Origin of the sequence: Sphingomonas sp. Leaf62, assembly GCF_001421915.1 — a bacterium.
Lineage (GTDB): Bacteria > Pseudomonadota > Alphaproteobacteria > Sphingomonadales > Sphingomonadaceae > Sphingomonas.
Map to the genome: position 1 here is coordinate 1 of NZ_LMLN01000025.1, position 82,462 is coordinate 82,462.

The window sequence follows — 82,462 nt, forward strand, 5'->3', positions numbered from 1 at the left end:
CAAGCGCAGGTAGCTTAACCTCGTGTCTACCAGACCGGCAGCAGCTCAGGTCGCTGCTGGGTGGGCGACAGGGGTAGGCTCGTCGCTCCGACACGGTTCGAACCTTCCCGTTCGGTTCGAGCAGCTTCAAGCCTGTCGAGAAGCAAACGAAGTTCTAAGCGGGATCTACATTCAGTTCGCTGGGCGCAGGAATAGCGTTCGATTCCCTTTCGTCACTCCCGCGCTGGCGGGAGTCCATATACGTCAGCGTCGCTAATCCAGCCAAACCGTCGGCGTCTATGGATTCCCGCCTGCGCGGGAATGACGAAATTCCATGGTTATCGCTGAATGTCGATCGGCCCCAAGAGACGGAGAGAAGACGGCAAGGACAGGTGCAGTTCTACCGCCCGACCAGCTCCACCACCCCGACCTCGATCACCGGTATCTCCCACGGATGCACAGCCACGATCGCCGCCAGCGCCTCGTCGATATCGGCTCCTTCGGCGGCATAGGTCTTGACCACCACCGTCGGCACGACCTCGGCCTCGCCCGCGCGGCCGGTGGTCGGCACCGCATCCGCGCCGCGCACGAAACTTTCCAGCCCGAAGCCGAGTTCGAACACGCCGCGATACGGGCCGATCGTGCCCAGCACGCCGCTGGCCCGGATCACGCCGACCACGCCGGCGAGTACCGGATCGTCGGCCAGCGCCGCCGCCTCGCCCGCCTGCAACCGCGCCAGCACATTGCCTGACACCGGGCAATGCACCCGCACGACCTGCATCGGCGTCCGCGTCACAGCAGCAGCCAGTCGTTGCGGCTGCGCGGCTTGATCTCGCCGCCGCCCTGCCGCCGCGCGACCTCGGTTTCGGCGGTGTAACGGACATCCTCGTCGCGATCGGTCAGGAAGCCGTCGAGCGAATCATCGTCGATCTCGGTCCACGCCCGCCCGCGATCGGGACCATAGCGCACCCGCGGCAACAGCCCCGGCAGCCGCGACCATTCGAGCAATTGCGCGATCGACGCCTCGTTCAGCATATCGCGCAGGTGGAAGGCGGTGACATAGGCATCGGGAAACGCGCGGTGCGCGGGCAGTCCGCGCTCGTGCTCCATCCCGTACGGCTTGCGCCAATAGCGCAGCATCTGGTTCGAAAAGCCGGGGCTGTCGGGCCATAGCCGCAGCGCGCATTTCCATGTGCAGATCCACTCGGCACCGTGCGTCAGCTGCGCGGTACAGAATTTTTGTTCGAAATCGGCACGATGCGCCGCCAGCGCCACGCGCCGCGGATAGGGGTCGAGCACGCGGCGCGCGATATCCTGCCACCACGGTGCATCGGCGACCTGTTCGTCGAGGATATGGTGCACCGCCTGCGTCACCGGCGGGATCGGACGGCCGGGATTGACGAAATGCTGTCCGCCGTCGCCCAGCAACTCCCAACGCCCGTCCTCGCCCAAGGCTACGTCCTGCCAGCCGACCTCGCACACGCCGTGCGCGGGGGGAGCCTGCCCAGTGGTTTCGAGGTCGACGACACGAATGATCTGCGGTTGCGCCATTTGCGACAAATGGCGCTTCAGGGTCGGAAAAGCCACCCCGGGGGCGGCGAGGGTCCTCGGTTAGAAGAAGGAAGAGTTGGTTCTCGCGAAGGCGCGAAGGCGCGAAGGGGTTGCGTTCGCACTACCGGCCCCGCCGACGGGAGACCGGCTCACGTGCGAGAAGAGCGAGACAAGGCCGCTACGCGAAAACCCTTAGCGTCCTTCGCGCCTTCGCGCGAACCAACCAGCTACGTCCGCACCACCCCGGACGCCGCCAACTGTGCGTCAACCTCGCCCAGCAACCGCGCTAACCCGTCCTCACTCCGCGACTCCGCCCGCGCCGTCAGCACATCCTGCGTGTTCGACGCGCGCAGCAGCCACCATCCGTCCGCCGTCGTCACCCGCGCGCCGTCGGTGGTGTTCACCTCCACGCCCGCCGCCGCCAGCCGTGCCAGCACTTCGTCGATTACCGCGAACTTGCGCGTCTCGTCGACCTTGAAGCGCAGTTCGGGCGTGGTCGCCATTTCCGGCATGGCATCACGCAGCTCGGTCAGCGACGACCCGCTCAGATGGATCGCGCGAATCAGCCGCACCGCCGCATAGGGCGCATCGTCGAACCCGAAATCGTCGCCGCCGAAGAACACATGCCCCGACATTTCGGCGGCCAGCGGCGCGCCGGTTTCGAGCAGCTTGGCCTTCATCGGGCTGTGCCCGGTCTTCCACATCAGCGGCGTGCCACCCAGTTCGGCGATCCGGTCGAACAGCAGCTGGCTGGCCTTCACGTCCGCGATGATCGTCGCGCCCGGCGTTTCGCGCAGTTGCGGTTCGGCCAGCAGCATCAGCAACTGATCCCCCCACAACGTCCGCCCCTTGCCGTCGACCGCGCCGATCCGGTCGCCATCGCCATCGAACGCCAGCCCGAAATCGAGGCCCTTGTCGGCGACCAGCCGTTTCAGGTCGACCAGATTGGCCTCTTCGGTCGGGTCGGGGTGGTGGTGCGGAAAGCGGCCATCGACTTCGGTGAACAACAGATGATGTTCACCGGGCAGCAACGCGACCAGCCGCTCGATCACCGGCCCGGCCGCGCCGCTGCCGGTGTCCCAGCCAATGCGATAGCTGCCCCCGGCATAGCCCGCCATCAGCCGTCCGACATAGGCGTCGACATGGTCGTGGTCGGACACCTCGCCCGCGCCGTCGTGCCAGTCGCCCGCCGCCGCCATCGCGCCCAGCCGCTGAATGTCGTCGCCGAAGAACGGACGATGCTGCAACACCATCTTGAAGCCGTTGTGATCGGCCGGATTGTGACTGCCGGTGATCTGGATGCCGCCATCGACCTCCAGCATCGCTTCGGCATGATACAGCATCGGCGTGGGGCCAAGGCCGATGCGGACCACGTCGACCCCGCTGGCGGTCAGCCCGGCGACCAGCGCCGCCTCCAGTTCGGGCGACGACAGTCGCCCGTCACGGCCGACCACGACCCTCGTACCGCCAGCGCGGCGCACCAGCGTCGCGAAACCGCGCCCGATCGCCTGCGCATCGGCGGCGCCCAGCGTCCGCCCGACGACCCCGCGAATGTCGTATTCGCGCAGCGAGCTGGGGTGGAAGTGGTGGGCCATGCTGGTATCCTCGCCATTACAAGGCGGTCGGGTTTAGGCCGAAGCGGCGTTGGTTAGTAGAAGAAAGAGGGGTTTACGCAAAGGTGCGAAGACGCGGAGGAGTTGCGTTCGGCGCAACGGCACCCGATCGCGAGACGTTGCGCAACGGGAAGCCCAAGCAAAAAAGCCGCTGGCGCGGGTGACGTCGCGCCGAACGCGACCCCTTCGCGTCTCCGCGCCTTCGCGCGAACCCTACCCTGCTTTCTGCCCTTAGTGCCGCAGCCGCCCCAGCAGCACGTCGCGCGCCGCATTGATCCGCCGCGCCAGATCGGCCGATCCGCCGCGATCGGGGTGCACCGCCTGCATCAGTCGCCGGTGCGCGGCGCGGATTTCGCCTACCTTCGCATCCTTGCCGACGCCGAGGATCGCCCGCGCTTCCGCTTCGCCGCCGACCTTCTTCGGTTTGGCGCGCAGCCACAGCCAGAAAGCGAGGATGACCGCGACGATCAGGACGAGCTTGAGCATCGTTCCTGCCGTGTCAGATCGCGGTCGGCGCGCCGAGCGGTTCGGGTAGTTGCAGCCCGCCCATCATCTCGCGCAACTCCTGCCGCGCGGCGACGTGCGCCAGCCCCATCTCCCCGAATTCGTTGCGGTCGAGCATGGTCAGCCCCGAAGGGAACAGCTCGCGATACACGACGCGTTCGGACAGGCCGGGCGTCACGCGAAAGCCGACGCGCTTCGACAGCGAATTGATCGCCTCCGACACGCGACGCATGTTGCGCGCCTCGATATGCTGCAATCTGTTGCGCAGCACGACCCAGTCGATCGTCGATCCGTCGATCTTCGCGCGATGCTTGCGCGTTTCCCAGATCAGTTCGGAATAGAAGCTTGGACGCGTCACCTTGAACGTATCGGGATCGACCTGTCCGATCAGGTCGAAATCGACGAAGCTGTCGTTCATCGGCGTGACCAGCGTATCGGCATTGGTCACCGCGATCCGGGCGAAACGATCGTCGCGGCCCGGCGTATCGATCACCAGATATTCGGCGTTTTCACCCAGCCGGCCGAGCGCGTCGTTGAAGCGCGTCATGCTCTCGCCGTCATGCGTGTCATAGACCGGCATCGGCAGGTTGCGGCCGGTGCGCTTCATCGTCTCCGCCCGGTTGTCGAGATAGCGGCCCAGCGTCCGCTGGCGATGGTCGAGGTCGAAGCACGCCACGCGCGCGCCTTTTGCCGCCAGGGCGATGGCGACATGCACTGCCGTCGTCGACTTGCCGGTGCCGCCCTTTTCATTGGCGAACACGATGACGTGCAACCGATCCGAACCTTCGTTCAAGCGCGCAACCCAACCTTGTTGATCCCGAGCGGCCTGATCCAGTAAAGCCGCCTCCCCCACCCATATCGAAGGGCCATCGGCCGTGCAAATTATACGTCGGTTGGAGGCGCTTCGCGAAGCGCTCGACCAGTTCACCCAGGCCGGGGAAGGCGTTGCGCTGGTCCCGACCATGGGGGCGCTCCATGCCGGGCACATGGCGCTGGTCGATGCTGCCCGCCGCCGCGCGCCGCGGGTCGTCGTGTCGATCTTCGTGAACCCGAAACAGTTCGGTCCGACCGAGGATCTGGCCCGCTATCCACGGCGCGAAGCCGCCGATGCGCAGATGCTGTCCGAAGCGGGCGTCGACATCCTGTGGGCACCCGAGGTCGAGGAGATGTACCCGGCGGGCTTTGCGACCAATGTCAGCGTGGCCGGGGTCAGCGACGTGCTCGACGGCGCGCACCGCCCCGGCCATTTCGACGGCGTTGCGACCGTCGTCTGCAAAATGTTCGGACAGGTCGGCCCGGCGGTCGCGCTGTTCGGCGAAAAGGATTTCCAGCAACTGGCGGTCATCCGCCGCATGACCGCCGACCTGAACCTGGCCGTAGAGATCGTCGGCGTGCCGACCCAGCGCGAGGATGACGGCCTCGCGCTGTCGTCGCGCAACATCTACCTTGACGAAACCGAGCGCGCCCGCGCCGTCGCCCTGCCCCGCGCACTGGGCGAGGCGAAGCGCGGCATCGAACGCGGCGACGATCCGGCGACCGCGCTGAGCGCGGCGGTGGCGATGCTGACCCGGGCCGGGTTCGACACCGATTATGTCACGCTGGTCGACGCCGAAACGCTGACCGCCCCGACCCGTGGTCGCCCCGCCCGGCTGCTGGCGGCGGCGCGGATCGGCACGACCCGGCTGATCGACAACATCGCGGTGACGTTCGACTGACGCAAAGCCGGGGGCCGGAGGCGGCGATCACCCGCCCACGCGGGGGTAGGCCAACCGATCAGACCCTCCGGATATTGGTCCGATCTGACCTGCCCTTCACACCGGTACCGCGGCGTCGGTTGCAAGGCCGAGCGGATGATGGGAGGCGATCGCGAAGCGGGCCTGCATCACATCGCGGACCAGCACATCGTCGGCCTGCAGGAACCCGGTCGGGGACACGCCGATGAAGCGTTTGAAATTGCGGTTGAAATGGGCCTGATCGGCGAACTCCTCGGTCCAGACCGCGCGGCGGTTGTCCATGCCGATGGCAAGGGCAGCGGCCATGCGCATGATCTTTTGCTTGTTGGCGAGCACGCTCGGCGGCAGGCCGCAGGCCGCGGTCGTGATCCGGTCGAGATGACGCCGGGAAACCTGCAACGACGCGGCCAGCGCATCGATGTCGTGATCCCGGCCATTGGCCCATGCGGTGATCGTGGCGATGCGCGGATCGACCGGCAACGCGTCGCGCAACCGCTTGCACAACAGGGCGTCGATCCGTCCGGCAAGCGTCGCATCGTCGTCCGCCGCGCTGCCGGCCAGCGGCAGGTCGGCGTCGTCCCCCCAGACGTCGTGCAGCGCGGCGACGCGGTCGACCATCGTCCCGGCGGCCATCGGTAGCAGCGCCGCCCAGCCCTCCGGGAACAGCCCCAGCCCGATCACGACCATCGGCCCATGGGTTTCGAGCTGCATCGCTGCCGATGCGGGGCCGAGAATGGCGCCACGACCGATCGGCTGCGCTTCGCCGCCGCGCGCGCGCCAGGCGAACGCCCCCTGTATCCGCCAAGTCAGTTGCGGCAACAATGCGCCGGCCCAGCGCTGTCGAAAAGGTTGGTCGCATCGATATACATAGATGGCGTCGACCAGCCCCTGTAGCGACGGGTGCTGCGGCAAGTAGGTCATACGCGTCGTCATCGTTCGCCCCCACGATCGATTGATGTGCCCGTGTCGCGCCGATGTCCGATTCATTCAATACTTCGTCTGGGTCGATCGGCGATATCGGGTTTGCAAGCAGGGGGTTGGGGGCGCGACGGTCCGCGATGGACCGCAAGGGACAATCGGACCGATGACGTCGTGACCACCATGGTCGCGGTGCGCACCGCCGCTTGCCCGATCGCCGCACTCCGACCTGAACAGGGGAGTGACGGGCATGGCGTTGAAGGGCGAAGTCGAAACCGCGATCGAAAACTTCTTTGCACAGATCGATGCGAATCTGGTCGCGCAGATCGAAAAGGCTTCGCTGCCGTTCGTCGGTGCGCTGAAGGATGCGCCGGGCATCGCCGATGCCCTTGCCTTCTACACGTCGATCAAGACCAAATTGCTGGCGGTCGTACAGGCCGCACCCGACGAACCGACCGAACAGGACGCCGCCGACGCGCTGGCCACGGCGATCACCGACCAGCTGAAGGATGAGGGCGTTACCGCCGTCGCCACCAAGGATGCGGGCGTAACCCTGACCTTTGCCCGGACCGAAGCATTCTCGCCGACCGGCAAGGATGCGGCGCAGGTCGGCGACAGCCTCGGCAGTTTTCTGAAGCTGGAGGCGGCGGTCGGGCTGAAGCTCGCGGCGGTGCTGGCCGCCGAACTGACCGTCGCCAAGGACGGCAAGGTCACGCTGGCCGACAATGTGGAGCCGGAGGTCAAGATCAGGCTGACCGGCGACCTGTCGATCACCAAGGGCGAAGCGGGGCTGGGCTTCGTCGGCGTGACGTTCAAGGACGCGGTGCCGTTCGATCCGGCCAACCCCGACGATCCGGCGGCACATGAATTAACCGCGACGGTGGCGGTCGATGTGACCCAGACCGACGGCAAGCTGGGAGCGGACACGACCTTCGCGGCCACGGGTACGCTCGACCTCGACTTTGCGAGCACGGCCGACGGTGCGTTCGAATTCCTGCCGACGATCGCCGGCGAACTGATCGCATCGATCGGCGTCGACAAGGACGGGGTGTCGACCAAATCGTTCGACATCAAGGACGTGACCATCGATCTCGGCACCTATTTCAAGCTGGTCGAGGATGCGGCCCAATCGGTGGCGGACGTGTTCAACGCCGCGCCGTTCGGCACGCTGGTCGATGTCGCGACATCGCCGGTGCCGGTCATCAACGGCATCAATTCGGCGATCGGTCTCGGCCTCGACACGGTTGGCGGCACCGGTGGCCAGGGCGACGGCAAGGTGACGCTGGCCGACCTCGTCGTCTATGTCCGCGAGGATCTGCGCAGCATCGTCGAGCCGTGGTACAAGGTCGTCACGATCATCGACGTGCTGCGCAAGCTGGGCGCGATCGACACCAGCCAGACCGTCACGCTGGGCAGCATCGAATCGACCAAGGACGGCCCGAAATTCACGGCCAGTGACGACGATATCTTCTCGATCCTGACCAAAGCATTGCAGGACAGCGGCAAGATCGACGACGCCACGCTGAACTATCTCACCGATTTCGACAGCGATGCGATGAGCAAGCAGGTCGCGCTGTCGGCGGCGAAGGTGGGCGAGAGCAAGGGTTTCAGCTTCGGCCTGCTCGAAAATCCGGCGCTGATCGCCGACCTGCTGCTGGGTACCGGCGAACCGGTCAGCTTCGTCGAATATGACGTGCCGCCGCTGACCTTCGAACAGCATTTCTCCAAATTCTTTCCGATCATCGGTCCGCTGGGCGCAGAGATCAGCGGTGCCATCCGCGCATCGCTCGACTTCGATCTGGGCTATGACAGCTATGGGTTCGACAAGGGCAACCCGTTTCTGGGCTTCTATCTGTCGACGCCCGCATATGACGCCGGCACGCGGCCGCAGCAGGGCGCGGGAGCGCCCCCGCCGTTCAACGACGAACAGTTCGAACCGATCGGCGCGCTCGACGTCGAGCTGCGCGGCGGGGCCGGGATCGGCTTCGGCGGCGGCAGTTTCACCGTCGGGGTGTCGTTCCTGTTCGGCCTGTATGCGTTCCTGAACGGCGATACCGCGGGCCGCTATCACCTGACCGCCAAGACGATCGACTGCATCTTCGATCCGATCGGCGGCGTGGCGACGGTCGAGGCCAATGCCCGGCTGGTCATCGATTTCGCCTTCTTCACCTATCGCAAGAACTTCCCGATCGCGAGCCAGACGCTGGGGTCGTTCACCGCGTTCGAATGTCCGCATCCCGATTTCGTGGTCGAGGAAAAGAATGCGCAGGGTCTCGCCACGTTGCTCGACAATGGCGATGTCCGGCTGAACGTCGGCGCGGATGCAAAGGATCGGGCGGTTCCTGATGAGGTGGACGGGAAGACGATCTACAAGCCGATCCAGATGGCCGACGCGCCCGAACAGGAATCCTATCTGATCGCCCGCGCACGCGACGCTGGCGATGGCGGCATCGCCGGCGGCGGCGGCGATCCGGTGGTAGTAGCGGACAAGCTCGACATCCTCGCCTTCGGCTTCACGCAACGGATCGCGACAGGAAGGATCGTCGCCAGTTTCGGCGCGGGCAACGACGCGCTCATCATCCAGAGCGACGTAACGCAGGATTCGCTGGTCGACGGCGGTGACGGCGACGACAATCTGGTCGGCGGCGGGGGCAGCGACACGCTGTCCGGCGGGAGCGGCGAGGACGTGCTGTCGGGGGGCGACGGCAATGATTCGCTGACCGGCGGCAACGGCCTCGACCAGCTTTCGGGGGGCCAGGGTGCCGACACGATCGATGGCGGCACGGAGAGCGACACCGTCGATTATTCGGCGGCCAACACCGCGCAGAAGATCGGGGTCAGGATCGCCATTTCGCAGGATGGATCGGCGACCTCCAGCGGCGGGGAGGCCGATGGCGACAAGCTTGTCAGCATCGAAAACGTCATCGGCACCGCCTTTGCCGATCGCATCGATGCGAAGGCGATGACCGAGAAAGTCTATCTCGAAGGGGGCGAAGGCAACGACACGCTGTTCGGCGGTTCCGGCAACGACATCCTGATGGGCGGCGTGGGCGCCGACAAGCTGAACGGCGGCGGCGGCGTCAACGCCACCAGCTACATCACCAGTTGGGCGGGGGTCGACGTCAACCTCAACCGGGTCCTGCAATATTATGGCGAGGCGGACGGCGATTCGCTGATCAAGATCCAGGCGATCCAGGGTTCGACCTTCAACGACACGCTGGTCGGCAACGCCGACGCGAACCAGTTCGATGCGGGCGACGGCGACGATACGATCGATGGCGGACGGAACACGGATCTGGTGCTGGCCGGTGGCGGCGACGATCTGGTCTTCGCGCGCGGCGATGGCGACACGCTCGACGGCGGGGCCGGCGTCGATACGCTCAGCTATGCCCGCGCGACCAAGGCCGTGTCGGTCAATCTGCTGCGGTCGTTCGATGCCGACGGCAAGCCCGATCCCGCCGCCGGGCCGGACACGATCATCATGGCGGCGGTGTTCGCCGGTCAGGATGGCGGGTTCAGCACGTTCGAAAACCTCGTCGGCTCCCGCTATGACGACACGCTGGTCGGCGACAATGGCGACAACCGGATCGAGGGCGGTACCGGCAATGACTGGATGGCCGGGGCGGGTGGCGACGACACGCTGATCGGCGGGATCGGCGCGGACACGATGTACGGCGCAGCGGGCCGCGACCTCGCCGACTATGCGGGCTCGGGCGGCGCGGTCGAGGCCGATCTGACCGCGATCGGCAAGGGGGCCGATGCCGACGGCGACCGCTATTCGGGCATCGAGGATCTGCGCGGTTCTGCCTATGGCGACGTGCTGAGCGGCGATGACGGCGACAATGTCATCGATCCGTACATTGCCGGGCGCAAGGTGTCCGACGCGGTGATCGGCGGCGCGGGGACCGACACGCTGAAGGTCGATTATTCGACGGTCGACGCCGATATCGGCGGCGGGGTGTCGGGCCGCTTCGTCTATTCCAACGAGGGACGCCTGACCCATGGCGACGGCGATGGCGGTGTGCTGGACCGCGTCGATTTCACCGGGATCGAGCGGATCGACTTCACCGGCACGCGCTTTGCCGACAGGATGATCGCCGGCAATGGCGACGACCGGATGTACGGCGGCAGCGGCGACGATTCGCTGGCCGGCGGAATCGGCAGCGACGTGATCTACGGTGCGCAGGGCAGCGATACGGTCAGCTGGGGCTTTTCGCGCTCGGGCGATTCGATCGGCGGCGGCATGATCGACGACGGGATCAGCGACGCTGGCAGCACCGCCTATCGCGGCAATGGCGACCCGGATGTCGTGTTCTTCCTGAACGGCGGCAGCGGTGTCGACACGCTGGCGATCAACCTGACCGGCATCACCGAAGACGTGACGATCCACGGCGGCGACACCCCGGGAAGCGATTACAAATACTACAACCTGCGGCTCGCGAGCGGCGCGGCGGCGACCCGGTTCGAACGCCTGTCGGTCGTGGTGACCGATCGCGGCAACGACCGCATCAGCCAGGCCGGCCGGGTAGACAATGATTTCCGCTCCGGCGACGGCAGCGACCGGATCGACAGCGGTCTCGGCCGCGATACGATCGACGGCGGGCTGGCGGTGCGCGGTCTGTCGGATAGCTATTCTTTCGACCGCGACGGCAACCGCGTCTACCAGCTCGAAAGCCTCACCGCGTTCCGCAAGGCACCGGGCGATACGCTGTTCCTCGATTATTCGACGCTGGAGGAAGGGCGCCGGGTCATCTCGACCGGCTTCACCCAGACCGCCTATTCGGTCGACTACCCGGTGTTCGGCACACGGGTGCTGCGCAGCGAGGTGCAGGGCAACACCGGCCGCTACGTCACGCTGGAGGACAGCATCTATGGCGACACCGGCATACCGCGCCCGATCCCCGGCGATGCGCTGGACGATGTGCAGTTCACCAATATCGAACGGCTGAACGTCATCGGCAGCAGTGGCAACGACATCATCACCGGTACCGACACCGTCATCGACACGCTGCTCCTCGACCGGATCAGTGGCGACCGGTCACAGGCGTCGGGCAGCGACGAACTCCATGGTGCCGATGGCGACGACTATCTGTACGGCCGCACCGGCGACGACACGATCGACGGCGGCGACGGCAACGACGTGCTGGTCGGGACCACCCGCATCGTCGAGGATGCCAATTCCACCCCCAGCGATTACGATCGGGGCGAAATCGACCAGCTGACCGGCGGCGCAGGCGCCGATCGCTTCGTGCTGGGCGACTCGTTCGGTGCGTTCTACACCCGGCAGACGCCGGAGGGGGATGGCAATCACGGCGTCATCACCGACTATTCGGCGGCCGATGGCGACGTCATCCAGCTCTATGGCACCGCGCGCAGCTATTTCCTGCGCGAAGTCGATGGCGATACGCAGATCTACATGATCGGCGGACGGGTGCCGGAGCTGATCGGTATCGTCAAAAACGTCACCGGCATGAATCTGCTGGGCAAGGCATTCGACTATGTCGACCCGTTGACCGGCGATCCATCCGATCCGCCGATCGCCAAGCAGCAGATGAAGGCCGCCCCGCCAGAGACGGTCGATCAGGCAACGACGCTGCGCACCGCGTCCCTGTCGGCCGAACAGAAAGGCGGCTTCACGGTCACCCAGAATTCGTCCCCGACCGCGCTCACCGGCACGTTCGACGCGGCGAGCGGCGCGACCAAGACCAGCGTGGCGTTGTCGGGCAGCGCCGAGGCGTTCGGCACCTTCAGCGGCGATCCGTTCGGGCTGGGCAAGGGGGTGATCCTGTCGACCGGGCGCGTCACCGACCTGCCCGGTGAAAATACCGTACAGCATAGCGGGACGCTGATCACCTCGGTCCCGGTGACGTTCGACCTGATCGGGCGGGTCGGCAATACCGACATCTATCGCGCCGACCTGTCGCACCTGGGCATCGACATCAACTCGATCCGCCTGTCCGACAGCAACAGTACGCAGGGCGGCGGCACCGGCATCTATAGCGGTTTCGACGTCGGTGCGGTGGCGCTCAGCAACAAGGGAATCGACAAGCAGGACTTCGCCGCGCTGCTGGCGGCCAACAACGACTTCAGCCTCGACGATCCGTCGATTCTTCCGCGGTTGGACGTGTTCGACTTCTCGGCCGACGCCATGACGTACAATGCGGGGAAGCAGCGCTCGACCGGGGATTTCGGCGGCACCGACCCCAATCTCAGCGGCGCGATCAATCTGAAGCTGGTGAACGAGGCGGGGGCACAGCTCGACCGGTTCGGCGAGGCCGGGGGGATCGGGACCGGGGCGGCGATCGGCGCGCTGACGCTGGGCGATGGCGGATCGATCGCGTTCGACCTGAACCAGACGGTCAGCACCGCACAACCGCTATATCTTTATGTCGCGGAATCGGGCGGCAGCGGCGAAACGGTGGTGCCGACCATTCAGGTTTCGGCGGATGGCGTCGAACCGTCGGGTGATCTGTCGAGCGATCTGGGCACCGAAGGATTGCCGGGCGATACGACGCAGCTGACCTATCGCTTCACGCCCAAGGCGGGGGACACCGGGTTCGCTTTCGACGCGGTATTCTTTACCGAGGAACTGCCCGAATATGACGGGACCAAGCTGTCCGACCTGTTCTCGATCAAGCTGAACGGCGTCGAGATCGGGCGGTTGTCGAACGGTACCGAATTGTCGCTCAAGAGCCTCGTCTATTCGGGCAGCGGCGATCTGATCCTCAACGCGCCGGGCAGCGGCCCGCTTGCCGACCAGATCCGCGCGGACGCCTATACCAGGATGCTGACCATCGCCGGACAGGTGATCGGGGGGCAGGAAAATGTCCTGACGATCGAGGTGAAGGATGGCCGCGACGCGTATCTCGACAGCGGGCTGCTGATCAAGGACGGGTCGCTGCGCACCTTCGTCCGGCCCGACGTCATCGTGCGCGGCCCCGACAGCGACGCCCAGCCGGGCGACCGGCTGACCATCGACCTGTCGCTGCCCGAGGGTGCCCGTCCGACCAAGCCGGTACAGGTGACCGCGACGCCGGGTGACGATATCGACCTTGGCAACGGACCGGGCAAGCCGGTGACGATCACCTTCGACCCGGACGGACCGCTGACCACGACGATCGACGCGACGATCGTCGCCGGGGCCGAACCCGGCACCACCGGCCAGATCGATTACAGCGTGACGAGCGACGACCCGAATTATGACGGCAAGCCGGTCGGATCGTCGGTCGTCGACATCGTCGAGCCGGCACCGCAGAACGATCCGTTCCTGTTGTTCGAACGGTTGAGCGGCGATGTCGTCCCCGGCTTCACCAGCGGCAACGACGCCGTCGACGTCACCGGCCGACCGGGACCGACCACGCTGCACATCGCCGGGACCGGCACCGGCAAGGACAGCGTAAAGGGCTTTGGCGGGAGCGACATCCTGATCGTCGACGAACCCATCGTCGACAGCAACAAGGACGGCATCATCACGTTCGGCAGGAACGGGGTGCTCGATTTCGACGGGCCGGACAAGGGCACCGACACCGTCCGCTTCGTCGGCGGCCCCAGGAGCCTGCGCTCTATCGGCACCGACGACGACGGGCCTTTCGCCTATGCCGACGCATCGACCCGGCAAAAGGGGTGGAAGGAAGGGATGCTCGGCGACGATGCGCTGGCGGGCGACGCCAAGGACCGCCGGGGCGACGTGTTCCTGTTCGACACCGCGCTCGACGTGAACTGGGGCAGCGACAGCATCGCGTCGTTCGGACGGAAGGATCGCGTGGTCACCACCACCGCGCTGTACGATGCCGATGGCGACGGCCGGATCGAATTGGGGTCCGGCGGGCGGCTGGTGCTGACCGGCAACGGGACGCTCGACCCCAGCCATCTGGGCGACGTATCCGCGACCGCGCCGTTCGGGACGGTACGCATCACCGCGACCGGCGGGGCCAGCGTCGCCGCGCTCGATCTGGTGGGCAGCTATACCCAGAACGGCCATGCCTATTACGTGTATGAACTGGCCGATGGCGACGCCGCCTTCGCCGATTGACGGGCGGCGGGGCGCGGTCCGGTCCACCGGATTCGCGCCCTGCCGAGCGGTCGCGGGCCGATCGGACGAAGCCGATCGGCGTCGGCTACGCCGTCAGCGGGCGGGCGCAGCCGGTCGCACGACGACGTCGCCGCCCTTCATCACGAACGCGACGCGTTCGAGGGTCCGCACATCGGTCAGCGGATCGCCATCGACCGCGATCAGGTCGCCGTACCGCCCGACCGCGATCGCCCCGACGTCGCTCGTGCGGTCGAGCGCTTCGGCGGCGCTGCTCGTCGCGGACTGGATCGCCTGCATCGGGGTCATGCCCCATTCGACCATCTTGGCGAATTGCAGCGCGTTGTTGCCGTTGGGATAGACGCCGGCATCGGTGCCGAACAGCATCTTGACCCCGGCGGCATGGGCCGCGCGGAACGTCTCGCGCTGCTTGCGGCCGATCTGGCGTTCCTTTTCGAGGCTCTCGGCAAAGACGCCGTTCTTCGCCCCTTCGGCAAGGATGTAGTCGTCGTCATAAATGTCCATGTCGAACCACGCGCCGCGTTCCTTCGCGAGCTTGAACGACGTCGCATCGGCAAGGCTGGCATGTTCGATCGTGTCGACGCCCGCGCGCAGGCCGGTGTTGATCCCGTCCGCCCCATGCGCGTGGATCGCAACGCGCATCCCCAGCATGTGCGCTTCGTCGACGATCGCCTTGATCTCCTCGAAACTCAGCTGCTGCGCGCCGACCGAGTCGGTCTTCGACAGCACGCCGCCGGTCATGCAGACCTTGATGACCTCCGCGCCATATTTGCGCACGGTGCGGACGGCGGCGCGGAAGCTGTCGGGCGAGTTCGCGATCTGCGGTTGCGGCACGGTGATCGACGGCGGAAATTCGGTGGCGTCGCAGTGGCCGCCGGTGACGCCCAGCGCATAGGTGGCCGGCACGATCCGCGGCCCCGGTATCTCCCCGCGATCGACCCCCTGTTTCAGACCGACATCGGCATAGTCGCTCGACCCGACATTGCGCACGGTGGTGAAGCCGGCGTTCAGCGTCCGGCGGGCATTGGCGACGCCGACGACGGTCCAGTAGCTGTCGGTGAATTCCAGCGCCTTGTACCCGCTCAGCGTCGGATCGCTGGTCAGGTGGACGTGCATGTCGATCAGGCCGGGCAACAAGGTACGGTCGCCAAGGTCGATCCGTTCCGCATCCGCCGGTACCGCGTCGCCGCGGCGGCCGACGGTCCGGATACGGCCGTCGACGATCGTCACCTGCGGGTCATCGACCCGCTTGCCCGACAGGACGTCGACCATATGCGCGGCGGTGACGACGACGGTCTTCGCCTGTACCGGCGCGGCGATCACGACGAGCGCGAGGAGGAAGGAAGCAATGCTACGCATGAACGATCTTTCCGAAGAGGTCGGAGGTTGTTTGAAAACTCGCGGTAGAGCGAGTTTCGCAGGCGGTGCCAGCCGTAAAAATGCGCCACCGCGCATTTTCAAACGGACTCTCAGAAGCGGGCGCCGGCGCGGATGCCGATCGTCCGTGGCGTATTGGTCACGATATAGGGTCGCTGGAAACAGCTGCCGCATTGCTGGAAGCGCGACAGTTGTGCCCGTTCGTCGAACGCATTCTGGAGATAGAGTTCGAGCGAATATTTGCCCAAATCGGTACCGACCGCGAAATTGGCGGTCGTGAACGCGGCCAAGCGCCCCTGCAATGCCGCCGGGTCGACGATATCGCCGGTCCCCGTTTCCACGACCGCGGTGCGGATGTCGGACGATGCCGAACTCTGATGCGTCACCAGCGCCTGCACATAGCCCTTGGCCGTGCTGCCGATCGGTGTCGTATAGCGCGCATTGCCGCTGACCTTGAACCGCGGGGTGACGGGCAGACGGGTACCGACCGGCGCCGCGATGAAATTGTCGGTGCCCGCACAGCTGTAGGTCGGGTCGTCGATCGCGCACAGGTTCCGCTGGATCCTGGCATCGGTGTACGATCCCGCCGCCGTGAGCGAGAGGCCGCCGAGATTGAGGGCGACGTCGCTCTCGATACCGCGGATGCGCGCGTCCGGACCGTTATGGATTTCGGTAAAGCTGTTCGCGCCGAGGAACGAGAACTGGAAGGCGTTCCAGTTCTGCTGATAGACCGCGCCGTTCCAGCGCAACCGGCCACCCAGCAGCGTCGTCTTCCACCCCGCCTCGTAATTGATCAGGAAATCGGGCGCATAGGGCGCGACGGTCGCGCGGCGATTGATCCCGCCGGGGCGGAAGCCCTTCGACCAGGTGCCGTAGAACATCAGGCCGTCGGTCGGCTTCCACGTCAGGTTGAGCCGATAGGTCGCGCCCTGCCCGTCGACGCTACGCGGCCTGAGCGTACCGCCGACATATTGGACAAGGTTGGTACACGGACTGCCACCGACGGCGGCGGGCAACAGGGTGCCGCCCGGATTGTCGCGGACCAGTGCACCCGTCGTCGTGTAGCAGCCGGCGACGCCGGTGCGCGAACTGCCCGCCGCGTTATAGGGCGGGCCATCGAAATCGCGACCGAAGCCGAAGAACCCGATCAGCGAGTTGTCGAAGATATAGGCGCGGCCGCCCGCCGTCAGCGTCAGTTTCGGCAGGAGGTCGTAGCTGGCCTCGCCGAACACGGCATAATCCTTGTCGACGCGATATTGTTCGGTCAGCCACAGGGTACCGGGACGGCCGTTGACCGACAGATTGTCGGCGAGGTCGGCGACGCGATAATCCTGTCCGATGCGGTTGCTCTGCCGTTGATAGAACGCACCGGCGACCAGCCGGAAGCGTTCGTCCTGCGGCGATGCGACGCGCAGTTCCTGGCTCATCTTCCTGAAATGATCGGTGCCGATGATCCGCTGCCGCGAATCGATCTGCTGGCCGGTATCGTTCTGGAAATAGAAATAGCCGGCGATGCCGCCGACCGAGGCATAGAGCGAGTCATAGGCTTCGGCATAATCGGTGTAGTCGGACGATTGCAGCGCGCGCCGGTCGAAATAGGCACCGGCATAGGTCAGGTCCCAGTTGCCGACCTTGCCCTCGATCGTCAGCGCCGCCTGTACGAAACGGTCCCGGCGATATTCGGGGAAGAAGTGCTGGACTTCGAGGTCGCCGACCCTGGCATCGTAGCCGAAGGTGCCATGGGCGCGCTGTTCCTGGTACAGGACGGTCGGCGTCACCGTCCAGTTGTCGTCGAGATCGATCTTCAGCGCGGCGCGGCCGCCCCACAGATCGGCGTCGTTATAATCCTTTTCGACGAATTCGGGGTTGTCGACGGTGATGCCGCCGATGAAGCTGCGCGTGCCCGGGACATTGTCGATAAAGCCGGCATCATGCTGATAGAAGCCGACGACCCGCAACGCCGCATTCCGCGACAGCGGGATGTTCAGCATTCCTTCCAGCCGGCCGCCCCTGCCGCCCGATTTCACGGTGTTGAGCTCGCCATCGACCCGGCCGTAAAACTCCTTCAGGTCGGGCTTGTTGGTGATGATCCGGATCGTGCCGGCCTCGGACGAGGCACCGTACAGCGTCCCCTGCGGCCCGGCGAGGCTTTCGATGCGCGCCACGTCATAGATATGGATGTCGGGCGTGCCGCCGATCGTCGTCACCGGCTGTTCGTCCAGATAGACGCCGACCGATGGCAGCGAGCCGGAATGGTTGCCGTCACCGCCACTGGCGACGCCGCGCATATAGACGGTGGTGACGCCCGGCTGCGAACTCTGAAACGCGACCGAGGGCAGCAGCTGCGAATAATCGGCGAAGCTGGTCACGTTCAGCTGGTCGAGCCGCCGTGTCCCGATCGCCTGAATGCTGATCGGCACGCTCTGGATATTCTCGTCCCGCTTCTGCGCGGTGACGATGATCTCGTCCTGGGTGTCGTCGGCCGGGGCCGGACCGGCTGGCGCATCGGCGGGCTGCTGCGTCGCCGACTGCGCCAACGCCGGCAGGGTCGCGAGCGCGGACGAAACAAGCAAAGCGACGCTCAACGTTCGGCGAACGATCGGCACCATAAAACCCCCCAGCGCAACATAATGTTACGCAAGGTTAACTACCGCGCCCTGACCGTCAACACGCTGCGGTCCGCAGAATCATTTCGCAGGTGCAGCGTGACAGTTTTACAACGCTGCTCATAATGATCCATCGAAGCCAGGCACGGCCGGATAGGCCGTCAGCACGTCGCCAAGGCTGTCGTGCAGCGGGCCGAGCCATGGATCGAACGGCTTCCATGCCTCCGTCCCATCGCGATAGATCGGTTGGCGAACCTGCTCGGAACTGGCGGTCCGCACTGGCCGCCGCGTTTCGTGAAAGGACAGGCAGGCCGGCTCCCAATCGAGGCCGCATGCCTCCAGCAAACGACGGACCTCCACCTCGGTATCGTCGACCATGTGTTCGTAGAACACCCGGTGCACGCGACCCGGCGCGACCCGGTCGATATGCGCCATCAGCCGGACATAGTCGCGGTAATAGCGCCCCATATCGGTCAGGTCGTAGCTGAACGCCTGCCCCCGCGCGAAATGCTGTTTGTAGTTGGAGAAACAGCAGCCGAGCGGATGGCGACGGGCATCGATCACGCGGGCATTGGGCAGCATCAACAGGATCAGCGGCAGATGCGCCCAGTTGTTCGGCAGCTTGTCGATGAAGAACGGCCGGTCGGTCCGCCGTTGCACCGCAGCACGCCGCAGATAATCGTCCCCCATCGCCCGCAACTGCGCACCGTCGAGTGCGGCGAGCCCGGCGGGATAGTCGGCCACGGCACGGGCGAGTGCCGGCACGTCAGGCAATTCCGACGTCCCCTCGACCAGCGAATGGCTCGACAGGATCTGTTCGATCAGCGTCGATCCGGACCGCGGCATGCCCAGTACGAAGATCGGATCGGATGCCATCGACCCCTGCCCGGCGCGCGCGGCGACAAGCGCCGCGTCGAAGGTCGCGACGCTGTCGTCGACGAAGTGCCGCGTCTCCTCCGCATCATAGACGATCTGCGTGCGCCGCAGCCGGTTGCCGGCATCGTAATGCGCGAACGCGTCCTCCGCCCGGCGGCGATCCTCGAACGCCTTGCCCAGCGCGAAGTCGAGGTGGAAGCGATCCTCGACGCTGACATCGTCGCGCGCCAGCGCCGCCGTCATCGTGGCAATATCGGCATCGTCGAACGCGACCGTCTTTAGGTTGGCGAGGCTCCACCACACCTCGCCCAGCGAGGGCGTGATCGCGACGGCCCGGCGATAGGCGGCAACGCCGTCCGCCTGTCGCCCGACGGTCTTGAGCATATGGCCATAGCTCATCCACACTCGCGGCTGATCGGGCGCGTCGCGCAGCACGGTTTCGTACAGCGCGATCGCTTCGTCGAATCCGCCGATCCGCCCGAGCGCCGCCGCCTTCAGATTGGCATGGCCGACATGGTCGGGCTCTTCCTCCAGCAACAGGTCGAGTTCGGCGATCGCCTCCATCGGACGGTTCAGGCGATACAGCACGATCGCCAGATTGGCGCGTGCCGCGTGGAACACCGGCGACAGCTCCAGCGCGCGGCGCAACAGCGTCTCGGCATCCTTGTAGCGCCCGATCCGCCCGGCGAGTTCGGCCAACATGCGGATCGCACGCGCGTCGAACGGGTCGGCCTTCAGATGCTGGCGCAGCAGCGGTTCCGCCTCGCCGAGACGATTGTCGTGCAACGCCAGTGCTGCCTCGACCAGACGGGGGTGCCACCGGGCATAGGGGGGCGATGGCGGTAACGGGGTCATGCCCCTAACAACCACCAAGCCCCATCGGGATCAAGCTTGGCCGATGGGCGGCAAGCTGGGTGCATCGCAAGGCCGCGGCCGGATCATACTCCGCGCGCGGCCAGTCCGTCGGGCATGACCACCGGATCGACCGGCGTTTTGGTCCGTCACGTCAGCCGCGTCAGCACCGCGCCATGTTGCGGCAGGGCCGCGACCGCCGCCGCCGTGGCGCTGCGCATCTGGCGGATCGCGGGGAGCAGGCGTTCCTCGTCGAGCGCGTCGGCCACGGGATCGTACCCGACCGGTTCGATCCCCTGCCCCAGCAGCACCGCGACCCAGCTGGGCGTCGCAAACAATTCGTCCTCGTAGCGGAAGATGCGGCCCTTTTGCCGGAACAGTTCGATCTTGCGGGTCAGGCTGTCGGGGACGTCCATGGTGCGGACATGGTTCCAGAAGGGGGAATCGTCACGTGCGGTCGCATGATAATGGAGGATGATAAAGTCGCGGATCGACCGGTAATTGTCGGCCATCTGCCGGTTATATTCGTCGCGCTCGACGGCCGAAAAGCCGCGATCGGGAAACAGCGCGAACAGTTTTGATATCCCCTGCTGGATCAGGTGGATGCTGGTCGATTCGAGCGGTTCGAGGAACCCGCCCGACAGACCGATCGCGACGACGTTGCCCGCCCACATCGCATCGCGCCGACCGGCGGTGAACGACAGGCGACGCGGCGTCGCGGTGGGCGCGGCGTCGAGGCGGCCGAGCAGCAGCGCCTCCGCCGCATCGTCGTCCATGTAGCGGCTGGCATAGACCACGCCGTTGCCGGTGCGATGCTGCAACGGGATGCGCCATTGCCAGCCGGCGGTATGCGCCGTCGCGCGGGTATAGGGCAGTACCGGTTCGGTGCGTTCGGTCGGCACGGCGATGGCACGGTCGCACGGCAGCCAGTGCGACCAGTCCTCGAAACCCACCCCCATCGCCTCGCCCAGCAACAGGCTGCGAAAGCCCGAGCAGTCGATGAACAGATCGCCCTCGACCCGGCGGCCATCGTCGAGGCGGACGGCGGCGACATGGCCGTCGTCGTGATGCTCGACGGTGACGATGCGCCCTTCGATGCGGGCGACGCCGTCCGCTTCGGCGCGGCGGCGCAGGAACCGGGCATAGAGGGTGGCGTCGATATGATAGGCATGGGCGATGCCCGACAGCGGCGATCGCGGGTCGGGATGCGGCGGGCCGAACGCGTTGGCGCGCGCGGCGACGGTCGCCGGCGAATAATCGCCGATCGGGCCGATGCCGTCCTGCCCCTTCAGTTTTGCCCAGAGCTGATGGAAATTGACCCCTTCGATATCGCGCCCGAAATTGCCGAAGGGGTGGAAATACCGGCTATCGGCGGTGTGCCAGCCGGCGAATTCGATGCCGAGTTTGAAGCTGCCGCGCGTTTCGCGCAGGAATTCGGCTTCGTCGATGCCGAGCAGCTTGTTGAAGTTCAGGATCGACGGAATGGTCGCCTCGCCCACGCCGACCGTGCCGATCGCGTCGGATTCGACCAGCGTGATACGCCGCCGGCCGTCGTCGAGATAGCGGCCGGCGGCGGCGGCGGTCATCCAGCCGGCGGTGCCGCCGCCGATGATGACGACAGTGCGGATCGGATCGGTCATGATGGAAACTCCAGCGCGGCAAGGCGCGTGGCAAGCGTGTCGATCGCGCGGGCGGCTTCGGCGGGCGAAAGCGACAGCGCAACCGGATCGGGTCGTTCGGGGCGTATCCCCTGCCCCAACAGCACGGCAAGCCATGCGTCGCGCGACACTGTTTCCTCGTCGTCGGACACGATCTGGCCGCGACGGGCGAACTGCGTGAGCAGGCGGTCAAGCGAGGCCGGGCGGGCAAGGCGGTCGAGACGGTGCCAGAAGGGGCCGGTGGTGCGGCCGCCGCCATGATAATGCGCCGCAAGGAAATCGCGTAACCGGTCGGCCCGTTCGCCGGCGCGCCGGTTGATTTCGGCGACCAGCAGCGGCTCGGGGTCGCGGGCGGGCATAAGTTCGCGGATCAGCGCCAATTGGGTCAGCGCGAGCGTGAAGCCCATCCGGCCGAGCGGCCCCGGCTGGACCGCGGCATCGCCGATGGCGAGCACCTTGCCATCGAACGGCGCGATCAGCCGCCCCGGTGCGATCACGATGCCGTCGCCGCCATTGCCGGCGGTCGCCGTCGCACCCGGCCAATCGGCAATCCAGCCGGTCGGGGTAGCGCGATACCGGTCGATCGGACCGGGATCGGCGACCGGTGGCGACACCGTCATACGGGTGGCCGGGAGCATCGCCGCCCAGTCCGCGAACGATGCGGCGCGGGTCAGCAGGCGCGGCGGGCCGCTGGCGTCGACGAACAGATCGGCGGCGATCTGCGTACCGTCATGCAGCGCCAGCCGGTCGCCGTCGAACGCCCCGAACGCGGCGACCGGACGCACCCCGGCCTGACCGGCGATGCTGCCCAGCACCTGCGCGAACCGGCCGGGGTCGATCTGCAATGCCGGCTCGATACGCGGATCGACGATACCGGCGCTTGCGGCAACGCAGGCGGGAATAAGTTCATGGAAACGGCGTTTTCCCCCCGCCCGCAACCAAACGCCCTGCAACCGTCCTTCGGGAAGGGTCGCGGCACTGTCTTCCCCGACCATCCACGCGCCGCCATCGCGACTCCACGCATCGAACCGGGTGGCAAGGCGCGGACGGGCGATGCCCTTTGCCAGCAACCGTTCGGGCGGCAGACCGAGCGTCGCGAGCAGGTCATGGGTAGCGGGCAGCGCGATGGGGAAGCGGTCAGCCAGCGTGTCGGGGGTGACGGGTGCGGGCACGAGCATGATCATGGCACCGGGAAGCGCCTGGGCAAAGGCGACCGCCGCGATCAGCGCGACCGGGCCGCCGCCGACGACCGCGACCGACCGCAGCGGCTGGCGGGCGTTACCGGTCAAAGAGCGAGTGCCGCGTCATGGCCGGGCATCGCCCTGACCCGGTCGGCAATCGCCTGCGCCAGCGAACCGAGCGCCCGGTCGAGGCCGGCCGCGTCGGGCTGGTCGGCGCGCGGGTCCCATCCGGTGGGCACGACCCGCTGACCAAGGTACACCGCGACCCAGCTGGGTTCGAGAAACAGGCCATGGCCATAGCGGGCGACCTGCGCACTGCCGCGCCACAAGGCGAGCTTGTCGGCCAGCGTGTCGGGGATCGTCATCGTGCGCACATGATTCCAGAACGGTGAATCGGCGCGCTCGGTCGCATGATAGTGCAGGATCAGGAAGTCGCGGATGCGGTCATATTCGGCATCGATCGCGGCGTTGAAGCCGTCGCGATCGGCTGGCGCAACACGGGTGTCGGGGAAATGTTCGATCAACGACGTGATCGCCGCCTGCACCAGATAGATGCTCGTCGATTCGAGCGGTTCCAGAAAGCCCGAGGCAAGGCCCACCGCAACGACATTGCCGGCCCAGCTGCGCCGCCACCGTCCGGCCCTGAACCGCAACGGGCGCGGGTCGGCAAGCGGTTCGCCGTCGAGGCCCGCGAGCAGCGCGGCGGCGGCTTCGTCGTCGCTGCAATGCGCGCTGGCATAGACATAGCCGTTGCCGACCCGGTGGCGCAGCGGAATGCGCCAGCGCCATCCGGCCGGCATGGCGGTTGCCCGCGTATAGGGTTCGATCGTACCGGGCGGGCTGGCGCACGGAACCGCGACCGCACGGTCGCAGGGCAACCAGTGCGACCAGTCCTCCCACGGCTCCGCCAGCGTTTCGCCCAGCAGCAGCGAACGAAAGCCCGAACAGTCGACGAACAGGTCCCCCTCGATCCGGCGACCGTCGTCCATCTCGACCGCAGTGACGCTATCGCCATGGCGGTCGGCACGGACGATTCGGCCCTCGATCCGGGTCACCCCGCGCGCCTCGGCCCAGTCCCGCAGGAACGGCGCGAAGCGGGTCGCATCGAATTGATAGGCATAGCCGAACGACGTCGTCGGATCGCCCGGATCGCTGCCGGGGCGTTCGAAGCGGCAGCGTTCGGCGGCGACCACGCCGGCCGAAAAGGCACCGATCGGCGGAACCGCGCCGGCCCGGTCACGCCGCAACCAGTAATGGTGAAAGGCGACCCCGGCGAGCGGGCGGCCATAGGTGCCGAACGGATGGATATAGCGGTCGCCGATCCGGCCGAAGTCGCGAAACTCGATGCCGAGCTTGTAGGTCGCGTCGGTCGCGGCCATGAACGCACGCTCGTCGATGCCCAGCCGTTCGAGGTAGAGGCGCAGGTGCGGCAGGGTCGCTTCGCCGACCCCGACGATGCCGATCGCTTCCGATTCGATCAGCGTCACGTAGCACGCCGCCGGCAGCAGGCCGACGAGTCCGGCAGCGGTCATCCATCCGGCGGTGCCACCACCGACGACGACGACCCGAATCTTGCGCCTCTCGCCATTTTTCATGCCGCTCCGTCCCACAAGTGTCGCCGTAGTGCCACAGTGGATTGCCGATCAGCCTTAATTAAAGCAACTTGCAATATTTCTGTTGTGTTGCCGAATTGAGGTAACTAGCGAGAGAAATCGTTCGTCGTCATCGAGCGTATAAGGTTGAGTCCCGCCAATGGGACGTCCGGGGAGAGGAAGCGTGATGGGGAAGCAATTCGCCATGAATGGTTTGAATACGCGCAAGCGGCTGGGCACGACGGCGTCGTTGCTGGCGCTGACGGTCGCGGTGCAGCTGGCAGCGACGGGCGCGATGGCGCAGACGACGGTTGCGCCGGCATCACGCGACGACCAGTCCACGCCGCAGACGGATACGCCGCAGACCGACAATTCGGTTCCGGCGGGCGCAGGCGCTGGCAAGCGTCCGGTTTCGGGCAGCATGTCGATCGAAAATCAGGCCGCTCCCGAGCAGTCGAACGTCACGGTAGCGGACGTTCAGACGCCGGCAAGCGACGAATCGGCCGGCGATGACATCGTTGTCACCGGCCTGCGCCAGTCGCTGGCGAACGCGCAGTCGATCAAGCGCAATGCTGACACCGTTGTCGATGCGATCACCGCCGAGGATATCGGCGCGCTCCCCGACCGGTCGGTCAACGAAGCGCTGCAGCGCGTACCGGGCGTCGCGATCACCCGCTTCGCCGCGGCGACCGACACCGCACACTTCTCCGTCGAAGGGTCGGGCGTTACCATCCGCGGCCTTTCCTATGTTCGTGGCGAGTTCAACGGCCGCGACAGCTTCGGCGTCAGCGGCGGTCGCGAGATCGGCTTCAACGACGTGCCGACCGAGCTGGTCGGGTCGGTCGAGGTGTACAAGAACCTGACCGCCGACATGATCGAAGGCGGCATCTCGGGCTCGGTCAACATCAACACCCGCAAGCCGTTCGATACCAAGGAAACGCTGATCTACCTGTCGGGTAGCGTCAACTATGGCGACTATAACGGTCGCAGCGAGCCGGCGGTGGTTGGTCTGTTCTCGAAGCAGTGGGACATCCCGAGCGGCGGCCGGTTCGGCATCATGGCCAGCGGCAGCTACAATCGCCAGCGCAGCCGGTCGGACTCGGTATTCTATTCGTCGTTCCTGCCGCGCTTCAACGACGATACCGACGGCAACGGTGTACAGAACGGTACGGAAGGCCGCATCCTGAACCCGGGTACGCCGTATCAGTCGACGCTGTGGGACCGCTATCCGGTGCCGGCGGGTCGCGACTCCGTGTACGTGCCGCTGGGCGCGGGCATGCGCATGCAGGAATTCGACCGCAAGCGCGTCGGCTATTCAGGCGCTGCGCAGTATGAGAACGCTTCGCGCAGCCTGTTGGTCACCGCACAGTTCCTGCGCGCCGAATCGTCGCAGAGCTGGCTCGACCGCACCGTCGAACCCAACGTCTATTACGGCGACGCGAACCAGATCTTCCCGCAGGGCTATAACTCGTTCGCGCCGGTCGCCGGACAGACCTTCAGTCAGCCGACCTATAACGACGACGGCCTGTTCACCAGCGGGACGCTGATCAAGCAGTTCGGCGGTCAGTACACGACGCTCGGCAACCGCTATTTCCAGACCGACGGGTTCACGCAGGACCAGTCGCTGAACGTCAAGTGGGACCCGACCGACCGCCTGCACCTGAACTTCGACGGGCAGTATGTCTATTCGAAGGCGCGCGATTCGGACGACGTGGTCGAACTGGCGACCTTTAGCGGCGTCAGCATCGACGGCCGCGGCAACGTGCCGCAGATCACGCTGGTCCCGCCGGGCAACCAGGCGATCGGCCCGTATTTCGCCAGCCAGACCAACACCTTCATCCGCGACGCGATGAACAACCGCACGCACAGCGACGGTGACGAATGGGCGTTCCGCGCCGATGCGCAATATGATGTGTCGGATGACTCGTTCCTGCGCAAGGTTCGCGTCGGTGGCCGCTACACCACCCGCGACCAGACGGTGAAGGCGAACGACTACAACAACTGGGGCGCGGTGTCGGACACCTGGACCTCGGGCCTTGCCACCGTCGATCGCTATCGCGACAGCATGACGCCGGTCAATTTCGCCGACTTCTATCGCGGTGAAGCGGTCCAGCCGCCGGTGGTGTGGGGTATTCAGGACGGCGTCCTGACCAACCACGACGCACTCACCGCGCTGCTGCGCACCGCCACCCGCCAGGGCGGCGGCGGCTATACTCCGCTGGAGGATCGCGGCACCGACCTGATCGACGGCTTCTTCCGGCCGAGCGAGGTCTATCGCATCACCGAGAAAACCTATTCGGGCTATGCCCGTCTCGACTTCGGCGTCGACAACATTGGCGGCGGCGAGGGCAATGTGTCGGGTAACATCGGCGTGCGCTTCGTCCACACCGAGGACCAGTCGTTCGGTGGCACCACCTTCCCGAACATTGCCAATACGCTGGGCGGTTTCCCGACCGTAGCCGCGTTCTGCGCCAGCCCGAACACCAACAACCAGGTTCGCCCGATCTGTACGGTGTCCGCGGCCCAGCAGGCGGCGATCGTTGCCTTCTCGAACAGCGGCAACGCCTCCGACGTCGCCACCCAGTCCTTTGACAAGTGGCTGCCAAGCCTGAACATCAAGTTCCAGCCCAATTCGCAGCTCTTGTTCCGCCTCGCGGCATCGAAGGCGATCTCGCGGCCGGGCTTTACCGACCTGCGCAACTTCGTCGGGCTCAACCCGTCGTCGGCGAACACGACCGGCATCTACGGCTTCAGCGCCAATTCGCGGAATCCGTTCCTGAAGCCGATCGACGCCAAGCAGGTCGATCTGACCGCCGAATGGTATTTCGCCAAGGTGGGCTCGCTGACCGCGGCGGTGTTCTACAAGCAGTTGTCGAACATCGTTCTCGACAATTTCGGGTATAGCCGCAGCTTCACGAACAACGGTCAGACCTTTGCTGCGACGATCAACGGCCCGGTCAACGTGCCCGGCAATGCCGACATCAAGGGTGCGGAGCTGTCGTATCAGCAGACCTACGACTTCCTGCCCGGCGCGCTGCGCGGACTGGGGTCGCAGGCTACTTTCACCTTTATCGATGCAGGCAAGATCCCGAACGCGGTGCCGGACAACCGGCCCGAGGACGGCAACCGTCCGCCGCTCGACGTCGCGGGGCTGTACGACAACCTGCCGCTGTCGCAGCTGTCGAAGTACAACTTCAACGTCTCGGCCTTCTACGATCTGGCCGGTGTCTATGCTCGTGTCGCGTATAGCTGGCGGTCGAAGTATCTGCTGACCAACCGCGACTGCTGCTTCCCGTTCCTGCCGGTCTATGCGCTGGCGACCGGGCAGATGGACGCATCGCTGTTCTACACGGTCAATCCGCAGTTCAAGATCGGCGTCCAGGTCCAGAACCTGCTCGATGCGACCACGCGGACCACGTTCGTACTGAACGACGAAGGTCAAGAAGCACCGCGTTCGTACTTCAAGAGCGATCGTCAGTTCCAGGTGAGTGTTCGCCTGACGCTCTGATCCATCTTTCTCTCCTGAGAATGGGGTCGCGACCTGTGTCGCGGCCCCTTTTTTTTTGGGTCGATGATGCGCGCAGTCGCGGTGCCCAGGACGGATGTGCGGTCCCGTCTGCGTGGACCATTTTCGGGTGCAGCAGCAGCATCGGCATAGGTCACCACGTTGCCCGGCACTGGCAGTGAAAATCTTCTGTCGCCGGCGCGATGCCGTTTGCCTCGGCTCCGCCCGAGGAGCGGCGTTCTTGCCTCCCGCGCGGACGGCATCAAGGACACGGCGCACGCATCACGGGCGAGGCGTACCATCAGAGGTTTGGCGAAAGACGTTCGGCGTCATCGGCGACGGCTTCGTCGGGGTGTCGGTGCCAATGCGGCCGGCAGGCGACGCGATCACCCCCGCCCAATACCCAATGCGCAACGTGTCGCGGCCCTGCGCCGATGCCGGGATGTCCCCCCTCACCCCGTGCGCAAGGTCGGAACAGATGGCGGTGCCGTCAGTCCAACGCGAACCGCTCGCCCCACGCGGCAGATCGGCCGTTGGACGATCGTCTCACAGGACCGGCAACTGAATCCGGGGCGAACTTTGCGCACGGCCAGCCAGCGCGCCGGTACGATGTCGAGCATCGACCTGGGTGTGCCCGTTCAGGATTTCAGGACGGGATAACAGCCTATCCCATGGACCTCGGTCGGCATGGACGGCAGCAGGCCGGCTGCCGGTGAATCGAACCGCGTCGACAACATCACCTTCACCATCCCCGGTGCGGCGTTGCAGACCGTATTGGATGTCACGTCTATATCGGCGGCGGTCAACGCCTGCCCGTAGCTTTGCGCGCGAGCGGTGGCGAAGGCGGCGCGGTGTGTCGGTGTGTCGCAATCGGTGCTGACCGACGTGCAGCGCGCCGTGCTGAACGCGACTTCGGTCAGCGATTGCCGGATCCACAGAAAGCGCGACCCTTCGATGATGCCGAACATCATGCTGAGGAAAACCGGGGCGAGCAGTGCGAACTCGATGGCGGTGGCGGCACGCCCGTCAGCAGCGAACGTGATGGTTCGGTTACGAACGGTCATTGCAGCCGAACTACGGCCGATTGTTCGAGCGTCGTGTCGCCGAAAAGATCGGCGGGCATGACGGTCGGCCGGTATTGATAGGTGGCCTTCACCTTCAGGTAGTAGCCGGACGTGGATACCGCACCCGTCGCGCTGCCCGTGCACGCTTCGCCGCACGTCGCCGTGGCGCGAAAACCACCGGCATCCGTCAGGCAGGCACATTGCCGCGACTGGTTCACGCACGGTGCGCTGCCGCCATTACAGTCGATGGTGACCCTCAGGTCCGACGCCACAGGCGCGCCCGCGACCGCCGACACCATCGCCGGAAGACTTGCATAGGGAACGGTGGACGCGTTCGAGAAGCCGTACACCGCGGCCGATGCGACACCCGCGCCCAGATTGCTGCGCTGAATGAAGAACATACCGAAATCGAGTGCGGCGAGCAGGATGGCGAACAGGAAGCACGTCAACAGCGCGAATTCGATCGTCGCTACGCCACGCCGATCGCGTCGGATGGAATTTCGTCGCAGGATCGTCACCGTATCAGTTCGACTTTGTTACGGCCGGGGCTGCCACCCCCGCCGGGCAGACCGGCACAGGTCGATCCCGACGTGCTGCCGCCCGATGCGGTGATCCGGTTGGCAATCAACATGAAACATTGCCCGGCGGACTGGGTCGAGTTGCCGCCGCTGATCGTCACATCGGAATTGGGCAGATGGACCACGCCGCTGAAGATGCTGTCAGACCCGCCGCCCCATGCGGTCGCGGTCGACGTCGCGCTGTCGACGAGCAAGCTGGTGATCGTGCCCGCCGTCGTGCCATTCGGCGAGGACAGGAGCTTGCTGCGCGCGCCACCGCTGAGATTGAGCGTACCCGACAGGACAAAGGTCACGTTCACCCCTGCCATGTCGGTATCGCCCGTCGAAACGCCTTCAAGCTGCGCGCCATATGTTTGGCCCGTCACCCTGGACGTATAGGGCCATTTGGTGCCGCCTGTGCCGTTCACCAGATCACCGGCAATCGTGTAGCGGCCCGCACCGAACAGCACTGCCCCCCTTACGTTCAGTTCGCCATTGATGAGGTGGTTGGCAGCCCTGCCGAACACGAGCCGGCTGCCCCCCTCGCTTGCGATGCTGCCACCTGCGCTGAACGCGCCGTCGCCCATGATCATGATCGCGCTACCTGCGAGCGCGATCGATCGGCCGTTGGCGGCGCGCCCGATACGATAGTTGCCGTCGCCCAACGCCAACGTCGAATCACCACCGATATCGATGCCGGCAACGACGTCGGTGTTTCCGGCGCCGGCCCACATCCAGCTACCGCCGCCGACCGAAATCGACCGGAACGCGTGCGCGCCCTTGCCGATGGTCAGCGTCGTGCCGCCCTTCAACGCCAGGTCGCCAGCGATCGAAACGCGGCCATCGCCGATGCGGTTGCTTCCCGAAAACCCCAGCGTACCGCTGCCGATCGAAAGGTTGCCGTTGCCGAAGGTAACGCCGGCGCCATCGAACCCGCCATTGATGCTGACGTCGCTGTTGCCGAAATCGACCTTCGTACCGCCGCCGATCGTGACGCCCCGCGCTACGGTGATGGTCGACTGGTTCGAGAACGTAACGGTCGTATCGCCGGTGATCTTCAACGCGCCGATCGTATATTTACCAGCCGGCACGATATAATTCCCGTTCCCGCGGCGAAAGCGGGCGACATTGGGACTGAAGTCGCTGCCGAACACCCAGTCCTCCCCTGCGGGTGTCGATGGATCGGCGATGTTGGCGGGCGGGTCATAGGTTCCGATCAGGGCGCGTGCGGCGGTAATCTCCGGATTGTCCTGCAACGGATCTGCGATCGTAGTGGCCGCCTTGGTGCGTTTGTCTGCGGCGGGGACGTTGCCGTTCCACGACGGATTGACGAAATCGACAGCGTACCGAACCGCATCGGCAACGATCGAGCCATAATTGTTCCGGATCGATCCCGCGCCCGAGACGATGTTCTTCGCACCGATGCGCGAACCGCCGTTATTGACGTCGCCAACCCCGGCGATCGCGCAGTCCGGGGCGTCGATCGTCGCTCCACCCGATGTCGAGACGGCATCCCCGCTCGACGTCAGGCCGAGGATGCACGGCGCGATACTCTCCGGCGCTTGAAGTCGCGCCGTCGCCGATGCCGCCACCGTATAGCTGCCGCCAAGACCAATTCCCCTCGCCAGCATGATCGGTACCTGGGTCGTGACGGTCACCAGTACCGCCTTCTCGCCGCGCGTGGGAACGTCGGTCAGCAGGTCCGCACTGATCGTCGCATCGGGCAGGCCATTGATCCGGGCGAGGTCGCGCGCGGTGGGCGCTAAGATAACTTCCTGTTTCTGAACGTTATAGGCCAGCGCCGCTGCAAGCGCCGCCAGATCCGCCACGCGTTGGTTGACGACGCGCTGCTGCAGTCCACGGTTGATGTCGACGGCAAACGCCGCAATGCCGATAAGACAAGGCAGCGACAATGCTCCGATGACCGCGACGGTGCCGCGGCAATCCGCTATCAGACGTCTCGGACCATCCCGGAAATTCATCGATTATTTCTAGGGGGAAAAGACTTTATACGGCGTTAATTATGCCCCGCCCCCGCTGGTGGTCCATCGACCCTGACAGTCCGGGTCAGGAAGCGACGCGGGATGCCCGTCAAAAAGCATGAACCTCGGGAGATCATCGGAAAATTCCGTCAATCTGACGCGAACCGCTCTCCATACGATGCACGTTGTTCCTTGATTGCAATGTTCAGCTGACGAGCAGCTGCCATTCGGCTTCGACGGTGCCCGAGCCGGGGATGTCGTCGCAACGCGTGCACGCCAAAGGGCTGTCGGCACGTTGCGCGAAACAACAGGTCGGATCGACGGGGCGCTTCGATCCGACCCGGGCAGGGTTTAATTTCGTTCGAACACGCTGGCGTAAAATCCGTCGAGCTTAACGGTAACGGTGACGGGCTTGTCTTCCCGGTTCTTCCAGTACCAGCCATGTGTCCCGGCGAAGGGGGCGGTGAAGCTACCCTGGGAAGACGTTATGTCCTTCTGTTTCCAGTAGTCGGTGAACTCGTCCTCCTTCCCACCAGTCGGCTCACCATGCATGTCGGCGCGGACCGGACCTGTCGATGTCCAGCGGAAATTGAAGCTGTCGCCGGCCTGCATCCGCGCCTTCACCTCGATCCCCTTGCCGGGGGCGAGGGTGACCGTCTTTTCATCGCTGCGGAACGGCGTGGCACGGGCGATATTCGCCTGGGTCTGCGCGGCAACCGCAACGGCGACCGGGGCGGCCGCCGGCATGGTCGAGCGCGTCGCGTCGTCGACCGCATCTTCGCCGGCCGCCATGCGGGTCAAGCCGAGCGCCTTGCCGACCCCGGTCGGATCGATCGCATATTCGGCCGGCAGCACGAACAGCACGAGGATCGCGGCCCCCGCCGCCAGCGCAGCGATCGACGCCCGCCCCAGCGTCCGGGGCGAGGCATGATAGGGCGTGGTGGTGGTGGCAACCGTCATGCGACCTTCTCCGTCATGAAACCGGCGACCTGATAGCCGGTGAGAACGATCCCCGCGCACATCAGCGCAGCGTTGGCAACGACGACACTGCGGGTGAAGCTGGGTGAGCGCCGCCACAGCGTCATCAGGATCAGGATGATGCCGAGCGCCATGAACTGCCCCATTTCCACCCCGACATTGAAGCTGACGAGGTTGGGGATCAGCCCGTCGCGCGACGCGATCAAATCCTGCAACTTGGTCGCCAGGCCAAAGCCGTGGAAAAACCCGAAGATCAGCACCGCCGCCTTCTGGTTCGGCTGAAACCCGATCAGCGTCGGAAAGGCACCCAGATTGTCGAGCGCCTTGTAGACCACCGACAGCCCGATGATCGCGTCGATCAGATAGGGATTGGCGTGAATGTTGAAGAACACCCCGGCCAGCAGCGTCGTACTATGCCCGATCGCGAACAGCGTGACATAGGTACCGACATCCTTCAGCCGGTACAGGAAGAAGATGACGCCGAAGAGGAACAGCAGGTGATCGTACCCGGTCACCATGTGTTTCGCACCCAGATACATATAGGGCACGATGTTGATGCCCGGATTGTTCTGGATGAACGCCTTGTCCCCTTCGGCGACACCATGCGCCGCAGCGACCCCGTGCAGGCCGAGCGCCACGGCCGCGCCAAACAGCAGCCACGCGCGACGCAGCCCCCTCATTTGACGGCAAAGGTCGCGGTCTGCCGCGCCTGGGTCTTCCTATCGATCAGCAGGACGCCGACCTTCGATCCGGCGGCGATCTTCGCGCCCTTGGCGACGAACTGGTTCTTGGCCGCCGGCGTCAGCACGATCTCGCTGCGCTGCGCACCGGTGGTGACGAACAGCTTGCCCATCATGCCGGCGGCCGGGACTTCGTCACCGTCCTCCATGACATAGAGCGATACGCCGGCCGGCGCGCGGACCAGTTCGAACACGGTCTCGCCGACTTCGACGACCTGTCCGCCATGCCGCGGCTTGTCGTCGCCATGGGCCAGAGCGGGGGTGGCGATCAGCGCGAGGGCGATCGACAGAGTCTTGAACTTCATAGGATATCTCCGGGAAAGGACTTATTGCTCGGGTGCGTGCGGCAACGTGAAGGACAGGGTCGCCGTATGTTCGTAATGGTCGATCTTGGTCGGCTGATCGGTGGGCGAGACATAGACGGCGCGCAGCACGTTCAGCCCCTGGTTGCGGACCGGCAGGGTCACCGTCCCATCGGCCTTGGTCTCGACCTCCGCCGCGTCGGGGTCGTTGACCATGTCATTGATCAGCTTGACGCCCGACACGGGCTTGCCCTTGAAATACACGCGATAGGTCATCGGCGTGCCGAGCTTGGCTGGCAGTGCGCCGACCGGCACGATCTGGAGCAACTGTGACGGGATCAGCGGCACCGGCTTGGTCAGCGCGCCCTGAATGGTCGTCGCGTACTTGATCGTGGTCTCGCTCTTTACCGAATTGGGTACCTCGTCCTTCGGCTTCTTGACGAACTCGCCGTCGGGCAGCTTCGACCAGGTCCCGTTCTGCAGCACCGCGCTGACCAAGGCCGGCGGGGCATCGGTATCGACCACCACCAGTGCCCCGTTGGTGCGCAACTGCGCGCCGATCGGGTTCAGGTCCGCATCCCATGCCTGCACATTTTCCATGTTGGGCTGGCGCTTCACCGCTTCGAGATCGTCTGCGCCGATGCCGTAGATGATCGCGATCTGCTTGGCGCGCTGCGCGAACCATATTCCGTGCGCACCGGCCAGCGTGGGTGCAAGCATACCGGTTGATACGGCAGCGGTGTACAAGAACATCTTCAGTCTGGTCATGTTGTTGCCCCTTCGCTGTGACAGGTTAGTCGTAATCGAAGTGTGTCGTATGGAATCACCATTTTCTGCGGCCTCGCGGCATAATGTGCCGGAGCAGTGTGATCCGTGACATTCCGGAAAGCCATGTCATGTGTAAGTATGTATGCTACACATCAGAAATACTTCAGCCATTTGATGTCGCGACGACGCTGCTTCAGTCGCGAAAACCAGGCAGTCGGCAGATACAGCGGCAACAGAAGCGCGAAGTACCAAACTACCACGCCACCGTAATTGTCGAAGCCATAGGTCTCACCGTGGTTCGGTCCCCAAATAGCTAGCGCACCATGGTAGAAGATGCGCAGCACGGTCAGATGGAAGAGGTAGAAGAACATCGGCGCTCCGCCAAAGACGGCAAGCGCAGCGGTCAGACGGGAAGTGTCGATCCTTTCGAACAGGGCGAGCACCACTGCGCCAACGCCCAGCGTCGGCAACAGAAACAGAAGCGACGCCGGGTACTTGGTCATGGATATGAAACTCAGAACCGTTCGTCCCGGGTCGCCTTCCACGACGAACCACGGGTGATCGCCATAGACATTGAGAAAGCGCAGCACGAAGAACGCGGCGATCATGCCAAAGCCGAGCCGTAGCAGGCGCTGCTGCCGAACCGCTGGTGCCACGTCCGGCCGGAACCATGGTCCGATCCCGAAGCCCAGTGAGATGACACCGATCCAGGGCAGGATCGGATAGGTCGTCTTCGCCAGAAAGCCGAACGGCAGCGCAATCGTGTCCCGCTGATGCAGGATCGCCCAGAGCGGGAACAGGCTGTCATCCGGTTGCAGGCGGATGGGGTCGAGCAGGTTGTGGCAGCAGACCAGCGCCAGACCCACACCGATCAGTGCCGGTCGGGGCAACCGCATCAGCACGCTGAGCAGGATCATGCAGATGCCGATGCACCATATGACCTGTAACCAGAACGTCGGTTGCGGCACGATACCCCAATATAGCGGCCCGAGGTAGAGCAGTTCGAAGGCGATGAGCAGCGAGCCACGCTTCAGGAGATAAGCGGTGGTTTCCTTGACCGTATGATTCACACTGAACAGGTAGACGCCCAGTCCTGTCAGCGCGACAAAGATCGGTGCGCAGAAACTTACGATGAACCGGGCAAATCCTACCGCTGGCAAGATCGTTCGCGCGTCGACCGGATCTGTTACCGGAAGATATACAAACCACGTCTCTCGCATGTGATCCAGAAGCATGAGGACCATGACCAGTCCCCGCAACGCATCGATGTTCTGCAGCCGGGTCCGCGCTGCTGGTTTCGCGACGTTATCGGTGCGAGGCTGGATTGATCCGGAAGCAATCGATGCGATCGACGCCATCTGCTGTTCCCCAACTATACGGCATGTGCCGATCTTGCTGCATCATGACGGCATTGGTTTGGCGATATGTCCCGCGTTCATGTGAAAGATCGTCTGTGTGTGCCGCATTGCACAAGCTTTGCGACATGATCTGTCGCGGCAACGATCAGGCTTTTGAATGTATACGATCTCATGCGCTTGTAGATTGCGGCTTACGACGGCTCCGCAATTTTCTACCTAGTTGGCGTTGGATGCAGTCCGTTCCAGACACTTGCAGCCCCGAACAGGAGAAGGCGCCGCGGATGCATCGTCATCAATAACAGTCCCCATCACCGAGTTCGGATGCCATCATCATAGGTCACTCGTGGAACGGATTGATACGCACCCCGCCTCCGTTCGCTGCGGACGCTTACATTGGCATGACGCATCGCCTTGAAGGCCAAATCCGATGAGAATTTTCATCGTTCTTTGGCAGACAGAATTATTTTCGCTGATCGCGAGCAAATCCTTCGGCAAGTAAAGTCTCATAATTCCAGCCAATTAAGTGTCCTGATCGGGAGAATATCTTACCCAAGCTCTGACACGCCGGTAAGAATGCCGCGCTTCGTCGCTGCGGTCGCAATGTATTGCCGCACTACGCGGATTCGGCAGCAACGAAGCACAGCTTCCCCTAGGCCGTTCCAGGCGAGCCGTTCGGTTCGACTGGCGGTGCGGTCGGTGAGGAACGAGGGTTGCGAGACCACCGATCGACGAACGCACTGATTGCGGGCAGCACCAGCAGCGTCAGTATCGTCGACGTAATCAGTCCTCCGATCACCACCGTAGCAAGCGGCCGTTGCACCTCGGCCCCGGTGCCGGTCGCCAATGCCATCGGCACGAACCCGAGGCTGGCGACCAACGCCGTCATCAGAACCGGACGTACCCGTTCCATCGCGCCGTCGATGATGGCACGGTCGTCGGTGGCGCCCTCGTCACGGTACTTGCGGATCGCGCTCATCATCACGAGACCGTTCAGGACGGCCACGCCCGACAGGGCGATGAAGCCGACAGCCGCAGTGATCGAGAAGGGAATACCGCGCAGCAAGAGTGCGAAGACGCCACCCGCCAGCGCCATGGGTACCGCCGAAAAGACGATTCCTGCCGATGCGAAGCTGCCCAGGGCCATGAACAGCAAGGCATAGATGGCGACGAAGCAGATCGGCACAACGATCAGAAGGCGCAACCGTGCCGACTGCAGGCTTTCGAACGTTCCGCCCCATGCCGTGTACATGCCGGTCGGAAGTTGCATCCGCCCGATCTTCGCCTGCGCTTCCGCGACGAAGCCGCCCAGATCGCGACCACGCACGTTGATCTGCACGACCACCATACGTTTGCCGTTTTCCCGGCTGATCTGGTTCAATCCCTGGGTGTAGCTGAACCGCGCAACCTGACTGAGCGGGATCGAACGCGCGACCTGTTGATCTGCGGCGGGTAGCATGACCGGGATCGAACCCAGCGCCTCGACATCGTCGCGTTGCGCATCGGGCAGACGGACGACTACGTCGAAGCGGCGGTCCCCCTCGAACAGCAAGCCGGCGTGCCGGCCGCCCAGCGCTGCGGACACGGTATTCGCCACCTGCTCGACCGACAGACCATAGCGGCCTGCCGCCTGACGATCGATCTGGACGTCGAAGGTTGGTGCGCCGGACGTCTGTTCGGCGCTTACGTCCGCTGCACCGGGAATGGTCCGAACGGCAGATGCAATATGTCTGGCCTGTTCGCTCATCGCGTCGAGGTCATCGCCATAGAGTTTGATCGCGACGTCCGAACGAACGCCCGCGATCAGTTCGTTGAAGCGCATCTGGATCGGCTGCTGGATTTCCGTCCGATTACCGATCAGCGGCTTCATCCGCTCCTCGATCCGACGCAAAATATCCTCCTTGCTCTTCACGTCCGCGGGCCATTCGCTTTCCGGCTTGGGAATGACGTAGGTGTCGGACGCGTTGGGTGGCATCGGATCGGTGCCAAGGTCGGCATTGCCGTTCTTCGAGAACACCAGCGCGACTTCGGGCATGGTCTTCAGCGCATCCTCGATCTGAAGCTGCATCCGGGTCGACTGGTCGATCGAGGCCGACGGTACGCGAAAGTTGGTGACCGTGATGTCCTTCTCGTCGAGTTGCGGCATGAACTCCTCGCCGAGAAGACCGAAGCTCAATACCGCCGCGACGAACACGGCGACGCCGCCCAGAATGAACGGTATCGGCCGCGCAACGGCCCGGTTGAGTACCGGAGCGTAGCGCTCCTTGAACCAGCGGATCGGCTTCACCTCCGTTTCGCTGACACGCCCCTTGACGACGATGGCGATCATTGCCGGAATGAAGGTCAGCGACAGGATGAACGCGGATGCGAGCGCGAGCATGAGCGTGACAGCCATCGGCGCGAACGTCTTCCCCTCGACCCCCTGAAAGGTGAGCAGTGGCACGAAGACGAGGAAGATGATGAGCTGACCATAGACGGTCGGACGCACCATTTCCTGTGCGGCGAGCGTGGTTTCCTCCATCCGTTCGTCACGGGTGAGCAAGCGCCCTTCATGTTCCTGACGTTCGGCAAGACGGCGCAGGGCATTCTCGACGATGATGACCGCGCCGTCGACGATCAGGCCGAAGTCGAGCGCGCCGAGACTCATCAGGTTCCCGGATACGCCCAGACCGTTCATGCCCGCGGCCGTCATCAGCATGGTAATGGGAATGACCGCTGCGGTGATGAGGGCGGCGCGGATGTTGCCGAGGAGCAGGAACAGGACGACGATGACGAGCAGCGCGCCCTCGGTCAGATTCTTCTCGACCGTCGCGATCGTCGCATCGACCAGCTTGGAGCGGTTGTAGACCGGTTCGGCGAAGATGTCCGACGGCAGGGCCTTGTTGATCTCGGTCAGCTTGCCGGCGGCGTCGGTCGCGACGATCCGGCTGTTGTCGCCGACCAGCATCAACACGGTCGAGATGACCGCCTCCGATCCCATGCGACTACCCGAACCGGTGCGGACCGCTCCGCCGATGACGACCTCGCCCACATCCTTGACGCGGACGGGTACGCCGTTGCGGGTGGCGACGACCGCTTCCTGAATATCCCCGATCGATTTCAGCCGGGCATCGGCCCTGACCAGGAAACTCTCCCCCGCACGGCGGACATAGTTGGACCCGGCCGACAGGTTGGCCCGCTCCATCGCATCGGCCAGCTCCGTGACCGACAAGCCGTAGCTGGCGAGCGCGTTCAGGTTCGGCTCGATCAGATACTGCTTCACATAGCCGCCGTTGGAATCGACGCCCGCCACGCCACGCACAGCACGCATTTGCGGTCGGATGATCCAGTCCTGGACCGTGCGCAGATAGGCCGCCTTCGCAAGCTCGGTGGTCAGTCGTTCTCCCTCGGGCGTGAGGTAGCTCCCGTCCGACTGCCAACCCGGCTTGCCGTCTACGGCCTTCACCCCCTTCCCGTCGGGGTGCCGGAAGGCGACCGAATAGAAGAAGATTTCGCCAAGGCCCGTGCTGAGCGGCGCCAGGATCGGCTGTACGCCGGCCGGCAGGCTGTCGCGCGACTGCGCAAGGCGTTCGGTCACCTGCTGGCGCGCGAAATAAATGTCGGTCGCATCCGTGAACACGGCCGTGACCTGGCTGAAACCGTTGCGCGAAATCGATCGCGTCATCTCGAGACCGGGAATGCCGGCCAGCGCCGTCTCCACCGGAAACGTCACCTGTTTCTCGATGTCGACCGGTCCCAGGGTCGGTGCGAACGTGCTGATCTGGACCTGCCGGTTCGTGACATCGGGAACCGCATCAATCGGCAGCTTCGTGATCTGCCAGAGGCCGAAGCCCATGACGACAAGGGTCAGGAATGCGACCAGCCATCGCATTCGAACCGACAGCGAAAGGATGCGGGCGATCATTCGGCCGACTCCTTCTCGATCTCGGCCTTCAGCAGAAAGGCGTTGGTCGTGGCGATCCGCGTGCCTGCGTAAAGGCCGTTCGTGACCGCGGCCATGCCGCCCGATCGGCTGCCCACCTGTACAGGCTGCGCGCGGAAACCCTGTGCGGTACGCACGAACACGACGGTATCGGTTCCGAGGGTCTGTACCGCATCCTGCGGGACCATCACGCCGTTGCCCGACGTTCCGCCGCTGGCGAGAATGCGGGCCTGCACCAGCTGTCCCGGCACCAGCGTGCTGCCACCCCCACTGGGCGTAACCACCACCGTTGCGGCCCGGGTCTGCGGATCGACGACGCCCGTCGCCGCGCGAACACGGCCATCGATCGAGCGACCATCACTTGTCGTCAGCTGTACGCGATCACCTTCGCGAATGCGGCTTGCATCGGCAGGGGGGACGTTGGCCGTGATCTGAAGCCGGCGCGGGTCGGCCACGCGGAACAGTTCGGTTTCGGCGGCTACAAACTGACCGAGGTTCGCAGCCGCGCTGGTGACACGGCCGGAGACCGGACTGACGACGGCGACCGAACGGCCATCGCCCGCCACGCGGGCGGCACCGGCTGCGGCACTGGCGCGACGTGCATCCGCCTGCGCGACGGCAAGGTTGGCTTGCGCCCTTTCATAATCGGCGCGCGGCGTGACACCCTGCGCCAACAGCCCGCGCTCGCGCTCAAGCTGGCGAGCCGCAAGCGTGACCCGTGCCGAAGCGGCTGCGCGATCGGCAGCGATCTGGGACGCGTCCCGACTTTCGACCATTGCCAGCGTCTGGCCGGCACGCACGGGATCGCCGATGCGCACCATGATCCGACTGATCGTGCCCGGTGCCCCGGAAGTCAGCAGCGCTTCTGCATCCGGTGCCGCCTCGACCGTGGCGGATGCAGGGATCGCAGCGTCGAGTGCGCCCGCAGTCGCCGGCGCAACAGCGATCCTCGACGCTGCGAGCGCCTGGGGCGTCATCGTTACGACGTTTGACGGTTTTGCTTCCTCTACGCTCTCGGTAGCGACTGGCGCGGGCACGGGGGGCTGTGTCAGGCGCGCGGCACCGAAACCGAGCGCAGCGGCAACGACCACACCGATCGCCACGCCGGTGAACAGGCGATTCTTCTCGGTCATTGGACCGTTTCTCCAGTAATGCTGAGGCCCTGCAGACGGGCAAGATCGGCGCGGGCGTCGAAGCGGGCGGTGGCGGCATCGAGAATGACCCCGCGTGCAACCCCAAGATTGTGTCGGGCGACGAGCAGTTCGATCAGCGGGCTCTTGCCCGCTTCATATGCGATACGTGCAAGGCGATAGCCTTCCTCTGCCGTCGCCATCGTCCGCCTTGCGGCGATCGCCCGGTTATCCGCTGCGGCAACGAGCGCGAGGGCGGCACGGGTGTCACCTTCGGCTTCGAGACGGGCGGCCGCCGCGCGTGCTTCGGCCGCTTGCAGTTCGGCACTGGCCGCGGCGATGTTCCCGCGATTTCGGTCGAAGAACGGCAGCGGAACGGTCACCCCGGCGACGACCGCCGGCCCACTGGCTACCCGGAGCTGCCGGACGCCCAGCTGGGCGGTGACGTTTGGAATGGCAAGTCGCTGCTGTACGGTCACCGCGCGCGCCGCCGCTTCGCGCTCGGCCGCCGCAACACGCACCGTGGTTGCCTGCATCGGATCGATCGGGCCGGTGGCGGGCCTGGCGTCGAGACGATCGAGCAGCGATTCCGCTATGCCGACATAGGGCGTCGAGGCTCCGGCCAATGCTGACAGTCGTGCCAGCGCGGCGGTCTTCATTGCCCGGCTCGTCTCGAATTCCGCCTGAAGCGTGTTCAGCTCGGTTTCGGCCTGCACCTGACGAAGGCGCGCTTCCTTGCCGGCTCCGACCAGTGCCCGTGCTACCTTCAGGTCCGACGTCGCCTCTTCGACCTCGTCCTCCGCCAGACCAATGCGGCGATCTGCGATCTCCACGGCAGCATAGGCGCGGGCCAATTCGGTGGCATAGGCGAGCCTGCCATCAAGGCTACGTGCCTGTGCTGCGGCAACCCCGGCGTCGCCTGCCGCGATCCGGGCGGCACGCTTGCCGCCAAGCTCGATGGCCTGATCGATCTGGAATGTCGTCTGCTGCTGGTTGCTGGCATTCGCGGAACGATCCCCGGCGAAGTTTTCGGCATAGACGTTGAAAAACGGGTTTGGCCGGGCGCGCGCCTGCGCGGCGAGCCCACGGGTGCGGGCGACGTCGGCTTCAAGGGCCATCACGCGCGGAACGTCGCGTGTCCGGGCCAAGAGCTGCGAAAAGGGTGGCGCGGTCTGTGCACAGGCCGCACCTGCGGGACAAAGCGCCGCAAGCGTACCGGCCAGCGCAATCACGCGCTGCCGGCCGAAACTGCCGATCATGATGAGATTCCTTGACGTGGAGAGACGCAGGCGGCGCAAAGCGCCAGCAAGCATCAGCCACGCGGGGGTCTCAGCAACTGTGACGGATCAAGGCCGATGACGAGCGGCGCTACCAACGTTACCCAGGCACGATAGATCGTCATATTGCCTGCCGTCGGGACGGAAATATCGCCGAAGCCGATCCAGTGGCTTGCCGCGTGGGCGAGAACATGGACCGGATTGTCGGGCTCACCCTCGTGGGATGATCCATGATCGTCCTCATCGATCGAGACTGCACCGTCGAGGTGATCGGAAGCGTCGCGCAGCTCGGTGCGATCATGGTCATGAACGAACCCGCTGTGCCATCCGGTCACGGCGACGATGCCGAGCATGGCGAACATTGCCAGCACGACACCTAGCACCGCGGGAAAGGACCGGAACAACGCCATCGATCCGATGCTATGGTCCGGTTGCCGTCGAGGCAAGGGTAACATCGGCGCGGCCATGGCGAATCCCGTTCGTGGTCGTCGTCCTGCAACCGTGTCGACCCGTGCAAAATTCGGCAAGGTTGCATATGACGCTGGAATATCTGTGGACGGATCGATCTCGACGTCCGGGATAGCGGCGACTATCGCCTGCCGCTGATCGATGTCGGCGCGGCCGTAACCGGAAACGGAACCCCGACGATCGGCAACCATTGCCTGCCCGCCTTCACCAAAACATGGATCAGCGCATCTGAATCTATGTCCATCCGGTTAGGGCGACTGTCGGTCGAACTGCATACACATCATGGCGTACAAAGGCAGGGAGCGGTGCCGCAGCGTCAGCAACGGATGCGACTCCACCGGCAGGTCATCGGCGGTCTTCCGCGCCGAGCGGCCATGTTCAATGCCGTAGCGAACCGTTCCTCGAAAGCCGCGGTTGCGAGTGCCGCCTCGCCCCACCGCAGACTCCCTCGATCCCGATCCGCCATGGCCTGATTCGGGGCGACCGGTGCCACGACCAGTATGGTGGTTGCAGATCGGCTCGGCATTCCGCTTCTCGCGCCATCTTCCTGTAAGGATGTCGTTATTGACGGCGACCTTCAAGCGCCGGACCTTCGTCGGTCGCCGGCGCACACCGGCGCGCGCGTGTCAGCCAGGCGGAGGACGGAACGGAAGCCGGAAAAATGCTCGCAATCGATATTTGTCTGACCAATTTTCAGTATCCGGCTTGATCTGGCCAGACATTACGCACTTAATGGATAAGCCTTCCATTATGTGGGAAAAACTATGCGTTCGGGCTTCGTAGTATCGCTTGCCGTCATGGCAATGGCGACCCCCGCCTGGACGCATGATGCTTCCAGCGTCGTTCGATCGTCCCGTGCGACGTATAATCTGAACGCGGACTGGCGGACGATTACCGGCGACCCCGCCGGCGCACAGGCGTCCGCGTTTGATGACCGCGGCTGGAACCTCGCGACGCTACCCCACGCCTTCAACGAACGCGAAGCCTTTGCCCGCGACATCAAGGACCTGTCGGCCGGGATCAACTGGTACCGCAAGCGGATCACCCTTCCCGACGGTGCCGAGGCGGGCAAGGCGTTCCTCGAGTTCGAGGGTGTCCGACAGGCGGCCGAAGTCTGGGTCAACGGCACGCCGGTCGCCCTGTCCGAACATGGCGCGATGGCGTTCGGCGCGGACATCACCGCAGCGCTCAAGGCCGGTGAGAATGTCATCGCCGTGCGGGTCGACAGCGACTGGCGGTACAAGGAACGCGCGACCGGCAGCGGCTTCCAATGGAACGACCGCAATTTCAACGTGAACTATGGCGGCATCACGAAGAACGTCCGGCTGCATCTGACCCCCCGGACCTATCAGACGCTGCCACTCTATTCCGCGCTCGGCACGACCGGGCAATATGTCTGGGCCGACGCCTTCGATATCGCGGCGCGCACCGCGACGATCCACGCCGAGACGCAGGTCCGCAACGAGGACGGCCGCCCCCGTACACTCGGCTACCGGGTCGAGATACGCGACGCGACCGGGCGGATCGTCGCGCGGGTCGATGGCGGCCGCGCTACGCTGGCCCCCGGCGAGACCCGGACGCTGACCGCCGCCCGGCGTCTCACCGGCCTGAACTTCTGGAGCTGGGGCTATGGCTATCTGTACCGCGTCACCACCAGTCTGACCGAAGCGGGCAAGGTGATCGACGCGGTTGATACGCTGACGGGGTTCCGTTCGACCCGGTTCGGCGACGGCATGGTCCGGCTGAACGGGCGGGTGATGCAGGTTCATGGCTATGCGCAGCGGACGTCGAACGAATGGCCGGCGGTCGGGGTATCGATCCCCCCGTGGATCAGCGATTTTTCGAACGCGCTGATGGTGGAAAGCGGCGGCAATCTGGTCCGCTGGATGCACATCACACCGTCGAAACAGGACATCGAAAGCGCCGACCGCGTCGGGTTGCCGCAGGCGATGCCGGCGGGCGACGCCGAGCATGATGTCGAAGGTCGTCGCTGGGAGCAGCGCACGGCATTGATGCGCGACGCGATCATCTACAATCGCAACAATCCCTCGATCCTGTTCTACGAAAGCGGCAACGAGAGCATCAGCGAGCCGCACATGGCCGCGATGAAGGCCATTCGCGACGCTCACGACCCGCATGGCGGCCGGGCGATCGGATCGCGCGAAATGCTCGACAGCAAGGTCGCCGAATATGGCGGAGAGATGCTGTATCTGAACAAGAGCGCCAGACATCCGATGTGGGCGATGGAATATAGCCGCGACGAAGGGGCGCGGCTGTATCAGGACGAATATACCGCCCCGTTCCACAAGGATGCGCCGGACTATAACCGCAATCAGGACAGCCACGCGATCGAGGATGTCCGTCGTTGGTACGATTACTACCGCATCCGGCCGGGTACCGGTCGGCGGGTCAGTTCGGGCGGGGTCAACATTATCTGGTCGGACAGCAACACCCATTATCGCGGCGATAACAACTATCGCCGATCAGGGGAGGTCGATGCGGTACGTCTGCCCAAGCAAGGCTATTTCGCGCATAAGGTGATGTGGAACGGCTGGGTCGATCCGGAGACCCCCGCGACGCACATCATCGGCCATTGGAACCATGCGCCCGGCACGATCAAGCCGGTCAGCGTGGTGTCGAACGGCGACGCGGTCGAGCTGTTCCTGAACGGTCGATCACTGGGCAAGGGTGTGCGGTCGAGCGGTTTCCTGTTCACCTGGCCGGCGGTGGCGTGGCAACCCGGCACGCTGCGCGCGGTCGCGACCGGCGGCGACGGGCGGCGATCGGAGCATGTCGTCGAAACGGTCGGCGCGCCGGTGGCGCTGCGGCTCAAGTCGCGGACCGGACCGCGCGGGTTCGTGATGGACGGTGCCGACATCGCGCTGGTCGACGTCGAGGTCGTCGATGCACAGGGTCGCCGCGTGCCCACCGCGAACGACAAGGTCGCCTTTACGCTGACCGGCCCGGCCGAATGGCGCGGCGGCATCGCGCAAGGCGACAGTTCGGGCAAGCCGCGCGCGGCGCAAGCCGTGCAGGGAGAGGTCGTGCCGGGCACCACACCGACCGCCGGCACCGCACGCGGCGAGGATAACTACATCCTGTCGCCCAGCCTGCCGGTCGAAGCGGGGGTGAACCGCGTGCTGCTGCGGGCCGGACATACGCGCGGCGTCGTCCGACTGATGGCCAGTGCGCCGGGATTGAAGCCCGCCACGCTGACCATCCCGACCGTCGCGGCGAAGCCGGTTTCGGGCGGACTGTCGCGCGACGTTGCCGCGGCGGCGCAACCGGGCCTGCTGACGCGCGGGCCAACCCCGGCGGGGGACGCGCTGAAGCCGACCCGGTCGACGCAAATGCCGGTCGCCGTCACCGCCGGATCGAACCCGGGCGACGCGGCGAAGACGTTCGACGACAATGAACTGTCGCGCTGGGTCGGCGATGGCAGCCGGGACAAGGCATGGATCGAGTATCGCTTCGCGCGGCCGGTGACGCTGAACGAGATCGAATTGAAGCTGGTCGGATGGCGATCGCGCGCCTATCCGCTGGCCATCACCATCGACGGACGCGAGGTGTGGCGCGGCGCGACCGAACGGCAACTGGGTTATGCGTCCATCCCCATCCCCGCCACGACCGGGCAGGTAGTGCGGATCACGCAGGTCGGGCCGACCGAGGATCGCGACGCGTTCGGCAAGATCGTCGAACTGGCGACCGCGCGGCAGGCCGGTGACACCGGTGCCGACGCCGTGCCCGCCGGGTGGCGTCTGGCGATCGTCGAGGCCGATTTCCATGGGCCGCGCTGACGCGATGTGGCGCTGGTTGACCATGCTCGCGGGCGCGATGGCACTGCCGTCGGTGGCCGCTGCCGAAGATGCGGTACTGTTCGACGGGCGACAGCTGGCGGGGATCGTCCATGACAATTCCCCGTCCGCCCGGCTGGCGGGCGAATTGCTGGCCCGCGACCTGAAGCAATTGACCGGCCACGCGGCGACGGTCGCGGACGATGTGTCCGGCTGTGCCCGGCTGTGCGTGGTGATCGGAACGCTGGATTCGACGCTGGTCCGCGCGGTCGTGGCGGACACCGGCGTCGACCTTTCGACGATCGAAGGGACATGGGAGCGCTATGGGCGCATCCTGGTCCGGTCGAAGCGCGATCCGTCGCGCCGCTATCTGCTGATCGCCGGATCGGACCGCCGGGGCACCGTCTGGGGCGTGATCGACCTGACGCGCGAACTGGGCGTATCGGCATGGGAATGGTGGGCCGACGTAACCCCGCGTCGCGTCGATCGGCTGCGGGTCGATGGCGCGCGACGGCTGTCGGAAGCGCCATCGGTCCAGTATCGCGGCATCTTCCTGAACGACGAGGATTGGGGCCTCCAGCCCTGGGCGGCCAGAACCTACGAACCCGAGGCCGGCGATATCGGCCCCAGGACCTATGCCCGCATCTTCGAACTGATGTGGCGGCTGAAGGCCAATCTGATCTGGCCGGCGATGCATGACAGCACCACGCCCTTTTACCAGCAGCCGGGCAACGCGGCGACGGCGAATGCCTATGACATCGTCGTCGGCACGTCGCATGCCGAACCGATGCTGCGCAACAATGTCCGCGAATGGGATGAGCGGGCGCGCGGTCCCTTCAACTTCTTCACCAACCGTCCGGCGATGGTCGAATATTGGCGCGAACGCGTCGAGGCCGTGAAGGATGGCGAGCACATCTATTCGATCGGCCTGCGCGGCAAGCATGACTCGGCGATGGAAGGTGCCGACACCCCCGAACAGGCACGCGACGCAACGGCACAGGCGATCGCCATCCAACGCGACCTGCTGGCCAAGGCGCAGGGACGACCGGCGGCGCAGGTGCCGCAGGCGCTGACGCTCTACAAGGAAGTCCTCGACACCTACGCTGCCGGATTGAAAGTCCCGGACGACGTGACGCTGGTCTGGCCAGACAATAATTACGGCTATATCGCGCAGCTTCCGACCCCGGCCGAACAGGCGCGTCGCGGCGGGTCGGGGGTCTATTACCACCTCTCCTACTGGGGCCGGCCGCACGATTATCTCTGGCTGGCGACGACCCACCCGGCGCTGATCCGCGAACAGATGGACCGCGCGTGGCAATCGCACGCACGCAAGCTGTGGGTCGTGAATGTCGGCGACATCAAGCCGGGCGAGTATCTGACCCAGTATTTCCTCGATCTTGCGTTCGACCATCGCATCTTTGCCCAGGTGCCGCGCACCCATTTGCGCGACTGGTCGGCCCGGCAGTTCGGCGCGGACGTCGCCGATCGGGTTACCGCGGTGATGCTCGCCTATTACGACCTCGCCTTCGAACGACGCCCCGAGTTCATGGGGTTCGGTCAGGTCGAACCGGTCACCCCCGTCCGCACCAGCGACTATCTGCGCACCGGCGGGGACGAAGCGGAACGGCGGCTCGACCGCTATGCGGCGCTGGTCGCCGAAGCGGAAGCAGTCGGCGCAGCGTTGCCCGCCGATCGGCGCGACGCGTTCTTCCAGCTCGTCCTCTATCCGGTGCGCGGCGCGGCGAGCCTTAACGAACGCGTCCTGAAACTCGACCTCGCGCAGGAACATGCCAAGGCCCTGCGGGCGCCGATCGTTCCGGGCAGCACGTCGGAGGCAATCAATCGCGCCGGCAATGTCGTGCGTGCCGACATGAACGCACTGTCCGATCAGGCGCGCGCCGCGCAGCAACGCATCGCCGACGATACCGGGGCGTACAACGCGCTGATCGGCGGCAAATGGAGGGGAATGATGAACGCGGCACCGCGTAACCTGCCGGTATTCCGGACCCCGACCTTCCCGCACGTTTCCCTGCCACGACAGGATGCGTGCGGGATCGAGGGGAGCGATCTTGCCTATGTGGAGGGTAGGGCCGGGACACGCAGTTTCACGCTCTATTCGGGCGGGGCCGATGCCGACTGGACGCTCGTGCCGTCGCCTGGCTTTGTGGCGTCCGCCACGCGCGGCAAGTTGCACGCGGCCAACGGCTATCGCATCCGGATCGCGCTGCCGCATGATGGCAATGGCTCGGGTGGCGTGAACGTGACCTGCGGCGGGAAGACGCTGAACCTGCCGATCCGTATCGCAACGCCTGCGAAGGGCGTAGCGCCGAACATCAATCATATCATCACGTTGCCGCCTGCCAGCGCGACCAGCCCGGATTGGGAAAGCGTACCGGGGTTCATCGCGATGCTGCGCAGCCGTTTGAACCTTCCGCCGGGGAATGCAGCGGCAACGCCGCTTACCTATCGGTTCGATACCGACACGACGGGTCATGCCGAGATACGCATCGTGTTGTTGCCAACCCATCCCCTGAATGCCGAGCAACACCTGCGCGTCAAGATACGCGTCGACGGAGGCGCGCTTCAGACGCTCGACTATGCGACGTTCGGACGAAGCGACGAATGGAAACGCAATATGCTGAGCAACACAGCGGTCCGGTCGCTGACCTTCCCGCAACTTGCCGCCGGTCGTCACACGGTCGAACTGTTCGCCGCGTCCCCGGGACTGCTGGTCGATCGGATCGAGGTTCGCCTGGATGGGGCACCTGCAAACTATGGCGCGCCGCTTCGATAACAAGTTGCGGGACGTCTATGGCGACCCCGTTCCAGACATTCGGACATGGTTTTCCGCTGTTCGATTTTCGCCAGGTTCCGCCGACATACGCTTCCGCAACCATGTCAGCGCGCGCCGGCGTCCTGGGCCGACGGTACCGGTCTGCCGCTGGGCGCTGTCTGGAAAAACGTGGACCTGCATTTCGCGGCACCGGCCCGTCGCCCGGAAAATTCACATTCCCGCGAACTTCCAAGCGGATTCTGTAGCGCGTTTTCGATCCGGTTGGATCATCGTCACGGCGGCGATTTCGGTTCGTGGCAAGGCGTGAGGAGGGCGCGATGTCACAGCATCGTGACCGATGAGCAACGCCGCCACGGACCTGAAAGCGGCCCGCTGCGTCAGCGGTCGCTTACAGGGCGATGACGGGGTGCAACGTCGTCGGAAACCGCTTTAGCGCGCCTGCCGCGGTACGACCTGCAATTCGGGACGTGCGCGTTCTTCCGTCGCGACCGGCATCGCAAAGAAATGGGCTTCCCATAATTCCTCGTCGGTTTTTCGCGCTTGCGAAACGTGGCCCGCCCGGTCGCCGGTATTGGTCTGCATCGATGCCCCCATCGCTCTTTCGCTGGCGTTAACCAACATTCTCCAAAGCCAATATGCCCTGCAACGGTGTCGGACCCAATCATCCGAAGGATGCAGATCACTTGTCGAAGCGCAGGCGCGCCCCCCGGAAACGCGGTATGTCACCTTCCCTATTGTGCAGCGCAGCATCCGCGCCATATCTTGTCTCAGCGGCCAGCGGATGCCGTGACGAGAAGGCGTACGCTCATGGTTTCGTTGTCCACCACCATTGCCCGTCTGTCGCGGATGCAGCAGCCCGGTTCGCAACCCGGCATGGCCGACCGGCTGCACGACCTGACCGGTTTCGCCCCCGATCCCGGCAATTTGCGGGCACGGATGTATGTGCCCGCCGACCTGAAGCCCGGCGCGGCGCTGGTCGTCGCGTTGCATGGCTGTACGCAGGATGCCGCGATCTACGACCATGGCACCGGCTGGTCGACGCTGGCCGAGCGGGAGGGGTTTGCGGTGCTGTTTCCCGAACAGCGTCGCGCGAACAACGCCAACATGTGTTTCAACTGGTTCGAGGCGGCGGACATCGCGCGGATCGGTGGCGAGGCCGAATCGATCGCGGCGATGATCGACGCGGCGATCGCCGCGCATGATATCGATCCGGCACGGGTGTTCGTCACCGGGCTGTCGGCCGGTGGGGCGATGACCGCGGTGATGCTGGCGGCCTGGCCCGATCGCTTTGCCGCCGGCGCGGTCATCGGCGGCCTGCCCTATGGCAGCGCGGTCGGGGTGCGGGCCGCACTGGAGCGGATGCGCGGCCAGTCGCTGCCCGATGCGCGCAGCGGCGCGGCGGCGGTGCGATCGGTCGCCGGCCGCGCGCCGATGCCGCGCGTCGCCATCTGGCACGGCACCGCCGATACGACGGTGGTCGTCGGCAATCTCGATGCGCTGGTGGCGCAGTGGTGTGGCGTCCACTACCTGTCGGATGCCACGCCGGAGACGACTGCCGAAACCGGCTGGCGTCACCGGGTGTGGCGCGACCGATCGGGCGCGCCGCTGGTCGAGGAGTGGCGCGTCGCCGGCATGGGCCATGGCGTGCCGGTCGACCCCGCCGGTGGCATCGGCCATGCCGGACCGTTCATGCTGGACGTCGGCCTGTCGAGCACCATCGAAATCGCGCGATCCTGGGGCCTGACCGATGCGGTAGCGCCGATCGCCACGCCCCGCCCGACGCGCACCATCCGGCCGGAGCCGATGCGGCCCGAGCCGACGCAGCAGCATCAGCAGCAGCAACAGACCGAAGTATCGGGCGTACAGGCGACGATCGAGCGCGCGCTGCGCAGCGCCGGCTTGATGCGCTGAGGCTTGCCGCATCGGGCGCGGTGCGGCACGGAACGGCATGTTCGTCCGCCCGCCCCGCCCCCGATCGCGTGCCTCGCGCGTCGCCGCCGATGATGCCGGCCGGCGCGGCGAACGGATCGCAGGCTGGTGGCTGCGGCTGAAAGGCTGGCGCATTCTCGCCCGCCGCGTAAAGACCAAGGCGGGCGAGATCGACCTGATCGCGCGCCGGGGCGGCATCGTCGCCTTCGTCGAAGTAAAGACCCGCGCCACCGCCGCCGATCTCAACCACGCCATCGACGAACGGCGTCTGGCGCGCGTCGCAGCAGCGGCCGAAATCCTCGCGCCGACCTATGCCGACGGGGCCGATATCCGCATCGACGTCATCCTGCTGGCCCCCGGCACACCGCCCCGCCATATCGAGAATGCTTGGATCGGATATTGAGCGAAGGCGGGGCGGGTATCGCCCAGTTGCGAAAATTGTCCGTCCCACGCAATATCGTCGCATGACGTTATTTTTGCTTGGAATGGTAGTCCTGATGAGCGGCGGGTTCACAGATCATCTGGCCGATCGAACCGCTCCGAGCCAGATTTCTCCCTCTGCACAAATCGAGACACCACCAAGTGTGAACAAAGTGGTTCTCATCAAAAGATTTCTTTGGGCGGTCGGCCGACAGGAGAAGCTGGATAGCGGCAGCTTCCTCGAGCGCTATGCCATGCCCGGCGGCCCACTCTGGCCGATCGGGCCAAACAGTCAACTGACCGAAGCCTTACTCAGCGGGTTCGAGCGGCGAATGTCGGCGCTTAAAAAAGCGTATGAGAAACGGCGTGCGTACTATCAGCGGGCGTATGAGGACCACGTGAACTGGGAGTTTACCGAAGAAGAACTAGCTACGATTGTAGCGTTTCTTGAGGGTCCGACGGGTAAGCATTACCTTGATGATCGGTGGCGTATGGAGGCGTACTCGGAGACCAATACTGAGGACATCGAGCAAGAAATTGTGGCTGAGGCACAAGCCAGCCTGGCGGGATAGCAGACGCCCAGCCGTCCCCTGCATTCCTACTTTCCTACAGCGGCCATGCCTGCGACCATCATCGCTGGCCACCATCCGACCACTCTCTTTGACACCGCCGTATCGCCCCGATGCACCGTGCGCACGAACCGTGTGCGAGTGTGACTTTCGTGACCTTTGGTTCACCGCACCCCAGAACCGGTCGCCATTTTCCGGTTTCTCCCCCATCTCCGCGATGGTAGCATCGGCACAGTCCGATAGGCCCGGCGAACGACGACCGCCATACCGATAGGAAGGAGTATCCAGCCATGCTCTTGCTGTTGCTTGCCGCAATGACCGAACCTGCCGTGGTACCCCCGCCACCGCCGCCTCCGCCCGAGAAATGCGAGCGCGCCACCGTGCAGCATGCCGGCCTTGCCCCGCCCGCCCGGATACAGCCTTTGTCCAAAGAGCCGCCCGCTCGGCGGGAGCTGGCGCTTGCCTATAGCGAGAACGGTTGCCTCAAGCCGGTAACGATCGCGAACGGCAAGCTGCGCAAGCTGCCCGACGCGAAATAGACCGCGGACCGACCACACGCCGTCCCGACAGGGCTTATCCGAACCCCGGCACTTCCGGCGGGATCGCGGCGTTGCGCCAGCGTTCGACCGGTACGGCGACGCGCACCGTCCGGGCACCTTCGCCACGCTCGACCCGCTGGATCAGCGTCGCGCCCTGCTGCACCGTCTCGCCGATCGTCGCGCGGGTGCGGACCCAGAAATGGTCCGATTTGAAGCGGGTTCCGCCGGGTGCGGTCACGTCTTCGCGCGCCAGATCGTCCTTCGACAGATAGCCCTGCCGGTTGCGTAAGCCGATCAGCCGCTGCGCCTGCGCCGGTTCGAACAACACCGCCATCAATTCGGGCGTCGCCGCGTTCAGGTTGATCGCGGTATCGCCGGGCAGCGCGGTCACCATCCGCGCCAGCAACTGCGCCTGTTCGGGCGGCAGGAAGACGGCAAGCGGCCGCAGATCCTGCACCGGCCCCTGCGCGCGGATCAGCGCGATCGCCGCCACCGCCTTGTCCTCCTCGATCCCCGCCGCGCGCGCGATGCGCAGGAACAGCAGCTGCGGGATCGGGTCCAGCTCGCGCCGCACCGAATTGACGTTGAAGCGCCCCTCGGCATCGGCGATGGTCAGGTCGAAGCGCCCGCCATCGATGGCAATGCCGTTTTCGCTGATGCCGCCCCATGGCTCGCCCGGATAGTCGGCCTCGGGCGCGACCCGCGCGTCGCGCTGCAACGCCGACAGTGCCGACAATTCGCCGCCACGCACCACCGCCAATGCGCGCGCCGCCTCGCGCGAGCGGATCGAACGGTCGAGCGCCACCTCCTCGCGGTTGATCATCAACAGCACCAGCCCGCTGGCAATCGCCACGAACATCAACACGTTGACGAGGATCATGCCCCGTTCGCCCTCGGGTACCGCGCGCGTCATGTCGTCCTCGCCGGGATCGGCAGGGTCACGATCCGCCGCAGATTGCCGCCGCCGGGACCGCCGACCTGCAATTCGACCACCACCGCGCGGGGCCAGTCGAGCGAGCGGTCGGGCGCGGGCGGCCAGTTGTCGAGCCAGCCGCCGTCGAAATAGCGCCAGCGCGCGGCCGTCACCCGATCGAGCACCAGCTGCGCCCGCCCGTCGACGACACGCAGCAACTGTCCGCCGGCGATGCGATAGCCGACCCCGATCGCCGGCCCGCCCAGCCCCGGTGCGCTGCGCCGGAACCGCACGCCCGCCGCATCGCCGCCCATCGGCCCCGGCGCGATCTGGTCGAGATCGCTGGAGATCACCACCATCGCGCGTTGCAGGTCGGCCACCCGGTCGAGCCGCGCCTCGGTCCGGCCATCGACGCCGATGACGCTGTCGACCAATGCCAGCCCGGCGACCGCGATCAGCGCGAACAGCCCCAGCGAGATCATCAGTTCGAGCAGGGTGAAGCCCGCTTCCCCCGCGCGGCGCGGCGTCATGCCCCGCGGCTCTCCGCCACCTTCTGATACACGCCGTTGGTGGGGACGAGGATCGCGAAGTCGCGCGCGCAGCTGCCGTCCGAGCGGAAGCGGACGCGCCCGGTCACGCCGTCGAACCCGGCGTCGCGCAACACGCCTTCGCGGGTCATCGCATCGGCCTCGCGCAACGTCTTCGCGATCATCGCCGCGTCATTGCCCAGCGCGGCGATCGCACCGGGCCTGCCGCCGTTGCGCGCGGCATATTCGGTGGCGAAGGTCGCGAAGCGATCCGGATCGGGGCTGGCGATCCATGCCCCCTCCAATGCGCCGACCGCATCGGCGCGGTAATCGAGCGCCTGTACCGTCGCCAGCAGCTGGATGCCGCGCGTCTTGAGCGCCGGGGCCAGCGCCACCGCCGCGCCGGGCACGAAGGCGGCATCGCCCTCGACGCCCGCCGGCAATCCCCCGTCGGTCGCCGGCACGACGGTGATGCTCAGCCCCAGATCGGTCTGAGCCGCCTTGGCCGCCGCGACCGAGGCGCGCGACCATGGCGACCCGTCATCGACCGCCAGCACGCGGCGGATGCCGCGCGACCGGGCATAGCCAAGGATCGCCGACGTCGCCTGTGCCGGGGTGATGCCGAACACGAACGCCCCGCCGCCGCGCGCGCCTGCATCGTTGGTCAGTGCGACCACCGGCACGGCGACCGCCGCCGCGACCGCGCGGGTCTCGTCAGCCGACAGCGGCCCCAGCAGCATCGTCGCGCCGCCCTTCACCGCCGCCTGCGCGGCACGCACCGCACCGGCGGCGCTGCCACCGGTATCGATCACCGACAGCGCGGCGGCATCGGTTTCGGCGAGCCTCGCCGCATTGGCTATGCTAAGCCCCAGCGCGCTACGGTCTCCGGTCAGCGGAACCAGCAACGCGGCGGAGCGCCTGGCCCGGCGCGCAGCCAACAGGGGGGAGGCGGCCCATGCCGCAGACGACAGCAGCACCGCATCCCGGAACAGCCCAAGCGCCGAACGTCGCGATCGCATCACCGGGTCTTTCGAGGTTGCAGGCACGCAGGCACAGTATCCGCTTCGCCGCCCTCGGCATAGCCTCGTTCGTCGTCGCGATCGTCGCGACGCTGCCCGCCAGCCTGATCGCCGGCAACAGCGACTGGCGCAGCGGCGTCGGCGGCACCGTGTGGAACGGCGAGGTCGGCATCGCCGGGGGCAGCCGCCTCGAATGGCATTTCGCCCCGTTGCGCAGCTTGACCAGCCTCGGCTTCGCGGTGGACTGGACCGCGACCGGTCCCGACACCGATCTGGGCGGGCAGGCACTGATCCGGCCGGGCGGGGTGCGGCTCGACCGAGTGGCGGGATCGGCCGATGCGTCGTTGCTGGCGGCGTTGCAGCCCAACCTGCCCTTTGCCTGCGACATGCCGTGGCAGGTCGACATTCCGGTCCTGTCGACGATCGCCGGATCGGCGATGGCCGAGGGCCGCGTCGCGATCGAACCGGGCAGTTGCGTGACCCGGCCGGGCAATGTCGCGACCCCCACCCCGGCGATGCTGCTGACCGCCGACCATATCGGCCGGCAATCGCGTATCCGACTGGTCCCCGACGGTCAGCGCCGCCGCACGTTGATGGATGCGACGATCAGCGAGGATGGCAGCCTGCGCTTCACGATGACCGGCGACGGGGCGGCGATGCTGCCGTTCACCGGTCTGCCGGGCGGGGCGAGCGTGCAGGGCAGTTTCTGACCCTGCCGCGTCCGGGATAATTCCTTAGCGCGGCGGCAGCGCGAAGGGATCGTCGCCGCGCTCCTTCGATTCGGTCAGCAGCTCGTCGCTGCGCGACGGGCGTTGCTGCGTCGTCGGGGTCAGCAGGTCGGCGGAGGTCGGCGTCGCCGTCGCGCCATAGGGGGCGGGCGGCAGCGACGCATTCTCGCGCGGGCGCAGGTCGCGACGCTGACCACAACCGGCCAGCGCCAGCATAATGCCGAGGAACGCGAGGGCGCGCATCACTGGCCCCGCGCGGCGGCGATGGCCTCGCGGACCCGTTCGGGCGCGGTGCCGCCGAAGCTCTTGCGACTGGCGACCGACGCATCGACGCTCAGCACGTCGAAGATGCCGGCATGGATACGGTCATCAATGCCGGTCAGGTCGTCGAGGCTCAGACCGTCGAGCCGGCAACCCCTGTCCTCGGCCAGCTTGACCGCGCGGCCGGTGATATGATGGGCCTCGCGGAACGGCACCCCCGCTTCGCGCACCAGCCAGTCGGCAAGGTCGGTGGCGGTCGAAAAGCCGGTCTCGGCCGCCGCGCGCATCCTTGTCGGGCGGAAGGTCGCGCTTTCGATCATGCCGGTCATCGCCGCGATCGACAGCGCGAGCAGGTCGGTCGCCTCGAACACCGGCGGCTTGTCGTCCTGCATATCCTTTGAATAGGCCAGCGGCAGGCCCTTCATCGTCACCATCAGCGACGTCATGCAGCCCATGATCCGCCCGCTATGCCCGCGCACCAGTTCGGCGGCATCGGGATTGCGCTTCTGCGGCATGATCGAGCTGCCGGTCGACCATTGGTCGCTCAAGGACACGAAACCGAACATCTGCGACGCCCAGATCACGAACTCTTCCGCGAGGCGCGAGAGGTGCAGCGAGCATTGCACGGCGGCGGTCAGATATTCGATCGCGAAGTCGCGGTCGCTGACCGAATCGAGCGAATTGACCGTCGGCCCGGCAAAGCCCAGCGCCTGCGCCGTCGCATGACGATCGAGCGGAAAACCGGTCCCGGCCAGCGCCGCCGATCCCAGCGGATTATAGTTCAGCCGCGCTCGGGCATCGGCGAAGCGCCCGCGATCGCGCGCGACCATGGTGTGATAGGCCATGAGGTGATGGCCCAGCGTCACCGGCTGCGCGACCTGCAAATGGGTGAAGCCGGGCATGACCGTCGCCGCATGTTCCTCGGCCCGCACCAGCAACGCCGACTGTAACTGGCCGAGTGCGGCATCGACCGCGTCGATCGCGTCGCGGGTCCATAGCCGGAAATCGGTCGCGACCTGATCGTTGCGCGATCGTGCGGTATGCAGCCGCCCCGCGACCGGCCCGATCTTCTCGGCCAGCCGCGCCTCGGTCAGCATGTGGATATCCTCGAGCGTCAGGTCGTCGGGGACGCCGTGCTCGGCATAGTCCGCGGCAACCGCGTCCAGCCCGTCGAGGATCGTCGCCACGTCCGCCGCATCGACGATGCCCTGCGCGCCCAACATCGTTGCGTGCGCTTTGGACCCGGCGATATCCTGTCGCCACATTCGCTTGTCGAAGGGGATCGAGGCGTTTATCTCACGCATCACCGCCGACGGGCCTTCGGCGAAGCGCCCGCCCCACATGCTGTTGGAGCTTCCCATGCGCCCGGTAATCGCGCTTCTCCTTGGACTGAGCCTGTTCGTCGGCGCTTGCGATAAGCGAGCCGCCGCGCCGGAGCAAGCGGCGGCTGAAGGGGACGGCACCGTTCCCGACGTCGCCGCCCCCACCAACACCGCCACCCCCGCCGCCGCCGCCGCGAAGGTCGACCGCAGCCACAAGGGCGAGGCCATGCCCGCCTACCAGTTTCAGGACGGCGCGGGGAAGCCGGTGACGCTTGCCGATTTCCGCGGCAAGCCGGCACTGGTCAATCTGTGGGCGACGTGGTGCGCGCCGTGCGTCCACGAAATGCCGACACTCGACGCGCTGGCCGCGCGGGAAAAGGCGTCGTTGCAGGTCGTCACCGTCTCGCAGGACATGGAGCCGGACAAGGTCCAGCCGTTCCTGACGACCCGAAAGCTGGCGAACCTGATCGCCTATCGCGACGCGGACCTCAAATTCTCGACCGGCATGAGTGTCAGCCTGCCGACAACGATCCTGTACGATGCGTCGGGCAAGGAAGTGTGGCGCGTGACCGGCGGCATGGACTGGGCCGGGGCGGATGCGGCGAAGCTGATCGACGAGGCGAAGGGCTGACCACTTCGATCTTCCTCGCGGAGGCGGGCAATCCATTCCCGCCATCGTCGCCGATCCAGGCGAAATGTCGGTGGGTATGGATTCCCGCCTTCGTAGGAATGACGTCGCCCGTGCTTGTTACCGGTCCGGCGCGCGTTCCGCTGGCGGCACCCCGGCCCCTTCCCCCGCCGCATCGTCATCGAAATTCTCGCCCTGCCCGCCCCCGCCGGCGTTGGCACCGCTGCCATGCACCTCACCATTCGGACCGATCGAGGCGCGGCGACCGGCCTCGGGCGGGATTTCGCGGCCGTCCGCTGCCGGAGCAACGCCGGGGGCACGCGCTTCGGCCGCGGCCTGCTGCGCCTGTCGCTCGGGCGAATATTCCTGGCCCGAATGGCCGGTCGGATTGTCGAAGGCATTGCGCGGCGCGATCCGTTCGGGATCGACCTCGGGGTGTGCGGGGGTGTCGGCCATGGATAGTCTCCTTGACCGACATAACCGCTTCACATCAGACGGCGTTCCCCGGCTTGGCACGCGGTTCGAACCGGTCGCGCAGCCGCAGGCCGATGAACAGCATCGTCGGCCAGAACATGGTGTTGAGGATGTCGAGCGACGTATCCTCCCAGCGCCACGATCCCCAGTAAATGCGGTCGAGCACCTCGTTGCCCAGTTCGGCCAGCGCCACCACCGCCAGCGGCACCGGCGTCGACAGTCGATAGCCGGTGACGATGCGGGTGATCAGCAGCACCGCCATGCCGGCATGGACATGCAACAGGCTGTCGGCCATGCCGGTGCCATCGCCGATCGCCTGAATCAGCCGGGCGTAGAGTGCGGGAATATCCATTGTCGCCCGATGGGCCAGCTTGACCGGAGTCTCAAGCGGTTTGCGTCAATCGCGGTTGAGGCGCGCGGTAACCTGCGGATCCAGCACCGACATGATGAAATAGGCACCGGCCTGTTTGACCCGCGCCCACCAGCCCGACCGTTGGCGGTGCAACTGGCGGGTGACGCGCTGCGAATCGGCGACCTCGCGATCCATATAGGCGCGCAGATGTGCCGCGAACGCCGCATCCTCGACGCGCAGCATCAGCTCCATGTTCAGGAACATCGATCGCATGTCGAAATTAGCCGACCCAATATGTACCGCATCGTCGGCGAGGAAGAGTTTGGTGTGCAGCTTGGTCGGCTGATATTCGTACAGCTCGATCCGGTGGCGCAGCAGGTTGCGATAGGTGAAGCGCGCCGCGAGCAGGGCGATGGCATGGTCGGTCTTGGCGGGCACGACGATCCGTAGCCGGGTCCGCTTCGCCGCCTTGTCCAGCCGCCGCATCATCAGCGGGCCGGGCGCGAAATAGGCGGCGATCATGTCGATGCGCTCGCTGGTGCGGATCTCGTGCTTCACCGTCCGCGCCCATGGCGACAGCCGCCGCGACGGACCACCGAGCAGCCAGCGGACCGGGCCGCTGTCCTCACTCCATTCCCGCAACATCCGCGACAATTTGCGTAAGGGAGCACCTGGCAGCGCGATCCATGCCTTCAACGCATCGAAATAACCCGCCAGCCGCCCCGCCGCCGGCCCTTCGACCAGCAGGCCCAGATCGCGCCACGCCTGTTGCTCGACGGTACCGAAATAGGCGTCCTCGACATTGAAACCGCCGACGATCACCCGCAGGTCGTCGGCCAGCGCCAGCTTTTGATGATTGCGCAACAGATAGCGCCGTCCGATCCGCGGCACGAACACGCAGACATCACCGCCCGCCTCGCGCAGCGGCCCGAAAAAGCCGCGGCTCGCCGCCGCTTCCGCACCCAGCCCGTCGACGATCAGCGCGACGCGAACCCCGCGCCGGGCCGCAGCGACCAATGCATCGCGGACCCGGGTGCCGGCGGCATCCTCTTCCCAGATATAGAACAGGATGCGCAGCGACCGGCGCGCACCCGCGATCAACGCCAGCAGCGCGTCGAGCCGTGTAGGGCCTTCGGTCAGCAGCGTCAGGCGGTTTCCGGCCACGAAAAAAACAGGTTCGTCCGCGCTGTCCATGTCCCCTCCCATCCGTTGCTCTGCCGTAACGGCCAACGCGGTGGCGAGTTTCATTGACTTCCGACCGGGCGGCGCGTAGGGGACACGCTTTCCGATACCCTCCGTTCTTGCAAGGAAGGCGTTTCATGGCGCGCGTCACCGTCGAGGATTGCGTCGACAAGATCCCCAACCGTTTCGATCTGGTGTTGATGGCCGCTCAGCGCGCCCGCCAGATTTCGGGCGGTGCCGAACTGACCCTCGATCGCGACCGCGACAAGAATCCGGTCGTGGCGCTGCGCGAGATTGCCGAGGAGAACATCACTCCCGACCATCTGCGCGAGTCGGTCATCACGTCGATGCAGAAGGTGCAGATCGACGATGAGGAAGCACCGGACGAACTGGGTTCGCTGGCCGCATCGGCAGAGGCGCTGCGCCTCACCGCCGCCGCCCCGCCGCGCAACCAGAATGTCGGCGGCGATTACGACGGCTGAGGCGGTCGGGTTTCCGTGATACGAAGGTGGCGGTCCTGCGGGGCCGCCCTTTTTCGTTCGTGGAATGGGAAAGCGGGGAGACCGCCGACAACCGGGTTCGTCACTCCCGCGCAGGCGGGAGTCCATAAACGCTGCCGCTGCTGATCGACCCGACAGGTCGGCGCATATGGATTCCCGCCTGCGCGGGAATGACGAAATTCGGCTAGTCCCGCCGCGCACCCGGCCGGCTGCCCAGTGCATCGAGCGCATCGGCATTCCGCCGCCCCCAGTCATAGAGCAGCGTCACCGGCTCGACGAAGCGACAGCCAAGGTCCGTCAGCCGATATTCGACCGCTGGCGGCATCACCGCCTGCACCTCGCGCTCGATCAGGCCGATGGCTTCCATCTCACGCAGCGTCTGCGTCAGCATCTTCTTCGAAATGCCCGGCAGGCTGCGCAGCAAGATGCCGGTCCGCGCCGCGCCGCCATGGCGGGTGTGCAGCGTGTGCAGCACCATGCTGGTCCATTTGGTCGCGAACAGCGACAGGACGCGGCGCGGCGCGCAATCCTCGCGCCATTCGGTTTCGTCCGATCCGGGCTGCATGACTGGGTACCTTCTGGTGCCTGGGGGCGGTTCCGGTGCCGTCTTCAACCCCGGTGCGATCGTGCCTAGCTGGCTGACTTCGTTCGGCAAAGGAAGTTTGGATATGACGAAGACGGCTTTGGTGGTGGGGGCGAGCGGCATCGTCGGCAGCGCGACCGCGACGCTGCTGAACGCGCAAGGCTGGGCGGTACACGGCCTTGCGCGCCGCCCGGTCGAACAGGACGGCGTCCGCCCGGTCGCGGCCGACCTGACCGACCCGGCATCGACGCGCGCGGCACTGGCCGGTCTGCGTCCCGATGCGGTGTTCATCACCACCTGGGCACGGCAGGCCAGCGAGGCGGAAAATATTCACGTTAACGGGGCCATGGTCCGCAACCTCCTCAACGCCCTGCCCGCCAGCGACGCCCCGCGCCATGTCGCGCTGGTCACCGGCCTGAAGCACTATTTGGGGCCGTTCGAGGCGTACGGTCAGGGCAAGCGGCCGCAGACGCCGTTCCGCGAGGATCAGCCGCGCCTCGACATCGCCAATTTCTATTATGCGCAGGAGGACGAACTGTTCGCCGCCGCCGCGCGCGACGGTTTTACGTGGAGCGTCCACCGCCCGCACACCGTGATCGGCAAGGCGATCGGCAATGCGATGAACATGGGCACCACGCTGGCGGTCTATGCGACGCTCTGCCGCGACGCCGGACGGCCGTTCATCTTTCCGGGATCGGCGGCGCAGTGGCAGGGGCTGACCGACATGACCGACGCCGGGCTGCTCGCCGAACATCTGCTGTGGAGCGCCGAGACCGACGCCGCGCACGATCAGGCGTTCAATGTGGTGAACGGCGACGTCTTCCGCTGGCAATGGATGTGGGCGCGCATCGCCGACTGGTTCGGGGTCGAGGCTGCTCCGTTCGACGGCACGGTGCGCCCGTTGGCCGAACAAATGGCCGACGATGCGCCGCGTTGGGCGAATATCGCCGAGCGCCATGGCTTGGCCGAGGCCGATCTGAACCGGTTGGCCTCTCCATGGCATAGCGACGCCGACCTCGGTCGCCCGATCGAGGTGGTTGCCGACATGTCGAAAAGCCGGCGACGGGGCTTCACCGGCTATCGCGCGACCGACGACGCGTTCTTCGCACTGTTCGAACGGTTGCAGGCCGACCGGATCATTCCGTGACGTCGTCCGGGGACGGTTCGTCCGTCCCCGCCCTCTCCCCGGTTCCCGTATCGCGCCGGCCCTTGAAGTTCGTCGCGATGACATACCATTCGGACGAATCCTTGCGGCTCGCCGGTGGCTTGGCGTGCTTGACCGCCTGAAAATTGCGCTTCAGCTCGACGACCAGTTCGTTGTCGGCCCCGCCCGCCAGCACCTTCGCGACGAAATCGCCGCCGGGGCGCAGGATTTCGCAGGCGAACATAACCGCCGCCTCGACCAGCGCCATGGTGCGCAGGTGATCGGTCTGCGGATGGCCGACGGTGTTGGCCGCCATGTCGGACAGAACGAGGTCCGCCTCGCCGCCCAGTTCCTCGCGCAGTCGGTCGGGCGCGTGATCGGCCAGAAAGTCCATCTGCAGGATCGTGACCCCGTCGATCGGGTCGACCGGCAACAGGTCGATGCCGACCACGGTGCATTCCGGCCGGACTTTCCGGACGACCTGCGTCCAGCCGCCCGGCGCGATGCCGAGATCGACGACGCGCTTCACCCCGCGCAACAGCTTGAAGCGTTCGTCGAGTTCGATCAGCTTGTATGCGGCGCGGCTGCGATAGCCCTCCGCACGCGCCTTCTTCACATAAGGGTCGTTCAACTGGCGTTCGAGCCAGCGTGTCGACTGGGCCGAGCGCGCGCGTGCGGTACGCACACGCTGCCGGCCGGGGGGGCTTCCGCGGGTCATCGGGTTCCTGCCATCAAACGGCGCAGGATTCCTTCGCGAATCCCACGGTCGGCAATCCCTAGCCGCTCGGCGGGCCAGAGCGCCAGAATCGATTCAAGGATCGCACAGCCGGCGACGACCAGATCGGCGCGTTCGCTGCCGATACAGGGCACCGTGCCGCGCTGCGCCAGATCCATCCCCGCCAGCCGCTGGCTGACCGCCAGCATCGCGTCGGCCGGCACGATCAGCCCATCGATCTGCGACCGGTCATAGGCGGGCAGGCCCAGATGGACGCTCGCCAGCGTCGTCACCGTGCCGCTGGTACCGAGTAGCCGGCGGGGCTGGTCGGTATCCGGCAGGCGCCTTGCGAAGGGCGCGAAGCTTTCCTCGACACAGGCGCGCATCCGTTCATAGGCACCCGACGCCATCGGTGCGGCGCGACCGCCGCCCAGGCTCTCGGTCAACGATACCACCCCCCATGGTGCCGAATGCCAGTCGAGCACGCGCGGCACCGGCGCGGTCGCATCGAGCAGCACCAGTTCGGTCGATCCCCCGCCGATATCGAACACCAGAGCCGGCCCGGTACCGGGTTCGAGCAGCGCATGGCAGCCGAGCACGGCAAGGCGCGCCTCTTCCTCGGCCGTAATGATGTCAAGATGGATGCCGGTTTCGGCCAGCACGCGCTCGACGAAAGCCGGCCCGTTGGTCGCCCGCCGGCACGCCTCGGTCGCGACCGAACGGGCGAGCGTCACGTCGCGACGCTTCAGCTTTTCGGCACAGATCTTCAGCGCGGCGACGGTGCGGTCCATTGCGAGGTCGGACAGGCGGCCGGTCGCCGCCAGCCCCTCGCCCAGCCGGACGATCCGCGAAAAGGCATCGACGACGGCAAAGCCGTCCCCCTGCGGCCGGGCGATCAGCAGCCGGCAGTTATTGGTGCCAAGGTCGAGCGCGGCATAATGACGCGCGCCCGGCCAGCGCGGCCGCGCTGGCGTATTCGGTGCCGGGCGGGAAGCGGCACGTGCTCCCCGGTGCGGCAACCGGGCGGACAAATCCCCCATGCCGTCACTCGCTTATATTCTATCCGTCACGGCCGAACGCCGCTCGGTGCTTGGATTTCAACGTAGCGAAGCCGGTCGCGATCGACAAGGCACCCGGACAAATCGTGCGATTCCTCGTTGACATGCCCGCCCGTCCGGCCTAACCGACCGCCCTCGCTGCGACGCTGCCCTGTCGTCTAAAGGTAAGACTACGGACTCTGACTCCGTTAATTGAGGTTCGAATCCTCACGGGGCATCCAGCGAACTACCAAAATCGACGGTATTCTGAGGCGTTAGGCCTTTGGCTTGGCTAACCTTCGATTTGGTTAGCCATTACCTTCGACATAGCGGCGTCCGCACGGTCCGCGCGATCTGCATCGCCGGCGTAGCGCAGATACTCCTTCACGCTCTTGTGACCGGTAATCGCCATCCCCTCTTCGCTGGTGCAACCAGCTTCGCGGCAACGCCGCGCTGCTGATTTTCGCAGACCGTGCGGTGAGCAGTGCGGTAGGCCCGCAGCGATGCAGGCCTTCTTGATCATCCCGTAAAAGCCTTTGGGGGTGAAAGGCTCGCCGTCGCGGGTTTCGATCAGCGTCTTCCGCCCCAGGGGGCCGGCGCGCAGTGCTTGGGCCAGTGGCTCCACTACGGGCACGTCGACAGCGTTGGTCGTTTTACTCTGGTTCAATTGGATGCGGCCGGAGCGGATGGTCTCATGCGTCATGTAGCGAACATCCCCGCTGCGCTGGCCGCCGTAGAGCAGCATCGCGAACGCGAGGCGAGGTTTGGTGCCTAATGGATGTTTCGCCTCGAACTGGGCGAGCTCATCCTCTGTCCAACGGTGATACCCGATGGTTTCTGCTTTCGGGGGCTTGGTATCTCGAACCGGGTCAAAGCCGTGAGCCACGAGCTTCCCCCGGCGCGCGATCACGAACAGTTGAGCGAGCAGTTTCCGCAACCGGGCAGCGGCGTGCGGCTTATGCCGCATAGCGTTCATCAAGCGGGCAATACGTTCGGCATCGAACGCCCGCATCGGCGTGTCGCCAAAGGCGTCGCGAAATCGTTCGAGGACACCACGATACACCGTTTGGGTTGCTGGCCTGAGATCCTGGAACGCGTTGTCCGAATAGTAGCGCGCGATGACGTCAGAGACGCTGCCAGGAATAATGCGATCGCCGCCGACCGGCACCGGTTCGGCATCGAGGCATGCCGCATACTCCCGCTCGAACGCTTTCGTCCCGACCGGTTCGCGAAAATAGTAGGTAGCATAGCCCTTCCGCCGAAAGCGGTAGCGGCGCTTACCGTGGCGGTCGAGAAAGCTTGAAACATACGCGAGCTTCTTTGGCATCATAGGGATCCGAAAGCCTCCAAGCGGGCGTCGAGGTCGCTTGGATCGGTGGGGAGGGATAGTTCGGCGGCTGTCATTTGAATCGTCACGCCGCCCTTGCCGTCGATGCGACCATGGATGGTCACCCGTTCCTCGCGAGCGATCCGTGCCCAGCGCCGAAGATCGGCTTCCCGAATAAGTGCCCGAACAGCCATTATCGAACCTCGCGGTGGGCTGAGGAATTTGAGTGGTTCACTTCACGGCTCCCGCCTGTTCGAAGCACCAGCAATGCAGGATCCGGTCGGCGCGTGAGTTGACGGTCTTGGCACCGACGAACTTGCGGATGCGCGACGTCTTGAGGTGGCGCTTGAGCTCGAGCATCGGCGGCAGCGGTAGCCGGCGCTCGCCGCAGATCTGCTCGAACTGGGTCAGGTTGACCGCGATCACGTCCGGATTGCGGCTGTGGTCGATGGGACTGCTGAACCCAGGCGGCTCGCAGCCTTGGATGTAATCGAACCGCTCCCAGAACAGCTCGACCGTCGGATGGTCGCCCGCGATCGCCCGCTGCCGCTCGAGCAGCATCCGCTCAATAAGCTGCCGCCCAGCCTGGTGGTCGCGCGACTGGATCGGCACGACGGTGGCGAGCGCATCTAGCATCCCGACGAGCTGGGCATGGTTCTTGGCCAAACGGCCGTTGCGGACCTCAGGCTGCGCCAGCATCGCCCTCTCAGCCGCCTGGAAGCTGTGACGGTACACCTCCAGCAGCTCGGCCTCGCGCCGGGCGACGTGGACGATGAACCCTGAGACGTCCTCGATCGGCATCCGCGCCAACGTTTCGGCCGCCGCCTTGGTGTTCGGCCCCCAGCCTGTCTTGTCGAACTCCATGTGCATGATCCGCTCGAGGATGGCGGGCGAAGCGTTGACCGGGTCATTCTGCTCGATGACGATCGCCCCGCGGAACGGCGGCTCGAAGGTCTCCATGCCGCCATTGGCGACGCCCCGCGCGCGCACCGAGCGGCCGTTATAGGCGGTCTTGAGTTCGTCCCACTCGAAGCGCTTGGCGTGCGGCGTCGTGGCGTCGCGGTCGCCCTCCATCAGCACGACCGGCATGTTCGACACCTTGCCGAGGATCCGCGCCATGGCGGCGGTAGTGGTCTTGGCCGGGTCGTTGCCTTCGAACCCGGCGCGGCCGTACAGCTTCCACAGGAACTCGATCAGCGTCGACTTGCCTGACCCTGGAATGCCGGTGATCTCGAGGAAGGCGAGGCTCTGCTGCTCGGCGCGGATCTGCTCGGCGAACAACGCCCCAAACCAGAAGGCGAGCGTGACGAGGCCCTTGGGACCGTAGGCGGTGATGAGCGGCTCAACCCAGGCGTTGTTGAGCTGGTCCGGGTCGTAGCGGATGTGGCGCAACAGCTGCTCGTTCGAGCGCAGCTTCACCGCGTGCCGGCCGAATTCGAAATAGTCGTCCTCGTTGCGGGTGACGACGCGGCCGCCGGCGACGCCTATGTCACCGAACACATAGGCACCATGCTCGGCCGAGTAGCCGGTAAAGTGGATCGCCTCGACGGTCTGGATGCCGGCCAGCTGGCGCTGCATGATCCGGTCGAGCTGCTGGGTGGTACCGGTCCAGATGCCGCCCGGGGCGAGGCTGATGAGCCGCTTCTTGAACTCGGCGCCGGCGGCGAGCGCCGCGCCTGAGAAGGTGCCCTTGATCCGGTTCTGCCGGACGGGGAAGTCGACGCGCAGATAGTAGCAGCTGTCGTCGGTGGCTTCGTCGCGCTGGTAGTAGAGCGCGCGGAAGGTGCAGTTGGCGATCTCGCGCACCAGGCCCGCCTCGCGGGCCGCCAGCTCGCGCTTGGCTTCAGGGTCGAGGTCGCGGACCTGCGGGTTGTCGGCATAGGAAGCGATGGTCTCGGCGATGCGCGCCGCATCGAAGCTCGCCCAGAACTGGCGGGTCTCGAAGGTGAACGGAAAGCTCGCCCAGCCCTCGCGGCACCAGATCAGATGCGCCTTGTCGATAGCGGTACCGGCAATGAGGATGTCGCCATTCCAGCGGTACGTGTCGAGCTTGTCGGCACCCAGCCGGTCGCGCAGCGCCAGGTCGTTCCAGTCTAGCTTGCCGCCCTCACCTTCCGCCACCGGCTGCGCCGCGCCGCACTCCCACCCCTCGAGCCGGGCCTGCGCCACGAAGCGGCGGGTGTACTCGGCTCCGGCCTTGCCGACGTCGAAAGCCCAGATCAGTTTGGGCCGCAGGTTCGGGGTTGGTCCGTTGGCGATCGCCTTGCGCAGCTCGGCCAGCGCCAGCGCCGGGTAGTTGTAGCAGCTCATCGCCGAGACAGCGGTCACGCCGGTGTTGTTGAGCGCGATCGCGTCGAAGATGCCCTCGCAGATCCATATTTCGAGGGCGCCAGCAAGTTTCGCGGTGGTTTGCCACGGTGGTGCCCACCAGTGGCCCGCATAGCTCTTGCCGGGCGCAAAGCGCGCCTTGCGGTCGAAGCGCGAAGGCTGGTCGATGAGACGCTCCCACCACCCGCCGCCCGGCAGCGCAAAGCGGACGGTGGCAGAGCCGATGTCGCCCTGGCGGAAATACTCTTGCGTGTAGGCATCGCGGATGCCGAGCAGCGACAGGCCACGCCCGTGTTGCAGGTAGGCGTCGGCCGCCGCCGTCGGGTTGCTGTCGTTGGCCTGATATCGGTTCGACCAGTGGTCGAAGAGCTCGGGGTAATGGTCCTTTACATGGACCTCCCACCCGCAGCGCTCGAGCCGTCCGCACTTCAGCAGCCACGGCTTGTCCGCCTTGGCGTAGACCTCGAGCTTCGAACAGTCCGGGCAGCGGCCCTTCTGAAGCCACGCACCGTTGGTGACGAAGCCGAACTCGGCCATCAGCCTGGTGGTGACATCGGACAGCAGATCGGGGCGCATGGGATCCTGACAAGGCGATGCCGGTCCCGAAAAGCGCGTGCGCTACCGGGTGGCGGAGAATGGGGAAGGTCGGAAGAGTGAGAGGCGGAAGAGCAGCAGCGTGACCGGCACCGCCGGTCGGTCGTCAGGCAGTCAGCGGGTCAGTCCCGCCGGTGACAGGGACAGCAGCAGTTATCGTTGGCGGTATTCGGGCGATAGAAAACACCGCCCGGATTACATGCGACGGCGCCGGGCACAGCGGTTACCACCGCCCCTGCCGCACCATCGCGGGGGTAAATGTCGGGACGCAGCAGATGACGCGAGACACCGGTACGCGCCTCGATCGCCAGCACCCGGGCGGCGGGCGCCTGCTTGTGCTTGTGAATCCAGCGAAACACCGAAGGCTGGCTGACGTCGCATACGGCGGCGATCTTGTTCTGGCCGCCGGCGATGCGAACCGCCTCCAGCAGCGCTTCGTGCGGGGTGAGGTGACCGGAGTCGGGAGGTAGCGTCTGCATAGGTGTACTATTAGCCACAGGAATACATTGGTCAATAGCCGCTATGCAGTAGCGCGCCATAACTGGAGTGATAGATGGACGGGATGACGCTCGCAACTCGCCTGAAGGCACGCATGGACGAAGTCGGCATGTCGCAGGCCGAACTGGCGCGGCGGCTTGGCCTTGCCCAGCCCACCATCGCCAAGCTCATGTCGGGCGCTTCGCAGCGCACGTCGCACCTCCACCGCATCGCTCGCGAACTCAGCACCACGCCGGCCTATCTCATCGGCGAGACCGAGGATCCGTCCGAGGGCGCCGTGCCGTTGCCGACGCTCGAGACGGTCCTCGAGCAGTTTGGGCAGGTGTTCGTGCCGCTGCTCGACCTCAGCGAGTTCGTCGGTGGTCCGAGCACCACGACCACGCCGCGGTTCGAGCCGTTCCGCCGCGAGCGGATCGAGCCGATGATTCGCGGCCGCTTCGACCAGGTCTTTGCCTTCGAAATGCAGGGCGACGTCATGGAGCCGACGCTGCGCCACGGCACGCTGTGCCTCGTCGACCGGGCGCAGGACCGGATCGCGATGCAGGACGAGATCTACGTCGTCGCCGTCCACGGCATGATCTCGGTCAAGCGCGTCCGCGCCAAAGCGGACGGCAGCTTCGTGCTGATGGCGGACAACCGCGCCGTACCCGACGACTATGCTGGCAAGGACGAACTGCACGTTGTCGGGCGCCTCGTTTGGCGGGCCGATAGGCTGTGAGCTTCGTGGCCGTTGGGAATTTTCGATATGGGCCGAATATGTGCGCGTGCCAGTATCGGTTGCGATAGGCGTAGATGACCCCGTTCCTATCTTCGTCAGCGGCTTAATGTTGGACACAACACAACGATTGATCAGGACGTTGAAATCGATCTTGCGGAAGTCTGTGTTCCTCGACACGCTTTTGATTAGAGGCATTCGCCTCAAGAACTTTCTAAAATTCGAACTTCGGACACGCGAAGCGAACCGCCGCTTGCGTTCAGGTTTAATCCAGTCGCACTTGATGGCGCAGCGATGAGTTCGGAGATGACACCTTCACCACCGTTAACGAACACCTCGATTGAGCCGACATCGAGGAAGAGGCTGACCGTTACCGTTCCACTAGCGGCGTCGTACTGAACGCTGCGATTCTGCCGCCATGCTACGCTGTTCGCTCCGTTGGGGCCGCTCGTGTCACGCTTTACGAAGATCCGGTTGTCGCGCAGTTCGAAGCCGATCTGGGTGAAATACCCTTCGCCGCCGCGTACCGACAGCCATGCCCCGCCCGGCCAGTCGGTACCGACGCGGGTTAGCGTCAGGTCGATCCGCCCAGCGACGATGCCGGCATTGGCTGGCCAGACATAGTCGCTGCCGTCGGTGATCGTCTGGTCGGTCCCGGTCACGACCCGCTGGAACGCACCGTTCTGTGCCGCGATCGGTGACATACGCAACCGAGGGGTACCGGTGGAGGTGCGTTGCAGGCGGATCTGGCGGACGATGCTCAGCTGGCCGCGATAGCCATACGGTGCCGGTAGGGTGTTGGCGTAAGACCAGTTGTTCATCCAGCCTAGCGTATAGGCGCTGGCCAACGGATCGGCCGCCTGCGGATCGCGCCATACAACCGCCGCGTAATAATCAGCCCCGCCGTCGAGCCACTGGCCGATCGCACTGTCGGCGGTGAAGGTCGTGCCGTCGAAGCTGCCGACCCAGTAATAGGTGCCGATGGTAAACCCATTCGACGTACCGTCGCCGCCGACCAGCAGCACCCATTTATCGCCCTTCGTCGTCCCGTCAGCTTCGTACAGGTGTAGCGGGAAAAGGTGCGAACATTCCATCACCCCGCCGACCAGGTTCGATCCAAAGCCGCTCGCGTAGCTCCACTGTTTCAAGTCGGGCGAGGTATAGAAACCGATCTTGCCCTCTTCCGACAGGGTCAGCACCCAGCGCGACGTGGGCGCGTGCCAGAACACGGTAGGATCGCGAAACGGCTTGTTACCCGGGAAGTTGGGATGGACGATCGCGTGGAAGGTGAAGCTTGCCCCGCCGTCGCGCGAATACCAGAGCGCGGTTGACTGGTTCTGTCCGGCGGCATTGTCGGCGGGCATCGTCGCGAGCGCGATCAGCGTGCCCGCACCGAACCCGGCGGTATTGTTGGTGTCGATCACCGTGCTGCCGCTCCACACGTCGCCGAAGGACGTGGTCCGCCGCGGGATCGACACCCCGCGATCAGACCAGGTAACCAGATCGGTCGAAGTCCAGCGCCGCCATTCGGTGCCGCCATTGGGCCAGGTCGGGTTGTAGAGCGCCCACATCGTCCAGCCATCGCCGATCCGCACCGGCCGCTGCGGGTCGTTGATCCACCCGCCATCGGGCGCGGCGATGTGATAGCGCGGCCGAGCGCTGGCGGTGGTGGCAGTCGCGGTGGGCGTCGGGGTGGAAGTCGGCATCGGGGCCGAAGTCGGACCGGGCGTTGAGACCACTCCGCCGCCCCCATCGCCTGATGCGCCGCAGGCGGGCAGAATAGGGAGGGTCGCGAGCAAGCCGAGCGTCTGACGCCGGGAAACGATCGATGGCATGATGATATCCTCTCCGCGCACGGTGCATGGCCGCGCGACATGGGTCGCGCGCCGCCTGTTCCGACGGTTCGCGCGGGGGGTTGGGGTAGTCGGACGGCAAAGGGGCGGCGGCGCGGCGATGCGCGCCACCGCCGGCCCTACATCTTGAAGCGGACGCCGAGACTGAAATACCGGCCCTCAACCCGCAAGTCGCGACCGAAAGACTGGGTTTCATTGTAGAACCGATAGTTCTTGAATGGTTGCGCCAGGATGTTGCTCACGTTGGCGACCAGTGAGATGTTCTTGAACGCATCGTAGCTTGCCGAGAAGTCGAGCCGCGAGACGGGCTGGACCAGTTCACCGGCATATTGTTCCTCGTTGATGTTGCGGTTGTAGCTGCTGGTCGACGGCGACCGCCAGTTGTACGACAGTCGGGCGGAGATGCCGGCCTTTTCATAAAAGCCGGTCAGATTGTACGCCCATTTCGACAGGCCGGTGATCTCGACCTGCCGGTCGCCCTCGCCGAGTACCTGCGGCAACTGATTGGTGCCGTCGAGATACGTCACGTTCCCCTGTACGCCGAACCCGGACAGCGCGCCGGGCAGGAAGTCGAAGAAGGTCTGGAGCGACGCCTCGACCCCCTTGATCCGACCGTTGCCGGCATTCTCCGGCCGATTGAGCTGCACCCGGCCATAGATCGGATCGTTCACAACCTGCGTATAATAGCCGATGAAGCCGTTCAGATCGCGATAGAAGGCGGCGACCGACGCCGATCCGTTCTTTGAGAAATACCATTCGAGGCTGGCATCGTAGTTTTTGGACGTCAACGGGCGCAGGTCGGGATTGCCGCCGAAGCCGGTCGCGTCGAACACCGGCGGCGTGCCGTCCGGCCCCACGCTGTTGCGGGTGATGTTGATCGACGGGTTGAGCTGCCCGAACCCCGGCCGGGTCCGCGTCTGGGTATAGCCCAGCCGCATCTGCCATTCGTTCGAGAAGCGGACGCGGGCGATGGCGGAGGGCAGGACGTCGACATAATTCTGCCGCGTCGTGGTAGGGACGATGCCAACCGTGCCGTCGGCCGCCTGCACCCGACTGAACCCGCGATAGGTGCCGTCGGTGTTGACGATGCGCGCGCCGACGGTGCCGTCGATCCGCATCCCGCCCACATCGACATCGAACTTGCCTTGGCCATAGGTGGCATAACTCGCCTCGCTGGCGGTGAAGCCACCCAGCGGATCATAGGGGATGTCGGCGGTCGCGAACTTCGTCACCGCTTCGCGGATGCCGTTGTCGAACGGGAACAACACGGTCGCGCGCTGCACCGATTGCAGCGCCAGCAGGCGCAGCGCCTCGCCGTTGTCGCGAATGCCGTCGCGACTGGGGGCCAGCCAATTCTGGAACCGCTGCGGATCGCCACGGAACCCATCGGTGATGAGGCCAAGGCTGCCGCTCGGCAGGCTATCGAGCGCAATGTTCAGGCCGGCGGTATAGGCATAGCGGTTGTTGTTCTGCGACGATGCATTCCGATCGCTAGCACGGAAGCCGAATTGCAGACGCGGCAGCCAACTCCATTCGGTTTCAAGGTCAAGGTCGATCCGACCCTGCACTCCGTCGCCCTTCGTCACAAAATCACGTTGGTAATAGCCGCGCCAACGGGTGTTGGCGGGGTTGTCGATCGCATAGCCTCCGAGATCGAACACCGCGGATCCGCGCACGTCCCAGTCGACGTTGATCGTCGGCGCCGATGCCAGCTGCGCGTCGAGGCTGTATTCCGACGCCTTGTACTTACTGTTGGTGTAGGCGAAGTCGCCCGACAGGATCGCGCGGCCGGTGGTCCATTTGAAACCCGTTGCCGCCTGCCACGTATCGGTGCTGTCGTTCTGGGTCGACCGATAGAATTCGGGGACATAGCCGCCGGTCTTGGTAAAGCTCGCCGCCTTGTTCGGCTCACCCGGCACCAGCACGACATTGCTGAGCGTCGGAGCGACGCCGTTCACGTCGCGGCGTTCGAAATTGACGTTGAAGGCGTCGCGTAGCACCTCGCCACGATAAGCCTGCCACAGCCCTTCGGCGAATAGTTCGAGGTTCGGGGTCGGCCGCCACTGGATTGTACCGTTCACGGCCGGACGATGCCGCACACCCTTTTCGTAGAAATTTCCAGCATTGGCCGGAAAGCGGAAGTCGTTGCCGACGCCGGGCGTCGTGACCTTCAGATCATCGGTTGGATCGTCCGCACCGAAGCCGCGCGGCGAAATCACGGCGCTGTCGGCGTAGCGATCGGCGTTGCGATACGTCGAGCGGACATAGCTGACGTTGACCAGCGCACCGATCTCACCGATCGGAGTATCCCACCGCTTCGTGACGAGCAGGTTGCCTGCCGGGTCGAACGCCTTCGCCTGGTCGTTATACGATGCGCGCAGTTCGCCCGCGATCTCGGTATCTTTCACGTCGAACGGACGGCGCGATCGCAAGTTGACGAGGCCGGCGAGGCCCGGTTCGATCAGGTCGGACGTACCTGATTTATAGACCTCGATCCCCGCCGCGACGCCCGCCGGGAAGTCCTGCAAGTGCAGCACGCGGTCCTCGGCTGAAAAGAACTCGCGCCCGTTGAAGGTGGTGGTGACGTCGGGCAACCCGCGCACCAGAATCACGCCGGCTTCGTCGTTGTAGCGCTGGACCGTGACGCCAGTGACGCGCGCAATCGCCTCGGCCGCGTTGTTGTCGGGCAGCTTGCCGATGTCGTTCGACACTATCGCATCGACGATCGACGCAGAGTTACGCTTGATCTCCTGCGCCGAGCCCAATGCGGCGCGGTAGCCGGTGACAATAATGTCGGCACTGCCGTCGTTTTCGGGCGCGGCGTCAGCTTCGGCCTGCTCGGTCGGCGCGGCCTGTTCGGCGGAAGCCGTGGCCTGACCATGCGCGGGAATGGCGGTCAGCGGTACAAGGGCGCTGGATGTCAGCAAGGCAAGCAACGTCTTCGGCATAAATCCTCCCAGATTTCCGTTATTTTTTTAGTTGTTCAGTGCAGCGGTTGGGCGGGCGTTCAGCCCGGTACGGTCGCTGCCGCCGTATCGACGAAGCGGATCATGTCATCGCGCCGCCGCCTTCGCCGTCATCGGCCACGCCTGCATCGTCAGGCGTGCCGCCCCGCCGCGCGCCATTGCGCTCCAACGAAGCTGTCCACCGCCGCGAAAGAAGCGATCGGTGATCGTCCGCGTGCCATCCGCAGCATAGACTTCGAGGATCGATTCATCGGCCAGCACTCGCAGGCGTATCTTGCGCCCCTTCAGGTCGACCGGAGCGATATGGCGGTTGGCGAATCCGTCGTGGAAATGCGGCCCCGACCGGGTGCGATCGACGAACAGTTCGTCCACGCCAGGATTGACCCCGATCAGCGTCTGATACCCCTGTTCGTCGGTCAGTGCGATTGTGACCTGTTCGGCAGTGTCGGTGTCAAGGTCGATGGTCAGGTCGGCCGATCCACCCGCGATAGGCAGGTCGGTCGGCGTCTCGCCCAGCGTCGCTGAGAAGTCCCGCCGCGCGCCGCGCAACGTCGCGACCTCGCGCACCGGCATCTGCGCGATGCGATAGCCGGCGGGTGTCTTTTTCAAAGTCACTTCGCGCGGCACGGTCATCAGCCCGCGAGCCGGCCAGGTCGGGATCGCCTCAGCATAGCGCCAGTCGTTCGCCCATCCGATCCAGATCCGGCGCGCATCGGTCTTCGGCAAATCGTTCCACGATACGGCGGCATAGAAATCCGCGCCGTAATCCATCCAGTGTGCCTCGCCCGGCCAACCGGGAACGGTAGTAAACCGCTTGCCGTCGAAATCGCCGACGAAATACTGCCCGCCCGAACCGCCACCGACGGCATTGTCGCCCAGGTTGATGCCCAGCACCCAGCGCTTCTCACCCGGGGTGCCACCCTCGACCGGCAGCTCGAACAGGTCGGGGCATTCCCAGTTCTTGCCGCGCGCACCGGCGGGGCCGAAGCTGCTGGCAAAGGTCCATCGCTTCAGGTCGGACGAGGTGAACAGGACGGCACGGTTCTCCAGCGCCATCACCGCGACCATCACCCATCGCCTGGTCGCAGCGTGCCAGAACACCTTGGGATCTCGGAATTCAGGCGATCCTACGCTCAGCACTTCGCCATGAACGGTCCAGGTCCGGCCCTTGTCGTTGCTGTACGCGACATATTGCGACTGCAGCTTCGCCTTAGGATTATGGCCGGTATAGATCGCAACCAGCGGCGGCTTGCCGCCCTTGCCGAACCCGGTCGTGTTATTCCAGTCGACCACCGCGCTGCCCGAAAACGCCATAACGTCGCCGGTTTCGGGAATGGCGATCGGCAGTTCCTGCCAATGCACCAGATCGCGGCTAACCGCGTGGCCCCAGTTCATATGGCCCCAGCGATCGCCATGTGGGTTATACTGGTAGAACAGATGGTACTCACCCTCGTAATAAACGAGGCCATTGGGATCGTTCATCCAGTTGGCAGCCGGCGCGAAGTGATAGGCCGGGCGCGGATCGGGTCGCTGTGCCGACGCGGCGGTGGTGAGCATCAGACCGGTCATGGCGAGGATCGCGAGCCGCTTCATGCCGCATTTCCCTTCAGATTCATGTCTTCCAGCGCGACGCCGTTCGTCTCCGGCATCACCCGCACCGTCCACACCAACTGCAACAGCATCATCGCGCCGAAGAAGGCGAAGACCCATCCGCCGACCGCGCTCGCCACGATTGGGAACAGCCATGTGATCGCCGCCGCGGCGACCCAGTGGGTGGTCGATCCTAAGGCCTGCCCCTTGCCGCGCACGTGGCTGGGGAATACTTCGGAAATGAACACCCAGATCACCGCGCCCTGGCTGATGGCAAAGGCTGCGATGAAGGCGAGCAGCCCGCCCAGGATCAGCATGCCGTTGGGCGTGCTGCGTTCGAGCTGGAACCCGACCATCAGCAGCGCTGCGGCACAAACGATCGATCCAACGAGCAGCAGCGGCCGCCGGCCGAACCGGTCGATGAAAAACAACGCAGCAACAGTAAACACCAGGTTGGTGCCGCCGACCGCGATCGACTGCAACAGTGCGCTGTCGGCACCCGCCCCGGCCAGTTCGAAGATGCGCGGCGCGTAATAGAGCAGCGCGTTGATGCCGGACAGCTGGTTAAACAGCGCGATTGCGATGGCGCAGGCGACCGGAAAGCTGTGCGCAGGCTGGAACAGGCGAGTGTCGCCCTGCGCTACGTCGCGCCGCTCCGCCGCCTCGATCCGCGCTAGCTCGGCCTGCGGGTCGAGAAAGCCTAGCCGAGTCATGACCTTGATCGCTTGCCCCTTCTCGCCCTTTACCGCCAGCCAGCGCGGGCTTTCGGGCAGTAGGAAGGTGACCCCAAGGAACAACGCGGACGGCACCGCGACGATGCCGAACATCCACCGCCATGCCACTTCTGGCGGCAGCGACTGCGCAATCAGATAGTTGCTTAGGAACGCGATCAGAATGCCCAGGACAATGTTCAGCTGGTTCATCGCCACCAGGCGCCCGCGAAACTTCGCGGGCGATACCTCCGCGATATAGATCGGCGTCACCACCGACGCCGCGCCGATCGCCAGACCGCCCAGGAACCGGAACGCGATCAGCATCGGCCAGCTCTGCGCCAGACCGGTGCCGAGCGACGACACGACATAGGCGACGGCGACCGACAGCATGATCGCCTTGCGACCATAGCGGTCGGCGGGCGCCCCGGTGACCAGCGACCCGAGGACCGTCCCGATCAGCGCGGAGGCAACGGTGAAGCCCAGCGACGCATCGGTCAGCGCGAAACGTTCCTGCAGCGCCTGCGTCGCGCCGGAAATAACGGCGGTATCGAACCCGAACAACAGCCCGCCCAATGCCGCGCCGGCCGCGCTCAGCACGATCGCGGTCGTCGCCCGTGCATCGTCCACATCCTGCCGGCCACCCGGCGTCGCGACGCTATGCATCGGCGGTCTCCTTGTTCACATGAAAGGGTTCAGCAGTGCGCCAGTGCATCGGCCATTGCCGGGTCGCGGTGCGATAGGCGAGTGCCAGCGCCCCAGTCAGCCCAGCCGATGCGCCCGCAGTCGGCGCGGCGATATAGTCGCTCATGTCGATCGTCCGCATGCTGGCGTCATAGCCGGCGAGCTTCGCGACCAGCGCAGCGCGCACGCGCGGGTACATTTGCGGCTGCATCACGCCGCCGCCGACGATGATCCGGTCGGGCCGAATGACATAGGTCAGCGTGGCGCACAGCGCGGCGATATAGTCCGCCTCGATATCCCACGCCCGATGATCAGCGGGAAGCTGTTCGGCCGGAACGCCCCACCGCGCCCGCATCGCCGGCCCGCATGCCAGCCCTTCCAGACAGTCGCCGTGGAACGGGCAGATGCCGGCGAACGCCGCATCACCGGCGGCGCGCGGCACCGCGATATGCCCCGCCTCAGGATGGTTCGCCCCACCATGCGGCGCACCGCCGATCAGCAGGCCGACGCCGATGCCGGTGCCGATGGTGACATAGCAGAAGCTGTCCAGCCCCTGCCCGCTGCCGAACAGCCGCTCCCCCACCGCCGCGCAATTAACGTCGGTGTCGAGCGTCATCGGTGCATCGACGCCCTCGCGGAGCGTGCCCAGCAGGTCGACATTCTCCCAACCCGGCTTAGGCGTCGAGGTGATGTAGCCGTAATCCCCGGCCAGCGGGTTGAGCGACAACGGTCCGAAGCTGCCGACTGAAAATGCCGATAGTGCGCCATGGTCGCGCCGCGCATCGCGGAAGAAGGCGGTGGCCGCGCCCAGCGTTTCGGCCGGGGTGGTCGTGGCAATTCGAGTTTCGGTCAGGATGGTCCCATCACGGTCAGCGACGGCGCATAGGAACTTCGTGCCCCCCGCCTCAATCCCACCGAGCAGCAGTGGTTCGTTCACCACCGGTACCCTGCCCGGCCTTTACGACGCGAACCCACCCTCATCATCACTCTCCCCTCGCCGCCGCTTTTCACGGTCCGTACGACTAAATCTACAAAGGTGATTTAGTAGGTCAAGGGGAGAAATCAGCGCGTTATCAGTGCCTTGGGTGACAATCGTTTGCTGTTACCGCTAACCAGCTTTGGCGCTTCGTCATAAAAAGCGGCATATCTACTATTGCGATCGCTTTGGGCGGGGTCAGGCGCGCTTGAACAAACTACTGAGATCAGGCGAATATTGCGCGTGCAGCGGCAGCAACCCGGCCCCGATCGCTGCCGCCCGTTGCCCCAGCGTTCCGACCCGTATGTCAGGCGCAAAAAAATCTGGTGGGGCATCGGCGGCAAGCTGCCGCTCGACCGCTGCGGCGATGCCGGCCAGCTCGTGCGCGTCGAGCGATCCGTCGAGAATTACAGCCTCCAGATCGAGCAGGCTGTTGGCCCCTGCAATCGCAAAGGTCAGCGCCTCGGTACAGCGGTGACGCCAACCCTCCAGCGCGGCGGGCGTCGTCGCCCGGTCGCGGTCGTAAAGCGACGCATGATGGATAAGCGAATCGCGTCGGCCGTCAACCATGACCGGCATCGACGCCAGCGCCCCAGCATTGCCATGCCGCCCCTGCACAACCTGCCCGGCCACCACCAGCCCGCCGCCGACAAAGGTGCCGAGGTTGATGAACAGATAGCTTTGCAGGTCGCCCCCCGCCCCGCACAACAAATGCGCCAGCGTCGCGGCATTGCCATCATTGTCGAAAAAGGTCGGACAGTTCAGCCCGGCACGCAGCCGTTCGGCCACATCCTCCCGCCGCCATTCCGCCGCCTGACGTTCGGAAATGCCTATCTCGTCGCGCCATTCGCCCAGAAACCATGGCATGGCAATGCCAATGCCCAGAAACGTACCGGGCTCGCGCAGCGATGCCGGCAGTTGTTCGTGCAGAAACCGGCCGATCCGCTCCACCGCCAAATCGATGGTCGGAAACGGGCTCGCATCGCATTGCAGCGCCTGCTGCTGACCATCGAAATCGAGCAAGACCAGCGTCATCGCATTGCGCCCGATCTCGACACCAACCGTGTAACCACGCGCGCCGTTGATGCGATAAACCGTGGCCGGCTGCCCCATGCCGCCGGTGCGCTTTTCGGCTTGGAACAGCAATCCGTCGCTATCGAGTTCGTCGATAATTCGTACGACCGCTTGCGGCGACAACCCGGTTACGCGCGCAATTTCGGCCTTCGAAGCACCGTCCAGTCGCCGGATCGCCGACAGGATCAGCCGTTCGTTATACCGCCTCATCCCGCTAGCGTTCGTGCCCTTTCGCGCCATATGCATATGGGCATCCGCTCCATTTCGACCGTTCATCTGAGCATGCCATACACAGGATTCCTCGGAGAATACCGCGCTTTGTAGCAATTTATCTCGCGAGCGACGGTTCAGCCCCGGTAGGGAAAAAGGCGTGATCCTGGCAAAGATTGGCGTCCTGACAGGCCGGAGCCGAACAGTACCGCTGGTGTTCCCGAGGTCCGGTCACGCGAGATTGAGCCGCGGCAGTCGGACTCAGACACGAATTCCCGAAGCGATCGCTAGGGCGGACGGTCCCGCTCGCTTCACGGCGCATTCGACCGTGCTACCGCGAGTACGGCGGACGCGAATTCCCGCTACTCGTAGCGCACAATGGTCAGCGTGCCGGGCCAGGACAAAGTCCGTGCGTTCGATGGTCAGCATCAAGATGGACACTGCCCGCTCGCGTTGCGACCCCGAATTACACGCTTTTCCCCCCGCCTCGCCCGCGCGCTTTTCGTGGCGCTTTCGACGCATGCCGCGTTCCTAGCGAAACTGGCGGGAAAGCTGGGCGGAATGCCGCCATTTTCGGTCGCACCCGCGACGCAGATCGACGCAGCTGGACGGGGTGCCGGCGGTGGGTCGGAGAACGTGTCCGATAGCGCCAAACCCGAGGTGCCATCGCCAGCGGAAATGGGTCAGCAAGCGCCCGAAAACGTCCATATCGTGCGCGTTTTGCGAGGTGGTTTAGTAGGCAGGGGGGAGGCGGGAAACTTCTTATCTGTCGAACAGTCGTGCAATTTCAATGACTTGGAACGTTACAAAGACGCTTATCCCATCGTTACTGATAATAGACTTAGTTTCGAATATTTCGCTTTGAGAATATCGTTTCTTTACAGTGGGATAAGTGTTTTTGCCGGGGGCATGTAGGAAGCGGTAACGCCGAGCGTGTTACATCAGAAATGGCGGATTTCCGCCGTTTTCTGGGGAGTAAAACCGGGGGATAAAGGAGATAAGACTTTTCCCGACCCCCCTCCCAAGCCGTGTTGTCGACGGGAGGTCGTCCTCGGCCAGCGGCGGTAGCGCACAGCAGGAGGGCCGGAGCGCGCATTCGCGTCCCGGCCCTTGCCTGTACTCCGTTCGCCCTTCGGGGCAAAGCTCAGTCGGTGTCGGTGAACACCCAACAGTGGATGCCGCCCCCGGTCAGGCGGCTGTTGACGGTCTTAGCGGCGATGTAGCGCGGGTCGCTTGCCCGCAGCGCCCGGCCCAGCTGGGAGTCGAGCTTAAGCGTGATGCCTGCTCGCTTGAACTCTTCTGCGAGCGCGGTGCGGTTGATGGCCAGCAGGCCGCTGGTCCGGCTGTGGTTGAAGACGACGCCGCGTCGCTTCAGCTCGGCGATTCCTGCCCAGAAAGGTGCAACCGCGTCAGAGGGATGCGGGGCATCAAAGCCCAGATCGTTCATCGCTGGCGCCGCCATGCCGATGTCGCGACACAGGTCGCCGATCATCGCATGAATGACGCGACGTTCGGTGCGGTTGCGGGTGTGCTGCAGCTTGGCGGTCAGCCGCAGCACCTGGTTCTGGATCGCGATGCGCGACTGAATCGGCATCGCGGCCGGTAGCTTGGGAGAGCCGTGGAAGTGATCGAACAACACCCGGAATGCACGGCGCTGATACGAGACGATGAGTTCGCGCTTGAGAGGATCGCGAACCCGATCAGGATGAAGCGTCACAAGCCACCCGTGAAACTGTTCGAGTTGGAGTGTGACCGCCTCTTGTTCACCGCCTGCAGAAGGTATGTGCGTTACAAACATACCCTGCCGGATGGCGGGGTGCCGGTTGATACGTTGATACTGCCCATTCCAATCGAGGCCGAGGGCTGCAACGATCGGTTTCATAACAACGAAAATGTCGGCGTCGCGCTGGACTGTCGCGATCTGCTGCGTGTCGAACGGCACGAGCTCTACTCGGGTTGCCATGGCCTATCTCCTATGAGCTAGCCTCAACCGCGACGGCCGTGGGAAAAGGTCATGTTGTCGAGCATGGTACCCAGTCGATCGCTGAGGACCAGCATCAGCGCCGACAAGTTGTGGCAGGTGATTTCAGGCGTCTCTGTCGCTCGTTCAAGCCGGCCATCGAACGCCAGTTCTGCAACACCTGCGAGCGCGTCGCGTACCAGCGTCAGGTTCATGAACTCGTTCTCGGTAATGGCGTAATGCCCTTCCTCGACAACGGAACGCCGGGTATTCTGTGAAGTAGCCTGGGCCATGGGTGATTTCCTTGGTTCGGGTCAGGCCCAGCGCAGGGTGGCAGCCTTGCGCTGGGCTGCATTTGTGATAATCACAAAATATGTCGAATGCAATATCTGATAATCAAAAAAGGCGCGTAGGGCGACCGGCGACAGGAAGCGATCCCATGGTCGGGGTTCGACTTCCTCCAGCGATTACAGCTCGGTTAGACGCTTGGGCTGATGATCGGCATGAAAGCCGAGCCGCTGCGATCCGGTTGATGATTGTCGAACGTCTAGATGCAGACGGATACTAAAAGGCCACGAGGCCGGCCCCGTGTCGGTGCGGAACAGGTGTCCGTCCGCGTCCCACAGGACGAACTAGCTGTGCTCGATCAGTGGATCGTGGAACAGCCCGACCGGCCGTCTCGACCGGAAGCATTGCGTCGGCTTGCCAAGTTGGCGATCGCGCCCCGGGAATAAGCACCAGCTGGCAGCAATTCCGGACGGCAGTCCGGGCGGTTGCCCGTTGAAAGCCCCGGCAATCATCCGAACAATCGACAAGCAACCGAACGCCCTGCCACGACGATAAAAAGGGGTCAGGAAGCACACATCACGCTGCCTCCAGCAGGGATAAGTGACTGTTTTTTCACAGTTACGACCGGTTGCTAACGCGGCAGGCAGCTGCGTACGTTCGCTAGGGTCAGGACTCGTTGATTACAGCCAGAAGATGATGGTGGCAGCCAGGGCGATGGCGG

Annotated in this window: 65 protein-coding genes and 1 tRNA gene; 18 read left to right on the forward strand and 48 right to left on the reverse strand. The window is 65.2% G+C overall.

Annotated features, from left to right (window positions below; translation table 11 throughout):
* Positions 1-379: 379 nt before the first annotated feature.
* The 5 genes from ASE91_RS10300 to ASE91_RS10320 all read right to left on the reverse strand — a co-directional run bounded on the left by ASE91_RS10300 (position 380) and on the right by ASE91_RS10320 (position 4,440).
* Positions 380-775, reverse strand: coding sequence for a hypothetical protein (locus ASE91_RS10300; RefSeq protein ID WP_235530416.1), 396 nt, complete (start codon positions 773-775; stop codon positions 380-382).
* Positions 772-1,530, reverse strand: a complete 759-nt coding sequence (locus ASE91_RS10305; protein WP_056000304.1) for an exonuclease domain-containing protein — start codon at positions 1,528-1,530, stop codon at positions 772-774. The genes ASE91_RS10300 and ASE91_RS10305 overlap by 4 nt, the downstream gene beginning before the upstream one ends.
* Positions 1,531-1,757: 227 nt before the next feature.
* Positions 1,758-3,125 (reverse strand): phosphoglucomutase/phosphomannomutase PgmG, encoded by a 1,368-nt coding sequence (pgmG, locus tag ASE91_RS10310; RefSeq protein WP_056625828.1) that lies wholly within the window; start codon positions 3,123-3,125, stop codon positions 1,758-1,760.
* A gap of 249 nt (positions 3,126-3,374) precedes the next feature.
* A complete protein-coding gene (locus ASE91_RS10315; protein WP_056396123.1) occupies positions 3,375-3,629 on the reverse strand; it encodes a J domain-containing protein in 255 nt (84 codons plus the stop codon).
* Positions 3,630-3,642: 13 nt separating this feature from the next.
* Positions 3,643-4,440, reverse strand: coding sequence for a division plane positioning ATPase MipZ (locus tag ASE91_RS10320; protein WP_056000313.1), 798 nt, complete (start codon positions 4,438-4,440; stop codon positions 3,643-3,645).
* Positions 4,441-4,522: 82 nt separating this feature from the next.
* Between ASE91_RS10320 and panC the strand changes: the two genes are divergently transcribed.
* Positions 4,523-5,362 (forward strand): pantoate--beta-alanine ligase, encoded by an 840-nt coding sequence (gene panC / locus ASE91_RS10325; RefSeq protein ID WP_056625831.1) that lies wholly within the window; start codon positions 4,523-4,525, stop codon positions 5,360-5,362.
* A 96-nt stretch (positions 5,363-5,458) separates the two neighbouring features.
* Here panC and ASE91_RS10330 read toward each other — a convergent pair whose 3' ends face one another.
* Positions 5,459-6,313, reverse strand: a complete 855-nt coding sequence (locus ASE91_RS10330; RefSeq protein ID WP_056625834.1) for a helix-turn-helix domain-containing protein — start codon at positions 6,311-6,313, stop codon at positions 5,459-5,461.
* 235 nt (positions 6,314-6,548) lie between these two features.
* On the opposite strand from ASE91_RS10330, the gene ASE91_RS20625 reads away from it, so the two are divergent.
* Positions 6,549-14,330 (forward strand): choice-of-anchor L domain-containing protein, encoded by a 7,782-nt coding sequence (locus ASE91_RS20625; protein ID WP_056625837.1) that lies wholly within the window; start codon positions 6,549-6,551, stop codon positions 14,328-14,330.
* Between the two features lie 93 nt (positions 14,331-14,423).
* Here the strand turns inward: ASE91_RS20625 and ASE91_RS10340 are convergent, their stop codons facing one another.
* From ASE91_RS10340 to ASE91_RS10365, 6 genes are all read right to left on the reverse strand, one after another.
* Positions 14,424-15,707 (reverse strand): Xaa-Pro dipeptidase, encoded by a 1,284-nt coding sequence (locus ASE91_RS10340; protein WP_056625840.1) that lies wholly within the window; start codon positions 15,705-15,707, stop codon positions 14,424-14,426.
* A 110-nt stretch (positions 15,708-15,817) separates the two neighbouring features.
* Entirely contained in the window at positions 15,818-18,331 is a 2,514-nt protein-coding gene (locus ASE91_RS10345; RefSeq protein ID WP_235530417.1) for a TonB-dependent receptor, read from the reverse strand.
* Positions 18,332-18,451: 120 nt separating this feature from the next.
* Positions 18,452-20,062: a tetratricopeptide repeat-containing sulfotransferase family protein gene (locus ASE91_RS10350; protein ID WP_056625844.1), complete on the reverse strand. Its 1,611-nt coding sequence runs from the start codon at positions 20,060-20,062 to the stop codon at positions 18,452-18,454.
* A 146-nt stretch (positions 20,063-20,208) separates the two neighbouring features.
* On the reverse strand, positions 20,209-21,699 hold the full coding sequence (locus ASE91_RS10355) for a tryptophan halogenase family protein (RefSeq protein WP_056625846.1): 1,491 nt from the start codon (positions 21,697-21,699) through the stop codon (positions 20,209-20,211).
* Positions 21,696-23,006 carry a tryptophan 7-halogenase gene (locus tag ASE91_RS10360; RefSeq protein WP_056625848.1) on the reverse strand — a complete coding sequence of 437 codons (1,311 nt, stop codon included), beginning with the start codon at positions 23,004-23,006 and terminating at the stop codon, positions 21,696-21,698. Before ASE91_RS10360 ends, ASE91_RS10355 begins: the two co-directional genes overlap by 4 nt.
* Positions 23,003-24,493: a tryptophan halogenase family protein gene (locus ASE91_RS10365; RefSeq protein WP_056625851.1), complete on the reverse strand. Its 1,491-nt coding sequence runs from the start codon at positions 24,491-24,493 to the stop codon at positions 23,003-23,005. Before ASE91_RS10365 ends, ASE91_RS10360 begins: the two co-directional genes overlap by 4 nt.
* A gap of 202 nt (positions 24,494-24,695) precedes the next feature.
* Here ASE91_RS10365 and ASE91_RS10370 point away from each other — a divergent pair, with 202 nt between their 5' ends.
* Positions 24,696-27,998: a TonB-dependent receptor gene (locus tag ASE91_RS10370; protein ID WP_156357781.1), complete on the forward strand. Its 3,303-nt coding sequence runs from the start codon at positions 24,696-24,698 to the stop codon at positions 27,996-27,998.
* Between the two features lie 635 nt (positions 27,999-28,633).
* Here ASE91_RS10370 and ASE91_RS10375 read toward each other — a convergent pair.
* The 10 genes from ASE91_RS10375 to ASE91_RS10420 all read right to left on the reverse strand — a co-directional run bounded on the left by ASE91_RS10375 (position 28,634) and on the right by ASE91_RS10420 (position 40,568).
* A complete protein-coding gene (locus ASE91_RS10375) occupies positions 28,634-29,059 on the reverse strand; it encodes a TadE/TadG family type IV pilus assembly protein (RefSeq protein WP_056000340.1) in 426 nt (141 codons plus the stop codon).
* A complete protein-coding gene (locus tag ASE91_RS10380) occupies positions 29,056-29,577 on the reverse strand; it encodes a TadE family protein (protein ID WP_056625856.1) in 522 nt (173 codons plus the stop codon). The genes ASE91_RS10375 and ASE91_RS10380 overlap by 4 nt, the downstream gene beginning before the upstream one ends.
* Positions 29,574-31,598, reverse strand: a complete 2,025-nt coding sequence (locus tag ASE91_RS10385; RefSeq protein WP_056625859.1) for a pilus assembly protein TadG-related protein — start codon at positions 31,596-31,598, stop codon at positions 29,574-29,576. Before ASE91_RS10385 ends, ASE91_RS10380 begins: the two co-directional genes overlap by 4 nt.
* Positions 31,599-31,949: 351 nt before the next feature.
* Positions 31,950-32,558 carry a hypothetical protein gene (locus ASE91_RS10390; protein ID WP_056625862.1) on the reverse strand — a complete coding sequence of 203 codons (609 nt, stop codon included), beginning with the start codon at positions 32,556-32,558 and terminating at the stop codon, positions 31,950-31,952.
* Positions 32,555-33,256, reverse strand: coding sequence for a HupE/UreJ family protein (locus tag ASE91_RS10395; protein WP_056625865.1), 702 nt, complete (start codon positions 33,254-33,256; stop codon positions 32,555-32,557). Before ASE91_RS10395 ends, ASE91_RS10390 begins: the two co-directional genes overlap by 4 nt.
* Positions 33,253-33,621 (reverse strand): hypothetical protein, encoded by a 369-nt coding sequence (locus tag ASE91_RS10400; protein WP_056625868.1) that lies wholly within the window; start codon positions 33,619-33,621, stop codon positions 33,253-33,255. The genes ASE91_RS10395 and ASE91_RS10400 overlap by 4 nt, the downstream gene beginning before the upstream one ends.
* A 21-nt stretch (positions 33,622-33,642) precedes the next feature.
* Positions 33,643-34,386, reverse strand: a complete 744-nt coding sequence (locus ASE91_RS10405) for a DUF4198 domain-containing protein (protein ID WP_056000356.1) — start codon at positions 34,384-34,386, stop codon at positions 33,643-33,645.
* 152 nt (positions 34,387-34,538) lie between these two features.
* Positions 34,539-35,744 (reverse strand): DUF1624 domain-containing protein, encoded by a 1,206-nt coding sequence (locus ASE91_RS10410; RefSeq protein ID WP_056625871.1) that lies wholly within the window; start codon positions 35,742-35,744, stop codon positions 34,539-34,541.
* A gap of 649 nt (positions 35,745-36,393) precedes the next feature.
* Positions 36,394-39,645 (reverse strand): efflux RND transporter permease subunit, encoded by a 3,252-nt coding sequence (locus ASE91_RS10415; RefSeq protein ID WP_056625874.1) that lies wholly within the window; start codon positions 39,643-39,645, stop codon positions 36,394-36,396.
* Complete coding sequence (locus tag ASE91_RS10420) at positions 39,642-40,568, reverse strand: efflux RND transporter periplasmic adaptor subunit (RefSeq protein ID WP_443024534.1); 927 nt, start codon at positions 40,566-40,568, stop codon at positions 39,642-39,644. Before ASE91_RS10420 ends, ASE91_RS10415 begins: the two co-directional genes overlap by 4 nt.
* Here ASE91_RS10420 and ASE91_RS21045 point away from each other — a divergent pair.
* Complete coding sequence (locus tag ASE91_RS21045) at positions 40,474-40,815, forward strand: hypothetical protein (RefSeq protein WP_443024535.1); 342 nt, start codon at positions 40,474-40,476, stop codon at positions 40,813-40,815. The genes ASE91_RS10420 and ASE91_RS21045 overlap by 95 nt on opposite strands.
* Here ASE91_RS21045 and ASE91_RS10425 read toward each other — a convergent pair.
* The 3 genes from ASE91_RS10425 to ASE91_RS19390 are packed head-to-tail and all read right to left on the reverse strand — an operon-like array spanning position 40,793 to position 43,119.
* Positions 40,793-42,091: a TolC family protein gene (locus ASE91_RS10425; protein WP_235530419.1), complete on the reverse strand. Its 1,299-nt coding sequence runs from the start codon at positions 42,089-42,091 to the stop codon at positions 40,793-40,795. The genes ASE91_RS21045 and ASE91_RS10425 overlap by 23 nt on opposite strands.
* Before the next feature lie 14 nt (positions 42,092-42,105).
* Positions 42,106-42,729: a hypothetical protein gene (locus ASE91_RS19385; RefSeq protein WP_156357782.1), complete on the reverse strand. Its 624-nt coding sequence runs from the start codon at positions 42,727-42,729 to the stop codon at positions 42,106-42,108.
* A gap of 57 nt (positions 42,730-42,786) precedes the next feature.
* On the reverse strand, positions 42,787-43,119 hold the full coding sequence (locus tag ASE91_RS19390; protein ID WP_156357783.1) for a hypothetical protein: 333 nt from the start codon (positions 43,117-43,119) through the stop codon (positions 42,787-42,789).
* 222 nt (positions 43,120-43,341) lie between these two features.
* On the opposite strand from ASE91_RS19390, the gene ASE91_RS10435 reads away from it, so the two are divergent.
* Genes ASE91_RS10435 through ASE91_RS19395 form a run of 3 tightly spaced genes read left to right on the forward strand, consistent with a single transcriptional unit; the run spans position 43,342 to position 49,433 of the window.
* Positions 43,342-46,335, forward strand: coding sequence for a glycoside hydrolase family 2 protein (locus tag ASE91_RS10435; RefSeq protein ID WP_235530420.1), 2,994 nt, complete (start codon positions 43,342-43,344; stop codon positions 46,333-46,335).
* 22 nt (positions 46,336-46,357) lie between these two features.
* Positions 46,358-49,126, forward strand: a complete 2,769-nt coding sequence (locus ASE91_RS10440) for a glycosyl hydrolase 115 family protein (protein WP_056625945.1) — start codon at positions 46,358-46,360, stop codon at positions 49,124-49,126.
* The gene (locus ASE91_RS19395; protein ID WP_156357784.1) at positions 49,107-49,433 is read left to right on the forward strand and encodes a hypothetical protein; all 327 of its coding nucleotides are present in this window, start codon (positions 49,107-49,109) and stop codon (positions 49,431-49,433) included. Before ASE91_RS10440 ends, ASE91_RS19395 begins: the two co-directional genes overlap by 20 nt.
* A gap of 122 nt (positions 49,434-49,555) precedes the next feature.
* Here the strand turns inward: ASE91_RS19395 and ASE91_RS19400 are convergent, their stop codons facing one another.
* Positions 49,556-49,708, reverse strand: coding sequence for a hypothetical protein (locus tag ASE91_RS19400; protein WP_156357785.1), 153 nt, complete (start codon positions 49,706-49,708; stop codon positions 49,556-49,558).
* Between the two features lie 225 nt (positions 49,709-49,933).
* On the opposite strand from ASE91_RS19400, the gene ASE91_RS10445 reads away from it, so the two are divergent.
* The 4 genes from ASE91_RS10445 to ASE91_RS10460 all read left to right on the forward strand — a co-directional run bounded on the left by ASE91_RS10445 (position 49,934) and on the right by ASE91_RS10460 (position 52,583).
* The gene (locus tag ASE91_RS10445) at positions 49,934-51,037 is read left to right on the forward strand and encodes an extracellular catalytic domain type 1 short-chain-length polyhydroxyalkanoate depolymerase (protein WP_056625887.1); all 1,104 of its coding nucleotides are present in this window, start codon (positions 49,934-49,936) and stop codon (positions 51,035-51,037) included.
* Between the two features lie 37 nt (positions 51,038-51,074).
* Entirely contained in the window at positions 51,075-51,458 is a 384-nt protein-coding gene (locus ASE91_RS10450) for a YraN family protein (RefSeq protein WP_056000378.1), read from the forward strand.
* A gap of 61 nt (positions 51,459-51,519) precedes the next feature.
* Positions 51,520-52,047, forward strand: coding sequence for a DUF2059 domain-containing protein (locus tag ASE91_RS10455; protein ID WP_056625889.1), 528 nt, complete (start codon positions 51,520-51,522; stop codon positions 52,045-52,047).
* 311 nt (positions 52,048-52,358) lie between these two features.
* Positions 52,359-52,583 carry a hypothetical protein gene (locus ASE91_RS10460; protein ID WP_235530421.1) on the forward strand — a complete coding sequence of 75 codons (225 nt, stop codon included), beginning with the start codon at positions 52,359-52,361 and terminating at the stop codon, positions 52,581-52,583.
* Between the two features lie 34 nt (positions 52,584-52,617).
* Here ASE91_RS10460 and ASE91_RS10465 read toward each other — a convergent pair whose 3' ends face one another.
* From ASE91_RS10465 to ASE91_RS10475, 3 genes are read right to left on the reverse strand one after another with little or no spacing between them, the layout of a single operon-like run.
* Complete coding sequence (locus ASE91_RS10465; protein ID WP_056000387.1) at positions 52,618-53,496, reverse strand: general secretion pathway protein GspK; 879 nt, start codon at positions 53,494-53,496, stop codon at positions 52,618-52,620.
* Complete coding sequence (locus ASE91_RS10470) at positions 53,493-54,026, reverse strand: type II secretion system protein GspJ (protein ID WP_056000390.1); 534 nt, start codon at positions 54,024-54,026, stop codon at positions 53,493-53,495. Before ASE91_RS10470 ends, ASE91_RS10465 begins: the two co-directional genes overlap by 4 nt.
* A complete protein-coding gene (locus ASE91_RS10475) occupies positions 54,023-55,000 on the reverse strand; it encodes an ABC transporter substrate-binding protein (RefSeq protein ID WP_235530422.1) in 978 nt (325 codons plus the stop codon). The genes ASE91_RS10470 and ASE91_RS10475 overlap by 4 nt, the downstream gene beginning before the upstream one ends.
* 59 nt (positions 55,001-55,059) lie before the next feature.
* On the opposite strand from ASE91_RS10475, the gene gspN reads away from it, so the two are divergent.
* On the forward strand, positions 55,060-55,752 hold the full coding sequence (gene gspN / locus ASE91_RS10480; RefSeq protein ID WP_235530423.1) for a type II secretion system protein N: 693 nt from the start codon (positions 55,060-55,062) through the stop codon (positions 55,750-55,752).
* A 24-nt stretch (positions 55,753-55,776) separates the two neighbouring features.
* On the opposite strand, the gene ASE91_RS10485 is transcribed toward gspN, so the two are convergent.
* Together ASE91_RS10485 and argH are read right to left on the reverse strand one after the other, a co-directional pair.
* Positions 55,777-56,013 (reverse strand): hypothetical protein, encoded by a 237-nt coding sequence (locus ASE91_RS10485; RefSeq protein WP_056000396.1) that lies wholly within the window; start codon positions 56,011-56,013, stop codon positions 55,777-55,779.
* On the reverse strand, positions 56,013-57,374 hold the full coding sequence (gene argH, locus ASE91_RS10490) for an argininosuccinate lyase (RefSeq protein ID WP_056625895.1): 1,362 nt from the start codon (positions 57,372-57,374) through the stop codon (positions 56,013-56,015). Before argH ends, ASE91_RS10485 begins: the two co-directional genes overlap by 1 nt.
* A 16-nt stretch (positions 57,375-57,390) precedes the next feature.
* Here argH and ASE91_RS10495 point away from each other — a divergent pair, with 16 nt between their 5' ends.
* Positions 57,391-57,984 (forward strand): TlpA family protein disulfide reductase, encoded by a 594-nt coding sequence (locus ASE91_RS10495; RefSeq protein ID WP_235530424.1) that lies wholly within the window; start codon positions 57,391-57,393, stop codon positions 57,982-57,984.
* A gap of 117 nt (positions 57,985-58,101) precedes the next feature.
* Here the strand turns inward: ASE91_RS10495 and ASE91_RS10500 are convergent, their stop codons facing one another.
* Genes ASE91_RS10500 through ASE91_RS10510 form a run of 3 tightly spaced genes read right to left on the reverse strand, consistent with a single transcriptional unit; the run spans position 58,102 to position 60,001 of the window.
* On the reverse strand, positions 58,102-58,437 hold the full coding sequence (locus tag ASE91_RS10500) for a hypothetical protein (RefSeq protein WP_056625901.1): 336 nt from the start codon (positions 58,435-58,437) through the stop codon (positions 58,102-58,104).
* A gap of 34 nt (positions 58,438-58,471) precedes the next feature.
* Complete coding sequence (locus ASE91_RS10505) at positions 58,472-58,807, reverse strand: hypothetical protein (protein WP_056000408.1); 336 nt, start codon at positions 58,805-58,807, stop codon at positions 58,472-58,474.
* 45 nt (positions 58,808-58,852) lie between these two features.
* A complete protein-coding gene (locus ASE91_RS10510) occupies positions 58,853-60,001 on the reverse strand; it encodes a phospholipase D-like domain-containing protein (protein ID WP_056625904.1) in 1,149 nt (382 codons plus the stop codon).
* A 125-nt stretch (positions 60,002-60,126) separates the two neighbouring features.
* On the opposite strand from ASE91_RS10510, the gene rpoZ reads away from it, so the two are divergent.
* Positions 60,127-60,471 (forward strand): DNA-directed RNA polymerase subunit omega, encoded by a 345-nt coding sequence (gene rpoZ, locus ASE91_RS10515; protein WP_055758348.1) that lies wholly within the window; start codon positions 60,127-60,129, stop codon positions 60,469-60,471.
* 202 nt (positions 60,472-60,673) lie between these two features.
* On the opposite strand, the gene ASE91_RS10520 is transcribed toward rpoZ, so the two are convergent.
* Positions 60,674-61,054, reverse strand: coding sequence for a winged helix-turn-helix transcriptional regulator (locus tag ASE91_RS10520; protein ID WP_056000411.1), 381 nt, complete (start codon positions 61,052-61,054; stop codon positions 60,674-60,676).
* Positions 61,055-61,157: 103 nt separating this feature from the next.
* On the opposite strand from ASE91_RS10520, the gene ASE91_RS10525 reads away from it, so the two are divergent.
* Positions 61,158-62,219: an SDR family oxidoreductase gene (locus ASE91_RS10525; RefSeq protein ID WP_056625906.1), complete on the forward strand. Its 1,062-nt coding sequence runs from the start codon at positions 61,158-61,160 to the stop codon at positions 62,217-62,219.
* Here the strand turns inward: ASE91_RS10525 and ASE91_RS10530 are convergent.
* Together ASE91_RS10530 and ASE91_RS10535 are read right to left on the reverse strand one after the other, a co-directional pair.
* Positions 62,209-62,934: an RlmE family RNA methyltransferase gene (locus tag ASE91_RS10530; protein ID WP_056625909.1), complete on the reverse strand. Its 726-nt coding sequence runs from the start codon at positions 62,932-62,934 to the stop codon at positions 62,209-62,211. The two genes, ASE91_RS10525 and ASE91_RS10530, sit on opposite strands and share 11 nt — an antisense overlap.
* A complete protein-coding gene (locus tag ASE91_RS10535; RefSeq protein ID WP_082449738.1) occupies positions 62,931-63,971 on the reverse strand; it encodes a Ppx/GppA phosphatase family protein in 1,041 nt (346 codons plus the stop codon). The genes ASE91_RS10530 and ASE91_RS10535 overlap by 4 nt, the downstream gene beginning before the upstream one ends.
* Before the next feature lie 165 nt (positions 63,972-64,136).
* On the opposite strand from ASE91_RS10535, the gene ASE91_RS10540 reads away from it, so the two are divergent.
* Positions 64,137-64,210: transfer RNA gene (locus ASE91_RS10540), tRNA-Gln, on the forward strand.
* Positions 64,211-64,260: 50 nt separating this feature from the next.
* On the opposite strand, the gene ASE91_RS10545 is transcribed toward ASE91_RS10540, so the two are convergent.
* From ASE91_RS10545 to ASE91_RS10560, 3 genes are all read right to left on the reverse strand, one after another.
* A complete protein-coding gene (locus ASE91_RS10545) occupies positions 64,261-65,295 on the reverse strand; it encodes a tyrosine-type recombinase/integrase (RefSeq protein WP_235530425.1) in 1,035 nt (344 codons plus the stop codon).
* Positions 65,296-65,526: 231 nt separating this feature from the next.
* Positions 65,527-68,199: a toprim domain-containing protein gene (locus tag ASE91_RS10555; protein WP_056625921.1), complete on the reverse strand. Its 2,673-nt coding sequence runs from the start codon at positions 68,197-68,199 to the stop codon at positions 65,527-65,529.
* Between the two features lie 140 nt (positions 68,200-68,339).
* Complete coding sequence (locus tag ASE91_RS10560) at positions 68,340-68,696, reverse strand: transcriptional regulator (protein WP_056625923.1); 357 nt, start codon at positions 68,694-68,696, stop codon at positions 68,340-68,342.
* Between the two features lie 74 nt (positions 68,697-68,770).
* Between ASE91_RS10560 and ASE91_RS10565 the strand changes: the two genes are divergently transcribed.
* Complete coding sequence (locus ASE91_RS10565; RefSeq protein WP_056625925.1) at positions 68,771-69,433, forward strand: XRE family transcriptional regulator; 663 nt, start codon at positions 68,771-68,773, stop codon at positions 69,431-69,433.
* A 200-nt stretch (positions 69,434-69,633) separates the two neighbouring features.
* On the opposite strand, the gene ASE91_RS10570 is transcribed toward ASE91_RS10565, so the two are convergent.
* From ASE91_RS10570 to ASE91_RS10610, 8 genes are all read right to left on the reverse strand, one after another.
* Entirely contained in the window at positions 69,634-71,136 is a 1,503-nt protein-coding gene (locus ASE91_RS10570; RefSeq protein WP_056507766.1) for a glycoside hydrolase family 32 protein, read from the reverse strand.
* A gap of 266 nt (positions 71,137-71,402) precedes the next feature.
* The gene (locus tag ASE91_RS10575; protein ID WP_056625928.1) at positions 71,403-74,231 is read right to left on the reverse strand and encodes a TonB-dependent receptor; all 2,829 of its coding nucleotides are present in this window, start codon (positions 74,229-74,231) and stop codon (positions 71,403-71,405) included.
* 105 nt (positions 74,232-74,336) lie between these two features.
* Entirely contained in the window at positions 74,337-75,842 is a 1,506-nt protein-coding gene (locus ASE91_RS10580; RefSeq protein WP_056507770.1) for a glycoside hydrolase family 32 protein, read from the reverse strand.
* Entirely contained in the window at positions 75,839-77,215 is a 1,377-nt protein-coding gene (locus tag ASE91_RS10585; RefSeq protein ID WP_200911240.1) for a sugar porter family MFS transporter, read from the reverse strand. Before ASE91_RS10585 ends, ASE91_RS10580 begins: the two co-directional genes overlap by 4 nt.
* The gene (locus ASE91_RS10590; RefSeq protein ID WP_056625956.1) at positions 77,208-78,170 is read right to left on the reverse strand and encodes an ROK family protein; all 963 of its coding nucleotides are present in this window, start codon (positions 78,168-78,170) and stop codon (positions 77,208-77,210) included. Before ASE91_RS10590 ends, ASE91_RS10585 begins: the two co-directional genes overlap by 8 nt.
* A gap of 237 nt (positions 78,171-78,407) precedes the next feature.
* Positions 78,408-79,493, reverse strand: a complete 1,086-nt coding sequence (locus ASE91_RS10595; RefSeq protein ID WP_200911241.1) for an ROK family transcriptional regulator — start codon at positions 79,491-79,493, stop codon at positions 78,408-78,410.
* Positions 79,494-80,637: 1,144 nt separating this feature from the next.
* A complete protein-coding gene (locus ASE91_RS18805; protein WP_082453967.1) occupies positions 80,638-81,456 on the reverse strand; it encodes a phage antirepressor N-terminal domain-containing protein in 819 nt (272 codons plus the stop codon).
* Positions 81,457-81,479: 23 nt separating this feature from the next.
* Complete coding sequence (locus ASE91_RS10610) at positions 81,480-81,746, reverse strand: hypothetical protein (protein WP_056625940.1); 267 nt, start codon at positions 81,744-81,746, stop codon at positions 81,480-81,482.
* A 146-nt stretch (positions 81,747-81,892) separates the two neighbouring features.
* On the opposite strand from ASE91_RS10610, the gene ASE91_RS21050 reads away from it, so the two are divergent.
* Positions 81,893-82,021: a CopG family transcriptional regulator gene (locus ASE91_RS21050; protein ID WP_162233651.1), complete on the forward strand. Its 129-nt coding sequence runs from the start codon at positions 81,893-81,895 to the stop codon at positions 82,019-82,021.
* Positions 82,022-82,462 lie beyond the last annotated feature (441 nt).

Excerpts from the sequence above, each read along its gene's own strand:
- ASE91_RS10510 (WP_056625904.1), bottom strand. The coding sequence starts at position 60,001 with ATGGACAGCGCGGACGAACCTGTTTTTTTCGTGGCCGGAAACCGCCTG.
- ASE91_RS10485 (WP_056000396.1), bottom strand. The coding sequence starts at position 56,013 with ATGCGCGCCCTCGCGTTCCTCGGCATTATGCTGGCGCTGGCCGGTTGT.
- ASE91_RS10445 (WP_056625887.1), top strand. The coding sequence starts at position 49,934 with ATGGTTTCGTTGTCCACCACCATTGCCCGTCTGTCGCGGATGCAGCAG.
- ASE91_RS10500 (WP_056625901.1), bottom strand. The coding sequence starts at position 58,437 with ATGGCCGACACCCCCGCACACCCCGAGGTCGATCCCGAACGGATCGCG.
- ASE91_RS10390 (WP_056625862.1), bottom strand. The coding sequence starts at position 32,558 with ATGACGGTTGCCACCACCACCACGCCCTATCATGCCTCGCCCCGGACG.
- pgmG (WP_056625828.1), bottom strand. The coding sequence starts at position 3,125 with ATGGCCCACCACTTCCACCCCAGCTCGCTGCGCGAATACGACATTCGC.
- ASE91_RS10370 (WP_156357781.1), top strand. The coding sequence starts at position 24,696 with ATGAATGGTTTGAATACGCGCAAGCGGCTGGGCACGACGGCGTCGTTG.
- ASE91_RS21050 (WP_162233651.1), top strand. The coding sequence starts at position 81,893 with ATGGTCGGGGTTCGACTTCCTCCAGCGATTACAGCTCGGTTAGACGCT.
- ASE91_RS19385 (WP_156357782.1), bottom strand. The coding sequence starts at position 42,729 with ATGGTTGCCGATCGTCGGGGTTCCGTTTCCGGTTACGGCCGCGCCGAC.
- ASE91_RS21045 (WP_443024535.1), top strand. The coding sequence starts at position 40,474 with ATGCGCACCATGATCCGACTGATCGTGCCCGGTGCCCCGGAAGTCAGC.
- ASE91_RS18805 (WP_082453967.1), bottom strand. The coding sequence starts at position 81,456 with ATGGCAACCCGAGTAGAGCTCGTGCCGTTCGACACGCAGCAGATCGCG.
- ASE91_RS10385 (WP_056625859.1), bottom strand. The coding sequence starts at position 31,598 with ATGAATTTCCGGGATGGTCCGAGACGTCTGATAGCGGATTGCCGCGGC.
- ASE91_RS10455 (WP_056625889.1), top strand. The coding sequence starts at position 51,520 with ATGACGTTATTTTTGCTTGGAATGGTAGTCCTGATGAGCGGCGGGTTC.
- ASE91_RS10350 (WP_056625844.1), bottom strand. The coding sequence starts at position 20,062 with ATGACCCCGTTACCGCCATCGCCCCCCTATGCCCGGTGGCACCCCCGT.
- ASE91_RS10610 (WP_056625940.1), bottom strand. The coding sequence starts at position 81,746 with ATGGCCCAGGCTACTTCACAGAATACCCGGCGTTCCGTTGTCGAGGAA.
- ASE91_RS10570 (WP_056507766.1), bottom strand. The coding sequence starts at position 71,136 with ATGCCGACTTCCACCCCGACGCCCACCGCGACTGCCACCACCGCCAGC.
- ASE91_RS10495 (WP_235530424.1), top strand. The coding sequence starts at position 57,391 with ATGCGCCCGGTAATCGCGCTTCTCCTTGGACTGAGCCTGTTCGTCGGC.
- ASE91_RS10575 (WP_056625928.1), bottom strand. The coding sequence starts at position 74,231 with ATGCCGAAGACGTTGCTTGCCTTGCTGACATCCAGCGCCCTTGTACCG.
- ASE91_RS10355 (WP_056625846.1), bottom strand. The coding sequence starts at position 21,699 with ATGACCGATCCGATCCGCACTGTCGTCATCATCGGCGGCGGCACCGCC.
- ASE91_RS10375 (WP_056000340.1), bottom strand. The coding sequence starts at position 29,059 with ATGACCGTTCGTAACCGAACCATCACGTTCGCTGCTGACGGGCGTGCC.
- ASE91_RS10560 (WP_056625923.1), bottom strand. The coding sequence starts at position 68,696 with ATGCAGACGCTACCTCCCGACTCCGGTCACCTCACCCCGCACGAAGCG.
- ASE91_RS10555 (WP_056625921.1), bottom strand. The coding sequence starts at position 68,199 with ATGCGCCCCGATCTGCTGTCCGATGTCACCACCAGGCTGATGGCCGAG.
- ASE91_RS10365 (WP_056625851.1), bottom strand. The coding sequence starts at position 24,493 with ATGAAAAATGGCGAGAGGCGCAAGATTCGGGTCGTCGTCGTCGGTGGT.
- ASE91_RS10415 (WP_056625874.1), bottom strand. The coding sequence starts at position 39,645 with ATGATCGCCCGCATCCTTTCGCTGTCGGTTCGAATGCGATGGCTGGTC.
- ASE91_RS10410 (WP_056625871.1), bottom strand. The coding sequence starts at position 35,744 with ATGGCGTCGATCGCATCGATTGCTTCCGGATCAATCCAGCCTCGCACC.
- ASE91_RS10465 (WP_056000387.1), bottom strand. The coding sequence starts at position 53,496 with ATGACGCGCGCGGTACCCGAGGGCGAACGGGGCATGATCCTCGTCAAC.
- argH (WP_056625895.1), bottom strand. The coding sequence starts at position 57,374 with ATGTGGGGCGGGCGCTTCGCCGAAGGCCCGTCGGCGGTGATGCGTGAG.
- ASE91_RS10440 (WP_056625945.1), top strand. The coding sequence starts at position 46,358 with ATGCTCGCGGGCGCGATGGCACTGCCGTCGGTGGCCGCTGCCGAAGAT.
- ASE91_RS10595 (WP_200911241.1), bottom strand. The coding sequence starts at position 79,493 with ATGAGGCGGTATAACGAACGGCTGATCCTGTCGGCGATCCGGCGACTG.
- ASE91_RS10315 (WP_056396123.1), bottom strand. The coding sequence starts at position 3,629 with ATGCTCAAGCTCGTCCTGATCGTCGCGGTCATCCTCGCTTTCTGGCTG.
- ASE91_RS10405 (WP_056000356.1), bottom strand. The coding sequence starts at position 34,386 with ATGACCAGACTGAAGATGTTCTTGTACACCGCTGCCGTATCAACCGGT.
- ASE91_RS10580 (WP_056507770.1), bottom strand. The coding sequence starts at position 75,842 with ATGAAGCGGCTCGCGATCCTCGCCATGACCGGTCTGATGCTCACCACC.
- ASE91_RS10460 (WP_235530421.1), top strand. The coding sequence starts at position 52,359 with ATGACCGAACCTGCCGTGGTACCCCCGCCACCGCCGCCTCCGCCCGAG.
- ASE91_RS10565 (WP_056625925.1), top strand. The coding sequence starts at position 68,771 with ATGGACGGGATGACGCTCGCAACTCGCCTGAAGGCACGCATGGACGAA.
- ASE91_RS20625 (WP_056625837.1), top strand. The coding sequence starts at position 6,549 with ATGGCGTTGAAGGGCGAAGTCGAAACCGCGATCGAAAACTTCTTTGCA.
- ASE91_RS10340 (WP_056625840.1), bottom strand. The coding sequence starts at position 15,707 with ATGCGTAGCATTGCTTCCTTCCTCCTCGCGCTCGTCGTGATCGCCGCG.
- ASE91_RS10520 (WP_056000411.1), bottom strand. The coding sequence starts at position 61,054 with ATGCAGCCCGGATCGGACGAAACCGAATGGCGCGAGGATTGCGCGCCG.
- ASE91_RS10525 (WP_056625906.1), top strand. The coding sequence starts at position 61,158 with ATGACGAAGACGGCTTTGGTGGTGGGGGCGAGCGGCATCGTCGGCAGC.
- ASE91_RS10395 (WP_056625865.1), bottom strand. The coding sequence starts at position 33,256 with ATGAGGGGGCTGCGTCGCGCGTGGCTGCTGTTTGGCGCGGCCGTGGCG.
- ASE91_RS10530 (WP_056625909.1), bottom strand. The coding sequence starts at position 62,934 with ATGACCCGCGGAAGCCCCCCCGGCCGGCAGCGTGTGCGTACCGCACGC.
- ASE91_RS10505 (WP_056000408.1), bottom strand. The coding sequence starts at position 58,807 with ATGGATATTCCCGCACTCTACGCCCGGCTGATTCAGGCGATCGGCGAT.
- ASE91_RS10450 (WP_056000378.1), top strand. The coding sequence starts at position 51,075 with ATGTTCGTCCGCCCGCCCCGCCCCCGATCGCGTGCCTCGCGCGTCGCC.
- ASE91_RS19400 (WP_156357785.1), bottom strand. The coding sequence starts at position 49,708 with ATGCAGACCAATACCGGCGACCGGGCGGGCCACGTTTCGCAAGCGCGA.
- ASE91_RS10585 (WP_200911240.1), bottom strand. The coding sequence starts at position 77,215 with ATGCATAGCGTCGCGACGCCGGGTGGCCGGCAGGATGTGGACGATGCA.
- rpoZ (WP_055758348.1), top strand. The coding sequence starts at position 60,127 with ATGGCGCGCGTCACCGTCGAGGATTGCGTCGACAAGATCCCCAACCGT.
- ASE91_RS19395 (WP_156357784.1), top strand. The coding sequence starts at position 49,107 with ATGGCGCGCCGCTTCGATAACAAGTTGCGGGACGTCTATGGCGACCCC.
- ASE91_RS10470 (WP_056000390.1), bottom strand. The coding sequence starts at position 54,026 with ATGACGCCGCGCCGCGCGGGGGAAGCGGGCTTCACCCTGCTCGAACTG.
- ASE91_RS10305 (WP_056000304.1), bottom strand. The coding sequence starts at position 1,530 with ATGGCGCAACCGCAGATCATTCGTGTCGTCGACCTCGAAACCACTGGG.
- ASE91_RS10545 (WP_235530425.1), bottom strand. The coding sequence starts at position 65,295 with ATGCCAAAGAAGCTCGCGTATGTTTCAAGCTTTCTCGACCGCCACGGT.
- ASE91_RS10535 (WP_082449738.1), bottom strand. The coding sequence starts at position 63,971 with ATGGGGGATTTGTCCGCCCGGTTGCCGCACCGGGGAGCACGTGCCGCT.
- ASE91_RS10330 (WP_056625834.1), bottom strand. The coding sequence starts at position 6,313 with ATGACGACGCGTATGACCTACTTGCCGCAGCACCCGTCGCTACAGGGG.
- ASE91_RS10435 (WP_235530420.1), top strand. The coding sequence starts at position 43,342 with ATGGCGACCCCCGCCTGGACGCATGATGCTTCCAGCGTCGTTCGATCG.
- ASE91_RS10400 (WP_056625868.1), bottom strand. The coding sequence starts at position 33,621 with ATGAAGTTCAAGACTCTGTCGATCGCCCTCGCGCTGATCGCCACCCCC.